The organism is Paraburkholderia eburnea, from assembly GCF_002917095.1.
GTDB lineage: Bacteria > Pseudomonadota > Gammaproteobacteria > Burkholderiales > Burkholderiaceae > Paraburkholderia > Paraburkholderia eburnea.
Window position 1 is genome coordinate 57,133 of the sequence record NZ_PQGA01000015.1, and the last position, 91,014, is coordinate 148,146.

Genomic DNA, 91,014 nt, shown 5'->3' on the forward strand with positions numbered 1-91,014 from the left:
TCGCGAACCGCATTGCCCGATTCACGAAGTGGCCGAACAGCCTATGCAGGCGCGCGACGATTGTCGCCTGGACCTCCTCGTCGTCAGGCTCGATATCGGCGCCACGCTCGCTCTTGATTTCTTCAGCGATGATCCAGGCGTGGCTTTTCAGGTCATCGACCGACTGTTCGCCGCGTGTCATCCCGGCGATCTGCCGCAGATGTTTGAGCATCGGCGCGATGAGCCGATCGAAGAAGTTTGTGTCGTTCCGCTGGGCCATGGCACCGTCTTTGAGAGAGGGAAGCTGGATCCACGCTGCGACCGGCAGTTTATTCCGATGTCGCGGCAATTGATGTGCGGCGAACGAGCGCGCCTGCGCGGCTGGTTTCGTATCGTGAGTCATCTAACCAGGGGCATGTTGCATTGCAGAGCCAGTACCGCGCTGATCGCTTGAAACGGGTGAATCCCAGGTGGAAATCCTGTATGCGGTGGCAAACAGCGTGATTCCAGTTATGGATCCAGTAGTGGGAGGGGTGAGACCAACGCTGGATTGATGGAATTACGCGTCATGTCTCATCACAAACCTCTGGCGGCCGACCTGTGCCGCGCGGCGCGCTTTGTGATCGGTTGCTCATGCGCTTTGCGGTTTGCGTATGGGAGGCGGCATTCCAGGTTCACACAGCTGGTGGGGGTGCGGAGAAGCACATCGAGGCGTGAGTTGCCGGGCCACGCCGCTTATAGAGCTGGAAGGAACAGGGCGCCAGCGTCGAATAGTTTCTGCTGGCTTGGCGTTACGGACCAGCGAGACCGGTGAGAGCCACGTTGGGTGCTCCATGCCCGGGAGGCAAGGGCGTTTTCAGGGGGCTTTTTCACCACCGATTTTTCCCGAGCACAGGACAATCCCCAGAAGCCCCCTGCTTGGGGGCTGGTGTTGGTGAAAGCTTGGGGTAGTGTGCAATAAAAAACCCGCGAAGCCTTGCGCTGTCGCGGGTTTCTGTACTTCTCTGGAACTTGCCAGAATATTCTTTGGTGCCTCGGGCCGGAATCGAACCGGCACTCCTTTCGGAACCGGATTTTGAGTCCGGCGCGTCTACCAATTTCACCACCGAGGCAGTTCTTGCAGCCCGCCTTGCTAGTGGGCGCTCGAAGTAGCCTTAAATTATGACGTAAAACCGCAGCCTCGGCAAGCCGTGCTCAGATCGTGCGCGAAAAGCGCTCCGCGTGCTGCGCACCAAGGTAGCGGTCGAAGACCATGGCGATATTGCGCACGAACATGCGCCCGGCGGGCAGCACTTCGAGCCGGTTGGTGCTGCGCGCGACCAGCCCGTCGGCCTCGAAGGCGCGCAGGGTTTCCAGTTCCGGCGCGAATGCCGCCGCAAAGCGCACGCCATAAGCCGCCTCGAACTCGTCGAAACGCAATTCGAGATTGCACATCAGTTCGGTGATGATGTCGCGGCGCAGACGGTCGTCGGCGGTAAGGCGCACGCCGCGCGAGATCGCGAGCCGCCCGGCGTCGATGGCCGCGCCATAGCCCGGCAGATCCTTCGCGTTCTGGGCGTACACATCGCCGACCTTGCCGATCGACGAAGCGCCAAAGCCGATCAGATCGCAATCGGCGCGTGTGCTGTAGCCCTGGAAATTGCGATGCAGCGTGCGCTGCTGCTGGGCGCGCGCGAGTTCGTCGGTGGGCAGCGCGAAATGATCCATACCGATGTACACATAGCCCGCATCGGTCAGTTGCTCGATCACGAGTTGCAGCAGCGCAAGCCGGGTAGCGGGCGGGGGCAGCGCGGTGGCGTCGATCTGCCGCTGCATCTTGAAGAGCTGCGGCATATGCGCGTAGCCGAACACCGAAATGCGCTCCGGCGCAAGCAGCAACATCGTCTCGAGCGTGCGGCGAAAGCTTTTCACGTTCTGATGCGGCAGCCCATAAATCAGATCGACGCTGATCGACTCGAAGCCGTTCGCGCGGGCCGCGTTCATCACGTCAATGGTCAATTCGAGCGGCTGCACGCGGTTGACCGCGTGTTGCACGACCGGATCGAAATCCTGCACCCCCAGGCTCAGGCGGTTGAAGCCGAGGCGGCGCAGATGAGCGATCGTGTCCGCCGAGGCCTCGCGAGGGTCGATCTCGATCGAGTATTCGGCTTCGCTTTCGGGCCGCAGCGCGAAGTGTTCGCGCGTGGCCGCCATCAGCGTGCTCATTTCGTCGAGCGAGAGAAAAGTGGGCGTGCCGCCGCCCCAGTGCAATTGCGAGACGGGGCGCTTCGTGTCGAACAGCGCCGCCTGCAGTGCCATTTCGCGCACGAGCTGCTGGACGTAAGGCTTCGCGCGTCCGCGGTTTTTTGTCGCGATCTTGTTGCAGCCGCAATAGAAGCAAACCGTGTCGCAGAACGGGATGTGGAAGTAGAGCGAGAGGTCGGTATCGGCGGCGCCGGGATCGGCCGCGGCGCGCCGGTAGTGGTCGAGATCGAAATCGTCGCGGAACTGCAGGGCGGTCGGATAGGACGTATACCGTGGACCGTTCGCGCCGTACTTGGCGAGCAGGTCGGGGCGGAAAAGGAGGTCGGCGTCGCTCATGCGGGGCTCTCTGGGATGGGGCGCGGGTGGCGTCGCGCGCGCATCGCATCGTTCGCGCGGGCAGGCGGTTCCGACAGCGCCGGATAAACCCAGTGTAAGAGGGCCGTGCGCCGCACCGTTTGTGTAAAAAGGTCGCAGTCCGGGGCGACGGGCGCGAGGTGGCACAATGCGGGACGTGCCGCGTTCGCCCGTGCCGCCCGTTTTAAATCCGTAACCGTTTTGTTTCAGGAAGCCGATGTGAGTGCCGCTTCAATTTCCAGCGCGTCCGCGCACGCCTGCCGGCCCGGTTGCGGCGCGTGTTGCATCGCGCCCTCCATCAGCTCGCCGATTCCCGGCATGCCCGATGGCAAGCCCGCCGGCGTGCGCTGCGCGCAGCTAGGCGACGACTTGCAGTGCAAGATATTTGGTTCGCCGTTGCGGCCCGCCTGCTGTTCGGGTCTGCAGCCGCAGGCCGAGATGTGCGGCGCGTCGCGCGAAGAGGCGCTGTTCTGGCTCGACGACCTCGAAGCCGCGACCCAGCCGCCGGCCGGTCCTCGGGGCGCTCATTGTGCTACCCACTGAGCCACCCGCCGAACCTCGTTGTTCTTCAAGGAGATTTCGCATGATCCGACGCGCGCCGCGCGCCCTTCAAATCTCGCCCCGCCCGGATGCGCCTCGCGCTACGCGGCGGGCTTTCCTGCTGTCGGCCTGCGCTGCCGCCGGCGCGGCCATGTCGCTCGGTGCGTGTGCGACGGGCACCTTTCCGTTCATCCCCGATCACTACACGTTCTCGCAGCAGCAGTTGCAGGACGCGGTGCAGCGCAAGTTCCCGTATCACCGCTCGGTGCAGCAGTTGTTCGAGGTCGCGCTGACCCATCCCGTCGTCACCTTGCTGCCCGATCGCAACCGCGTGGCCGTGCACGTCGATGCCCATCTCGAAAGCCCGCTCATGCAGCAGCCCGTGAGCGGCGCGTTCACCCTGTCGAGCGAGCTGGCCTACGATGCGGCGAGTCGCTCGGTCGTTCTGCGCTCGCCATCGGTCGATAGCGTCGATATGACGGGCAATGCCGCCGCCTACGCGCAGCAGGTCAACGCGGTCGCGGCGCTGGCGGCGACGCAGTTGCTCACCAACTATCCCGTCTACACGTTCAAGCCCGATCAGCTTCAGTTTGCCGGGGTGAATTACGAACCCGGTACAATCACAATCCTTACAAACGGCATACGCGTGCAGATCGTCGAGAAATAACGACATGGTCAGGCACGGCACGCGCAGCGCCACTATCGCGAGGTGCAGGGATGGACTGGATCGTGACGTGCAAAGCTCTGATTCTGGGCATCGTCGAAGGGCTAACGGAATTTCTGCCGGTCTCCAGCACGGGACATCTGATCGTGGCCGGCAGTGTGCTCGGCTTCGACGGCGACTATGAAAAGACCTTCGACGTGGTGATCCAGTTCGGCGCGATCCTCGCGGTGTGCTGGGAGTTTCGCCGCAAGATCGGCGGAGTAGTGGCGGGGCTGCCCACGCGGCCGGATGCGCGGCGCTTCGCGCTCAACGTGATCGTGGCGACGATTCCCGCCGTCGTGCTCGGGCTGATGTTCGAGAAAGCGATCAAGTCGGCGCTGTTCTCGCCTGTGCCGGTGGCGTGCGCGCTCGTCTTTGGCGGGCTGATCATTCTCTGGGTGGAAGGGCGCATGCGCGCCGCGCGCGGCGTGGCCGCAGGCGCCGCGGGCAATCTGGCCGTCGCGACGGCACGGTCCGCGCGCGTGAATTCACTCGACGACATCACGCTGCTCGACGCCTTCAAGGTTGGCTGTGCGCAGTGTTGCGCGCTGATTCCCGGCATGTCGCGCTCGGGCTCGACGATCATCGGGGCGATGCTGTTCGGCATCGAGCGGCGCGTCGCCACGGAATTCTCGTTCTTTCTCGCGATTCCGGTGATTTTCGGCGCGACGCTCTACGAGTTGCACAAGACCTGGCAGACGCTGTCCACGGATTGGCTCGGCCTGTTCGGCGTCGGTTTCATCGCGGCGTTCGTGAGCGCCTTTGCCTGCGTGCGCTGGCTCTTGCGCTATGTCGCCTCGCACGATTTCACGGCGTTCGCGTGGTATCGCATCGTGTTCGGGCTGGTGATCCTGCTGGTCGGCTATAGCGGCGGGCTGGACTGGGGCGATTGAAGCCGGCTGCGGCTCCACCCGGAAATGCAAAACGGGCGCTGCAAGGGCGCCCGTTTTGTTTTGCTCGCGTCGATTGCGCGGGCTTCAGACCGCGCGGCGCTTGAACACCAGATCCCACACGCCATGACCGAGGCGCAGGCCACGGCGCTCGAACTTCGTCACCGGACGATAGTCGGGGCGCGGCGCGTAATCGGCGGCGGTGTTTTCGAGCGCGGCTTCGGCGCCCAGCACTTCGAGCATCTGCTCCGCGTAGTTCTGCCAGTCGGTCGCGCAGTGCAGATACGCGCCGGGTTTCATGCGCGAGATCAGCAACTGGACGAACTTCGGCTGGATCAGGCGGCGCTTGTGATGGCGCGCCTTGTGCCACGGATCGGGGAAGAAAATGTGCACGCCGTCGAGACTGTCGGGCGCGATCATCTGTTCGAGCACTTCCACCGCGTCGTGCTGGATGATGCGGATGTTCGTGAGTTCCTGCTCGCCGATCAGCTTGAGCAGCGCGCCCACGCCCGGTTCGTGCACTTCCACGCCGAGAAAATCGTCGTTCGGACGCAGCGCGGCGATCTCCGCCGTGCTCGCGCCCATGCCGAAGCCGATTTCCAGGATGCGCGGCGCTGTGCGGCCGAACACGGTATTCCAGTCAGCGGCCTCGGGCGCGTAGGGCACGACAAAGCGCGGGCCCAGGTCGTCGAGCGCGCGGCGCTGGCCCGTCGACACGCGCCCGGCGCGCGTCACGAAGCTACGGATGCGGCGATGGCGCGGGTTTTCGTCGGTACCTTCGTCGGTGTCGTTTTCAGCGGCGGCCGATGCAAGGGCGTCGGGAGCGTCGTCCGTATGGTCGGGCGGCGTGCAGCCAGGGCGGGCTGCGTCGTTCGGATCGTGATTCATCTTCGAGGATGGCAGGCGAGGGTAGCAAATGCAGGCAGCGGGTTTCGCGGTGCGAGCCGTGCGGCGCGAGGTCGCAGGCGGCGCCTGGCACAAAGGCAAAACACAATGGCAAAACCGTGAGCAGCCATGATTGGCTGCGGGCGGACAAGGAGCCGCGGATGTTCGGGCAGATCGGTGCCCGCTCGCAAACAGATTCAAACAGCTTAACAAGCGCAGCAGGCGGAACACGACCGCGAACCGTGCATTATAGCAGCGCGGCCCGTGGCGCCTGGCGCGCGCCAGTCAGTCCGACGAGATGGTCACGTGCATCGGCGCGGGATACTTGAGTTCGAACGCGCTGACGCGGCCGGCGCGCACGTCGAACAGCAGGCGTGTGAGATCGGCGACGCGTGACTGCTGACGCTGGATTCCGGCGGCTGGCTGGTCGTCGGTATCGGCAAGCAGTGTCGAGCGCGCTCTTACGATTAGCGCAATCGCACTGCGGCGGCACATGAAGAATCGTTCCATCGATGACGCCTGCGTTAAGCGGGCAGGGGAAAAACGCGGGTGGTTTGCGGAGGATCGGGTAGTGCGGATCACGCGGAGCAAACCGCGCGCAGGCAAGATGCTAGCGCAACGACCGATTAGCGCGCAGCGAACCGCGCTGAAAACCGGGCGCGCGAAGGCATCGATCGAATAACCGCAAATGTGTCGAAGCAAGAGCCGATGTGCCGACAGAGCAGCTGGCCCGGCGCCTGATGCCGTTCCGTCATCCTGTGACCGGAACCGGCGAGAAACTCTGGAGCGGGCGATGGGAATCGAACCCACGTCATCAGCTTGGGAAGCTGAGGTAATGGCCATTATACGACGCCCGCAGAGCGCGCCATTTTACGCGGATTTCGCCGGGTTGCGCAAATAAGAGCTGCCCGGCGCCGCGTTTCAAACGGGCGTTACATCAAACTTCGCCTCAGATACCGAACAGCGTGAGCGAAACCGCCGCACGCGTGACGACCATCAGCAGCACCTGCACGATCACGAACAGCAGAATCGGCGAAAGATCGAGACCGCCGAAGTTCGGCAGGATCCGGCGTAGCGGATTGAGGAACGGCGCGGTGAGCTGGAACAGCACCGGCATGGCGGGCGAACGCGGGTTCAGCCACGACAGCAGCGCCATCAGGATCGTGAGCCAGATCAGCAGGTTGAGCGCCCACTTCACGAGCGTGAGCAAGGCCACGATCAGCAGCGTTGGCAGCAGGCCGAGCGGATCGACGCCCGCGAGCCACACCATCAGCAGCACAAAGACGATGGACGCGAGCAGCGCGGCGACCACGCTCGCCCAGTCGATGCCGCGCACGCCCGGAATCACGCGGCGCAGCGGCAGCACGAGCCAGTTCGTGGCCTGCTGGATGCCGTGCGTCACCGGGTTGTAGGGCGGCACGCGGACGAATTGCAGCCAGGCGCGCAGCAGCAGGGCGGCGCCGAACAACGTGAAGATCGTATTGAGCAGAAAACGGGCGATATCGCCGAACATCGGTGTCTTTTCCTTCGTGTGGTGAATGACGGTACGCGGCGGCGCGGCGCCTGCACGCGTGCGGTGGCTCGCGGCGCGCGGATCACGCGCATCCAGCGGATCAAGCAATTCAGACGGAGACTTTGATCTCGCTGATCAGGATCGTGCCGTTGCCGCCGTCGGTGTAATTGGGGATATCGTCGATGAGCGCCTTGTCGTGCGCGCCAAACACCTCGTAGAAGGCGTCGAGCGTATCGAACAGAAAGTGCCCGGTCGCCACGTAGGGCGGCGGCGTGCCCGGCGGCCCCGCGTTGATGCCGATATCGACCGACCAGCCCTTGCAGGCGTCCCCGAACAGTTGCGCGGCGAGCGGCATGTGCCGCGTAGCGTAGTACTCGCTGTCGAACCGGCCGTTTTCCCGATACGGATAAAGGATGCTGACCTTGATCATTGTGCGTTCTCGTCGATGAATCCCTGAGCGTGCGCCCGTGCCGCCTTGCGCCGGCACCTGCGCGCCGTTGCCACATTACCACGGCTTACGCCTCGCAGGATGGGCGCGGGATGACGGCTGCCCACGGCGCGGCGCACATGATTCTGACAGCCTTCGCGGTAAACCGTTACAGTGGGTTGGGTGATTCGGGAGGGTTCGGTGTCGCGCAATGTTCGCTGACGTACCGAAGCGATGCGCATGATCCGGTTAAAAAGGATGCGAGGGCGCACGGGCGCCCACCCGGCAAAGAATTCATGAAGGAACCGTGGCACGGTTTCTGCTGCGCGAACGTGGGCGCGCACATTAGGGGTTTCGATCGCAGGACGCAGCCGGTATCCCGACCATCGGGAATCTGTCTGGCGCGCGCGAGGAGAACCCGGGACAGGCACTCTGACCTGCAGCGGCACAGGCAAACTCGGGTAAGGCCCGCCGCGATCGCTCAGCACGATGAACGTGCGACGAACAGGTCCCAGACGTTATGTCTCGCGCATGCGGCTATCTCGCAACACCGCGTTCGGCGCTCGCGCGATCTGCGCACAATGGTTTCCATGACTGCGGTTTTCCTGTTGCTGTCTTGCAATTGGGCTGTTTCCTGTCGGTACACCGATTCGGGAGGTCACCATGAGCATCTTTGCTTACCGTAAGCATCTGCGATTTCTCACCCCCCATCAGCGTCGCCGTTGGTGGGATCAGAAGAAGCGTCTGACGCCACGTGTGCAGATCAGCGGCGCTTACGTGCCGCCGAGCGTCTCGCGCGAGTTTGCCTACGTGAAAGTCGGCTAGCGCCCGACATCCCGGCTCGATTTGACAAGGCCCGGTCGCCCGACCGGGCCTTGTCGTTTCTGGGCATCGCTCGCTGCGGTTCGTGGCATCGGGGGACGCACGGCGCGACCAATTTGTAATCAAACATTACCTTCGTATCAGACGCCTTTAGCGACGAAACCGGTAATTCTGACCGGGCGCACGGCGTGCGGCCTTGGCAGGCCGTCTGACAGCGCGAGGCAGCGTCTTTTGCGCGGTTTAGAAGCCGAGACGTTTCGTGCGACCTTGATGCGGCGCATTGAATGCGTGTAAAGCAATTGCAATTTGCAACAAATGGCAACCTTTGGCGGCGTCCGTTTTGGATAGAGTAAGGACGTGGGCAGTGCCCGTCATGTGGAGCGACGCCTTCGTCGGCCGCCAGGAGAAGAGAAGTGAAAAAGACCGTTTCGTTTATCGTTGCCGCAGCGCTGGGTGTGGGGTTCGTTAGCGCAGCGCAGGCGCACGTTTCGGTGGGTATCGGCATTGGCATTCCGGTCGCACCGGCTTACCCCGTCTACGCCGCGCCGGTCTATGCGCCGCCGCCGCCCGTCGTGTACGCGCCGCCGCCGGTGGTCTACGCGCCGCCGCCTGCAGTCGTCGTCGGGGGGTACGGTGGTTATGGCTACTACGGCCACCCGTACTACCGTCATGGTTATGGCTACTACCACGGCTATCACGGCGGCTGGTATCGCCGCTAAGTTTTGAGGGTGAAGGCGAGACGGGCGGATGGCGGGGGCCATCCGCCCGTCGCGTCAGTTTCAGCTTGATGCGCAAAGGCGCAACGCCGGCTCACGCCGCGTTGCGCCTTTGGTGTTTTGGGGACGGACTTGACGCCTGAGTCAGGACGCGCCCATGCCCTGAACGATCAGATCGCGATAACCATGCACGATCACGCTGTACGAAAACCACGCGAAGAGCAGCGCCGAAAGCACATGGCACGCGCGCAGCAAACCCGTGCCGGCGCGCTTGCGTCCGTGGCTCGCCAGTCCGCAAAGAAAGAGCGTCCAGCCGAATCCGCCGAGAAAAAATCCCGACAGAAATAGCGCCGCCGAACCCGCGCTCGTCGCGCCGGCCTTGGCGATGAGCGCTCCGCCCACTGCGGCGAACCAGAGGATCGCGCTGGGCGACGACAGCGCGAGCAGCACGCCGCGCACGAAACTGCGCCAAGGGGTCGGCAAGGGCGAGGCGCGGTCTTCTTCGCCCTCGACCGGCGGCGCCTTGGCGGGATTGAGCGCTTCGCGCGCCATTTTCCAGGTGAGCATCAGCAGCACGGCCGCGCCGCCGATCCACACGATCCAGCGCACCGCCTCGAATTGCAGCAGCGCCGCCATGCCGGCAAGCGCGAGCGCCGCGTAGATCAGATCGCCGAAACACGAGCCGAGGCCAAGCCAGAAGCCCGGCCGGAAACCGTGCGAGAGCGTGAGCGAAAGGATCGCGACGTTGACGAGGCCGATGTCGAGGCACAACGAAAGCGACAGAAAAAAGCCGTCGGAAAGCAGGGAAACGTGAGGCATAAAGCGATATTTGTTGTTGTCATGCGTCGCGCACAGGGATCTGTCACGCGACTACGCAGGCCGGACTGTCACGCCCGGCCTGCCGCTGCAGCATGGAGAGTCAGACGCCCATGCAGAGATACTTCAGCTCGACGTATTCGTCGATGCCGTACTTCGAGCCTTCGCGGCCCAGGCCCGACTGTTTCACGCCGCCGAACGGCGCGACCTCGTTCGAGATAAGCCCGGTGTTGATGCCGACCATGCCATATTCGAGCGCTTCGGCCACGCGCCAGATGCGGCCGATATCGCGGCTATAGAAATAGGAGGCGAGGCCGAATTCGGTGTCGTTGGCGAGCTCGATCACTTCGGCTTCGTCGCTGAAGCGGAACACGGCGGCGACCGGCCCGAAGGTTTCCTCGCGCGCGATCAGCATGTCGCGCGTGACGTCGGCGAGCACGGTTGGCTCGACGAAGCGGCCTTCGGCGACCTGACCGCCCGCCACCAGCTTGGCGCCCTTCGAGGTCGCGTCCTCGACATGTTTTGCGACTTTCGCCACGGCATCGTCGTCGATCAGCGGGCCCTGATTCACGCCCGTCTCGAAGCCGTTGCCGACCTTGATCTTGCGCGAAGCAGCGGCCAGTTTTTCGACGAATGCGTCATAGATATTGTCATGTACGTAGAAGCGGTTCGTGCACACGCAGGTCTGCCCGGCATTGCGATATTTCGAGATCACCGCGCCTTCCACGGCGGCATCGATATCGGCGTCGTCGAACACGATGAAGGGCGCGTGACCGCCCAGTTCCAGCGCGATTTTCTTGACTGTCGGCGCGCACTGTTGCATGAGGATGCGCCCCACGGGCGTCGATCCGGTAAACGAAAGATGGCGCACGACGTCGCTTTCGCACAGCGTCTTGCCGATCTCGATCGAATTCGCGGAATCGGCGGTGATCACGTTGAACACGCCCTTGGGCACCCCCGCGCGCTGCGCGAGTTCGGCGAGTGCGAGTGCGCACAGCGGCGTCTGTTCGGCGGGCTTGACGACGATCGTGCAGCCCGCGGCGAGCGCGGGCGCGACCTTGCGGGTGATCATCGCGATCGGGAAATTCCATGGCGTGATGGACGCGCACACGCCGATCGGCTGCTTGAGGACGATCAGCTTGCGCCCGGCGGCGGGGCTGGCGAGCACGTCGCCGTTCACGCGCTTGGCTTCTTCGGCGAACCATTCGAGGAAGGACGCGCCGTACAGCACTTCGCCGCGTGCTTCGGCGAGCGGTTTGCCTTGCTCTGCGGTCATGATCGCGGCGAGGTCGTCGGCGTGCTCGATCACGAGGTCGAACCAGCGGCGCAGCACGGCCGCGCGCTCTTTGCCGGTCCTGGCGCGCCAGGCGGGCAGGGCCGCGTGCGCGGCGTTGATCGCGCGGCTCGCCTCGGCCGGGCCGAAGTCCGGCACGCGGGCGATTTCCGAGTTGTCGGCCGGATCGAGCACGGCGAAGGTCGCCGCGCCGCCGGCCCATTCGCCGTCGATCCAGGCGCGCGTCTTGAAGAGGGCGGGATCGTTTAATTGCGTCAGGCGTTCGGATGCCAACTGGCTCATCGTCGTGTCTCCTCTATGCATGAGCGGTGCGGCTCAGGGCGAGCCGCACCGGGCGCGGCGTCGCAAAGGCGTCGCGGATGAACGACAGGGCGCGCGCGGCGGCCCGGCATGAGCCACCGCGCGGCGCACTCAGGCGCGGCCGAGTCCGAGTTCGTCGTAGAGACGGTCTATGCGCATTTTTACGTCCTGACTCATCTCGATGGCCTGGCCCCACTCGCGGTCGGTCTCGCCGGGCCATTTGTTGGTCGCGTCGAGGCCCATTTTCGAGCCGAGCCCGGCCACCGGCGACGCAAAATCGAGATAGTCGATCGGGGTGTTTTCGACGAGCACCGTATCGCGCGCGGGATCGATGCGCGTCGTGATCGCCCAGATCACTTCCTTCCAGTCGCGGATATCGACATCATCGTCGACCACGACGATGAACTTTGTATACATGAACTGTCGCAGGAAGCTCCACACGCCGAACATCACGCGTTTGGCGTGCCCCGGATAGCTCTTCTTGATCTGCACGATCGCCATGCGATAGCTGCAGCCTTCGGGCGGCAGATAGAAGTCGGTGATCTCGGGGAACTGCTTCTGTAACAGCGGCACGAACACTTCGTTGAGCGCGACGCCGAGTACGGCCGGCTCATCGGGCGGCTTGCCTGTATACGTGGAGTGATAGATCGCGTCGCGGCGCATGGTGATGCGTTCGACCGTGAAGACAGGGAACCACTCCTGCTCGTTGTAGTAGCCAGTGTGGTCGCCGTAGGGGCCTTCGAGCGCGTGCTCGTAGGAAGCACTCGCGCCCTTCGTCGGACGCGGCGGCGCACCGGCGGGCGACGGTGCGCCTTCCTGTGCGCTGTCTGCCGGATAGATGAAACCTTCGAGCACGATCTCGGCGCGCGCGGGCACCTGCAACGTATCGACGCCCGGCGTCAGACACTTCGCGAGTTCGGTGCGCCCGCCGCGCAGGAGGCCCGCGAACTGGTACTCGGACAGCGTATCGGGCACCGGTGTGACCGCGCCGAGGATCGTCGCCGGATCGGCGCCGAGCACCACGGCCACGGGATAAGGTTTGCCAGGATTGCGCAGCGCGAATTCGCGAAAATCGAGCGCGCCGCCGCGATGCGCGAGCCAGCGCATGATGAGCTTGTTGCGCCCGATCAGTTGCTGACGGTAGATGCCCAGGTTCTGGCGCGTCTTGTTCGGCCCGCGCGTGACGGTGAGACCCCAGGTAATGAGCGGGCCGGCGTCGCCGGGCCAGCAGGTCTGGATCGGCAGCTTCGCGAGATCGACGTCATGGCCTTCCCAGACGATCTCCTGGCAGGGGGGCGCGCTCACGGTCTTCGGCGCCATGTCCCACACGGCCTTGGCGAGCGTCAAGAGCTTGCCCGCATCCTTCAGGCCGCGCGGCGGCTCCGGTTCCTTGAGCGCGGAGAGCAGGCGGCCCACGTCGCGCAGCGACTCGAGCGCGGCGCCGTCGCCCGCGCTTTCAGGCGCATCGATGCCCATGCCGAGCGCCACGCGCCGCGGCGTGCCGAACAGGTTGCCGAGTACGGGGAACGCATGGGTCGCACGGCTCTCGAACAACAGCGCCGGGCCGCCGGCGCGCAGGACGCGGTCGCACAGCTCGGTCATTTCCAGCACGGGAGAGACGGCCTGCGGCACGCGGCGCAGCTCGCCAAGCGTCTCCAGGCGACCGACGAAGTCGCGCAAGTCTTTGTATTTCATCAGGATAGGGGCGGAGCCGCGACGAGCGGCGAGAGCAGGAGCGAAACGATTGTCGATTTTACCTGCGTTACCTGGCGCACGCTGGCAGGCAGATCCGCCAATTGGCCGCAGACGCGCGTGGCGCGCGGTTCTGCCCGGATTGAACGCCGTTCATTATTACAATTAGTTATAGATTTGACATTCTATAGTGTTGACGCTCTATAAATCCCTGCTAGAATTCGCCCACATTGGTTGCAGGGCTTGCAATTTTTAGCCACCGTCCCGGTCCTTCAGACGCAACGCGTCGCCGTTAGCCGATTCCCTGCACGGCTTTTCACGGTCTAGATTGGCTGTCCTCGCCGGCGCCTTTGCGCCGGCTGTTCGCGTGAGAACCCCCACGCGCCGCTCACGGCGTGTCAGTTGTTCCTGAGGGGTTCCACCCACGGCGTACTTTGCCGTTTTCCCGACGCCGCTGCCGCACCAGCCAGGGCGCGCGGCGTCTTGATCCAGCGATTGGCCTTCGGCCTTGCGCCGACTTCGGTCGTCGGATCATGCACCATGGGGAGATCTGTTAGATGAATACCTGGTTATCGTGGTGGCGCGCCGATGAGCGTCTCGCTCTTGGCTTGCGTGCGCTGCTGCGCCGCGGCACGCGTCTGAGCCATCACCTGTTTAGCATCGTCGGCGGTTGCGCCGTCGTGCTCGCGCTCGCTGTGTGGCTTCTGCCCACCTGGCGCGGCACCCTCGCCGCGGGCATGATGCCCTTCGTTTCCGCCGCCGTGCAGGCCGGTCCCGCTCGCCTGCTGCAAGGCAATCCGCTGCCGTCGCTCATGCCCTCGGGCGCGGCTGGCAGCGACGACAACTCCGCCGATGGCGCGATCCTGCCCACGGCGCTCGTACCCGACACCGGCTTGCCCGGCGCGGGCGTCACGCCGGCCGGCTCCAACGGCACGGTGACCCACGTGGCCAGCAGCGTCTCGAACGGCGGCATGGCCACGCTCGACGCGGTCGCGCTCAACGGTCTCGATCCGCGTTCGCTGCCCAGCGTCAGCACGCTGGCGCGCATGATCCCGGCGCAGCGCATCACCCCGGACGCCCGCGATGACCGCGTGCTGGTCTCGGCGCGCGAACAGGCGCTCGTCGCCACCTATATCTCGCGCCGCTACCGCGTGGCGCAGGAGCCGGTGGGCGAACTCGTGAAGGCCGCCTTCGACACGGGCCGCGAAGTGGGTCTCGATCCGCTGCTGCTGCTCGCCGTGATGGCCATCGAGTCGGGCTTCAACCCTTACGCCGAAAGCGGTGTGGGCGCGCAAGGCCTCATGCAGGTCATGTCGAAGGTTCACTCGGACAAGTTCCAGTACTTCGGCGGCCAGAGCGCGGCGCTCGATCCGCTTGCCAACATCAAGGTCGGCGCGCTGGTCCTGAAGGACTGCATCGCACGCGGCGGCTCGCTGCCGGGCGGTCTGCGCCTGTACAACGGCTCGACTTCGCAGGACGACGGCGGCTACGGGGCGAAGGTGATGGCCGAGCGCGGGCGTCTGCGCGACGCTGCACGCGGCCGCAATGTGCCGATCAACGCGCCTCAGGCGCCCACCACCACGACGGCCAGCGCCGCTGGCACGCAAAAGGTGGCGAGCGTGAGCACGGGTGCGAACGGCGACAAGCGCGTGCACATGACGCTCGACGGCGCCCATCCGCTGATGGAGAAGACCTCGGCTTCGTCGTCGCCTTCGTCCTCGCAGGACGACGACGCCAGCACCGGTGGCGCGGCGGCCCAGAAGCATGGCCAGCCCGAGCTTGGCGCTTAAAACCCAGCTACTGGAAAGACCGGACGTAACGAAAAAGGCACCCTCGGGTGCCTTTTTCCATTTCTGCTGCTTTTACGCCGATTAGCGCTCGAACAAGGTGCGCAACCGCGCAACCGCTTCTTCCAGCCGCTCGTACGCGGTGGCATAGGACAGCCGCACATACTGGCGCGGCGCGGCCACGCCAAAGTCCATCCCCGGCACCATCACCGTGCCTGCGTCATGGAGCATCGCGCGGGTGAGCGCGTCGCTGTCGCCGGCGGCGGGGTGGTTGACCTGCGTGCAGTCCGCATAGGCGTAGAACGCACCGTCCGGCATCACGGGCACCGTGAAGCCGAGCGATTCGAGCGCGGGCGCGATGAAGTCGCGGCGGCGCTGGAACTCAAGGCGCCGCGCCTCGTAAATCTTTAGCGTGTCGGGTTCGAAACAGGCGAGCGCCGCGTGCTGCGCGAGCGCCGACGCGCAGATGAAGAGATTCTGCGTGAGCTTTTCGAATGCGCCGACCAGCGAAGGCGGCACCACGAGCCAGCCCAGACGCCAGCCCGTCATGTTGAAGTACTTCGAGAAACTGTTGACCGTCACCACGTCGTCGCCGAAGGCGAGAGCGGAGACGGGCGGCTCGCCGTAGGACAGGCCCTGGTAGATCTCGTCGACGATCGTGAAGCCGCCGCGCGCTCGCACTTTCTGCACGATGCGCTTGAGTTCCTCGGCTTCGATCGACGTGCCGGTGGGGTTCGACGGCGAGGCCAGCAGCACGCCGCGCGTGCGCGGCGTCCACAGACGCTCGACGTCATCGGCGGTGAGCTGGAAACGGGCTTCGGGGCCGCTGGGCACGAGCACCGGCTTGCCTTCCGCGGCGGCCACGAAGTGCCGGTTGCACGGATAGGACGGATCGGGCATGAGCACTTCGTCGTCGCGATCGACGAGCGCCGTGCAGGCGAGCAAGAGCGCCGCCGACGCCCCAGCCGTCACCACGACGCGCGCCGGATCGATCGTCAGCCCGTAAGCGTGCTGATAGTGCGCGGCGATCGCCTCGCGCAGCGCGTGGATGCCAAGCGAATTGGTGTACTGCGTGACGCCCTTGCGCAACGCGGCGGCTGCGGCTTCGACGACAGGCTCGGGCGCCGTGAAATCCGGCTCGCCGATACCCATGTGGATGATGTCGCGTCCGGCGCGTTCGAGCTTCGCGGCTTCCTTCGCCAGTTCCATGACGTAGAACGGCTGGATCGCGTCGACGCGCGCGGCAAGCCGCAGGAGCGGTTCGGCAACGGTGTTCATGCGGGAAAATCCAGTGCTGGCGGCCATGATGCGGCGCCGGGCGGGCACGGACCTGACGGCCCGGCGCCGCACCAGCTTCGCCATGACGCGCAATTGCGACTATGACAGCGATTACGACTCTGACAACGATTGCGACTTTGACAACGATTACGACCGGCGGGCGTTCTGGGCCTCGGTGGCGCGCAGTTGCGCCGCGAGCTTGTCGAGCACGCCGTTCACGTACTTGTAGCCATCCGAGCCGCCGAAGGTCTTGGTCAGTTCGACCGCTTCGTTGATGACAACACGATACGGAATGTCCACGTGGTGCTTGAACTCGTAGGTCGCCACGAGCAGCACCGCGCGTTCGACGGGCGAAAGCTGCTCGATCGGACGATCCAGACACGGCGCGATCGCGCCGGACAGTTCGTCCGCCTCGCGGATCACGCCATGCAGCAGCGTGTCCAGATGCTCATGGTCGGCTTTGTCGTAGCCCTGCGAACCGCGCAGTTGCGCATCAATCTCGCCGGCGGGCACACCCGACAGCAGCCACTGATACAGACCCTGCGTGGCCAGTTCGCGGGAGCGGCGGCGCGCGCTCTTCATTGCTGTTCCTCGTCGTCTTCCTCGTCCTCGTCGTCGTCGCCGCCGTCGAGTTGTTCCAGCGCAACCGTGAGGTTCGCCATTTCGACTGCGACGCGTGCGGCGTCACGACCCTTTTCGGTCATGCGCGCGACGGCCTGCTCGTCGTTTTCGGTCGTGAGAACCGCGTTCGCAACCGGCACGCCGAAGTCGAGCGCGATGCGCGTGATGCCCGCGCCGCTTTCGTTCGAGACCAGTTCGAAGTGGTAGGTTTCGCCGCGCACGACCGCGCCGAGTGCGATCAGGGCGTCGAACTGACCGCTTTCGGCGAGCTTTTGCAGCGCCAGCGGGATTTCGAGTGCGCCCGGCACGGTGACGAGCAGCACGTCTTCACCCGTCACGCCGAGGCGTTCGAGTTCTTCGATGCAGGCGTCAGCGAGGCCATTGCAAACGGGTTCGTTAAAGCGCGACTGGACGATGCCGATGCGCAGTCCGTCGCCGTCGAGGTTCGGTTGGTATTGTCCGATTTCCATGTGGTATCCGTAGGTTCGGTTGAGCGTGGTGACGCGTGAAAGTGGGCGTTCGACGCGGCGTAGTGTATCGGGCTTTACTTCGGCCAGCTTTACTGCGCCGCGCGCTCGGCCGCCTCCGGCGGGCAGGGCGCTTCGGCTTCGCTGCCCGGCATCGGTACGAAGCCGGTGACTTCGAGGCCGTAGCCCGACATGCTGCCGAGCCGTCGCGGCTTGGAAAGCACCTGCATGCGGCCCACGCCGAGTTCGCGCAGGATCTGCGCGCCGACACCGTAGGTCTTGAAATCCACGGGCCGGCGTGCGAGCGCCTCTGCGCGCTCTTTCTGGTCGAACGCCTTGAAGACGTCGACCAGATGTTCCTTGCTCTCGCCGCAGTTGAGCATGACGATCACGCCGAGATCGCGCGCGGCGATCTCGCGCATGGCGGCGTCGAGCGTCCACGAGTGCGTGGACGAGCCCGTTTCCAGCAGATCCAGCAGCGAGATCGGCTCGTGCACGCGCACGGGCGTTTCCGTGTCCGGCGCGGGCGTGCCGCGCACCAGCGCGATGTGCGGCGTGCCGGTCGGGCGATCGACATACATGATCGCGCGGAATGCGCCGTGGGCCGTGTGCATGGTGCGCTCGCCCACGCGCTCGACGATCGACTCCGTGCGGCTGCGATAGTGGATCAGGTCGGCGATGGTGCCGATCTTGATGCCGTGTTCCTTCGCGAACTCCATGAGATCGGGCAGACGCGCCATCGTGCCGTCGTCCTTGATGATCTCGCAGATCACCGACGCGGGCGTCAGGCCCGCGAGCGCCGTGAAGTCGCAGCCCGCTTCCGTGTGGCCCGCGCGCACGAGCACGCCGCCTGGCTGCGCCATGATCGGGAACACGTGGCCCGGCTGCACGATGTGCTCGGCGCGGGCGTCGTGCGCCACCGCCGTCTGGATCGTGCGCGCGCGGTCGGCGGCGGAAATGCCCGTCGTGACGCCTTCGGCCGCCTCGATGCTCACCGTGAACGCGGTGCCGTACTGCGTGCCGTTGCGCGACGTCATCAGCGGCAGGTTGAGCAGCTTGCAGCGCTCCTGGGTGAGCGTGAGGCAGATCAGCCCGCGCCCGTGCTTCGCCATGAAGTTGATGGCTTCGGGCGTGACGAATTCAGCCGCGATGACGAGGTCGCCCTCGTTTTCCCGGTCTTCTTCGTCGACAAGGATCACCATCTTGCCGGCTTTCAGTTCGGCGATGATCTCAAGGGTGGAGGCGAGCGTCATGATGGGATTCTGGCTGGAAAGCGCACATTTTACGCCACGCGGGCGGGCGCGTCGCCCAGAACGGGAACCACGCGACCGGTTTTGAGCGCCGCGCGCGCGTTGGCGGGGTTGCGTCCGCGCGGCATGACGGGCCGCGGACCGCGCGCACATTGGCCGAACGGCCATCCGGCCCCATGCGCGCGCCGAAACCGAAACCGCCTGAACCCGCGCCAGCCCGATCAGCGCAGGACCACGTCATCGGCGAGTCCCTTCGTGAGTTCCAGCGCCTGGCGCTCGAACAGACGCCGGTACAGCCCGTTCTCGCGGCGCACGAGCGCGTCGTGCGTGCCTTCCTCGGCCACGCGCCCGCGCTCCAGCACCAGCAGCCGGTCGAGCGCGCGCACCGTCGACAGCCGGTGCGCCACCACGACCGTCGTGCGGCCTTCCATCAGCCGCTCCATGGCCTGCTGGATCAGCACTTCGCTTTCGCTGTCCAGGCTCGAAGTCGCTTCGTCGAAGATCAGGATCGGCGCATTGGCGAGGAACGCCCGCGCGATCGCCACGCGCTGACGCTCGCCGCCCGAGAGCTTCACGCCGCGCTCGCCCACCAGCGTGTCGTAGCCGCGCGGCAGCGCCATGATGAAGTCGTGCGCGCTCGCCAGCTTCGCGGCGTGCACGATCTCGGCGTGCGTGGCGCCCGGACGCGCATAGGCGATGTTCTCGGCGAGCGAGCGGTGGAACAGCACCGGCTCCTGCTGGACGATGGCGATCTGCGAGCGCAACGAGGCCTGCTGGACCCGCGCGATATCCTGCCCGTCGATCGTGATGCGGCCCTCCGAAGCGTCGTAGAGACGCTGGATCAGCTTGATGAGCGTCGTCTTGCCCGAACCCGAATGGCCGACCAGCCCCACGCGCTCGCCCGGCGCGATGCGCAGATTCAGGTTCGCGTAGAGCGGCCGTTCCAGCGGGCCATAGCGGAACGTCATGTTCTCGAAGCGGATATCGCCGCGATCGATCACGATGGGCGGCGCGCCCGGCATGTCCTCGATGCCGAGCGGCTGGGCGTCGAGCATCACCAGCTCTTCCATGTCGTTGACCGAGCGCTGCAAATTGCGCACGTGCATGCCCACGTCGCGCAGATAGCCCTTGAGCAGGAAGAACAGCGTGAGCGCGAACGTGATGTCGCCCACGCTCGCGAGCCCGCGCGCCCACAGCAGCAGCGCCGAGCCAAGAATGGCCGCCTGCATCGCCACCAGCAGCGCGCCTTGCACGCCGCCGTTGAAGGTGCCGCGCCGCCACGTGCGCCGCGTGCGGCTGTTCCACTTGTCGATCACGCGGGCGAGCCGCGCCTCTTCGCGCGCTTCGGCGCCGAAGGCTTTCACGACGGGATTGCAGGAGACCGCGTCCGCGAGCGCGCCGCCCATCTTCGTGTCCCACTGGTTCGCGAGGCGCGCGGAGGGCGCCACGTAGAACAGCGAGAGCGACACGGTGATGGCCAGATACAGCGCCGAGCCGATCCCCACCACGAGGCCCATCAGATGCCACTGCACGGCAAGCAGCGCGGTCGATCCCACCAGCATCACGAGCGAGGGGAACAGCGCGACGAGCAGCGTATCGTTGAGCAGATCGAGCGCCCACATGCCGCGCGTGATCTTGCGCACGGTGGAGCCCGCGAAGCTGTTCGCGTGCCAGTCGGTCGAGAAGCGCTGCACGCGATGGAACGCGTGCGTGGCGACCTCGCTCATCATGCGCAGCGTGAGCACGATGATGTTCTGGAACGCGGCCTGGCGCATCAGCGTGCCGGCGAGCCCGAGCGCGGTGAGCGCCAGAAACGCCATGACGGCCGCATGCCAGGCGGCGGCATTGCCGCCGGCGTCATGGGCGAGCGCATCGACGAGCTGGCCGGCGTAATGCGGCGTGAACACGTCGGCGAGCGCGCCGAGCAGGGCGCTGAGCGCGACGGCGCTCACGCGCCACGGCTGGCTCGACCAGTGCCGGAACGTAAAGCCGAGCACCTTGCGGAAGGTGTGGCCGCCGGAAACGCGGCCAGAAGCGGATTGTTGGTCTTGATCTGTCATGGACAGCATGCTCCGGTCACGAGACCCGGAGACTTCCCTGAAGGATAGGAACGAAAAAAACGAAAGCGACGGCGGAGCATTCCGGCATGACAAGCCGGACGCATGACCACAAAAACATCGCTGGAAAGTGGCGCAGCGGGAATCAACGAGCTGCGCGGCGACACCCTACGGCCGCGGTCGGCACGCTCGACGGAGAGTGCCTGCGCCGATAGCGTCATGAGAAACGCTACGAGACATCACCCAAACCGGCGGCATGACAGCGGCCATCTCGATCGTTGCCATCTTTGCCTCCTTGTGACGTTCGGGTGAGTAAGAGAGTGCGGTATGCCGGAGCACACCGCGAGAGGAATAGTCCAGATCTTAGCAGCGCCCGCTACCTCGTGCTTGCCTGCTGCGCGCGCCGCAGGGAACGGCGTGCGCGCTTGGATCAATCTTGTCCAGGGCGTCCCGTCACGCCAGCCGAGAGCATCCGCTCCACATAGCGCGCGATCAGATCGATCTCCAGATTGACCTTGCTGCCCGCCGCGAGATGCTTGAGCGTCGTCACCTCGACGGTATGGGGAATCAGGTTGATCGAGAACTCGCAGCCATCGGCGCGATCGTCCACGGCATTGACCGTCAGGCTCACGCCGTTGACCGTGACCGAGCCCTTATAGGCCAGATAGCGGCCGATTTCCACGGGCGCGAGAATGCGCAGTTCGTGCGACTCGCCGACCGGCGCGAAACGCGTGACCGTGCCGAGACCGTCGACGTGGCCCGAGACGATATGGCCGCCCAGGCGGTCGTGTGCGCGCAGCGCTTTTTCGAGGTTCACTTCGCCCGTATCGGCCAGGCCCACGGTGCGGTTCAGGCTTTCGCGCGATACATCGACGTCGAACGTCGTCGCGGTCCTGGCGATGGCGGTCATGCACGCGCCCTGGATGGCGATGCTGTCGCCCAGTTGCACGTCGTCGAGGTCGAGACCGCCCGCGTCGACGGTGAGGCGCACGCCCGCGTCGGCGTCGGCGCCCAGGGGCTTGATCGAGGCGATGCGGCCCACGGCCGCGACGATTCCGGTAAACATCTGGCTGTCCTTGAGTGGTTCGTTCAGTACTTTGTTCAGTACGCTCGTGAGATTCATTGTGCGTCCTCCAGCGTGCCCCGCGCGCCATCGGCGGCGGTATCCGGCACGAGGCGGGCAAGAACGCGCAGGTCGTCGCCGACGCGCTCGACCGTGTGGAACGCGAGGCGCGTGCGCGCGTCGAGCGTCGCCGGCGCGGCCAGATCGGCCATGCCGAGCGACTGCGTGCCGAGCAGCGAAGGCGCGAGATACACCAGCAGCTCGTCCACGCAGCCCTCGCGCAGCAGCGAGCCGTTGAGCTTGTAGCCCGCTTCGACATGGAGTTCGTTCACGCCGCGCGCGGCGAGTTCGCCGAGCATCGCGGGCAAATCGACCTTGCCGTGCTCGTTGCCGAGCGCGACGATTTCCGCGCCGCGCGCGCGCAGCGCATCGGCGCGTTCCTCGTTACTGGCGTCGAGCGTCGAGCAGAACACGAGCGTGGGCGCGCCCACGAAGATCTGCGCGAGCGGCGAGGCGTCGAGGCGGCTGTCGATCAGAATGCGTTTGGGCTGGCGCGGCGTGTCGATCGCGCGCACGGTCATGCGCGGGTCGTCTTCCTTCACCGTGCCGATGCCCGTGAGAATCGCCGAGGCGCGCGCGCGCCAGGCATGGCCGTCGGCGCGGGCGGCTTCGCCCGTGATCCACTGGCTTTCGCCGGAGGGCAGGCCGGTGCGGCCGTCGAGCGTGGCGGCCACCTTCATGCGCACCCACGGGCGCTTGCGCGTCATGCGCGAAACGAAGCCGATGTTCAGCTCGCGCGCCTCGTTGGCGAGCAGGCCGCAGCGCACGTCGATGCCCGCGTCGCGCAGGATCGACAGGCCGCGCCCCGACACCAGCGGGTTCGGATCTTCCATCGCGGCGATCACGCGCGCGACCTTCGCCTCGATGAGCGCATTCGCGCACGGCGGCGTGCGGCCGAAGTGGCTGCACGGCTCCAGCGTCACGTAGGCGGTCGCGCCGCGCAGATCGTGGCCGCGCGCGCGGGCGTCTTTCATCGCCTGGATTTCGGCGTGGTCGGAGCCGGCGGGCTGCGTGAAGCCTTCGCCGATCACCACGCCGTCCTTGACCAGCACGCAGCCGACGCGCGGGTTGGGATCGGTGGTGTAAAGGCCGCGCAACGCGAGGGCGAGCGCGCGCTCCATGTGGACGAAATCGGATTGCGAGAACATCGTCGATCTTTCTCCGCGGCGGCGGTCGGTGGAACCGGCGAGGCGTGCGCCTCGCCTTCGGCTGGGTGCCTTGCTGCTGCTGTTGTGCTACGTCGGCGCCTTAATGCTGTGGCTTACTGCTCGGCGAACGCGCGGCGGGCGGCGGCGATCGTTTCGTCGAGGATCGCGTCGTCGTGCGTGCTCGACACGAAGCCCGCTTCGTACGCCGACGGCGCGAAGTACACGCCCGCGTCCAGCATCTGATGGAAGAAGCGGTTAAAGCGCGCGACGTCGCTCTTCGTGACTTCGGCGAAGCTGCCCGGCACTTTTTCCGCGAAGTAGAGGCCGAACATGGCGCCCACGGAATCGGCGACGAACGGCACGCCCGCTTCGCGCGCGGCCTGCGAGAGGCCTTGCGCGAGACGCGCGGTCTTCGCGCTCAGGTCTTCGTAGAAGCCCGGCGCCTGGATCAGTTGCAGCGTCTTGAGGCCGGCGGCGACGGCGATCGGGTTGCCCGAGAGCGTGCCTGCCTGATAGACGGTGCCGTTGGGCGCGAGGTGATCCATGATTTCGCGGCGCCCGCCGAATGCCGCTGCCGGCATCCCGCCGCCGATCACCTTGCCCAGACACACGAGGTCGGCTTCGACGTTGTAGAGCGCCTGCGCGCCGCGCAGACCCACGCGAAAGCCGCACATCACTTCGTCGAAAATCAGCACGCTGCCGTGCTTCGAGGTCAGGGCGCGCAGCGTGTGGATGAACTCGGGCGTGGCCTTCACGAGGTTCATGTTGCCCGCGACCGGCTCGATGATGACGGCGGCGATCTCGTCGCCGAAGGCCTTGAACGCCTCTTCGAGCGCCGCGACGTTGTTGTATTCGAGCACCGTGGTGTGCTTCGCGGTATCGACCGGCACGCCCGCCGAAGTCGGGTTGCCGAACGTGAGCAGGCCGGAGCCGGCCTTCACGAGCAGGCTGTCGGCGTGACCGTGGTAGCAGCCTTCGAACTTCACGATGCGGTCGCGCTTCGTGTAGCCGCGCGCGAGACGCAGCGCGCTCATGGTCGCTTCGGTGCCGCTCGACACCATGCGCACCTGTTCCATCGACGGGACGATCTTGCAGATTTCCTCGGCGATCTCGATTTCGGCCTCGGTCGGCGCGCCGAACGAGAAGCCGTTAGCCAGCACCTTCTGCACGGCTTCGAGCACTTCCGGATGCACGTGGCCGACGATCATCGGGCCCCACGAACCGATGTAGTCGATGTAGCGCTTGCCTTCCGCGTCCCACATATACGGGCCTTGCGCGCGCTCGATGAAGCGCGGCGTGCCGCCCACCGAGCGGAACGCACGCACGGGCGAATTCACGCCGCCCGGGATGGTGCGCTGTGCGCGATCGAAGAGGGCCTGATTCGTGGTCTGGGTGCTGGACGTGGAAGACATGAGTGCTGGACCTGCGAGAGTGGTGTCGGATGTCGGGTGCTGCCAGGCGTGCCGCCTTGATATGCCGCATGGTGCGCCCCGGACCCGCGAAATGGCGGCCCGGCGCGGGCCATCGTGTCTGAAATTGTACCGGACTCGCGCCGAACGGGCCGGGGGCCAGACTGGACGGCGCGGCGCGCGCCCAGCGGGTCAGCTGGCGGTGCGCGAGGGCGTGCCTTTGCCTTTGCGCGGCTTGATCGGTGACTTGATCGGCGGCTTGACTGGCGGTTTGTCCGCTTCGGCAAGCGCCAGGCGGGCATTTTCCGCCGCGTGCATGGCCGCGACGGCCAACGCGGGCATGGGCCGCTTGCCGGTCAGCTCGGCCCAGCGCTTTTCCAGCGCGCCGAGCGCGATCGGCTTGATGACGGTGCCGGAGCTTTGCGCGTCCCAGGTCTGCACCGACCACGGATGCACGCGCAGCGCGTCGCGCCCGATCACGACTTCGCCGCTCGCATCGACGAGCCAGTCATAGACGAAGTCGATACACAGCCGATAGCCGCGCTTGTAGGCGGCATCGGGCACTTCATACGGCCCGCGCGTGACGTAGCCGGAGCCGAACAGGCCGCGCGGCTCGGCGGCGACGCGATGCAGGAACACCCGGTCGCCGGGCAGGATGCCGCGCGCGAAGCCGCAGCCCCACGTATCGGTGACGGTGTCGCCCGCCTGCACGCGGCGCGCGAAGTCGGGCAGTTCAGGCCAGGGCCACTTTTTGGGGCTCCAGATCAGCAGATAGGCGCTCATAGGGGTTCGCGGCGGTTCAGCCAGGCAAAGCGCGCAGCTTAGCGCATGGCGCGCCTGGGCGGTCCCGCCCGCGTAAGCCAACTAAAGGTGTCGGGGTACAATCCGCCTACGTTGCCGCCTCGCTGCGCCAGGCTTTACGACCCGCGCAGACCGATCCGGCCCATGACATCGAGATCGCGCCCCACGTGCGCGGTCCGCTCCCAGCCGACTCCATGTCCCATTCCCCACGCCGCCGGCCCGATGGCCGGCTAATCCTGTTGCTGGGCGCGCTTGCCGCCTGCGGCCCGCTCGCCACCGACATGTATCTACCGAGCCTGCCCGCCATCGCCCAGTCGTTCGGCGTGAGCGCGGCTGCCGCCGCGACGACGCTCACGAGCTTCATGGCCGGCTTTTCGATCGGCATGCTGCTCTACGGCCCGGTCTCCGATGCCTACGGCCGCCGCCCCGTGCTGCTTGGCGGCATCGCGCTCTTCACGCTCGCGAGCATCGCGTGCTGGCTCTCGTATTCGGTCGGCGAACTGACGTTCGTGCGCTTTCTGCAGGCGCTCGGCGCGGGCGCGGCTTCGGTGCTTGCGCGGGCCATCGCGCGCGACGCGCACGAGCCGTCCGACGCGGCCAAGGTGCTGTCGATGGTCGCCATCGTCACGTCGATCGGGCCGCTGCTCGCGCCGTTGATCGGCGGGCAGTTGCTGTTGCTGGGCGGCTGGCGCGTCGTGTTCGTCGCGCTCACGCTGTTCGGCCTCGCCTGCGGTGCGGCGGCGTGGCTGCGCGTGCCCGAAACCTGGCCGCGCGAAAAGCGCGAAAGCGCCGCCGTGCTGCGCTCGTTCGCGGCTTACGGACGATTGCTGCGCGATCCGCTGGTCTGGGGCCATATGCTGTGCGGCGGCATGGCGTTCGCGTCGATGTTCACCTATATCTCGGCCACGCCCTTCGTCTATATCGAGTACTTCCACGTTTCGCCGCAGCATTACGGCCTGTTTTTCGGCATGAACGTGTTCGGCATCATGCTCGGCAATTTCCTCAACACGCGTCTCATCGGGCAACTGGGCACGCTCAGGATGGTGTCGATGGCCTCGACGGTGAGCATCGTCGCGTCGTTTTTCGTCGCGCTGATGTGCCTGACGGGGTGGGGCGGCTTATGGTCGATCGTGTTTGGCCTGTTCTTCGTCGTGAGCGTCGTGGGCCTGCTCGGCGCGAATTGCGCCACCGATCTGATGTATCGCTATCCGAAGAATGCGGGCGCGGCGGCTGCCGTGTTCGGCGCGGCGCAACTGGGGCTGGGCGCGTTCGCCAGCGCCGTGGTCGGCTGGTTTCCGGGCGTGTCGCCGTTCGGCATGGGCTGCACGATCGGCACCTGCGGCGTGCTCACGTGGGTGGGCCGGCGCATCGTCGTGAAGTGGCATGGCCATCCCGCGCCGGGTGCGGCGGTGGCTTCATCGACGCAGGCTTGATGAGCCGCGCGGTTTAAAAGCAAAACGGGACGTCGATCGACGTCCCGTTTTGCATGGGCGCATGGGCGAGAGCGCCTGGCGACGCGTTATTCGCGCTCGCGCGGCGAGGACGACGCTCCGTGGCTGAGCCAGTCGAGCACGGCGGACGCATCGTCGTCCGCGTGTTCGCGCGCCTGCGCCACCGCCTGGCCTACATCGCTCACGTCGTTATTCGGGGAAGCGCGACGGATCGCGACGCCCACCGCGAGGATGTCGATCATCAAGAGATGCAGGATGCGCGAGATCATCGACAGCTGCGATTCGCGCATTTCGATGTGATCGGTTTCCAGCGCCACGGTCGCGCGCTTGGCGAGCGGCGTGTTGCTGGAGGTGATCGCCACCACCTTGGCGCCTGCCTGCATCGCCACGTCGAGCACGCGCAGCAGTTCCGGCGCGCGGCCCGACTTCGACACGGCCACGATCACGTCGCCCTTGCCTAGCAGCGCGGCGGAAGCGGCCTGCATGTACAGATCGCCGTACGCAATGGTCGGAATGCCGAAGCGGAAGAACTTGTAGTGCGCGTCCTGCGCGACGATGTGCGAGTTGCCGAGTCCGTAGAACTCGATGCGCCGCGCGCCGCTAAGCAGCGAAATCGCCTGCTCGACCTGCTCGAAGTTCAGATGCTCGCGCAACTGCAGGATCGCGGACACCGTGTTGTCGAGCACCTTCGCGCCGAAGTCGGTCGCCGTGTCGCCCAGATGCACCTGGCTGTGGCTGACCGGAATCGTGCCGGTCAGGCCGGTCGCGAGCTTGAGCTTGAAGTCCGACAGACCCTGGCAGCCGAGCGAGCGGCAGAAGCGGATCACGGTGGGCTGGCTCACGTCGGCCTTGCGCGCGATATCGACGATCGGATCGTTGATGATCGAGCGCGGATGGTTCAGCGCGAGATCGGCCACGCGTCGCTCGGCGGGCGTGAGCGCGTCGCGCATCTGGCGGATGCGCTCGAACACCGCCGACGAGCCGCCGCCCGCGCGGTTCGAAAGCTGTTCCGCGAGAATCGCCGAAACCCCCAGAAACGCGGGGTATTCCGCCGTGATGACGTAGGTGGGCACGTTGGCGAGATAGGCTTCGAAACGGCCCTTCGCCTCGAAACGCTGGCGGAACGACGAGCGCGTGAAGAGTTCACCCAGGCGCGGCACCACGCCGCCGCCCACGTAGATGCCGCCGAGCGAGCCGAGCGTCACCGCGATGTTGCCCGCGAAGCTGCCGAGAATGCCGCAGAAGCATTCGACCGCTTCGAGCGCGAGGGCTTCGCCCTCGTGCGCGCGTTTGGTGATTTCCGCCGGATCGACGCTATCCGCCACCTTCTTCTTGTCGCGCGCGGCGAGCGCCCGATAGATCAGCTCGATGCCAGGACCCGCGCAGACGCGCTCGAACGACACGTGCGGCCATTTCGTGCGCGCGTATTGCAGCACGATGTCCTCGCGCTCGTCCTGCGGCGAAAAGCTCGCGTGACCGCCTTCGCTGCCGAGCGCGATCCAGCGGTCGTCGGCGGGAATCAGGCCCGAGACGCCCAGACCCGTGCCCGGCCCGAGCAGGCCGATCACGCTGTTCTGGCGCCGCTGGCCGCCGCCCACCTGGACGCGCTGCGTGTCGGTCAGACCCGGCAGCGCCATGGCCAGCGCGGTGAAGTCGTTCACGACCAGCAGCGTGTCGAAGCCGAGCGCGCGGCGCGTGGCCTCGATCGAAAAGCTCCAGTCGTGGTTGGTCATGCGCACCTGGTCGCCGTCGACCGGGTTGGCGATGGCGATGGCCGCATGGTTCACGCGGCCGATCTTCGTGTCCTTCAGATACTGCTGGATCACTTCGGCGACGCCCGGATACTGCGCGCACGGGTAGACGCGCACCTGGCCGATGTCGCCCGGCGCGGTTTCCAGCGCGAAGCGCGCGTTGGTGCCGCCGATATCGGCGAGCAGTCTCGGTCCGTCGGCGTGCTGGCCCGCGCCAGAAGCGGATTTGTTAGGCGCACCAGTAGACATCGAGTCTCACTCCCTTGTCGTTCGCCAGTTTCGAGATGGCGTTGTTTTGTTCTGTTGCCGCCGCCTGTTGCAGCACGTCGAGCTTGCGTTGTCCCGCGATCAGCAGGAACAGGCGGTCGACCTGGCGCAATGCCTGCATCGACCACGACACGCGCGCGTGGGGCGCGGCCTGCGGATGCACGGCCACGAACGGGCGCGCGGTGGTGATGGCGTCAGCCCACTCGGGTGCGTCGGCGAAAATCGAGGCGGTGTGGCCGTCCTCGCCCATGCCCAGCACGGCCACGTTCGGCACACGGCGCTGGGCATCGGCGTTGAGCGCAGCGACGTGCGCGTCGAGATCCTGCGCGACATCGACGAGCGGCAGGAAGCGCGCGTTGGCGGCTTCGTGCTTGAGCAGCGTCTCGCGCACGAGGCGCGCGTTGCTGGCCGCATCGCTTTCGCTCACCCAGCGGTCGTCCACCAGCGTGACGTCGGTGTGCGCCCAGTCGAAGCGGTGCGTCGACAGGTTCTCTAGAAAGGGACGCGGACTCGTGCCGCCGGAGACGGCGAGCGTCGCACGGCGCGCACCGGTGCCGGGCGCGGCTGCAAGAGCGGTGAGCGACGCATGTAGCGCGTCGCCCACGGCTCGCGCCAGCGCGTCGGATTGGACGCGCGGGTCGTCGAATACGTGAAGCTCGATCACTTCTCCTCCAGGCTGCTTTTTTGTAGGTCTTCGGGGTCTTTCAACTGTCCACTACGTCCATTACGTCTATTACGTCTATTACGACGGGTGCGATGGCCTTTCTTCGCGCGGCAAACGCCTACGAAAACCTGCCGCGCGTTGCACACTCGGGCACTCACCCGTTCACATCAATTCTCTTCTTCGAGCCAGCAGGTGCCGTGCTGCGCCAGCATCGCGCTTGACGCCGCCGGTCCCCACGTGCCCGCCGCGTACGGCTTGGGCGGACGCGCGGACGCGCTCCATTCGTTGAGGATCGGCTCGACCCATTTCCAGGCCGCTTCCTGCTCGTCGCGGCGCACGAACAGCGCCAGACGTCCGTTGATGACGTCGAGCAGCAGGCGCTGATACGCCTCCATCTGGCCTTCGCGGAAGAACTGGTCGAACGCCAGATCCAGATGCACGCTCGCGAGATTCATGCCTTCGCCGGGCTGCTTGGCGAGGCAATAGAGACGAATCGTTTCGTTCGGCTGCAGGCGGATTACGAGGCGGTTCGAGCCTGGGCGCAATGCCGTGGGACCGAGCGCCGAGTGCGGCACGGGCCGGAAATTCACCACGATTTCCGCGACGCGGTCGGCCAGACGCTTGCCGGTGCGCAGGAAGAAGGGCACGCCGGCCCAGCGCCAGTTCTCGATCTCTACCTTCAGCGCGACGAAGGTGTCCGTGCGGCTGTCCGGCTTCACGCCTTTTTCGGTGGCGTAGGCGGGCACCGGCGTGCCGCGGATCACGCCCGCGTGATACTGGCCGCGCACGGCGACCTTGCTGATTTCGTTGGGATCGATGGGCTTGAGCGCGCGCAGCACGCGCAGCTTTTCGTCGCGCACCGAATCCGAATCCATCGAATGCGGCGGCTCCATCGCGACGATCGAGAGCAGCTGCAGCAAATGGTTCTGCACCATGTCGCGCAGCGCGCCGGTGTTGTCGTAGAAGTCGCCGCGCGCTTCCACGCCCAGTTCTTCGGCGATGGTGATCTGGATGCTTTCGACCCATTCGCGGCGCCACAGCGGCTCGAACAGCGCATTGCCGAAGCGCAGCGCGAGCAGGTTCTGCACCGGCTCCTTGCCGAGGTAATGGTCGATGCGATAGATCTGCTCTTCGGCGAAGATTTCGCCCACGGCGTCGTTGATCGCGTTCGACGATTTCAGATCGTAGCCCAGCGGCTTTTCCAGCACGATGCGCGCGTTCTCGTTCAGGCCGACCGCGGCAAGCGCACGGCAGATCGGCACGAACAGGGACGGGCCCGTGGCCAGATAGAACACGCGGATGCCGGGGAGTCCGGCGATGCCGTCGCGCAGCGTGCCGAAGTCTTCGGCGCGCGACAGGTCGAGCTTCACATAGACGATGCGTTCGAGAAAGCTGGCCCAGGCGGCTTCGTCCAGACCGTTCTTCGAAACGTGCGGCTTGACGTGCTCCTCGACCCACTGGAGATAGTGATCGCGGTCGTTCTCATGGCGCGCGACGCCCACGATCCTGCCGGATTCGGCCAGCATACCGGAGCGATGCGCCTCGAACAGTGCCGGAAGAATCTTGCGCATCGCCAGGTCGCCGGTGGCGCCGAACAGCACGAACGTGAATCCTGAATCGGTAGGGAATTGCATAGTCTCCGTCACAGTCCAGATAGGCCGGAAGCCGGCCGCGGAAGCTGCGCCAACAGGGCGCGGGCTGGGTTCCGTCGGGCGGCCGTAGTCCGATAAAATTTTTTTTGACACTGAATTGTAGTTTAACTACAATCCAAATCAAGAGGTAACGTTGATTCGATGAAAAAAGCGTGGGGAAGCGCGGCCCGGCGAGGGTTTGCGGCGGTCTTCAGGCGAATTTCGCGAGTCGTACGGAACGTCTCCCATGTTAAAGGACAATGAATCCGTCCATCGGCGAGCCCGGCGAATGCCAGGCGAGCGGCACATGGGAAACCCCGCCTCGACTGGCCGCGCATCTACAGGCAGCAATACAGGCAGCAAATAAGCCTGGCGGGCGTGGCCGGACAAAATCAAAAGAGGAGACAGTCAGTTGCATCCCGAACCACTCATCTCTTGAGCGTCCAGCGGCCGGACTCCGGCCCGCGGCCCGCGCGCATCCCAAGACAACACACGCGCGTGGTACTCCGGCGCCCGTCCGTCCAGTGTTTTGCCTGTTTGAACTAAATCGCACCCTGGCGAAATCAGGGGCCAACCGTCTTTTTTGTTCAGGTGTCTGGAGGAGATAAGCAATGAAATTCCGAGCGATCATGGGCGCCCTGTGCGCAGCAGGTCTGATGGGCGGCGTTGCCACGGCGCAAGCTGCCGAGTCGATCGAAGTGCTGCACTGGTGGACGTCGGGCGGCGAATCGAAAGCCGTCGGCGTGCTCAAGGACGACATGCAGAAGCAGGGCTACACCTGGAAGGACTTCGCCGTTGCCGGCGGCGCGGGCGCGGCAGCCATGACCGCGCTCAAGACCCAGGTGATCTCGGGCAACGCGCCTAGCGCCGCCCAGATCAAGGGTCCGCTGATCCAGGAATGGGCCGAGCAGGGCGTGCTTGTGCCGATCGACTCCGTCGCGGGCGACTGGAAGGCCAACCTGCCGCCGCAGATCGACAAGATCATTCACGCGGACGGTCACTACGTCGGCGCGCCGTTCTCGGTGCACCGCGTGAACTGGCTGTGGCTCAACAAGGCCGCGCTCGACAAGGTGGGCGCCAAGCCGCCGACCACGTGGCCGGAATTCTTCGCGCTGGCTGACAAGCTCAAGGCCGCGGGCATCCAGCCGGTCGCCGCAGGCGGCCAGCCGTGGCAGGACCTGACGCTGTGGGAAGACGTGGTCCTGTCGCAGGGCGCGGACTTCTACAAGAAGGCGATCGTCGATCTGGACCAGAAGACGCTGACGTCGGCGCAGATGGTCGGCGTGTTCGACACGGTCCGCAAGATCGAGTCGTACATGGATAACGGCCGCACGGGCCGCGACTGGAACCTCGCCACGGCCATGGTCATCAACGGCAAGGCCGGCATGCAGTTCATGGGCGACTGGGCCAAGGGCGAGTTCGCCAACGCGAACAAGAAGCCGGGTGCGGACTACATCTGCGCGCCGGTTCCGGGCACCTCGAAGGGCTACACCTTCAACGTCGACTCGTTCGTGTTCTTCCAGCAGAAGGGCCAGAAGACGGCCACGCCGGGTCAGCTGGCGCTCGCGAAGACCATCATGAGCCCGGCCTTCCAGGAACAGTTCAGCCTCTACAAGGGTTCGATCCCGGTGCGTCTGGGCGTCGATATGAGCAAGTTCGACGATTGCGGCAAGCAGTCGTACGCGGATGAGCAGACGGCCATCAAGGCCGGCGGCTACGTTCCGTCGCTCGCTCACGGCATGGCTCAGGCCGACGCGACGGCAGGCGCGATCACCGACGTCGTCACGAAGTTCATGAACTCGACGCAAGATTCGAAGAGCGCGGTTGAAGCGCTCGCGAAGGCTGCAAAGACGAAGTAAGCAGTCGGCTTGTGTCTTGTGAAGTGAAGTAAGACGGGGTGTGCCGTTTGCGTTGCGCATACGGCGCACCCCGGGCATGACGGTTCAACCCGAACCCCATCATCGTGCGCGAAGTCCCGAAGTCCATTCGACCTTTCGCACCGTAACAGGAGTTGCGCAGTGACTGCTTCTCTTAGCGGCAACGGCAAGGCGGCCACGCCTGCTGAATCGCGCCGCGCGTCGCCCATGGCGGCGCTTGCAGACCGCTGGATCCCGAAGCTGGTGCTTTCGCCCAGCATCCTGATCAGCCTTGTGTTCGTCTACGGCTTCATCGCCATTACCGGCTATATCTCGCTGTCCAATTCGCGATTGATGCCGCGCTACGATTTTGCAGGCTTCGACCGTTACAGCGAGCTGTTCTCGAACGACGTCTGGTGGACGTCGGCGCAGAACCTCGGCTGGTTCGGCATTCCGTTTATCGTTATCTGCGTGTTTCTCGGCCTCTTTCTCGCGATCCTGCTCGACCAGCAGATTCGCCAGGAAGGCGCGCTGCGCGCGGTGTTCCTCTACCCGATGGCGCTCTCGTACATCGTGACGGGGACGGCCTGGCAGTGGATCTTCAACCCGGATCTCGGTCTCCAGCAGGTGCTGCACGACTGGGGCTGGACGAGCTTCCAGCTCGGCTGGCTCAACGACCCGGACAAGGCGATCTTCTGTATCGTCGTCGCGGCGGCGTGGCAGTCCACCGGCTTTTGCATGGCGCTGTTCCTCGCCGGTTTGCGCGGTGTCGACAGCGAGATCTTCAAGGCCGCCCAGGTGGATGGCGCGACGCTGCCCACGATCTACCGCAAGATCGTGATTCCGAGCATGCGTCCGGTGTTCTTCTCGGTGCTGCTGATCCTGTGTCACATCACGATCAAGACGTTCGACCTGGTTGTCGCGCTGACCGCAGGGGGACCTGGCACGTCGTCGTCGCTGCCGGCCATCTTCATGTACACGTTTTCGTTCAACCGCGGGCAACTCGGCGTCGGCGCAGCTTCGTCGATGATGATGCTCGCGACGGTGGTGGCCGTGCTCGTGCCGCTCATGTACCTGGAATCGAGGAGCACGCGCAATGCAGCCTAAGATGAAGCTGAGCCGCGTTTTCATCTACGCGGTATTGATTCTGTTCGCGTTGTACTTCCTGTTCCCGCTCTACGTGATGCTCTCGACGTCGTTCAAGACGCTCGACGAACTGCACACGGGCAACATGCTCACGCTGCCCGGACACCCGAGCTTCGCGCCGTGGGTGAAGGCATGGAGCGAGGCCTGTACCGGCGTGCGTTGCGACGGCATGCAGCCGTTCTTCATGAACTCGGTGAAGATGGTGATTCCGGCCGTGCTGATCTCGTCGATCATCGGCGCGTTCAACGGCTACGTGCTCACGCACTGGCGCTTCCGTGGCGCGGATGCGCTCTTCACGATGCTGCTGGTGGGCTGCTTCATCCCGTTCCAGGCCATCCTGTTGCCGATGGCGCGCCTCGAAGGCTTCTTCGGCCTCTCGAACACGATTGGCGGTCTGGTGCTGGTGCACGTCGTCTACGGTATCGCGTTCACGACGATGTTCTTCCGCAACTTCTACGTGAGCGTGCCGGCTGAACTCGTGAAGGCCGCGCGCATCGACGGCGCCGGTTTCTTCATGATCTTCACGCGCATCATGATGCCGATCTCGCTGCCGATTTTCATGGTGTGCCTGATCTGGCAATTCACGCAGATCTGGAATGACTTCCTGTTCGGTATCGTGTTCTCGGGCGTCGATTCGATGCCGATCACGGTGGCGCTGAACAATCTCGTGAACACGTCCACGGGCGTGAAGGAATACAACGTCGACATGGCCGGCGCGATCATCGCCGCGCTGCCCACGCTGCTCGTCTACGTGATCGCCGGCCGCTACTTCGTGCGCGGTCTCACGGCGGGCGCGGTGAAGGGCTAACACCTGTCGGCCAGTGTTCGTGCAGGGCACGGACGCTGGCCCCACGCAGAGCGCTGCGTATCGATTAAAAGGATTCATAGCATGGCAAGCCTTTCCATTCGCGACGTCTACAAGACCTACCCGAACGGGGTGCCCGTCCTCAAGGGCGTGAACATCGACATCGAAGACGGCCAGTTCCTGATTCTGGTCGGCGGCTCGGGCTGCGGGAAGTCGACGCTGCTCAACATGATCGCGGGTCTCGAAACCGTGACCAAGGGCGAGATCATGATGGACGGCAAGGTGGTGAACAACCTCTCGCCGAAAGACCGCGACATCGCGATGGTGTTTCAGTCCTACGCGCTGTATCCGTCGATGACGGTGCGCGAGAACATCTCGTTCGGCCTGAACATCCGCAAGGTGCCGAAGCCCGAGCAGACGCAGATCGTCGACCGCGTATCGAGCATGCTGCAGATCCAGCATCTGCTCGATCGCAAGCCGGGTCAGCTCTCGGGCGGCCAGCGCCAGCGCGTCGCCATGGGCCGCGCGCTCGCACGCGACCCGATCATGTTCCTGTTCGACGAGCCGCTTTCGAACCTCGACGCGAAGCTGCGTATCGAAATGCGCTCGGAAATCAAGCTGCTGCATCAGCGCGTGGGCAAGACGATCGTCTACGTGACGCACGACCAGATCGAAGCGATGACGCTCGGCGACCGCATCGCGGTGATGAAGGATGGCATCGTGCAGCAGTTCGGCGCGCCGCAGGACATTTACGATTCGCCGTCGAACCTGTTCGTGGCGGGCTTCATCGGCGCGCCGCCGATGAACTTCATCAACGGCAAGCTGGTGGAGCAGGGCTCGGGTGTGGGCATCGAACTCGACACGGGCGTTGCGCGCAACGTGCTGAACCTGCCGTTCGACGCGAACAAGCTGCGCAGCCACATTGGCCAGGAAGTGGTGCTGGGCCTGCGCCCGGAACGCATCACCGACGCGCGCAGCTCGCACGACGGCCATGGCCACGAACTGCAACGTCACACGGTAAAGGTCGATGTGATCGAGCCGACCGGTCCGGACACGCTGGTGTTCGCGCAGGTCAACGGCAAGCGCGTGGTCAGCCGCGTGCACCCGGGCGCGAATCCGCAGCCGCTCAACAGCATGGAACTGCTGTTCGACGTGTCGAAGGCCGTGCTGTTCGACCCGAAGACGGAAGAGCGCATCGCGTAATTTCCGCGCGTCGCTGTAAAAAAGAAAAACCCGTTCGCTGCGCAAGCAGGAACGGGTTTTTTGTTGTCGGTGTGTGCTCGGGCTAGGTCGGATCAGAGATGACCGTGCTGGCCGTGTCCATGCCCATGCAGCGGCTGCAACAGCACGAGCACTGCGCCCGCGCCGCCGTCATGCGGCCGGGCCTGGCAGAACGCGATCACCTCTTCCTTCTGCACGAGCCACGCGCGCACTTTGCCCTTGAGCACGGGTTCCTTGCCGACGGAGCCGAGTCCCTTGCCGTGAATCACGCGCACGCAGCGCAGCCCGCGCTTGCCGGCTTCGCGGATGAACGTCTGCAGGGACTCGCGCGCTTCCTCGCGGCGCATGCCGTGCAGATCGAGCTGCGCCTGCACGATCCAGGTGCCGCGCCGCAGCTTCTTGACGACTTCCTCGCTGATGCCGGGGCGGTGATAGTAGAGCGAGTCGTCGGTATCGAGCAGGGCCTCGGGATCGAATTCGTCGGAGATAGCTTCGTGCAGGACGGCCTGTTCGTCGAGGCGGGTCTGCAACGGCAACGGTACGGGGGCCGAGCGGCGCGGCTGGGCACGCGGCGGCGCCACGAGCGGCGCGACCGAGCCGACCTCGCGGCGGAACAGATCGCTGTCGGCGGCGGCTTCCACGCGCGCGGCCTGGGCCGCGACACGTTCGCGCTCGCGCTGGCGCGTCTGGGTCTTGAGCGCGTCGCGCAGGCTGCCGAGGCCGGAAAAACCGCTGGCCGCCTTGCCGGGTTCCAGTGCGGGCGCGGGGGCCGTGACGGGCGCCGCCGCGGGGCGCGGGCTGGCGGGGCGCTTGGGTTCGCCCGGATGGGGGACGTTCTTGGGCATGACGAAAGAAACGAGAGAACGAAAGGCGCTGGTTGAGTCGATTCCGACGCGGCGAAATGCCGCGCGACGTCCGACGACGAAGCCAATGAAAAAGGGCCGCCGGCTGGCTGGCCGCGACCCTCTTGCAATGCGCCGCCAGACTTCAGGGCGCTATTTTACCGGCTTGACGGCTGTGGCCTGGCTTCGGCTTAACGTTCCGCTTCGGCGCTCATCACGTGCGCCTGGCCGAGTTCGTGCACGCTTTCCAGGTAGCGCTGCGCGTCGAGCGCGGCCATGCAGCCCGTGCCGGCGCTGGTGATCGCCTGGCGATAGACGTGATCCTGCACGTCGCCTGCCGCGAACACGCCCGCCACGCTGGTGCCGGTGGCGTTGCCGCTCAGGCCGCCGTTCGTGATGATGTAGCCGTTCTTCATCTCCAGCTGGCCTTCGAAGATGTCGGTGTTCGGCTTGTGGCCGATCGCCACGAACACGCCTTGCAGGTCGAGATCGGTGGTTTCGCCGGTCTTCACGTTCTTGATGCGCAGGCCGTTTACGCCGCCTTCGTTGCCCTTGACCTCGTCGATCACGTTATCCCACTTGATTTCGACGACGCCTTCCTTTTCTTTCTCCAGCAGGCGGTCGATCAGGATCGGCTCGGCGCGGAACTTGTCGCGGCGGTGGACCACCGTGACCTTGCTGGCGATGCCCGACAGATAAAGCGCTTCCTCGACCGCCGTGTTGCCGCCGCCGATCACGGCGACGTGCTGGTTGCGGTAGAAGAAACCGTCGCAGGTCGCGCAGGCCGACACGCCGCGGCCCATGAACAGCTCTTCGCTGGGCAGGCCGAGGTATTGCGCCGATGCGCCCGTCGCGATGATCAGCGAGTCGCAGGTGTATTCGGCCGAATCGCCGATCAGGCGGATCGGCTTTTCATCGAGTTTGGCGGTGTGGATGTGATCGAACACGATTTCCGTGTTGAAGCGCTCCGCATGTTCCAGGAAACGCTGCATCAGTTCCGGGCCTTGCACGCCGTTCGGGTCGGCGGGCCAGTTTTCCACGTCGGTCGTGGTCATCAACTGACCGCCCTGGGCCAGACCGGTGACGAGCAGCGGCGAGAGATTCGCGCGCGCCGCATAAACGGCTGCCGTGTAGCCGGCGGGGCCGGAACCGAGAATCAGGACTTTGGCGTGTTTGGTTGCGGACATGGTCGAATTCCGTTGAAGGCGCTGCGTGGCGGATAGCCGGCGCGGCTGCCGGGGGTTCGCATGGGCCGCACAGCGGTGGGGCGGCGCTCATGCAGGTAGTTGGGTATCAGCGCGTAATTATAAAGGCCGGGTGAGACGGATGTGTCATGAGGGTTTCTCATCGCGGCGATAGCGCTTCCGGAGCCTGCGCAGCGTTGTAATAGCAGCGCCCACGCCGTTGTCAGTTACCGTCATTTACAGCCCCGGGCCGCCGGGGCCGAAACAACGCGTTTACAATAGGCCGGATCGGACGGCCGCCGCGCCCGTCTGCCGGGGCGTCCGGCAGCGCGCCCGCGCCGCGCAAGCATCAAGAGTCACCGGGATTCAATGGCCAAAGCTCCCTTTTCCGCGCAGGCGCAGGCATTGCCTCACCGCATGTCGCGTCTTTTCACCGAAATCCGCTGGATCCTGCAGGTCGCGCTAGGCGTGTTCCTGCTGATGGCGCTCATCAGCTACAGCCGCCGCGATCCGAGCTGGACCCATGCCGCCCAGGTCGACCACATCTCGAACTGGGCCGGGCGCGTGGGCGCCTGGACTTCGGACATCCTGCTGCTGCTGTTCGGCCTGTCGGCCTACTGGTGGGTCGTGATCCTAGCGCGGCATATTTCGAAGAACTACCGCCGCATCACGCGTCACGAGGCGCTCGACGACGAAGAAGACCAGCCGCGCGACCATAGCTGGATCGCCGAGGGCTTCGCCTTCGTGCTGGTGCTGCTCGCCTGCGACGGCATCGAGGCGCTGCGCATGTGGTCGCTCAAGGTGCAGCTGCCGCGCGCGCCCGGCGGCGTGGTGGGGGAGGCCGTGGCGCGCGGCGTCTCGCATGCGCTCGGCTTCACGGGCGGCACGCTCGCGCTGCTGCTGGCGCTCGGCATCGGCCTGTCGCTGTATTTCCGTTTTTCGTGGCTTTCCGTGTCGGAAAAGGTCGGCGAATCGATCATCAACGCCGTGACCATGGCGCGCCTGCGCCGCGAAGCGCGCAGCGACCGCAAGCTCGGCGAGGCCGCCGCGGTCAAGCGCGAAGGCAAGGTCGAGCGCGGCCGCGTGAAGATCGAGGAGCACGAGCCGGTCACGATCGTGCCGCCGGTGGTCACGCCGCAGCGCTCCGAGCGCGTGGAGAAGGAGCGCCAGGTGCCGCTCTTCACCGACCTGCCGGGCGACTCCACCTTGCCGGCGATCTCGCTGCTCGACCCCGCGCCCGCCGCGCAGGAAACCATCTCGGACGACACGCTCGAATTCACCTCGCGTCTCATCGAGAAAAAGCTCAAGGACTTCGGCGTCGATGTGGCCGTGGTCGCCGCCTATCCCGGCCCGGTCGTGACGCGCTACGAAATCGAGCCCGCGACCGGCGTGAAGGGCAGCCAGATCGTCAATCTCGCGAAGGATCTCGCGCGCTCGCTTTCGCTCGTGTCGATCCGCGTGGTGGAGACGATTCCGGGCAAGAACTGCATGGCGCTCGAACTGCCGAACCAGCGCCGCCAGACCGTGCGCCTGTCGGAAATTCTCGGCTCGGCGGTCTATGCCGACGCGCCTTCGGCGCTCACCATGGGTCTGGGCAAGGACATCGGCGGCAAGCCGGTGTGCGCCGATCTCGCCAAGATGCCTCACCTGCTGGTGGCCGGCACGACCGGTTCGGGCAAGTCGGTGGGCATCAACGCGATGATCCTGTCGCTGCTCTACAAGGCGAGCGCGGAACAGGTCCGCATGATCCTGATCGACCCGAAGATGCTCGAAATGAGCGTCTACGAAGGCATTCCGCATCTGCTCTGCCCGGTCGTGACCGACATGCGCCAGGCCGGCAACGCGCTGAACTGGACCGTCGCCGAGATGGAGCGCCGCTACAAGCTCATGAGCAAGCTGGGCGTGCGTAACCTCGCGGGCTACAACAACAAGATCGAGGAAGCGAACAAGCGCGAGGAAAAGATTCCGAACCCGTTCAGCCTCACGCCGGACGATCCGGAACCGTGCCAGAAGCTGCCGCATATCGTCGTGGTGATCGACGAACTGGCCGATCTGATGATGGTGGTCGGCAAGAAGGTCGAGGAGCTGATCGCGCGGATCGCGCAGAAGGCGCGCGCGGCTGGCATCCACCTGATTCTGGCGACGCAGCGCCCGTCGGTGGACGTCATCACGGGTCTGATCAAGGCCAACGTGCCCACGCGCATGGCGTTCCAGGTGTCGTCGAAGATCGACTCGCGCACGATTCTCGACCAGATGGGCGCGGAATCGCTGCTCGGCATGGGCGACATGCTGTATCTGCCGCCGGGCAGCGGGCTGCCGGTGCGCGTGCACGGCGCGTTCGTCGGCGACGACGAAGTGCATCGCGTGGTGGACAAGCTCAAGGAGCAGGGCGAGCCGAACTATATCGAGGGCATTCTCGAAGGCGGCGTGACGGGCGAGGGCGACGAGGGCACGGCAAGTGCTTCGGGCACGGGCGACGAGTCCGATCCGCTTTACGATCAGGCTGTCGAGGTGGTCATCAAGAACAAGCGCGCGTCGATCTCGCTCGTGCAGCGGCATCTGCGCATCGGGTATAACCGTGCTGCGCGGCTGCTCGAACAGATGGAGCAGTCGGGGCTGGTTTCGGCGATGTCGTCGAGCGGCAACCGCGAAATCCTCGCGCCCACGCGCGACGCCGACTAATTACGCCGCTGCGCCGCTACGGTGCGCGAACCCCATTCGCTATTGGAGAACGATAGATGCAGTTTTTCGCAGGACATTCCGCAGGCTCAACGCTGGCGCGCGCGGGCCGCTCGCTCGCGGTAGCGCTGGGCGCGACGCTCGTGATGGCGGGCCATGCTTACGCCAGCGGCACCGACCAGCTCAAGCAGTTCGTCAGCCAGGTCCACGCCGCGCGCGGCAGCTTCGTGCAGCGCGAACTCAAACCGCCTTCAAACGCCCAGAACACCAGCGACGCCATCGCCACGGCCACGCTCAACGCCAAGGTGTCGAGCGGCACCTTCGTGTTCTCGCGTCCGGGCAAGTTCGTCTGGTCGTATGAGAAGCCGTACCAGCAACTGCTGCAATCGGACGGCGACAACCTCTACGTCTACGACAAGGACCTGAACCAGGTCACCGAGCGCAAGCTCGGCGGCGCGCTCGGCGCGAGCCCGGCGGCGATCCTGTTCGGCAGCAACGATCTGGACAAGAACTTCACGCTCTCGGATGCGGGCGTGAAGAACGGCATCGACTGGCTCGAACTGATTCCGAAGTCGAAGGACACGCAGTTCAAGAGCGTGGGCATCGGCTTTCGCGACGGCAACCTCGAAGCGATGGAGCTGCATGACGTGTTCGGCAACGTGACGCTGCTGACCTTCTCCAACATCGAGAAGAACCCGTCGCTACCGGCCTCGACGTTCAAGTTCGTGCGGCCCAAGGGCGCCGATCTCATCACCGGCGGCGCGAACTGATCCGCGCGTAGCCTGAAGTAAAGAGGGGCGGCTCATCGGGCCGCCCCTCTTTACTTTTCAGCGATGACTTTTTAAGCGGAGAAGCGGATCACGCCATCCTCGCCGATCTGGCGCGTGAGCTTGCCTTCGAGCCAGAGCAGATGCAGGTGCGCCAGCGCCTCGCCCAGTGCGAAGGTCAGTTGATGCATGTCGAGCTTGCGCTTGAACATGAGCGGCACGATGTCAGCGGCGCATTGCGGCGCGCTCGCGCAGGCTTCCAGCACTTCGGCCAGACGCGCATCGTGGTGCGCGCGCAGTTGCGCGATGCGCGTATGCAGGCCGCGGAACGGCTTGCCGTGCGAGGGCAGCACGAGCGTGTTTTCCGCCATCGTCTCGTAACGGCCCAGCGATTCCAGATAGAGGCCGAGCGGATTGCCTTCCGGCTCCATATCGAACACCGACACGTTCGTCGAGATGCGCGGCAGCACCATGTCGCCCGAAATCAGCACGCCCGATTCCTCGCACAGCAGCGCGCAATGCTCGGGCGAATGGCCGAAGCCCGTGACGACGCGCCAGTCGCGCCCGCCGATCTTCACCGTATCGGCTTCGCGCAGGCGCCGGTACTGCGAGGGCAGCGCGGGCACGAGGTTCGAGTAGTAGTTCCGCCGCGTGCGCAGTTGATCGAGCGAGCCTTCATCGGTCACGCCATGGCGCGCGAAATGGCGCGCCGCGCCTTCTCCGCCGGCGTTCGAGCCGTTGCCCGAAGCCAGCACGCAGGCGCTCATATATTCGCCGAGCGTCGTCCACAGGCGCACGTCCCAGCGCTGCTTGTCGCCGCCTGCGCAAATCCAGTGTGCAAGCCCGATATGGTCCGGATGACAGTGCGTGACCAGCACGCGCAGCACCGGCAGGCCGTCGAGCTGGCTTTCGAACACCTGCTCCCAGTGCGCCTTGATCGTGTCGTCGGTGATGCCGCAGTCCACCACGGTCCAGCCCTGCTGGCCGTCGATCTCGTCGCGCAGCAGCCAGAGGTTGATGTGATCGAGCACGAAGGGCAGCGGCATGCGCAGCCATTTCACGCCGGGCGCGACATCGAAAGCGATGCCGGCGTCGGGCAGGGTATCGGCGAAAGGGTAGTCGAGCTGGTGTTCGAGGGCGTTCATCGTGGGTGTCGTCTCGTGTCGTTATCGTGGGATTTCGGTGCGCATCAGACCTAGCCTGTCAGTATTGTCGCCGCATTGCGTCATTTCTGCTGGCGGCCCCTCGGACTGTTCCGTTAGGCGGAACAACCGACGCCAGCGGTCGCGGGCCGCATAAGCGGTTGTACAAGCGGTTGCGCAAGCGTGGACTTGACGATAACGTAAACGTCGATCTCAACGATAGCCATGCCGCCCGGCCGAATCCGGCCGCGGCGAAGCGCGCCCCCGACATGAACCAGTACACGATTACCGAACTCGCCCGCGAATTCGACGTGACGCCCCGTGCGATCCGTTTCTACGAAGACCAGGGCCTGCTCGCGCCGAGCCGCGAAGGCGCCGGTGGCCTCAAGCGCGTGTTCTCGGGCCGCGACCGCACGCGCCTGAGGCTCACGCTGCGCGGCAAGCGGCTGGGCTTCACGCTCAACGAGATTCGCGCGCTGCTCGATCTCTACGAGTCGCCCACCGACACGCTGCCGCAGTTGCAGGCCTTCCTCGAAACGGTCGTGCGTCACCGCGAAATCCTGGAGCGCCAGCGCGACGACCTCGACGCCACGCTCGAAGACCTCGCGCAGTACGAAGCGCAGGCGCGCGTGCTGCTGGAAAAGAACGCGGCGGGCGATGTGCGACAGGCGCCGTCCGAAGTGAAATAAGCCGATCGCACCAAGCCGCACCAGACCGCACCAGACCACACCAGACCGCGCCGGGAATCGCGTCATGAGACATTTTCCGAAACTGCTTTCCTCGCAGATCGGCTTCGATGTGGCGCAAACCGTGCTCGACGGTTTCAACCGCCACTACCAGAGCTTCTGCGCGGCGGCGGTGCACGCGCGAGCGTGCTTCGAGTCGGCCGACTGGCGCGGCCTGCAGCAACTCGCGCGCGAGCGCATCGTGTCCTATGACGAGCGCGTGCGCGAATGTCTGCGCGCGCTCGAAGACGAATACGACGCCGAAAGCATCGACGACGAGGTGTGGGAGCAGATCAAGCTGCACTACATCGGCCTGCTGACCACGCACCGGCAGCCCGAATGCGCCGAGACCTTTTTTAATTCGGTGTGCTGCAAGATCCTGCATCGCTCGTACTTCAACAACGACTTTATTTTCGTGCGGCCCGCGATCTCGACCGAATACATCGAGAACGACGAGCCGGCCGCCAAGCCGACTTATCGCGCCTACTATCCGGCCAAAGACGGGCTGGCCGCCACGCTCGCGCGCATCGTCACGAATTTCCAGCTCGACACGCCTTTTGAGGACCTGGAGCGCGATGTCAGCTGCGTGATGCGGACCATGCTGGACACCTTCGGCGCGGTCGAGCCAAAGCCGAATTTCCAGATTCACACGCTCGCTTCGCTGTTCTTTCGCAACCAGTCGGCGTATATCGTCGGGCGCATCATCAACGGCGATTTGATCGCGCCGTTCGTCGTGCCGATCCGTCATGTCGAAGCGGGCGAAGGCGCCGGCAAGCTCGCGCTCGACACGGTGCTGCTGCGCACGGACCCCGTGCTCATCATGTTCAGCTTCGCGCACTCGTATTTTTTCGTGGATATGGAAGTGCCGTCCGCGTATGTCGAGTTCCTGCGCAGCATCATGCCGCGCAAGGCGAAGGGCGAAATCTACACCTCGCTCGGGCTGCAGAAGCAGGGCAAAAATCTCTTCTATCGCGATCTGCTGCACCATCTCTCGCATTCGAGCGATCAGTTCGTCGCCGCGCCCGGCATTCGCGGCATGGTGATGATCGTGTTTACGCTGCCATCGTTTCCCTACGTGTTCAAGGTCATCAAGGACCGTTTTCCCGCGCCGAAGGAAACCACGCGCGCGCAGGTGGAGGCGAAGTATCAACTGGTGAAGCGTCACGACCGGCTCGGGCGTCTTGCCGATACGCTCGAATATTCGAGCGTCGCGCTGCCCATCGCGCGACTCGACGAGGCGCTTTTGAAGGAGCTGGAAACGCTTGCGCCTTCGGTGATCGAATACGAAGGCGACCAGCTCGTGATCCGCCATCTCTACATCGAGCGCCGCATGGTGCCGCTCAATCTCTGGCTGCAGAACGGCAGCGACGAAGAGGTGGAGCACGGCATCCGCGAATACGGCAACGCGGTGAAGGACCTGATGCGCGCGAACATCTTTCCGGGCGACATGCTCTACAAGAATTTCGGCGTGACGCGTCATGGCCGCGTGGTGTTCTACGACTACGACGAGATCGAATACCTCACCGACTGCAACGTGCGCGCCGTGCCCGCGCCACGTTATGAGGATGACGAACTATCGGATGAGCCGTGGTATGCGGTCGGACCGCGCGATATTTTCCCGGAAACGTATGGCACGTTTTTGCTCGGCGACCCGCGCGTGAAGCGCTATTTCCTCGCGCATCACGCCGACTTCTTCGAACCCGCGCTGTGGCAGGAAAGCAGGACGCGCCTGCTGGCGGGCGAGGTGCCCGATTGCCTGCCTTATGACGAGGCGGAGCGCTTTCGGCAGCGGTATCCGGAACGCTTCCACGAATCATCGAACCTATGAACAAGGAGGATGGACATGAGTGAGACACAGAAACATACCCAGCAAGACCCGGTCGTGATCGTCGCGGTGGCGCGCACGCCGATGGCCGGTTTTCAGGGCGAATTCGCCACACTGACGGCGCCGCAACTGGGCGCAGCGGCGATCGCCGCTGCGGTGGAGCGCGCGGGCCTCAAACCTGGGCAGATCGACGAAGTGGTGATGGGCTGCGTGCTGCCCGCGGGCCTGGGCCAGGCGCCCGCGCGTCAGGCGGCGCTGGGCGCGGGCCTGCCGCTCGCGGCGGGCGCGACCACGGTGAACAAGATGTGCGGCTCGGGCATGCGCGCGGCGATGTTCGCGCACGACATGCTGCTGGCGGGTTCCGCCGAGGTGATCGTCGCGGGCGGCATGGAAAGCATGTCGAATGCGCCGTATCTGCTGCCGAAGGCGCGCGCGGGCATGCGCATGGGACACGGCCAGGTGCTCGATCATATGTTTCTCGACGGTCTCGAAGACGCTTACGACAAGGGGCGTTTGATGGGCACCTTCGCCGAGGAATGCGCGGGCGAATTCGACTTTTCGCGCGAGAGTCAGGATGCGTTCGCCATCGAATCGCTCAAGCGCGCGAAGCGCGCCAACGAAGACGGCTCGTTCGCGTGGGAAATCGCGCCTGTGAAGGTCGCGTCGCGCGCGGGCGAAACGACCATCGAGCGCGACGAGCAGCCCTTCAAGGCCAATCTCGACAAGATCGCCACGCTCAAGCCCGCGTTCAGCAAGACGGGCACGGTGACGGCCGCGAACGCGTCGTCGATTTCGGACGGCGCGGCGGCGCTCGTGATGATGCGCGAATCGACGGCGAAGCGCCTGGGCGTGCAGCCGCTCGCGCGCGTGGCGGGCCATACGACCTTCGCCCAGGCGCCCGCGAAGTTCACGACGGCGCCGGTGGGCGCGATCGCGAAGCTGTTCGACAAGACCGGCTGGACAGCCGGGGACGTCGATCTCTACGAGATCAACGAAGCCTTCGCCGTGGTCACGATGGCGGCGATGAAGGAGCACGACTTGCCGCACGACAAGGTCAACGTGAATGGCGGGGCGTGCGCGCTGGGCCATCCGATCGGCGCTTCGGGGGCGCGCATTCTCGTCACGCTGATCGGCGCGCTGCGCGCGCGCGGCGGCAAGCGGGGCGTGGCTAGCCTGTGCATCGGCGGCGGCGAGGCCACGGCAATGGCCGTCGAACTCATGTAGGCTTTTGAATGACGCGCGCCGCGGGGAGGCGGCGCGCGGCATGACCCGCACGCGGTGTGTGGTAAAGATCGCGGCATACAAGAGAGGTGCAACATGAAAACAGCATTGATCGTGGGTGCCTCGCGCGGCCTCGGCCTCGAGTTCGCGCGCCAGTATGTGAAGGCCGGCTGGCGCGTGCTGGCCACGGCCCGCTCCGAAGCGTCGCTTGCGGAATTGCGCGCGTTGGGCGCGCAGACGTACCCGCTCGATATCGCGCGGCCCGAAGACATCGCCGCACTGGGCTGGAAGCTCGACGGCGAGCGTCTGGATGTCGCGCTCATTGTGTCGGGCGTCTATGGCCCGCGCACCGAAGGCGTCGAGACCATCACCGCCGAAGACTTCGAGTACGTGATGAACACCAACGTGCGCGGCCCGATGCAGATCATCCCGATCCTGCTGCCGCTCGTCGACGCGGCGCATGGCGTGCTCGGCGTGCTGTCGAGCCGCATGGGCAGCATCACGCAGACCACGGGCACGACCGGCTGGCTCTATCGCGCGAGCAAGGCGGCGGTGAACGACGTGCTCAAGATCACCTCGTTGCAGACGCGGCGCGCCACCTGCATCGCGTTGCATCCGGGCTGGGTGCGCACGGACATGGGCGGCGCGCACGCGGCCATCGACGCGACGGCGAGCGTCGCGGGCATGCGCGAAGTCGTCGCCGAAGCCGCCGCCGCGCGCGAAGTCTTCAACGGGCGCTTCTTCCAGTACGACGGCACCGAACTCGACTGGTAAGCTCTGCTGCACGGATGAATCAGGGCCGCCACGCTCGCGCGGGCGGCTTTTTTATTTTGTCGAAGGAATCGTTTTTTATGAGCGCACACACGCAGCGTCCCGTCGAATGTCCTTGCGGCGGCGCCGCGCCTGGCCAGAAATCGGAGAAATCGGGGGCGAAGCCGCCTCGCTACGCCGACTGCTGCGGCCGCTTCATCGATGGCGATGCATTGCCCGCCACCGCGCTCGAACTGATGCGCTCGCGCTACACGGCTTACGTGCTGGGCGACGTGCCGTATCTGCGCGCGACGTGGGCCGCTGAAACCTGTCCCGCCGATCTCGACGTCGATCCCAATGAGCCGGGCGCGCCGCGCTGGCTGGGACTGGCCGTGAAGCGGCATGAAAGCATCGACGAAACCCATGCGATCGTCGAATTCGTCGCGCGCCATAAAAGCGGGGGACGCGCGTATCGCCTGCACGAATCGAGCCGCTTCACGCGCGGCGACGACGGCCGCTGGCGCTACGTGGACGGCGATATCCTGGAAGGCTGACGCTCCGGCGCCTTCGAAAAGAAGCGCGCTCGGGCACGCAAAATCGTGCTTTTGCAAACCCACGCTTACCTGCAAAAAACGGGGATGTAGACGATGCGCGACAGGTCGCCTCCGCCATTGTTTTCCGTTTTCGTTACTCCGCATGACCTCGAAATCCGCCGATGCGCCGTGCTTCAAGGCCTGCGCGCCGTTGGCACGCCTTATGCCGGGTTACCCCTGAATTGCACAACAATTATTTGTCGTGCGAGGATGCAATCACGGTGTCCGTTTCGCCATTAAGAATTTGTTGAAAAACAATTTCCTGGCGACTTCAAACGGAGGCTGGCGGCGAGTCTGATCGATGACAGAAAGGCGCCGCATAGGTGTTCCGATCGGTTTTACTTCCCAGCAACGGGTCAAAAACCACGCCAGGCCTTCGGGCCAGGCGCGCCAGTGTCCTGTTGTGTCCGCTTGAGGGCGGGGATAGTTGCTCGGTAGTCAGATTCACAGCAGGATTTTCGCGGGCGGGTGTAGCGCATGGCGTTCAGGAAGCTTCTTACCGGATGGGCGGTGGCCGGCACAGCATGTGTGCTGTCGGTCGCGCACGCAGCCTCTCTTACCGATCCGGCAGCCGTGTCGGGCGCTCAAGTCTCGACGCAGGTTTCAAGCGCGGCCGCCGCGCATATGAGTGCCAACGTCGGCGCTCAATCCTCGCTCGCATCCAGTTCATCCGGCCCGCTCGGCAGCGCGCACGTGCCGCGCATCGCGCTCGACGACGCGTATCTGCCCGTCGTGCACGCCGGCATGAACGCCCAGATCATCCATATTCCCGTGCCGGGCGAGTCCGACGTCACGCTCGAAACCACGGTTTACCGCCCGGACGGCCCCGGCCCGTTCCCGATGGTGGTGTTCAACCACGGCAAGATCCCCGGCGACCCGCGCATGCAGCCGCGCAGCGACCCGATGTCGTTCGCGCGCGAATTCGTGCGCCGCGGCTACGTGGTGGTCGCGCCGAACCGCCGCGGCTTCGCCGGTTCGGGCGGCAGCTACGAGCAGGACGGCTGCGACGTGGCGAGCAACGGCATGGGCCAGGCCGCCGACGTCGCCACGACGGTCGACTACATGTCGAAGCAGCCCTATGTGGACGTGAACCATATCGCCGTGGCGGGCACCTCGCACGGCGGTCTCGCGACCATGGCCTACGGCACCGAAGCCGCGCACGGCGTGCGCGCGCTCATCAACTTCTCGGGCGGTCTGCGTCAGGACGCCTGCACGGGCTGGCAGGACAACCTGACCCAGGCATTTGGCTCGTACGGCGGACGGGCTCGCGTGGCCTCGCTCTGGCTTTACGGCGACAACGATTCGGTGTGGACGCCCGATCTCGTCACGAAGATGTTCACGGCTTTCCGCACCGCGCAGGCGGGCGACGGGCAGCCAGGCTCGAACTTCGCCTCGGGTGCGAAGCTGGTCGATTTCGGCGCGTACAAGAACGACGCGCACCGGCTCGTCGGCGATCGCGACGGCGTGCAGGTCTGGTGGCCGACGGTCGAAGCCTTCCTCGCCAATCAAGGCATGCCCACGTCGGTGCAGTACCGCGTGGAGACGCCGAGCGCGCCGCGCGCGAGCGGTTACGCGTCGATCGATTCGGTGAGCGCGGTGCCGTTCCTCGATCAGGCGGGCCGCGACGGCTATCGCAACTTCCTCAAGCAGTACCCGAGCCGTGCGTTCGCCGTGTCCGATTCGGGCGCGTGGTCGTGGGCCGAGGGCGGTGACAATCCGATGGACGTCGCCGTCGCGAACTGCCAGAAGCACAGCTCGGATCCATGCCGGCTCTATGCGGTCAACGGCAGCGTGGTGTGGGCGAACGAAAACGTCGCGACCGCGCGGAACGAACCCGCCGACGACGGCCATGCCGTTGCGGATAGCGGCAACGCCGCGCCTGGCGCAGCCGACTCGTCGCACTCGCTCGCGAGCCGCTAGAACATCTGACGCGCCAGCGCGTCGCGTGATCCTGTTGCCCCGAAAGGCGCCTTGCGGCGCCTTTTTTCATTGCGGGTTCGCTGCCGCCTTGCGATACATCCCCAAATAAATGCCGCCTCGGGCGCTTCTTGCGCGGCGTTTGCCGCGCCGCGCGCATATTTTTTTGCATAAGCGCGCGTCACTTTGCCGTCGTCATCTACGGCCATTTCGAGTCTTTGCAAACGAAGTGCGCCGAGCTGCCCCGAACCCCGCCAAACCCCACGCCGACGGGCCTGGAAAGCCCCTTTCGGGGGTAGTGCATTGCGCGATCGAACGCGCTAAATTCGGCTGCGCTGTCGTATCGGGAGCCGTAAGTGGACTCGCAAAACAAGAACTCGCAAACCAACCTTGGCAACGATGCCTGGATCGCGCGCAGCCTGCGCGCGGTCTGGCACCCTTGCACCCAGATGAAACACCACGAGCGCCTGCCGCTCGTCGCCGTCGCGCGCGGCGCGGGCCCGTGGCTCTATGACCACGAGGACCGGCGCTATCTGGACGCCATCAGTTCGTGGTGGGTGAATCTGTTCGGCCACGCCAATCCGGCCATCAACGCCGCGCTCAAGGCGCAGCTCGACACGCTTGAGCACGTGATGCTCGCGGGCTGCACGCACGAGCCCGCCGTCGAACTGGCCGAACACCTCGCGGCCCTCACGGACAACGTGCTGGGCCATGCGTTCTTCGCCTCGGATGGCGCATCGGCGGTCGAGATCGCGCTGAAGATGAGCTTCCACGCGTGGCGTAATCAGGGTGCGAGCGACAAACGCGAATTCGTGTGCCTGGCCAACAGCTATCACGGCGAGACCATCGGCGCGCTCGGCGTGACCGACGTGAAGCTCTTCCGGGATGCCTACGATCCGCTGCTCACGCATGCGCACGTGGTCGCTTCGCCCGATGCGCGCTTCGCGCGCGAAGGCGAAAGCGCCGCCGATGTCGCGCGCCGCGCGCTCGCCGACGTGGAAAAGCTTTTCGCCGAACGCGAAGGCCGTATCGCCGCGCTGATCGTCGAGCCGCTCGTGCAGTGCGCCGCCGGCATGGCGATGCACGATCCGTCGTATCTGCGCGGCCTGCGCGCGCTGTGCGATCAATACAAGGTGCACCTGATCGCCGATGAAATCGCCGTCGGCTGCGGGCGTACCGGGACGTTCTTCGCCTGCGAGCAGGCCGGCATCTGGCCCGATCTGCTCACGCTCTCGAAGGGCATCAGCGGCGGTTATCTGCCGCTGTCGATCGTGCTGTCGCGCGACGAAATCTACGCGGCCTTCTACGACGACGACACCACGCGCGGCTTCCTGCATTCGCATTCGTACACGGGCAATCCGCTCGCGTGCCGCGCGGCGCTCGCGACGCTCGACCTGTTCGCGCGCGACGGCGTGCTGGAGTCGAACGCGCGCAAGTCCGCGCAACTGCGCGAGGCCTTCGCACCGCTCGACGCCCATCCGCTCGTGCGCAACCTGCGCCAGTGCGGCACGATCCTCGCGTTCGACGTGGCGCTCGCCGATGCCGAACGCGCACGCACGTTCTCGCGCCGCTTCTTCGAAAACGCATTGCAGCGCGAGTTGCTGCTGCGCCCGATCGGCACGACGGTCTACGTGATGCCGCCCTATATTCTGGACGCCGAAACACAGGCGCTGCTCGCGACGCGCACGCGCGAGACGTTCGACGCCACCGTCGCGGAGGACCTCTGATGCATTTGCTGGACACGCTCGAACAGAGCCTGCGCGAACTCGACGCGCACGGTTTGCGCCGCCGCCGCCGCACCATCGATACGCCGTGCGACGCGCACATGACGGTCGATGGCCGCGAGACGATTGGTTTCGCGAGCAACGATTATCTGGGCCTCGCGGCTCATCCGCAGCTTGTCGCGGCGCTGGCCGAAGGCGCGCAGCGCTATGGCGCGGGCAGCGGCGGCTCGCACCTGCTGGGCGGCCATTCGCGCGCGCACGCGCAGCTCGAAGACGACCTTGCGATCTTCGCGGGCGGCTTCGTCGATGCGCCGCGCGCGCTGTATTTCAGCACCGGCTATATGGCGAACCTCGCCGTGCTCACGGCGCTCGCGGGCCGCGGCACGACGATCTTCTCCGATTCGCTCAACCACGCCTCGCTGATCGACGGCGCGCGCCTGTCGCGTGCCGACATCCAGATCTATCCACATGCGGACATGGATGCGTTGAGCGCGATGCTCGACGCTTCGGACGCCGGCACGAAGCTGATCGTGAGCGACACCGTGTTCAGCATGGACGGCGATGTCGCGCCGCTCGCGCGCCTTGTCGAACTGGCCGAGGCGCATGGCGCGTGGCTCGTCGTCGACGATGCGCATGGTCTTGGCGTGCTCGGCCCGCAAGGGCGCGGGGCGATCGCCGAAGCCGCGCTGCGCTCGCCGTATCTCGTGATGGTGGGCACGCTCGGCAAGGCCGCGGGCGTGTCGGGCGCGTTCGTCTGCGCGCACGCCACCGTGATCGAATGGCTCGTGCAGCGCGCGCGTCCGTATATCTTCACGACGGCGTCGTCGCCGGCCGTGGCGCATGCCGTTAGCGCGAGCCTGCGCATCATCGCGGGCGAAGAGGGCGACGCGCGGCGCGCGCATCTGCGGCATCTGATCGGGCGCACGCGCGCGATCCTCAAGGAGACCTGCTGGATGCCGGTCGATTCGGCCACCGCTGTCCAGCCGCTCGTGATCGGCTCGAACGATGCCACGCTCGCCTTGCAGGCCGCGCTCGAAAACGACGGCCTGTGGGTGCCCGCGATCCGGCCGCCGACCGTGCCTGTCGGCACGTCGCGCCTGCGCATTTCGCTGTCGGCGGCCCACTCGGATGCCGATCTCGACCGTTTGAACGATTCCCTGCAACGCGCGAGCCGCGCGGCCCTGGAGGGCGCATGAGTCTCGCGAATGTGTCTTTCTTCGTCACCGGCACCGATACCGAAATCGGCAAGACCTTCGTGAGCGCGGCGCTGCTGCGCGGCCTCACGCACGCGAGTTTGCGCGCGGCGGCGCTTAAACCCATCGCCGCGGGCGCGTACGAGCTTGATGGCGTCTGGCACAACGAAGACGCCGATCAGCTCGACGCCGCCGCGAGCGTGCTGCTGCCGCCCGAGATGCGCACGCCTTTCCTGCTCAAGGAGCCGGCCGCGCCGCACATTGCCGCCGCGCTCGAAGGCGTGACGCTCGACATGGCGCGCATCGTCGATTGCCATCGCGCCGCGTGCGAGCGCGCCGACGCGGTCGTGGTGGAAGGCGTCGGCGGCTTTCGCGTGCCGCTCACGCCGACTGAAGACACCGCCGATCTGGCCGTTGCGCTCGGTCTGCCGGTCGTGCTGGTGGTCGGCATGCGCCTGGGCTGCATCAGCCATGCGCTGCTCACCGCCGAAGCGGTCGCCGCGCGCGGGCTGAAGATCGCGGGCTGGGTCGCCAACCGCATCGACCCGAACATGACTTTCCCGCAGGAAAACATCGACACGTTGCGCACGCTTCTCGCCGCGCAATTCGACGCGCCGCTTCTGGGCGTCGTGCCGCATATGCGCGGCGCGAGCGCCGACGATGCGGCCCACCACCTGAACATCGACACCTTGCTCGCGCGCCTGAGCGCACTGGCCGGGCGCTAAAGCAAAACCACAAGTCACACGTCACGAAGGACTTCGACACCATGACGCAAACCCACATCGACATTACCTCGCTGAAGGCCACCGCGCCGAGCGCCCACGCCGCCGCCGAAGCCGCAGCGCGCTGGAAAGTCGCCGACGTCGCCGCGCTCTACGAGCTGCCGTTCAACGACCTGATGTTCCGCGCCCAGCAGGTGCACCGCGAGCACTTCGACGCCAACGCCGTACAGCTCTCGACGCTGCTGTCGATCAAGACCGGCGGCTGCGAAGAGGATTGCGCGTACTGCCCGCAGTCGTCGCACTACGAAACCGAACTCGAAGCCGGCAAGCTGATGGCCGTGGACGCCGTGCTGGAAGCGGCGCGCGCCGCCAAGTCCAACGGCGCGACGCGCTTTTGCATGGGCGCGGCGTGGCGCAGTCCCAAGGATCGCCATCTTGAGCCGATCAAGGACATGATTCGCGGCGTGAAGGCGATGGGTCTGGAAACCTGCGTGACGCTCGGGATGCTCGAAGATCACCAGGCGAAGGAGCTTGCCGACGCGGGCCTCGACTACTACAACCACAACCTCGATACCTCGCCGGAGTACTACGGCAAGATCATCTCGACGCGCACCTACGAGGACCGTCTGGAGACGCTCGAGCGCGTGCGCGACGCGGGCATCAACGTGTGCTGCGGCGGCATCGTCGGCATGGGCGAGTCGCGCCGCGAGCGCGCGGGCCTGATCGCCCAGCTCGCCAACATGGAGCCGTATCCGGAATCGGTGCCTATCAACAATCTCGTGCAGGTCACGGGCACGCCGCTCGAAGGCACCGAGCCGATCGATCCGTTCGAGTTCGTGCGCACGATCGCGATCGCGCGCATCACGATGCCGAAGGCGATGGTGCGCCTGTCGGCGGGCCGCGAGCAGATGGACGACGCGCTGCAGGCGCTGTGCTTCATGGCCGGCGCGAACTCGATTTTCTACGGCGATCAACTGCTGACGACCAGCAACCCGCAAGCCGAAGCCGACCGCAAGCTGCTCGCGCGTCTGGGCATTTCGGCACAGGCCGCGCAGCATTTGCCGGCCGATGACCACGCTCATCACGGCCATGCGCACGGCCACGATCATTCGCACGGCGGCTGCGGCCACTGCGAATAACGCCTGTTTCAGGCGGTAAAAACAAAAACGCCACGCTGATGCAAACAGCGTGGCGTTTTCTATTGCGCGTCTAAAGCGCGTCTAAAAGCGTTACGCGTAAGCCGCGCGACGGCGCCCCGCGAGCACGAGATAGCACAGCGCGCCGATCACGAGCGAAGGCAGCGTCGCGCCAAGATTCGGCAGCCATTGATTGAGCGCCTGATAGGCGCCGAAGCCGATGCCCCACGCGATAAACGCGGTCACATGCCAGCCTCCGGTATAGCCGTAGGCGCCGTTCAGATCGGCCAGCGCCTGCGCATCGATACGGCGGCGACGCACGATGAAGTGATCGGCGAGCACCACGCCGAACAGCGGCGCGAACACCGAGCCGATAAAGAGCAGGAAGTTTTCGTACTTCGCCATCGGCACGACGAGGCCGATCAGCGTGCAGACCGCACCGAACGCCGCCGACAGGAACGGCACGCCGGCACGCGTCCAGACCGTGCCGGTCGACACGGCCGCCGAGTGGATATCGGCGAAGGCGTTGTCGATTTCATCGATCAGCACCAGCAGCAGCGCGAAGCCGCCGCCCGCCTGGGCCAGCGCCGTGGTGAGCAGCGCGTCGCCGCCGCCCGCCGCGAGGCCGTAGATCGCGCCGAGCGCGTAGAACCAGAGGTTCGCGATGCCATAGCCGAACAGCGTGCCGCGGAAGGTCTCGCCCGCCTTGCGGCCGAAACGCGTGTAGTCGGCGATCAGCGGCAGCCACGAAAGCGGCATCGCCACCACCAGATCGATCGCGCTGCCGAACGGCATGTCGCCGGTGCCGGGGCGCTTCATCAGCGCGCCGATGTCGTGCTGGGCGAGCAGGCTCCACGTGAGCCACGCCGCGCCCGCGAGCAGCAGCCAGATGCCCCACGTGCGCAGGAAACGGCGCACGAACGAGAGCGGACCGCTTATCGCCAGCAGCGTCGCCAGAATGCCGAAGATCACGGTCCAGACGAGCGGCATCGAGAGGCCGAAAGCCTGTTTGGCGAGCGCATCGGCGGAATCGCGCATCACGATGATCTCGAACGAGCCCCAGCCCACGAGCTGCACCATGTTGATGACGGCCGGCACCGACGCGCCGCGGATGCCGAGCGTCGGGCGCAGCGAGGACATGGCCGCGAGGCCCGTGTCCGTGCCGATCACGCCCGCGAGCGCGAGCAGCACGACGCCGATCACGCTGCCGATGCCGATGGCGAGCAGCGCGTGCGGCAGCGACAGGCCCGGCACGAGCAGGGCGCCCGCCTGCGCGACCAGCAGGCCGATGCCGAGGGAGAACCAGAGCGCGAAGGCGTCGCCGGTGCGGAACTGGCGGCGCGCGTCGGGCACCGGCACATTGGGCGCGTAGGCCGAGCCGTCTTGCGTGTTTTGAGTCATGGAAAAGCTGTCCTCTGTGTCGTCTGTATTGAATTCGTATGGTGTGCGTAGGGATTACGCAAAACTTCGTGCGGGCGGCCGGTCCTGGCCTCGGACATCGCGCGGCGGCGCGGACTGTCATAATGCACGACTGACTCCGGCGCGGTGATTCCGTTTTCAGGGGCGCGAACAGCGCCCAAGGCCGTATCGGAAGCCGCGCCCGCCGCAAAAGCCGACATTATCGCGAAAACGCCATGTTTGAAGAAACCCGTGCCAACGTTCCGCTCGCCGAGCGGCTGCGCCCGCGCACCATCGACGAAGTCATCGGCCAGAAGCATCTGCTTGGGCCCAACAAGCCGCTGCGCGTCGCCTTCGAGTCGGGCGAAGCGCATTCGATGATTCTCTGGGGGCCGCCGGGCGTCGGCAAGACCACGCTCGCGCGCCTCATGGCCGACGCTTTCCACGCCGAATTCATCGCGCTCTCAGCCGTGCTCTCGGGCGTGAAGGACATCCGCGAGGCCGTCGAGCAGGCGCAGCTTCACCGCGCGCACGGCCATCAGACGCTGGTGTTCGTCGACGAGGTGCATCGCTTCAACAAGAGCCAGCAGGACGCTTTCCTGCCGCACGTCGAGTCGGGTCTGTTCGTGTTCATCGGCGCGACCACGGAGAATCCGTCGTTCGAGGTGAACAGCGCGTTGCTCTCGCGCGCGGCGGTCTACGTGCTGCGCAGCCTCGACGAGGACGAGCAGGGCGAACTGCTCGCGCGCGCGGCGCAGGAACTGGGCGGCCTGACCTTTACCGACGAAGCGAAGCAGGCGCTGATCGGTTCCGCCGACGGCGATGGCCGCAAGCTCCTCAACAATCTGGAGATCGTCGCGCGCGCGGCGGCCCAGCAGAAGAAGAGCGAGATTGACGGCGAACTGCTCGGCAGCGCGCTCGCGGAAAATCTGCGCCGCTTCGACAAGGGCGGCGACGCGTTCTACGACCAGATCAGCGCGCTGCATAAGTCGGTGCGCGGCAGCAATCCGGACGGCGCGCTTTACTGGTTCTGCCGCATGCTCGACGGCGGCGCGGACCCGCGCTATCTCGCGCGCCGCATCGTGCGCATGGCGTGGGAGGATATTGGCCTCGCCGATCCGCGTGCTGCGCGCATCACGCTCGACGCGTCGGAAACCTATGAGCGCCTGGGCTCGCCCGAGGGCGAACTCGCGCTTGCGCAGGCGGTGATCTATCTGGCCGTGGCGCCCAAGTCGAACGCGGGCTACAACGCCTACAACGAGGCGCGGCGCTTCGTGAGCAAGGACCAGTCGCGCGCGGTGCCGATCCACCTGCGCAACGCGCCGACCAAACTCATGAAGGAACTGGGCTACGGCCACGAATATCGCTACGCGCACGACGAACCCGACGCCTACGCGGCCGGCGAAACCTATATCCCCGACGGCATGCGCGAGCCGAACTGGTACCGGCCCACGCCGCGCGGGCTCGAAGGCAAGATCGGCGAGAAGCTGGCGCGCCTGGCCGACCTCGACGCGCAATGGCGCGAAGAACATCGCGACGAAATCCGCGAACGCAAGCGTCGGGGCCAAAGCTAGGCCCGGCGCGCGCGGTTCGCCCGCGCCGGTGCGCTAAAATCGCTCCTTCACACAACGAAACTGCGTCTCACAATCCCATGCTCGACATCCAGCTGCTGCGCAAAGACCTCGACGGCGTCGCCAAGCGCCTCGCCGACCGCGGCTACACCCTCGACGTCGCGGCTTTCTCCGCGCTCGAAGCGGAACGCCGTGACATCCAGACCCGCACCGAAGAACTCCAGGCGCGCCGCAACAGCCTGTCGAAGCAGATCGGCGCGATGAAGGGCCGCGGCGAGGACACCTCGGCGGTCATGGCCGAAGTGGGCGGCATCGGCGACGAAATGAAGGCGTCGGCCGCCAAGCTCGACGAGATCCAGGCGAAGCTCTCCGACCTGCTGCTCGGTGTGCCGAACCTGCCGCACGAGAGCGTGCCGGTGGGCCGCGACGAAAGCGGCAACGTGGAAGTGCGCCGCTGGGGCACGCCGCGCGCGTTCGACTTCGAGGTGAAGGATCACGTCGATGTCGGCACGCCGCTGGGTCTGGACTTCGAGACGGGCGCCAAGCTCTCGGGCGCGCGCTTCACGATGCTGCGCGGCCAGATCGCGCGCCTGCACCGGGCGCTCGCGCAGTTCATGATCGACACCCACACGCTGCATCACGGCTATACGGAAACCTATACGCCGTACATCGTGAACCCGGAAATCCTCTACGGCACGGGCCAACTGCCCAAGTTCGCCGAGGACATGTTCCGCGTGGAGAAGGGCGGCGCCGAGAACACGGTCACGCAGTATCTGATTTCGACTTCGGAAATCTCGCTGACGAACACGGTGCGCGAGAGCATCGTCGAAGGCAACGCGCTGCCGATCAAGCTCACGGCGCATTCGCCGTGCTTTCGCTCGGAAGCGGGCTCGTATGGGCGCGACACGCGCGGCATGATCCGTCAGCACCAGTTCGACAAGGTCGAAATGGTTCAGGTGACCACGCCGGAAACGTCGTACAACGCGCTCGAAGAGATGGTCGTGCACGCCGAGACCATTTTGCAGAAACTTGGCCTGCCGTATCGCGTGGTGTCGCTGTGTACGGGCGACATGGGTTTCTCGGCCGCCAAGACGTATGACCTCGAAGTCTGGCTGCCGGCGCAGAACACCTATCGCGAAATCTCCAGCTGCTCGAACACCGAAGCGTTCCAGGCGCGGCGTATGCAGGCGCGCTATCGCAACGCGCAGGGCAAGCCGGAACTCGTGCATACGCTCAACGGTTCGGGCCTGGCTGTTGGCCGCACGCTGGTTGCCGTGCTGGAGAACTACCAGGAAGCCGATGGCTCGATCACCGTGCCGGAAGCGCTGCGTCCGTACATGAACGGCGTGGCACGTCTGGCGGTGGGCGGCTGAGGGTTTCGGATTGGCGGAACACGGGTCTTGCACGGCTCTCGAAATTTTTTCGAAAAAGGGCTTGCAAGATCCAAATTATGTTCTATAATCTTCGCTTCTCTGGTCGCCGACCAAGACCTGAGAAGCAGTAAAAAGCAGTACCCCGGAGAGGTGGCAGAGTGGTCGAATGTACCTGACTCGAAATCAGGCGTACGGTAACCCCGTACCGTGGGTTCGAATCCCACCCTCTCCGCCAGATTTGTTAGCGAGAGCCCCATAAGTTCAAGGACTTACGGGGCTTTTGTTTTTTTCGGCACGTCACGCAGCCACATTGGTTGTCGAGCCCTGAAATTTCATCGGGCCGCTCCAGGCGATAAGGCTGTGCGCCTGTACAGGCTGTCCGTATATCCATGTTCCGCCCGGAACCGGCTGTTTTTCGAGGTACGAGAAATGGCCACAAAAATCCTTCATCTTGCTGGCGTCGTTGCGGTCGTCGGCGTCAAGAAAAACACCATCTACAAGTGGCTTCGCGAAAAGCGCTTCCCGGCCCCGGTTCGCCTAGGTGAAAACTCGGTCGGCTGGCGTGAAGCCGATATCGAGGCATGGCTCGCGGCGTGCGAATCGACCCGCACCGAAGCGGAGGGCGTACGAGCGCATCCCGCGCCCCTGCCTGCCTGGGGAACGGGCGGCTTCTTCTTGTCCTGTTGATGGCCTGGAATCCGTCCGACAGGCGGCCCACCCGCAACCGGCGCGCTCAGGTGTGGCGCTCCATGCCTATTCGGCGTATCTGCTGGCAGGCGAGCTGGCGCGCTGCGAGCGCAGCATGACGCCGGAACAATGGGCCGAGCATCGCGCTTGGATCACATGTGCCCGCCAGTGAAAGCGAGCGCGCAATCGCGTCCGGTAAAGCACGGCGCAGCCCGGGCTGACATTGCGCCGTTAGCGAGGGGCCGTGGTTGCGCTCGCTCAATGTCCTGACTTTGTTCTGCAAATTTGCGGGCGACGGTGGCGTACGCTGAAAACCCGAAAAGAGGACGGGTAGCTTATGCCGTGGAACACGCTAGATGTACCGCTCGATGCCGGATGGAAATGCACGCTGATTCCGGGAGCGGAGTATTACGACATGACGGGTTGGGGGCGCGGCTATCGCGATATGTCGGCCCGCGCGCTCTATCCGAATGCAGGTCGGGACAACTCCTTTTCGTGGAACGCGCGCCCCCTTAGCGAAGTGGACAAGGGCGAGTTGTGGGAGAAAGACCGGCTCAGGCAACTCGCAGACGATACGATGGCCTTTGCTCGACATTTTCGCCCGAACTGGGACTTGCGCACGATTACCGGCGAAAAGGCGCTCCGCGATGTTCAGGCGTTTGTCCGCGACAGTCTGAGCCTGGCGCACTGGAACCTGCCGACCGATAACGCGGGAGTGCGCAGGCTGCTGTGCGATGCGGTCGCAGCCGGAAAGCTTGTCCCGGTAGTGAATCGCGAATACTACGGCCTGCCGCGCGTAGCGCAATCGGACCCCGTGCCGCAGCGCTGGCCCGCGACGGGCGGCGGAGGTAATGGATACCCGCCCAGGGTCTTAAGCTACAGTGAATTTGACGCGCTACGGCGAGCCAATGGTGAGCTGCCCGCGCTGGATTCGGGGGGCGTAAGCGCTGCGCTTGATCCACTACCAGCCCTCGGCGCAGCGGCCAGGGCCGACGATGGTTTCGGCTTGCTCGGGGCAGTTGAATCGGCGGCGGCCGCTTTGCTCGGTGGCGGTGATGATTCTGACGAAAGCGATGATGCTGGCGGAGATGACGGCGGCGTTTCCGACGCTGATGTGTTCAGCGGCGATTCGACGCCGCTCGGCGATGCGCAGCCATTCGACTACTCTCCAAACGACGCGCCGGACGGTGACTCGTTTGACATTGCCAAGACGCCGAATGAAGGTGACCCTGGGACGTGGTACACCAACCCCGGAAGTGGTCAGATGCGCATGTACGGAGATGATGGCCAGCCTGTTGTTGACTTCGATTTTGACCACGACCACGGGCAGGGCGTTCCACATGCACACAATTGGGACAATGGGGTGCGTGGCCCCGGAGTTGCCTTCTCTCCGTTGTAGTGCGTTCTACTGGAGATTGTATGAATACAGCTACGTACATTGATATCCGAGATATTGCGGACTTCCCTGGCTTTCACGATGCAGAGCTATATTCCATCGAGCACGACCCTGATGGGCACTCTCTTGAACTATGCTTTCGACGGGTTGGCGGCAAACTTGAGGCGCTGAGATTTTCGGGTGTGACCGCTCAGCGCATGATTGATTTTGCAGGCCAGAACGTAGCGTCAAGACTCCTGTTTTCGCATAGGTATGCGTTTACGCTGGTTGAGGTTCGCAGGTGGGTTCAGTGGATAAAGAGCCGCGATGACTCGAAGGTGGCACTTATCAGCGAAGAGACGGGCCAGGAGTACATACGGGATTTTGCTGCCCGACGGCGGATGCTGTTTGTTCTCGAGCCCTCGTGCGGAGCCGAAATGGCGGTGCTGTGCGAATCCGTGTCGCTCAGACAGTGATTCGCCGTCAACAACAAAAAGCCAACTCTTGATGGTCGGCTCTTTCTGGCGACTCCTCAATTAATTCGCTATATCGCAGACATATGCCGACCACGCTTGCATCATCGGGCGGCGCTGTTCCAACAGATCGGTTCGGTGATAGGCCGCTTCAACCTTGTTTGCGACCGTATGCGCGAGCGCCCGCTCGGCAAGGTCGCGCGCGTAGCCGCTTTCGCTGCACCAATCGCGGAGTGAGCCTCGAAAGCCATGCGGTGTCGCGACACGCCTCGGTGTATCGCTATTCGCCTTCACGCGGCGTAGGAGCGCCGTCAACGTCATATCTGATAGCACCTTGCCACGCGGCGACGGAAACACCTGGGGTTTGTGCTGCTTTTCCTCTTTAAGCCGCTTGACGAGCGCGAGCGCCGCCGTCGAAAGCGGGATGCAGTGGAGGCGGCGACGCAGACGAAACGGACTTGCTTGGTGATGCTGGCGGCGACGGTTCAACCCCTTTGGACTTTGACCATGATCACGGTTTCGGTATTCCCCATGCCCATAATTGGGATGGAAGAGCCCGCGATCTTGGCAATCCCGTTTCACTGCTTCCGTATTAGGAAAAAACATGAATGACCTGAAAGCATTCAACCAATTCCACGACTGGTATCTAGACACTATCCACGTCACCAAAGAAAGCGAAACATTAATGCTTTGCTTATATCTGCAAGAGCGGCGTGCGTCTGTGTTATTCGTGGGAATAAATCGTTGTGCTGTGCAAGACTTTAGCTTGCAAAATATCGTGTACAGGATTGAGGTGCTAACTCACGGCACCTCTCACTATGAGAAGGCACAGCAGATCCTGGCTAAAACCCAACGATGGGCCGATAACCAACCCGGCAATATTGCGCGACTCTTTTCGACGTGCGGAGCGGAGATAGTTGTCGAGTTTGATTCAATAGAAATTGCGCTGGAATAGTCTAACGTAAACGGATTTATCAAGCCGAATCGCGAGGGTCGGCTTTTCTATGCCCGCCTATTCTGGCGTTCCACCATTACGCCGCTATACCGCCACATGCGCCGCCCACGCTTCCATCATCGGGGGCGCTGCTTTATCAAATCGGTGCGGTGATAAGCGCTTTCAACTTTGTTCGCGATGGTATGCGCGAGCGCCCGCTCGGCAAGGTCGCGGGTGTAGCCGTTCTCGCTGGCCCAATCGCGGAAGCTGGAGCGGAAGCCGTGCAGCGTCGCAACGCGCCCCGGCGTATCGCTCTTCGCCTTCACGTCATATCGGATACCGGCTTGTCTCCAGCCTTAAATGCCTTTGCCTGTTTATCTGTGAGTGCCATATGTAGCCCATCACGAAACGCCGGATGGGGGCAAGCGAGTATAAACCGCGGAATGCACAGAATGACAGTCTAAGCTGCTGATAATAAAGGATTTATCGAGCTTGAGCGAACCGGGGCGCGCTTGGAATTGGGCGGTCAAACTCTCCGCCAGATTTAGAAACCCCTTGGATGCCTAACCGCTGCAGGGTTTTTGCTTTTCTACGCCTTTTCAGGTCCTGTCGCCCGACACCGCCGGCACATGCCCACGCTGCTCCAGCGAGCGCATGAACGTACCCGAAATCGCCGAAGCGCCGTGATGGACAATCTTCTCGTCGATCAGCGCCCACACCGGCATCCCCGCCGCCCGCGCACGCTGGCAGAACGACAGATCCTCCGACAGATACACGCCTTTGTCGCCGACCGTGTCGAAGAACGCGTGAAAGTGTCCGTCAGGCAGATACGGCGCGTATTGCGCAGGCGGACGATAAAGCTGCGTGAGGGGCGCCATCGCCTGCATGGCGTCGCGGCGCACGAGGAAAATGCCCGTGCCGATGTGATTCACCTCGACCCAGCCGCCGCTGACGCTGCTGTTGCCGTCGGCATCGGTGCGGATCGCCGTGTTGTAGTCCACGGTCTTTTCCTGCCACTCGCGCAGCGTGAGGCCCGCATCGGCGCTCGTGATCTTCTTTTCCGCGTCGAAGAAGCGGTAGGGGCAGGCGATGCCCGCCACGGGCTTGTTGCCGGCCAGCAGGCGCGGAATGGCCTCGCGCGAGAAGTCCATGTCCGTATCGAGAAACAACACGTGCGTGAACTGCGGGTGGCTCAGGAAATAATTCGCAAAGAAGTTGCGCGCCCGGATGATGTGCGACGACGCCGTGTGGATGTACTCGAAGCCAATGCCGCGCTCCTTGAACGTTTCCATCAGGCGCGCCAGCGCCATGGCGAAGTCGAAGTGCACGGAGTTGTCGTAAGTGGGCAGCGCGATGAGGATATTCAGGGGCGCTTGGGCGGGCGCGCCGATGCTCGCATCGGTGCTGGAAGAACGGGGCGATTGGCTCATGATCTGGTGTTCTGCTCACGTCGTTGTAAGATATTTCCCATTCTTGTTGGCGGCTTGCGCCAGGACAATCGGACGTATCTGAATATTGCCGGTCCGGCCCGCGCGGCCTGCCCGGTACAATGGCGCCTTTCGAGCGGCGCTCCCATGAATTCGCGGCGAGGCGCTTGACGCGCCGTCGCGCCCACTTTGGTTCTCAGATGGCTATCACTTACAAATCCGCCGGCGACATCGAGCGTCTGCGCATTTCCGGCCGGCTTGCCGCCGATGTGCTCGCCATGATCGGCGAACACGTCAAGCCCGGCGTCTCCACCGACGATCTCGACGCGATCTGCAACGACTTCATCGTCAACACGCTGAAGGCCGTGCCGGCCAACGTCGGCTATCTCGGCTTCCCCAAGACGATCTGCACGTCCGTCAATTCCGTGGTCTGCCACGGGATTCCGAGCCGCAACGAGGTGCTCAAGGACGGCGACATCATCAACATCGACGTGGCCGTGATCAAGGACGGCTATTTTGGGGACACGAGCCGCATGTACACGGTCGGCACGCCCAGTTCAGTCGGGCGCCAGCTGATCGACACGACTTATGAGGCGATGCTCGCGGGCATCCGCGAGGTGAAGCCGGGCGCCACGCTCGGCGACGTGGGCCACGCGATCCAGAAGCGCGCTCAGGCCGACGGTTTCTCGATCGTGCGCGAATACTGCGGCCACGGCATCGGCAAGGTGTATCACGAGGAGCCGCAGGTGCTGCACTACGGCCAGCCGGGGCAGGGCGTGCGCCTGAAGCCCGGCATGGTCTTCACGATCGAGCCGATGGTCAACGCGGGACGCGCGGGCACGGCGGTGCAACGCGACGGCTGGACCGTCGTGACGAAGGACCGCTCGCTCTCCGCGCAGTGGGAACACATGGTCGCCGTCACCGACGACGGCTATGAACTGCTCACGCCCTGGCCGGACGGCACGGGTGCGTATGAAGCCCCGTGAGGGCGTTCAAGGCAGTGAGCGCCGCTTTACAGCGGCCTGTGAGGGGTGTCGGCCAGTCTGTCAAGCCTTGTGCGCGCGGCGTTCAAGGAACTTTTTTGTCAAATAAGGATTTGACTCTCTGGCCAGTTCGGTTAAAGCTACGCGTTAGTGCTTTATTGGGGTTTACGACTGCATGAGTCCGTCACTGACCGTTCGCCGTATCGTTGCCGATCAGGGTGCCGTGCTCCGCGAGCTTCGAACTGCGTCGCTGCGCGACGCGCCTTATGCCTTCGGCGACTCGCTCGAAGACGCCTTGTCCGCCGATGCAGCCGTCTTTGACGCCGCGGCCGCCCGTCATGCCGATTCGCATACCGCTACTTCGTTCATCCTCTACACGGAAGGCCATCCGGCCGGCCTGATCGGCGCGAACTTCGAGAGCGCGCCGGCGCGCCGGGCGTTCGTGTTCGCGTTGTGGGTGGCGCCGGCGGTGCGGCATCTGCGTGGCGGCGAACTGCTCGTCAACGCGGCCATCGACTGGCTCGCGAGCGAAGGCGCCCAGCAAATCTATGCGTGGGTAACCGACAGCAATACCACCGCGATGCGTTTCTACGAGCGCCTGGGTTTCGTCGCCACGGGCGACCACGCGCGCAGCACGCAGACGCCCGAGCAATGGGAAACGCTGCTGATGCGCGAACTGGCAGGCGCTGCGCCGCTTGCTTCCGCGCAGTAAGCGCGCCCTGGCTTTGCTGTTGCTGCGCCGGTTTTTTCCGCCCTGACGCGCAAGCCGCGTGTCATGTGGCGGCTTCTCCTGGCGTTTTTCGCGCCATTCTTTCGTCATTCCCTTCGCTGCCGCATTTTGAGCCGTTAAAAATAATGGCCGTGCGCGTCGACGCCTGTAAAATACGCAAAATTTTTCGCCGATCGCCATGTCGCCCAAGAAATCGCCCTATTTTGAACTGAAGAGCGGTGCAGTCGATACGCTTCTGTTCGTGGTCAAAACGACTGAACTCGATGCGATGCGCGCCGAACTCACGCGGCGCTTCGAGGCGACGCCGGAATTCTTCGCCAACGACACGGTGGCCATCGACCTGCGCCGTCTCGCCGACGGCGAACAGGTCGCGCTGGGCGACATCGCGCGCCTGCTCGAAAGCGTGCGCATGCGCCCCGTGGGCGTGGTGGCGCTTGCCGCGCAGCATGGCTGGGCCGCCGCTGCGGGCCTGCCGTTCCTCGAAGCGCGCGACAAGCGCGTGGCGGGGGCCGCCGCGGGCAGCACGAACGTCAAGACCGAAGCCGAAGACCACGCCGCCGACGCTGCAAAGGCGAATGCGGCGGCTGCCGGCACCGCACAGCCCGAACTCTTCCCCGCTGATTCCACGCAAGACGCGAGCGCCGGCGGCGAGATCGACGCCGATGCCGATGCCGACCCACGCGGCAGCGGCACGGCGCCGCGCGAGGCGACGCTCGTGATCGACCGTCCGCTGCGCTCGGGCCAGCGGGTCTACGCGAAGGGCGATCTGGTGGTGCTCGGCATGGTGTCCAATGGCGCGGAAGTGATCGCCGAAGGCAACATCCATATTTACGCGCCGTTGCGTGGCCGCGCGCTCGCGGGCGTGCACGGCAACCACGACGCACGTATTTTCTGCACGAGTCTCGAAGCGGAACTGATTTCGATTGCGGGTATCTACCGTACCACTGAAGTTCCTCTCTCAGCCGATGTGCATGGCAAGCCGGCGCAGATCCGGCTCGACGCAGAAAAGCTGTTGATCGAACCGCTGAGGCTCACCTGAGCCGCTGCTTGCACGCTGCGAAACGCGGGCGTGCGCGCGGCGCGCGATGAGACCAAAACCGGGAAACTGACGAACGCAAGGTAAGGGAATGGCAAAAATCATTGTGGTGACTTCGGGCAAGGGTGGCGTTGGCAAAACGACCACGAGCGCGAGTTTCGCATCGGGCCTCGCGTTGCGTGGCCACAAAACCGCTGTCATCGACTTCGACGTCGGTCTGCGCAATCTCGACCTCATCATGGGTTGCGAGCGCCGCGTCGTGTACGATCTGATCAACGTCATCCAGGGCGAGGCAAACCTCAACCAGGCGCTGATCAAGGACAAGAAGTGCGAGAACCTTCACATCCTGCCGGCCTCGCAGACGCGCGATAAAGACGCGCTCACGAAGGAGGGCGTGGAGAAGGTGATCGAAGATCTGCGCAAGATGGACTTCGAGTACATCGTCTGCGATTCGCCCGCGGGTATCGAATCGGGCGCGATGCTGGCGATGCACTTCGCCGACGAAGCGCTCATCGTGACGAATCCGGAAGTATCGTCGGTGCGTGACTCGGATCGTATCCTCGGCATGCTGTCGTCGAAGACCAAACGCGCGATCGAAGGGAAGGAGCCGATCAAGGAACACCTGCTCATCACGCGCTATAGCCCGAAACGCGTCAACGAAGGCGAAATGCTTTCGCTCGCGGATATCTCGGAAATCCTGCGCATCGAGCTGATCGGCGTGATTCCCGAATCCGAGGCGGTGCTGCACGCCTCGAACCAGGGCCTGCCCGCCGTCCATCTGGACGGCACCGACGTCGCCGAAGCCTACAAGGACGTCGTCGCGCGCTTTCTTGGCGAAGACAAGGCGCTTCGCTTCACCGACTACCAGAAGCCGGGGCTCCTGCAGCGCCTGTTCGGTAGCAAGTAAGGGAGGCGCACGTCATGTCGTTTCTTTCGTTTTTTCTCGGCGAGAAGAAGAAGTCCGCCTCGGTAGCGAAGGAACGCCTGCAGCTCATCATCGCTCACGAGCGCGCAGGCGGTCACCCGCCCGCCGATTATCTGCCGGCCCTGCAACGCGAACTCGTCGCCGTGATCTCCAAGTACGTGAAGATCTCCGATGACGACATCCGCGTGAGCCTGGAACGTCAGGACGACCTCGAAGTGCTCGAGGTCAAGATCGAGATTCCGCAGGCCTGACCTGCGGCGAGTGCGGCGCAGGCCTGTGCCGCACTCATCCCGATAGGGCTGCGCGACGGGTTTTCGCGCGCTTTCAGCACGCCCTGCGCAGCCTGCCTTACCTTACCGAAATATTCAGTTTCACTTCACCCGCTGCGGTTACACGGCCGCTGTCAGCGCAGCCGCACGCTCGCGCATTGATCGGGTAACGCCACTCATGGCGTCCAACTCGAAGGGTGATCAACATGAATAATTCCATCCGCCTGCTTATCGCCAAGGCCGCCATCGTCGCTGCGGGCACGTGCGCCGTCGCTGCGCCGGCTTTCGCTGAAATCGTCGTCGTCGAGCCGAGCGCGCCGCCGCCCGCCGAGCGTGTCGAAGTCGTGCCCGCGCCGCGCGCCGGCTACGTCTGGGACAAGGGCCACTGGCGCTGGGATCACGGCCGCTATGTCTGGATCGCAGGCCACTGGCAGGCCGAACGCGTGGGCTACCACTGGGTGCCGGGCCACTGGGTCGCGCACGGCCCGAACTGGCGCTGGGTCGAAGGCCACTGGGCTGCTTGAGAGCGCTTGATCGGCCACCGGTTCCATCGGCAAGGAGAAACACCATGAGCAGAAGACTGCTCGCCGCGGCGGCGCTCGCGATCGTGCTCGCCGGCTGCGTCGTCGTCCCCGCGCGGCCCATGTATGTGCGAGCCGCGCCCATCGTGATTTATTGAGGTTGTTGAAGTTGGTTAGAGGCTCGCTGGCGGTAGGTCAGCAAGCCGCGCCAGGCCCGGCGCGCGTCAGCGGTTCGAGCGATCGAGCGTTGATGTGCCGCCGGGCTTTTTCGTTTTTTGCACGCGTGGCGAGGCGTGTCGATCGCATGGGTCGACGCGCCAGGCAAAGCGGGGTCCGATGAAATACGCAAACGTTCGCAGATTTCGCCTGTTGCGAACGGCTCCGTCCGATAGAATCTCGGAAAAAATGCCGGCAAATCATCGAAAACGGACCTCAACGTCCGCAGCACAATGAAACGAGTTTTGATAGTCAAGGTGACGTCGCTTGGCGATGTCGTCGAGGCCCTTCCCGTGGTCGCCGATGTCCAGCGCAAATTCCCCGGCGCCAAGGTCGATTGGGCGGTGGACGACGCCTTCGCGGAGATCGTGCACTGGAACGCAGGGATCGACCGCGTGCTCTGCGCGCCGCTGCGCCGCTTCAAGAAGGCGCGCCGCTGGAGCGATTTCAAGGCGATCTGGGACTCGATCGCCGAACTGCGCGCCGAACGTTACGACGCCATCATCGACATTCACGGTGTCTACAAGAGCGCGATCATCGCGTTCATCGCGCGCGGCAAGCGGCGCTTCGGCTACCTCGCACAGGATCTTGGCGAGCAGGGCGCGGCGTTCGCCTACAACGGCCGCTTCGGGCCGCGTCCGAAGTGTGATGCGTGGCTTGGCATGCGCATCAGCACGGGTGAAGCGCTCGGCTATACCGTCGATACGCCGCCCGATTTCCAGATGCGCATTCCGCGCGACGGCAATGCGCTGCCCGCGCCCGATGCGCCTACCGCGCTGATCTTTCACGCCACGTCGAAGGAAGAGAAGAAGTGGCCTGTCGCGCATTGGGGCGAGCTGTGCAATGAGCTCGTCAAACGCGGCCTGCGGATCGAGCTGCCGTGGGGCTCGGATGCCGAGCACGCGACGGCGAAGGAAATCGCCGCGCTAGTGCCAGGCGCCGTGATCCTGCCGCGTCTCACGGTCACGCAGGTGGCGCAGCGTATCGAGGACAGTGCGCTCGTGGTCGGCACGGACACGGGCTTCGTGCATCTGGGCCACGCGCTGCTCAAGCCCACGGTGATGATCTTCGTCGCGACCAACGCCGAGCACCTTGGCGTGCGCGCACCGGATCGCTCGATCTCGATCGGCGACGGTCATCATGTGCCGCCGGTTTCGGTGGCGCTCGACGCGATCGACCGTGTTTATCCCGCGCGTACGGGAGACGCATCGAAAGGGCCGGCGGTGACGGCCGTCTGAACTTCGCGCGTTCTGCGTTGCCCGGCCCGCTCGTCTCACGCAGACCCGCGGGCCGTTTTCATTGGCGCGAACGTCATGCAAGTGTCATCGTCGATGATGAATGCGCGCTTGAACCCGGCTTGAACCCGGCTGGAACTCGATTACCAACTTGTTAAAAGTGTCGCCGTTGCGTGCATCGTGCGGCGCGTATCGCACGTGGCTGTGCGCAGGCACGCACGCGCTGTAACACGAGCCATACCGCTGCTTACAAATTGCAACGCCTGGGGGATTCGCCGTCGTGTTCAATCTCAACTGTCCACTGCGAGCCATGCGAGGCACGGCATCCAGGACACCAGACATTGACTCGATGGGAGAACGAAGTGAAACGATTGACGCTTACCCTGATTGTGGGTGCAGTACTCGCAGCGTCGCTGGCCGGCTGCATCGTCGTGCCGCCGGGCGGGGGTTACCACGGCGGCGGTTACTACCACGGCTACTGATATCGACGAACGCCTGGCTGAGCGCGACGACGCGTGGAAAGCCCGATAGAGCGTATCAGGCGAGCAGCATCTCGACGGCGACGACCGTCGCGACGGCGGCGGCGTTGGCGACCAGCGCTTCGATCACGACGGCACGCCACGTGGTCGTCCGCAGCCGGAAGGCGAGGAACAGGGAGATGCCCAGCGCGAGGGCAATCATCAGGACGATATCGGCATTGCTCAGATGCAGGTTCATCGTGGGCCTCCCGTGCGCGCTTGCGCGGACCTTGTTGATTCGAGTATAGCCACGCCGCGTGCGTGTCCATAGTGAACAAAAAAAAGCGGAGTCCGGTTGGCGGACTCCGCTTTTTGGCTTTCTACCGCGATTACCGCGACGAAGAAATCAGGTCAGCGACGTATGACGCGTCTCGCGCATGCACAGCACGCCGAACAGGCTCACGGCCGCCGCGATCGACACATACGCGCCCACCCACGAGAGGCCGCCGCGCGCGGCCAGTTGCTGCGCGATATACGGCGCCACCGACGCGCCCAGAATCCCGCCCAGGTTGTAGGCGACGCCCGCGCCCGTGTAGCGCACGCTGGTCGGGAACAGCTCGGGCAGCAGCGCGCCCATCGGAGCGAAGGTCGCGCCCATCAGGAACAGCTCGATCACGAGGAACAGCAGCACCAGCGGCAGCGAGCCGCTGCCGAGCAGCGGCTGCATCGTGAAGCCCGAGAGAATCGCCAGAATGCAGCCGACGATCAGCACTGGCTTGCGGCCGAAGCGGTCGCTCAAAGCCGCCGAAATCGGCGTGGCGATACCCATGAACACCACGGCGATGCACAGCATGCCGAGGAAGGTCGGACGCGCGATATGCAGCGCCGTCACGCCATGCGAGAGCGAGAACACCGTGGCGTTATAGAACAGCGTGTAGCAGACCACCATCGCGAGCGCGCCGAGGATCGTCGGCCACCAGTAGCTGCCGAGCAGCGTCGCGACCGGCACCTTGACGCGTTCCTCGCGCTCGATGGCGGCCTTGAATGCGGGCGTTTCGGCGATCTTCAGACGCACGTAGAGGCCCAGCGCGACGAGCACCGCCGACACGATGAACGGCACGCGCCAGCCCCAGTCGCGGAACTGCTGGTCGGAGAGTGTCGAGGCAAGACCGAAGAACAGCGCATTCGAGGCGAGAAAGCCCACCGACGGCCCGAGCTGCGGAAACATGCCGAACCAGCCGCGCTTGCCCTGCGGCGCGTATTCGGTGGCGAGCAGCGCCGCGCCGCCCCATTCGCCGCCCAGTCCAATGCCCTGACCGAAGCGCAGCACGCAGAGCAGAATCGGCGCGAGGCTGCCGATCGAGTCATAGCCGGGCACGAAGCCGATCAGCGTGGTCGAGAGGCCCATCACGAGCAGCGAGGCCACCAGCGTCGACTTACGGCCGATACGGTCGCCGAAATGGCCGAACAGGAACGAGCCGATCGGCCGCGCGACGAAAGCGATGCCGAAGGTCACGAACGCCGATAGCGCCTGCGCCGTGGCCGAGCCGTGGGGGAAGAACACCGGGCCGATCACGAGCGCGGCGGCGGTTGCGTACACATAGAAGTCGTAGAACTCGATCGCGGTGCCGATGAAGCTCGCGAAGATCACGCGCGCGGTGCTCCGCTGGCGGGTGGCATCGGGCTGATCGGCGCTCGCCGACGAAAGCGGTGAGGTGGACATCGAAGGGTCTCCAGTCATTGTGACGCGCGCTGGCGGGCCTGTGCGGGACCCGGTCAATCGGGAAAGCACGAGGCGCGGCGCGGACGTCTTTGTTCAGGTCTCGAAGCGGCAGGGCGGTGCGCGGCGCAGGCAGCGCCACGGCGACAGCGGTTTCCTTGATCCGGCAACGATTCGTCAGTATGCATCGCACAGCGGCAACTGTGCGCGCGAAAGCGGGGACCGGCGCTCGCGCGCGCCGATAGGCGCAAAGCGGGTGCGAAGCACGATCAATGAGCGCTGCGGCGCGGCGTGGGTGACGCGGCGCGCAGGCGGGACCGGCGCGAAGCCGGCGGGGGATAGCGAAAAATTATAACGATCGGGTGCGGCGCGCAGCAAGGCGCACGCAAGCTCTTCTGCCGGCGTTCGAAAGACGCGCCGTCCTGCGAAGTGGATCAATCGGCGATCAGTAGTCGCGCGCTTGCGGCGACGCCAGCGTGCGCAACTGGAACTTGCCGTCGTCGTTGAAAAGCCAGTCCTCGAACAACTCGATCTGGCCGACCGAGTTGAGCAGGCGCGGCGGCGGCGCCGGCAACGGTTGCGCGTGGCGCAGCGTGGCGAGCGCGGTGGTTTCGGCGTCGTCGTCGCCGTTGGTGCGATAGACCGACGACTTCACAACCTGACCGTCGCGGTTGACCGTGAACGAGACCACCACGAGCGAGCGCAACATCGCCTGGGGCGTGCCGCGCAGCACGTAGGACGGATTGCGCTCGACGATGCGCCTGGCGATCTGAGCGCGATAGTCGTCGAGGGTCGCGCTGTTGATGGCCTGCGGCGGAATGATGAGGAGCGGTCGAGGCGGCGGTGTGATCGTGCAGGCGCTTGCGAGCGCAAGCATCAGCGCCGGGCCGAGGCGGCGGAGAGCGGCAGCGCTCACGGCCGCAAGGCCGCTGCGCGTACGAGCGCGGATGAGCATGGCGAGCAGGCTCGAAGGCGAGACAGATTCGAGCTTAGTCGAAACGCGAGGGGAATCAATCCGCAGTCACCCGCGCCGGGGTAAGGGCCGGGAAGGGACAGCCGGAGGACGTGATAGCGGGGAGACGGAGGTGTCGCCAGGCGTCGCGAGGAAGGCGCGACGCTGCGTTGTTCTATCGGCTGGTCGAGCGGGTTATTCGACCGGAAACTGCGCGCAGGGATCGGCCACGACGGCGGAGCACGCGTACGAGTACTCGCCGCTCTTCAGGAACAGTTCCTTGCCGACCTGGACGTTCGCACGCAGATCGGGCGAGGTTTCCCAGGCGATGTAGCTCGAACACGTCGCGGCGAACAGAACGACGATCGAAAAAGCAAATTTTTCAAATACCTGGTAACGGTGCGGCATGGCGGTTGATCCCATCGAAGATTGGGATTTTAGCGCAATCCTAGGGTTTTTACCTAGTCAAATGCCGGAAAGCAGGGAGGGCGTATGAACGTGAAAATTTAATGCGACCCTTAGTTTCGCAGAATGGCGGCGGCGATTGCCTTGAATGGCTGCGGATCGAACAGAGCTGGGGGTGGGTTTGGGGTCAGGGAGGGCCAGCGTTTCGGCGGGTATCACAGTGGGCAAATCACGGTTGGCTTCCCGGTCATACTCACCATCCGGCGCAAATTTGAATTCAATCACCCCCTTCAAAAGGGGCTGTCACTTTGGCCCCCCTTTGGCTGTCCCGCATCAAGAGACACGCAACGCGCGGCAACGGCCGGTCGGACGGACACCGTGGGCGTTTTCGCCCTTTTGGGCGGAAACCTCGAAGATCGCAACAATGCAACGACGACTGATCACGCAAGCAAGTGCTCACGGATGGTTACACCAAAGGCACCGTTTGGTGTTCCCTCAAATCCCCATAAGAAACGGGTATTAAAGCACTTCGCCTTTTGGTGGGATCTTTGGCGGGTAAAAACGAAAAACGGGCCGAAAGGCCCGTATTCATTGGTGTTCTGGCGGAGGCGGTGAGATTCGAACTCACGGAAGGATTACTCCTTCGCCGGTTTTCAAGACCGGTGCATTCAACCACTCTGCCACACCTCCGGAGGCGCGCATTGTAACCTGGATTGTGCGCACACCGGCAGCCTTGCCGATGGCGCAGATCAAATCCTCAGGCAAAGCTCACCGAACCATCACTACGCGTCCTTCAAAAACAGCTCCTGCAGATCGTTCAGAAAGCGCTGGCCCAGCTCCGTCGGCACGATCTTCTCGTAGTCGCGCGTGATCAGCCCGCGCTTCTCCGCTTCCTGCAACTGCGGCTCGATGGTCGTGATCGGCAGGCCCGTGCGCTCCATAAAGCGATAAACCGGAAAGCCTTCCACCAAGCGCAGCGCATTGAGCATGAACTCGAACGGCAGATCCTTCGCACCCACCTCGTGCTCTTCCTGGATCGGCTTGCCCGCGCGCGCTTCTTCGATGAAAGTCGCCGGATGCTTGTAGCGCATCTGGCGCACGATGCGGTTCGGGAACGACAGCTTCGTGTGCGCGCCCGCGCCGATGCCCAGGTAATCGCCAAAGCGCCAGTAGTTGAGGTTATGGCGGCTCTGGCGCCCTGGCTGCGCGTACGCCGATACCTCGTAACGCCCATAACCGGCCTCGGCCGTGCGCGCGTGAATCCACTCCTGCATGTCCGCCGACTGGTCGTCGTCGGGCAGCACGGGCGGAAACTTCGCGAACATCGTGTTCGGTTCGAGCGTGAGGTGATAGAGCGACAGATGCGGCGGCGCAAACGCCAGCGCCGTTTCGATATCGGTCTGGCATTCGGCGAGCGTCTGCTTCGGCAGCGCGAACATCAGGTCGAGATTGAAATTGTCGAAGGTGTTCGCCGCGACTTCCACCGCATGGCGCGCCTGCGCCGCGTCGTGAATGCGGCCGAGCGCCTTCAAATGCGCCTCGTTGAAGCTCTGGATGCCGATCGACAGTCGGTTCACGCCGCTCGCGCGAAACTGCGCGAACTTGTCCGCCTCGAAGGTGCCGGGATTGGCTTCGAGCGTGATTTCCGCGTCGGCGTCGAGCGGCAGCAGCGCGCGCACGTCCGAGAGCAGGCGATCAAGCCCCTTCGCGGACAGCAGGCTCGGCGTGCCCCCGCCGATGAAAATCGTATGCACCTGGCGGCCCCACACGAGCGGCAGCGCCTGTTCGAGGTCGGCGCGCAGGGCGTCCAGGTAATCGTCCTCGGGAAAGCGCTCGCCTTTCCATTCGTGCGAGTTGAAGTCGCAGTACGGGCACTTGCGCACGCACCACGGGAAATGCACGTAAAGCGAGAGCGGCGGCAGCGAGGTCAGGCGAATGCTGCCCGGCATCGTGAACGACTGCACGACGTCCAGACCGATCTTGTGCTGCTGGCTCACGCTTCCTCCTCAAGCCGTGCGAGCAGTTGCCGCAGGGCGATTGCGCGATGGCTCGACGCGTTCTTGAGTGCCGGATCGAGTTCGGCAGCCGTCGCTTCGAGGCCCGGCACGTAGAAGTACGGGTCGTAGCCGAAGCCGTTGTCGCCGCGCGGCGCGTCGATCACGACGCCATGCCAGCGTCCTTCGGCGATCAGCGGTTCGGGGTCGTCGGCGTGGCGCACGAGGGCGAGCACGCAGTAGTAGTACGCGCGTCGATCGGCCTGTTGCGCCAGGTTCTGCACGAGCAGCGCGTTGTTGGCGGCGTCGCTTTTTTCGCCGCCCGCGAGTTGCGCGTAGCGCGCCGAATACACGCCCGGCGCGCCGCGCAGCGCACGCACGCACAGGCCGGAGTCGTCGGCGAGCGCCGGCAGGCCGGTGAGCTTCGAGGCGTGACGCGCCTTGGCCAGCGCGTTCTCGACGAAAGTGGCGTGCGGCTCTTCGGCTTCGGGCACGTTGAGCGTACCTTGCGGCACCAGTTCGATGCCCGCGGCGTCGAGCAGCGCCGCGAATTCGCGCAGCTTGCCCGCGTTGTTGGAAGCCAGCACGACGCGCCCGAGCGGGCCCGCGTCGTTGCCTGGCGTTTGCGATGCCGTTTGTGCTGCGTTAGCCATGCGCGATCCCCAGCGCCGCTTTTTGCATGCCGATCAGCGTGGCGATGCCGCCTTGGGCGAGGTCCAGCAGCGCGTTGAGTTCGCTGCGCGAGAACGGCGCGCCTTCGGCCGTGCCCTGGACTTCGACCATGCCGCCCGAGCCCGTCATCACGACGTTCATGTCGGTGTCGCATTGCGAATCTTCGGCGTAATCGAGGTCGAGCACCGGCAGGCCTTCGTACACGCCCACCGAAATCGCCGCCACGTAGTCGGTGATCGGCGAGCGCTCGATCTTGCCCGCTGCCAGCAGCTTCGATACGGCGTCATGGGCCGCGACGAACGCGCCCGTGATGCTCGCCGTGCGGGTGCCGCCGTCGGCCTGCAGCACGTCGCAGTCGAGGTTGATGGTGCGCGCGCCGAGCGCTTCGAGATCGAACACGGCGCGCATCGCACGGCCGATCAGGCGCTGGATTTCCTGGGTGCGGCCCGTCTGCTTGCCGCGCGCGGCTTCGCGGTCGCTGCGCGTGTGGGTGGCGCGCGGCAGCATGCCGTATTCGGCGGTGAGCCAGCCCTGACCCTTATCGCGCAGGAACGGCGGCACGCTTTCGGACACGCTCGCGGTGCACAGCACCTTGGTATCGCCGAATTCGACGAGGACCGAACCTTCGGCGTGCTTCGTGAAGTGGCGGGTGATGCGGACGTCGCGAAGCTGGTCGGCGGCACGGCCGGAGGGGCGCAGAACGGATTGGGTCATCGTGGGGTGTGCGCGGGGGCACGGCAAGGAAGGGGAAAACACAATTTTACCGCCTTCGCGTGGCGGACGACGGGCGCGGCCGTGGGAGCGGCTGAGGGCGAGGATTCGACGCAACCGCCGCTGCGGCGGGCGCGTGGCCAAAAATGGGATAATACGGTTTCTCCGCCCCGCGTCATCGAGCGTCACAGACAGCACGCGTACACGCCGGGCGCCTCGAATCCCTTCGCCGTGACCGGCGCCCTTCAGGTGCGCCGCCGCGGCTTCATCGCGAGACGAACCATGATTTACAGCATGACCGGCTACGCCAGCGCCACGCGCGAACTGGTTGCGGCATCGGGCACGGGCGGCGCCAGTGTCTCCGTCGAATTGCGTACCGTGAACTCGCGCTTTCTCGACCTGAATTTCCGCATGCCCGAAGACGTGCGCGTCATCGAGCCCACCCTGCGCGAAATGCTGATGACGAAGCTCTCGCGCGGCAAGGTCGACATCCGCATCAACATCCAGCGCAGCGAGCAGGCCGCCAACGCGGGCGCGCTCAATCGCGATGCGCTCGAACAACTCGCGGTGCTCGAACGCGCCGTGCTCGAAGCGTTCCCGGAATCGGGCCGTCTGCGCACGGGCGAAATCCTGCGCTGGCCCGGCGTGCTGGCGGAAAGCGGCGTCGCGCCCGAGGTGCTGCGCGATGCGGTGCTCGGCTGCGGCAAGCAGGCGATTGCCGATCTGATCGAGGTGCGTGGCCGCGAAGGCGCGCAACTCGCCAACATGCTGCTCGCCAACGTCGCGGAGATGGAAGCGATCGTCACGAAGATCACGCCGCTCGTGCCGGATCTGATCGTCAAGCATCAGCAGAAGATCGTCGAGCGTCTGCAGGAAGCGCTCGGCATCGCCGCGCCGGATGCCGCGAATGGTGGCAATGGCAGTGGCAACATCGGCAATGTTTCGCGTGAGGAAGTCGCCGAGCGCATTCGCCAGGAAGTGACGATGTACGGCATCCGCATCGACATCGCCGAGGAGCTTTCGCGTCTCACCGCGCATCTGAACGAAACGCGTCACGTGATCGAGAAGGGCGGGCGCGTCGGCAAGCGCCTCGACTTCATGATGCAGGAACTCAACCGCGAAGCGAACACGCTCGGCTCGAAGGCCGCGGCGAAGGAACTCGCCGATGCGTCGATGACGCTCAAGCTGCTCATCGAGCAGATGCGCGAGCAGGTGCAGAACCTCGAATAAGGGCGTGCGTGTGTGCGCATGCACAGACGCACACACGTATCGTCGGGTAACGAAAAGCGGTGAATCAAGCTGCAAAACAGGAAGCAACGAACATGACCGACCAGACCAGCGCACCCGGCGCGCACAAGGCTGAAACGAAACCGCGCAATCCGTACGCGGGCGTTTATCCGGGCAATCTTTTCATGGTGGTCGCGCCGTCGGGCGCGGGCAAGTCCACGCTCGTGAACGCGCTGCTCGCCGAAGACAGCGCGATCCGTCTGTCGATTTCGTACACGACGCGCGCGCCGCGCTCGAAAGAGCGTGACGGCGAGCACTATCACTTCACGACCGTCGACGATTTCCTCGCGCGCCACGCGCAAGGCGAGTTCCTCGAAAGCGCGGAAGTGCATGGCAACTACTACGCCACCTCGCGCGTGTGGATCGAAGACCAGATGAAGCGGGGCCACGACGTGCTGCTCGAAATCGACTGGCAAGGCGCGCAGCAGGTGAAGAAGCAGTTTCGCAACGCGGTGGAAATTTTCATCCTGCCGCCGTCGCTCGATGCGCTCGCGGAACGCCTGAAAAAACGCGGCGAAGACGAACCCAACGTCATCACGCGACGACTGCTGGCAGCCGGTAGCGAGATGGCTCATGCAAGCGAATCGGAATACGTCGTCATCAACGAAAACTTCGATACCGCGCTGCAGGAGCTGCGCAATATCGTGAGCGCCACGCGCATGCGCTTTGCTTCGCAGTATGCGCGACACACCGAGCTCTTCGTCCAGCTCGGCATCCACCTGCCGCAGCCCGGCGCATCGGGCACATAAGGTAGAATAAGAACCTGCTGAGAATGAGAAGGAACCGACATGGCCCGCATCACCGTCGAAGATTGTCTGAAACAGATTCCGAACCGCTTTGAACTGGCGCTCGCCGCAACGTATCGCGCACGTCAGCTCGCCCAAGGTCATACGCCGAAGATCGAAAGCCGCGACAAGCCGACCGTCGTCGCGCTGCGTGAGATCGCGTCTGGCCAGGTGGGTCTGGAAATGCTGAAAAAGGTGCCCGTTTAACGGCGCCTTGCAGTCCTTGTAGCAAGTCTTCGTAGTATCCGTAGTTGCCGTACCTGTTTTACCTGTCATGTAATTGGCGCTGTGCGCCGACCGTCAACGCCTGACCTGATACGGAGGGGAACATGAGCACGACGCCCTCGCCGGCCACCGAGGTGGACCAGGAAGCCGAGACCTCAAGCCCTGCGCGCAATTACATCGACGCGGTTCTCGAACAGTCGTTTCGCCATCTGTTCGGGCCCACCGCAACACCCGAGCAGCCCCGCAAACACGGGGTCGTCTCCATCGCCAATCTGACCGCTGCGCTTTCCGGTTACCTCACACCCGAGGAAATCAAGGAGATCAAGGCGGCGTTTCACTTCAGCGACGAAGCCCACCTCGGGCAATATCGTCAGAGTGGCGAACCCTACATTACGCATCCCGTCGCCGTCGCGGAAATCTGCGCCGGCTGGAAGCTCGACGCGCAGGCCATCCAGGCGGCGCTGCTTCATGACGTGATCGAAGACCAGGGCGTGACCAAGGCGGAAATCGCCGAGCGCTTCGGCGCGAAAGTCGCGGAACTGGTCGATGGCCTGTCGAAACTCGACAAGATGGAGTTTCGCAATCGCGAGGAAGCGCAGGCGGAAAATTTCCGCAAGATGCTGCTCGCGATGGCGCGCGACGTGCGCGTGATTCTCGTGAAGCTCGCCGACCGTCTGCACAACATGCGCACGCTCGGCGCGGTGCCGCCGGAAAAGCGCCGCCGCGTGGCGCGCGAGACGATCGACATCTACGCGCCGATCGCCCACCGCCTGGGTCTGAACAATACCTATCGCGAGCTGCAGGATCTCAGCTTCCAGAACTTCAATCCGAATCGCTACGCCACGCTCGAAAAAGCGGTGAAGGCGGCGCGCGGCAATCGCCGCGAAGTGGTCGGCAAGATCCTGGAGGCGGTGCAGCGCGCGATCGCCGACGCGAAGCTCGATGCCGAAGTCACCGGCCGCGAAAAGACCATCTACAGCATCTACAAGAAGATGCGCGACAAGCAGCTGTCGTTCTCGCAGGTGCTCGACGTTTATGGTTTTCGCGTGGTGGTGGAGTCGGCGCTCGAATGCTACACCTGCATCGGCGCGCTCCATGCGCTCTACAAACCCGTGCCGGGCAAGTTCAAGGACTACATCGCCATTCCCAAGGTGAACGGCTATCAGTCCCTGCACACGACGCTCGTGGGGCCGTTCGGCGCGCCCATCGAGTTTCAGGTGCGCACGCGCAAGATGCACGAAATCGCCGAAGCGGGCGTGGCCGCGCACTGGCTCTACAAGAACGGCGGCGCCGATCTGAACGACGTGCAAAAGCGCGCGCATCAGTGGCTCAAGTCGCTGCTCGACATTCAGAGCGAGGCGGGCGATTCCAGCGAATTCCTCGAACACGTCAAGATCGACCTGTTCCCGGACGCGGTCTACGTCTTCACGCCGAAGGCGAAGATCATGGCGCTGCCGCGCGGCGCGACGGCGCTCGACTTCGCCTATTCGATCCACAGCGATCTGGGCAACCAGTGCGTCGCGGTGAAGATCAACAACGAACTCCTGCCGCTGCGCACGGAGCTTAAGAGCGGCGACATCGTCGAAGTCATCACCGCGCCGTATTCCAAGCCGAATCCTGCGTGGCTCGGCTTTGTACGCACCGGCAAGGCGCGCTCGGCAATCCGTCACTACCTGAAGACGATGCGTCTCACGGAATCCGTGCAACTCGGCGAGCGGCTCGTCGACCAGGCGCTCAAGGGCTATGGCTACCAGCTTTCGGAAGTCACGCCGGAAACGTGGGAAAAGCTGGTCCAGTGGACCGGCAACAAGAATCGCCAGGAAATCTTCGCCGATATCGGCCTTGGCCGGCGCGTGGCGGCGGTCATGGCCAAGCGCATCGAAGTGCTGATGAAGGGCCTCGACGCCGACGACGAGGAACACCACCATCCGCCGCGCGACCCGAACGCGCCGCAGGCGCCGCCCGTGGTCATCACGGGCACCGAGGGCATGTCGGTGCAGCTCTCGGCGTGCTGCCGGCCGATTCCGGGCGACGACATCATGGGCTATATCGGCATCGGCCTCGGTATGGCGATCCATACGACCGACTGCCGCGTGGCGCAGCGCATCCATCGCCGCGATCCGGGCCGCTGGATCGACGTCGCGTGGGCGCCGCAGCCGGGCCGCCTGTTTGACGTGGCCGTGAAGGTGCTGGTGAAGAACACCAAGGGCGTGTTCGCGCGCGTGGCCGCTGATATCACCTCGGCCGACGCGAACATCGTGCACATCGCCATGGACGACGACCTCGCGCAGGAGTCGAATATGCTGCGCTTCGTGATCCAGGTGAGCGACCGCGTGCATCTCGCGAACGTCATGCGCCGCGTGCGCACGAATCCGGACGTCATGCGCATCACGCGCGAACGCCCGAGCGACGAGGGGCATCATCGCCACGACGGCGGCATGCGTATCGATCGCGAACGCGCCGATTACTGATTGCGGTTTCAGGCGGGCGGCCCTTGTGGGCCGCCCGTGTCGTATCTGGCGTCACACACACTCTGGCCCGACCTTCTGCGGCCAAACCGGCGCGGCCTCCTGGCTTCAATAAGCGATTTGAGCCTTGAGGCGCCCCTCGAACACTTTCCCGTGGGAAGCGAGGACAAGCCATGAACGTAGCTGATCTGACCGGCCTCGAACTCGATTACTGGGTGGCGCGTAGCCTGCCTGACTTCGTGCGCGAGATCTATTTCACCGATAGCGGCGAGACCGTGGCCGTACGCGGCAATGATCGCGGCAAGCCCTGGGACGGGCGCTTCGAGCCGAGCACGTCGTGGGACGCGGCGGGCGTCGTGCTGGACCGCGCGGTACGTGTCGAGTTGCACGAGCGGCGCGAGGGCGAACCGGCCTTCTGTGTGGCCGAATTCGTCGGCAGCCATCGTACGGCCGAAGCGCATGGCGCGACGACGCGCGAGGCGTTGCTGCGCGCCTTCGTGAAGAGCCGCTTCGGTGGCACGGTAGAGACGATGCTGCGCCAGCCTCAGGCGCTCACGGGCATGGACACGGAACTCGCGGCGGAGCCGGGCGACGTTGGCGATGCCGAGGATGTGCCGCGGCCCGACGCGCAGATCGGCGATATCGGTTCGCCGCCGCGTTGACGCGACGAAGCAAGGGAGGGGCGCGTAAAAAGCACGCTACAAAGACAAAGGGCCTTCCTGAATCAGGAAGGCCCTTCGAGAGGTGGTGCGGCTGGCAGGATTCGAACCCACGACCCCTTGGTTCGTAGCCAAGTACTCTATCCAACTGAGCTACAGCCGCACGCAAAAGCGATACTACATACTGCAGTGTTACTGGAGACTTGCGCTGATAAAGCTAACGCAAAACTCATAAAAGTTGGTGCGGCTGGCAGGATTCGAACCCACGACCCCTTGGTTCGTAGCCAAGTACTCTATCCAACTGAGCTACAGCCGCACACAGAAAGGAGATTATAGCAAGGTTTTCAGGAAATGGAAGCCCCCTATCGCGATTTGTTTGAAAGCGTGCTTCGTGTAACCTCAGGGGAGGGCCGCAGGGTCTTGCTGGACCTGCATGCAGCACTGGGCGCCTGGCCGGAAGTCAGAACCGAAGCCGCGAGCAACGCATCAGCATCACACGAGCAACGCAGTCAATCGAACCATCATGAACAAGGCCTTTGTCAAAGAATCGACCGACAACGACGACGACGATCTCGAATCCGGTCATCCTGAAATTCCCGCGGGCGCCAAGAACTACATCACGCCCGCCGGCTACGAACGCATGCGCGGCGAACTGCTGCATCTGATCGACGAGGAGCGGCCTGAAGTCGTCAAGCTCGTCTCTTGGGCCGCCTCCAACGGCGATCGCTCCGAGAACGGCGACTATATCTACGGCAAGCGCAGGCTGCGCGAGATCGACCGGCGTATCCGTTTTCTCACCAAACGGCTGGATCTGGCCGAGGTGGTCGACAGCAGCCGCCAGGAGAGCGTGGATCAGGTGTTCTTCGGCGCGACCGTCGAATACGGCACCGAGGATGGCGAAGCGCACACGGTCACGATCGTGGGCGTGGACGAGGTCGATCTGGACCTCGGGCATGTGAGCTGGGTCTCGCCGATCGCGCGGGCGCTCATCAAGGCGAAGATCGGCGATCAGGTGACGCTGTTCACGCCTGCGGGTCCGGAGCCGATCGACGTGCTCGATGTGCGCTACCCGGCGCGGGGAGCCTGAGCGAGCGTTGGCCGCCGTGCCGCGTTGAGGCAGAAATAAAAAAAGCCGCCCGAAGGCGGCTTTCTAGCTGCACGGCTGGCCGCAGGGGCCAGCGATGTGCATCTTAGAAGCGGTGACGCATACCAACCGTCACAGCGACCTGGTCCTGACGACCCGAAGCCGAGCTCAGGCCGTTCAGGAACGCCGTCACGCCGCCGTCGTTCGACGACACGTGTTGCCAGTCGCCTTGCAGGTAGACGTCCGTGCGCTTCGACAGAGCGTAGTCCGATTGCAGAGCCACGGTGTGGAAGTTCGGGTTCACGCCGCCGCCGAAGTTCGAGCGCGTGTACGTGTACGCGCCTGCCAGGCTGATTGCCGGGGTCAGAGCGTAGCGAACATTGCCTTCGAAGTTCTGGAAGCGTGCGCTGTTTGCGTTGAAGCCCACGCCGTTCGTCGTGCCCGATTGCGTCGGCGAGATGCCGATTGCCTGGCTCAGTTGCGTCTGCGTGTACACGAGGCCAGCCGTTGCCGGGCCGAACGTGTAGTTCACGCCGCCGCCGAACGTGCGTTGACGGCCTGCTCCGAACGTGTAGTCGCCAGCTTGCGCGCCCGAGAACGTCGCCGCGTTGAATTGCTGGTTGTTGACGTTGTTGTTCGTTTGCAGGTAACCAGCGGCAACGTTCAGGCCAGCGTAGTTGTACGATGCGCCGAAGCTGTACGCACGGTTGTTCGCGAATTCGGTGCTGTTCGAGAACGAGTACGTGCCGCCGAACTTGAAGCCAGCGTAGTTGACGCTGCTGTACTTGACCGTGTTGTTGAAACGGATCGAGTTGTTCAGGTTGTCGTTATCGAACGGGTGAGCGGCGATCGTGCCGCCGAATTGCGTGCCCGTGTTCGACAGCGGTGCCAGGTAGTCGACGACGGAGTCGTACTGGCGGCCAAGGGTCACAGCACCGTACTGGTCGCTTGCGAGACCGACGAATGCTTGACGACCGAACAGGCGGCTCTTCTGACCGAGGTTGCCGTTGTCGATGTTGAAGCCGTTTTCCAACGTGAAGATTGCCTTCAGGCCGCCACCGAGGTCTTCAGCGCCGCGCAGACCGAAACGGCTGCCGTTGACGGTGCCGCTCGTTGCCTGGTAGGTAGCGTGGCCCTTTTGCGCGCTCGAGTAGGTGATGCCGGCGTCGATCAGGCCGTACAGCGTAACGCTGCTTTGTGCATGCGCAGCCGTTGCAAAAACGCCCGTGAGGGCAGCGACCATGAGAGTCTTTTTCATCTTTGTAACTCCGAGAACAGAGGTGGGTTTCGTCGAACCCTGTTTGGGAAACCGTCCACACGGATCGCAGCGAGAGGCAAAGCCCGCGTGGCGCGTCAAATCCGTCGCTGTCGGTTTCCGGACAGGCAGAGTGTAGAAGAGGGTCGCTGCAATCGAGGCATTCCGATTTGCGCAATAAAGTATTGCGATTTTCGGAATGATATTTGAGCCGGCTTCAAGCCTTACTGGATGGGGCTTTGAGCGGATTTATGCAAGACGCTGGAAGAAGTGTCAACTGAAGGGCGTTGTGCAACCGCTACAATAATCGATTGCAGAAAACGGTAATAATCGGTCTCAACCACGATTATTGCGTTGCCCGTAACAGATGATTGTGTGCCGCAGAGTTAATGGGTCGGAACCCTGCGGCTATACTGCAATGGCTGCTTTCCGAAGCAGACTTTTTCGTTGACGAAAAAGATCTCCAAACCTTTGTCGGCGCGGCCTTGGCTGCGCTTTTTTTTGCCTGTCGTGCGCGTACGCACGTTTCCCGCCACTCATCATGCCCTAGCGGGCAGGACTCTCAGGCGGCTCAGACTGCAGGCTCCAGTCTTCCATCACGTAATGCCGGGCGTCCATCGGTGAGCACAGCAGGTTATGCCAGTGATCGCCGTGCCACGATCCATAAGCCTCGATTTCGTTCGCGTCGCTTCCCGGCTCCGGGCTGTCTATTTCGACCAGCCAATGAAAACAGCGTCGTAGTAACGTCAGCATGGTCGCCTCCCATCGCTGCTAGCTGTATTCATCATGAGTTTTTTGCCTGGCACGAACAAGAGGTAAAAACACTTACGTTTGACACTAATTGTTACATTTCACGTAATCTTTCCCGACTGACGCTTTACCTTTCGCGCGATGAGTAAAAAATTACGCGCATTCGTTATCATTTCATTTGCATATGTTTTTGCGGGTTTTTTGATGCACGCCGGTTTATCCCGGATACGGGATTGCTGTTATAAAAAATTCGCTTGACTGGCGATTGGCGTTCCCCGTATAACGGCAATTCTGAATTGGCCTTTCAGCTTCAATTGCATTGGCATTGCGGTGAGGGCGGCTCAGTTTGAATTCGGCGTGAGGGTATGCCCGCGTCATTTTATTTCGAGGGAAACGGAAACATGGAAACCGGTATTGTCAAATGGTTCAATGATGCTAAGGGCTTTGGCTTCATCACGTCGGATGCCGGCGGTGACGATCTGTTCGCGCACTTCTCGGAGATCCGCTCGGAAGGCTTCAAGTCGCTGAAGGAAAACCAGCGCGTCTCGTTCGACGTCAAGGTTGGCCCGAAGGGCAAGCAGGCTGCGAACATCCAGCCGCTGTAAGTGCCCGTGTTTGCCTGGCGTGGCTTCGCCACTTCGGGCACACTTCAGGCACACTTCGGGCAGGCGGGTCGAGCGTTCTGAACATTTGCTCTCCGCATAATGGCAAGCCTTGGGTATCCAGGGCTTTTTTGTTTTTGGCATAAAGAAAGATCGGATAAGAATATCGATCGCCATTATAAAAACCTGCGTTTGAACGGGAAAACCCCAATTCAAAAAACCGTCAATCGCGTCATTAAAATGCAATGCCGAAAGCGGCCATGTTCGCGAAATCGCTGCGAGCTTTGCCCAAACGGTGCATACTTGGGCCGATTTCTTCTCTTCGTTCTACCGTTGCACCATGTCCGACACCAATTTGAGCGCCGAACCGTCGTCCGGCGACGTCCCCCTCGTCTTTGTTGATCTTGAAACGACGGGAGGCTCGGTGGGCGAACACCGCATCACCGAAGTCGGCATCGTCGAAGTAACGAATGGACAGGCCACGCGCTGGAGTTCGCTGGTCGATCCGCAGCAACCCATTCCGCCCTTTATTCAGCAGCTCACCGGCATCAGCAATGCCATGGTCCGAGGCGCGCCGACGTTCGCCGAAATCGCCCCGGCGCTGTTCGAGCGTCTGACGGGCAAGCTCTTCGTCGCGCACAACGCGAGTTTCGACCGGGGTTTTCTGCGCGCCGAATTCGAGCGGGCGGGCCTTACGTTCAATCCCGACGTCCTTTGCACGGTACGGCTGTCACGCGCGCTGTTCCCTGCCGAGAAACGTCATGGACTTGATGCGCTGGTAGAGCGCCACGCGCTCGTGGCCGCCGATCGCCACCGCGCACTCGCCGATGCCGACCTGCTCTGGCAATTCTGGCAACGTCTGCCTGGTCTCGTGCCCGACGAGATGCTGGCGACGCAGATCGAGCGTCTTACACGTCGCCATCGCCTCGCGGGCGACATCACCGACGATCTGATCGAAACCGCACCGGCGGGGCATGGCGTCTATGCCTTCTTCGGCGAAAACGATGCGCCTCTATATGTAGGACGTAGTGTGCGCGTGCGTCAGCGTGTGCGTTCGCATCTGTCGGGCGAGCGTCGTTCGTCGCGCGAGCAGCGCATGGCGCAGCAGATTCGCCGCGTCGAATGGCAGGCAACGGGCGGCGAGATCGGCGCGTTGCTGGTCGAGGCGCGCTGGCTCACGCAACTGCGGCCATCGTTCAATCGTGCGACGCGCGTCTCGAAGCTCGATCCGGTTTCCGCGCCCTGGCCGTTTGGCGGGGCGGTGCTCATCGAGGAGCAGGATGCCGTGCGCGGTACGGCGGTCTTTCACGTGATCGATCGCTGGTGCTACCTCGGCGCGGCGTCGAGCGCGTCGGAGGCGGGTACGCTGGCTGCTGCGGCGATCGCTGCCGAGGCGCCCTTCGAACTCTCTACTTGGCGAATTCTGCAGGCGCGCCTGGAGCGGGGGCTGCGCGTGCTGCCGCTCGAGCCGTCCGTCTCTGAAGGTGTCGCGAGCGTTCTCTAGCCCGACGTCTGCGCGAATTTCAAGCCGTGCCGCCCACGCCGCCCGCCTCGCAGACATGGCCGAGCGCATGGGTCATGGCGTCGGCGCGCGTGGAGTCGTAGCGCGTCAATTCCTTCCAGTTCGCCACGGCCCGCGCCACTCGCGCCGGGCAATCGTCCGCCGTGCGCGTGCCTTGTACGCGCGCGAGCGCGCCAATCAGTTGCCCCGTCAGACGATCGAATTGCGGACGCGTGACGCTCGCCAGATCCGGCGCTGGACCGGCAGGCGCCTGCGAGTTGCGCCAGTTCGCGAACAGTGCTTGCTGGACCTGCGTGCTTGCATCGATCTGATCGCGGAAGAACGCGCGCGCGAATACCGGATCGACACCGGCTGCCGTAGCGCGCTTCTGTACGTCGGCGAGCAGGGCGTTTTCGCGGGGCGTATCGGTGATTGGCTTGTGATTGGCCCACTTCCATTGCGCGACCGGCTCCGCGAGCGCGAGTCGCTGCGAGACGAGCGCGACGAGATTGGTCAGGGAAGTATCGTCTCCATCGGCGTGTGCCGAAACGGCGGGCAAGACGAAGAGCAGGGCGGCAACCCAGGACGCGACTGCGCGGAAGCGGAAAGTCATTGCGGAGTGAAGGCCGGCAGGCCGCGAGGGAAAGAGCGAAGGATAGCCGGTTATCAGGCGGAAGATCGGGATGCGCGCTCACGAGCGCGAGCGGCGCGCGCTGGAACGCAGCGTGCCTTAGCGTTGGCGAACGTGGCTTGACGCGCCCGGCCAGAATCGCGCGCCATCGTTTGAGGGCGCGACAACTGTGCGCAGACAACCGCGGCAGTCGGCGTGGACTGCCGTTTCTCCTGCCCCGTAAGCGCTAAAGCGCTTTCTCATTACTGCTGTTCGTGTGCCTTGCGTTGCTCGTCGAGAAATGCCCGCACGTGTGCGGGCAATTCATCGCCGAGAAACTCGACGGCCACCGGTTCCGGATCCGGGCTAAAAACTTGGTCCGGGGTCGGAATCCTTGGCGGTTTGGCGTCCATGATCTTTCTCCTGAGTAAGACGATTATCCGACTCGGTACTTCGGGCGCGCTAGTGTCGCCCAACGTAAAAGAGCTTTTCAGGTGCGTGTGTTGCTTTATTCGTACAGCGTCAGGATTTATTAAGCGAGCAGGAATATACTTATTCGGTTGGCGGGTTAATGCCCACGAAGCCCTCGACTGAGTCGAGGGCTTTTTGCATTGGGCCGGGCTTTCCCTGTCGCAATACGCTGCGCTGCCGCACACCCGCCCGCACGCCGATACGGGCGGCGGACCGGGCCGCCCCGACCTCTAACGATGCGTACCGCCGGTCGTCGTCGGCGCTGCCGCAAATCCCATTTCCGTTCGCTCAATCTTGCAACCGCCGCTATATCTCCAGAACGAACGATTATGCGTAATCGTTGACTCGCGGAGGGTTAACACAATTAAAAGGATGTAAGCGGGCGTTTCTTCTCATGTTGCTGATTAAAAGCAAAGGTAAGCGTTCGTGCACGGATTTAAGTAGAAGCGCGAGTCAGCAGAAAAATGAGAATGCTTCGCACGTCGGTCTGCGAGGGCGTTCCCCGTGAGCGTGGGTTTTCGGAACCGTCCGATTCGATCTGCGGGTGCAGTTCGCTATCTTTAAAACATCGAAAGCGGCAATCCGCTGCTCCGCACCCGCCTCTCCTGCAATGAACCACGCCGAAATCGCGCCGCCCCTGACTGCCGCCGACGATCTGTCACCGCCCGAACAACTCGCGCTTGCCGACCGGTACCTTGCCGCCGGCCAATGCATCGACGCTATTGCGCAATACGAGCGCGTGCTGGCGCGCGAGCCGAACCATCCCGGCGCATTGCACCGTCTCGCACTCGCTTGCATGCGGGCAGGGCGTAAGGACGACGCGCGCGGCTACCTCGACCGCGCGATACAGGCCGCTCCAGCGAACGCCGAACTTTGGGAGCACCGTGGCCTGATGGCGGCGATGACGGGCGAGCATGTCGTGGCGGAGGCGGCCTATCATCGCGCACTGATGCTCGCGGGGGACACGCCTACGCTGCACCGCAATCTCGCCGATGTGCTGACGCTCGCGCAACGCCGGGGCGAGGCGCGCCAGCATTACGAGAAAGCGCTTGCGCTCGACCCGGCGCTTCATCACGCGGCGCGGCGCCTCGCTGACTTCTGCCGGGAGGCGGGTCACGATAGCGATGCCGTGCGCTATCTCGAGCATGCCTGGCGCCTTGGCGTCGCGCGGCTTACCGACGGACTGGACTTGCTCAAGCTCGAATCGCGGCTCGGCCGTCTGGAGCGGGCCGATTTGCTGATCGCGCAACTGCGGGCTGAATTTGCCGCCGACGCCGTCGCGCTCAAGGAACTCGCATTTACGTTGAACCGGCTCCACCGCTTCGATATCGCGCTCGACGTGGCGAAGCAGGGTCTTGCCGTCGATCCTTCGCTGGCGCTGCTGTACCACAACGCGAGCTATGCGTCGCATATGCGTGGCGATTTCGCCGCCATGCATCAGTACAACGTCGCGGCCGCCCGCCTCGGTCCCGACGACGCGCACATCCAGTTCAACCTGGCCGTTTCGCTGTTGCGCCAGGGCGCGTTCGAAGCAGGCTGGAAGCAGTACGCGTGGAACGAACGCTTGCCGGAAAACAGTACACTCACGCGCCCACCGTTCACCGAATGGCAGGGAGAGCCGGTTGCCGGCAAGCGATTTTTGCTGCTGGGCGAGCAGGGACTCGGCGATCAGATTCAGTTGCTGCGCTGCGCGGCATGGCTGCATCGAGCCGGTGCGCTGGTCGATGCCTGGGTCGATGAGGCGCTCGTTGGCGTGGCGCGTCGTGCGCGCGGCGTGCGCCAGGCCTTCAGCAACTTGCCGCGCGGCGACTACGACTTCTGGTGCCGCATGTTCCGCATGCCCGAGCGCATGAATCTCACATTAGACGATCTTCCTATCGCGATGCCTTATCTAGGTGCGCCCGAGCCGGAGATTACACGCTGGAGTGCGCAACTCAATGCGGTGACGCCAAAGGGCACTTTGCGCGCGGGGCTCGTGTGGGCCGGCAATCCGCAATACGATCTGGACCGCTACCGCTCGACGACACTGGATGCCTTGCAGGCCGTGCTCACGCAAGCCGGCGTTTCCTGGTTCGCCTTGCAGAAGGGCGATGCGCAGCGTGCGCTCGACGCGTTGCCTGAGCAGATCGACATGACGCCACTCGGCGAGCGGATCGCGACGTTCGAAGACACGCTCGCGATCGTGCAGTCACTCGATCTGGTCGTGACCGTCGATACATCGGTTGCGCATCTGGCTGCGGCGGCGGGCGTGCCGGTCTGGGTGCTGCTGCCGGCCTGCACCGACTGGCGCTGGATGGCCGCGCGCGCCGATAGTCCGTGGTATCCGTCGGTGCGGCTTTTCAGACAGCACGAACTGGGGCAGTGGGGACCGGTGCTGGATGAGGTGCGCGAAGCGCTGGCGGAAGCGGTCGAGAAAAAGACCGTGAGCTATGCGTAAGGATCTTCCTGCCATGTTCCACTCCGTCTATCTCCCAGCGTAGGCGTTCGAAAGCCGCCTCCCGTGGGCCCCTGGTATTCATGCCGCCCTCCTGCGCGTGTTGCCAGTATCAAATGTTCTACACCATCTGTTGCGAAAACTGGTGGATTCATGCGAATGCCCCAGGACATTCGCATCAGGGTTCGGACCCGCCCGCGATCCACGCGGGAAAGCGTCGGAACCGGGTGTCTGGAAATCCTGATCATGCCCGGGAGCCAGGGCGGCAGCGTCTGGAAATCTGAGGTGCGGCCCCTCGCGCACGTCGTACATGCCCGGATTGTTGTAGCGTGCGGCCAATGTCCGACGAAGAACTGATGGAAATTATCGAGCGCGGCCGGCGCGACCATGGGACCGGCGAGGCATAACAGTCGCACGCCGCGCGGCAGCCGTGCCGTGAAGTTGCGCGCGCTCATAATTCCGACCTTGTTTTGCAGATTCGTCCGCGAAG

At 64.4% G+C, this 91,014-nt stretch carries 86 protein-coding genes and 6 tRNA genes (1 of these 92 only partly in view); 47 read left to right on the forward strand and 45 right to left on the reverse strand.

Features of this window, described 5'->3' with window-relative positions:
- The 3 genes from B0G62_RS22690 to hemN form a co-directional block, all read right to left on the reverse strand.
- Positions 1-382 carry the beginning of a hypothetical protein gene (locus tag B0G62_RS22690; protein ID WP_244193338.1) on the reverse strand. The gene continues 452 nt to the left of window position 1, outside the view, so only the first 382 of its 834 coding nucleotides appear in the window; its start codon is at positions 380-382; its stop codon lies beyond the left edge, outside the window.
- Between the two features lie 624 nt (positions 383-1,006).
- Positions 1,007-1,091 (reverse strand) — tRNA-Leu (locus tag B0G62_RS22695).
- Positions 1,092-1,173: 82 nt separating this feature from the next.
- Positions 1,174-2,559, reverse strand: a complete 1,386-nt coding sequence (gene hemN / locus B0G62_RS22700; RefSeq protein ID WP_103706458.1) for an oxygen-independent coproporphyrinogen III oxidase — start codon at positions 2,557-2,559, stop codon at positions 1,174-1,176.
- Positions 2,560-2,796: 237 nt separating this feature from the next.
- Here hemN and B0G62_RS22705 point away from each other — a divergent pair, with 237 nt between their 5' ends.
- The 3 genes from B0G62_RS22705 (at position 2,797) to B0G62_RS22715 (ending at position 4,713) form a co-directional block, all read left to right on the forward strand.
- Entirely contained in the window at positions 2,797-3,120 is a 324-nt protein-coding gene (locus B0G62_RS22705) for a YkgJ family cysteine cluster protein (RefSeq protein WP_244193339.1), read from the forward strand.
- A 148-nt stretch (positions 3,121-3,268) separates the two neighbouring features.
- Positions 3,269-3,784: a DUF1439 domain-containing protein gene (locus tag B0G62_RS22710; protein ID WP_244193340.1), complete on the forward strand. Its 516-nt coding sequence runs from the start codon at positions 3,269-3,271 to the stop codon at positions 3,782-3,784.
- A gap of 50 nt (positions 3,785-3,834) precedes the next feature.
- The gene (locus B0G62_RS22715; protein ID WP_103706461.1) at positions 3,835-4,713 is read left to right on the forward strand and encodes an undecaprenyl-diphosphate phosphatase; all 879 of its coding nucleotides are present in this window, start codon (positions 3,835-3,837) and stop codon (positions 4,711-4,713) included.
- Positions 4,714-4,797: 84 nt separating this feature from the next.
- Here the strand turns inward: B0G62_RS22715 and trmB are convergent, their stop codons facing one another.
- The 5 genes from trmB to B0G62_RS22740 form a co-directional block, all read right to left on the reverse strand.
- A complete protein-coding gene (trmB, locus tag B0G62_RS22720; protein WP_103706462.1) occupies positions 4,798-5,598 on the reverse strand; it encodes a tRNA (guanosine(46)-N7)-methyltransferase TrmB in 801 nt (266 codons plus the stop codon).
- A gap of 282 nt (positions 5,599-5,880) precedes the next feature.
- A complete protein-coding gene (locus B0G62_RS22725) occupies positions 5,881-6,105 on the reverse strand; it encodes a hypothetical protein (protein WP_103706463.1) in 225 nt (74 codons plus the stop codon).
- A 272-nt stretch (positions 6,106-6,377) separates the two neighbouring features.
- Positions 6,378-6,452: transfer RNA gene (locus B0G62_RS22730), tRNA-Gly, on the reverse strand.
- Between the two features lie 92 nt (positions 6,453-6,544).
- The gene (locus B0G62_RS22735) at positions 6,545-7,108 is read right to left on the reverse strand and encodes a YggT family protein (RefSeq protein ID WP_103706536.1); all 564 of its coding nucleotides are present in this window, start codon (positions 7,106-7,108) and stop codon (positions 6,545-6,547) included.
- Between the two features lie 109 nt (positions 7,109-7,217).
- Positions 7,218-7,538, reverse strand: coding sequence for an EthD family reductase (locus B0G62_RS22740; RefSeq protein WP_103706464.1), 321 nt, complete (start codon positions 7,536-7,538; stop codon positions 7,218-7,220).
- Between the two features lie 660 nt (positions 7,539-8,198).
- Between B0G62_RS22740 and B0G62_RS31765 the strand changes: the two genes are divergently transcribed.
- Positions 8,199-8,360 (forward strand): hypothetical protein, encoded by a 162-nt coding sequence (locus tag B0G62_RS31765; protein ID WP_167336019.1) that lies wholly within the window; start codon positions 8,199-8,201, stop codon positions 8,358-8,360.
- 410 nt (positions 8,361-8,770) lie between these two features.
- Positions 8,771-9,076 (forward strand): hypothetical protein, encoded by a 306-nt coding sequence (locus B0G62_RS22745; protein ID WP_103706465.1) that lies wholly within the window; start codon positions 8,771-8,773, stop codon positions 9,074-9,076.
- Positions 9,077-9,217: 141 nt separating this feature from the next.
- On the opposite strand, the gene B0G62_RS22750 is transcribed toward B0G62_RS22745, so the two are convergent.
- The 3 genes from B0G62_RS22750 to B0G62_RS22760 form a co-directional block, all read right to left on the reverse strand.
- Positions 9,218-9,892 carry a LysE family translocator gene (locus B0G62_RS22750; RefSeq protein ID WP_103706466.1) on the reverse strand — a complete coding sequence of 225 codons (675 nt, stop codon included), beginning with the start codon at positions 9,890-9,892 and terminating at the stop codon, positions 9,218-9,220.
- 100 nt (positions 9,893-9,992) lie between these two features.
- A complete protein-coding gene (locus tag B0G62_RS22755; protein ID WP_103706467.1) occupies positions 9,993-11,465 on the reverse strand; it encodes an NAD-dependent succinate-semialdehyde dehydrogenase in 1,473 nt (490 codons plus the stop codon).
- 129 nt (positions 11,466-11,594) lie between these two features.
- Positions 11,595-13,178, reverse strand: coding sequence for a UbiD family decarboxylase (locus B0G62_RS22760; protein ID WP_103706468.1), 1,584 nt, complete (start codon positions 13,176-13,178; stop codon positions 11,595-11,597).
- 554 nt (positions 13,179-13,732) lie between these two features.
- On the opposite strand from B0G62_RS22760, the gene B0G62_RS22765 reads away from it, so the two are divergent.
- Complete coding sequence (locus tag B0G62_RS22765; protein WP_103706469.1) at positions 13,733-14,965, forward strand: transglycosylase SLT domain-containing protein; 1,233 nt, start codon at positions 13,733-13,735, stop codon at positions 14,963-14,965.
- Positions 14,966-15,046: 81 nt separating this feature from the next.
- Here the strand turns inward: B0G62_RS22765 and B0G62_RS22770 are convergent, their stop codons facing one another.
- The 9 genes from B0G62_RS22770 to B0G62_RS22810 all read right to left on the reverse strand — a co-directional run bounded on the left by B0G62_RS22770 (position 15,047) and on the right by B0G62_RS22810 (position 25,098).
- Positions 15,047-16,240, reverse strand: coding sequence for a pyridoxal phosphate-dependent aminotransferase (locus tag B0G62_RS22770; RefSeq protein ID WP_103706470.1), 1,194 nt, complete (start codon positions 16,238-16,240; stop codon positions 15,047-15,049).
- 147 nt (positions 16,241-16,387) lie between these two features.
- Entirely contained in the window at positions 16,388-16,822 is a 435-nt protein-coding gene (gene nusB, locus B0G62_RS22775; RefSeq protein ID WP_103706471.1) for a transcription antitermination factor NusB, read from the reverse strand.
- Entirely contained in the window at positions 16,819-17,331 is a 513-nt protein-coding gene (gene ribH / locus B0G62_RS22780) for a 6,7-dimethyl-8-ribityllumazine synthase (protein WP_103706472.1), read from the reverse strand. Before ribH ends, nusB begins: the two co-directional genes overlap by 4 nt.
- Before the next feature lie 89 nt (positions 17,332-17,420).
- A complete protein-coding gene (gene ribBA, locus B0G62_RS22785) occupies positions 17,421-18,581 on the reverse strand; it encodes a bifunctional 3,4-dihydroxy-2-butanone-4-phosphate synthase/GTP cyclohydrolase II (RefSeq protein ID WP_103706473.1) in 1,161 nt (386 codons plus the stop codon).
- A 218-nt stretch (positions 18,582-18,799) separates the two neighbouring features.
- Entirely contained in the window at positions 18,800-20,638 is a 1,839-nt protein-coding gene (locus B0G62_RS22790; protein ID WP_103706474.1) for an ABC transporter ATP-binding protein, read from the reverse strand.
- Between the two features lie 427 nt (positions 20,639-21,065).
- Positions 21,066-21,701: a riboflavin synthase gene (locus B0G62_RS22795; RefSeq protein ID WP_103706537.1), complete on the reverse strand. Its 636-nt coding sequence runs from the start codon at positions 21,699-21,701 to the stop codon at positions 21,066-21,068.
- A gap of 53 nt (positions 21,702-21,754) precedes the next feature.
- Positions 21,755-22,906 carry a bifunctional diaminohydroxyphosphoribosylaminopyrimidine deaminase/5-amino-6-(5-phosphoribosylamino)uracil reductase RibD gene (gene ribD / locus B0G62_RS22800; RefSeq protein WP_103706475.1) on the reverse strand — a complete coding sequence of 384 codons (1,152 nt, stop codon included), beginning with the start codon at positions 22,904-22,906 and terminating at the stop codon, positions 21,755-21,757.
- Positions 22,907-23,019: 113 nt separating this feature from the next.
- On the reverse strand, positions 23,020-24,318 hold the full coding sequence (hemL, locus tag B0G62_RS22805) for a glutamate-1-semialdehyde 2,1-aminomutase (RefSeq protein ID WP_103706476.1): 1,299 nt from the start codon (positions 24,316-24,318) through the stop codon (positions 23,020-23,022).
- Positions 24,319-24,507: 189 nt separating this feature from the next.
- Positions 24,508-25,098 (reverse strand): hypothetical protein, encoded by a 591-nt coding sequence (locus tag B0G62_RS22810; RefSeq protein ID WP_103706477.1) that lies wholly within the window; start codon positions 25,096-25,098, stop codon positions 24,508-24,510.
- Positions 25,099-25,310: 212 nt separating this feature from the next.
- Between B0G62_RS22810 and B0G62_RS22815 the strand changes: the two genes are divergently transcribed.
- Positions 25,311-26,549, forward strand: a complete 1,239-nt coding sequence (locus B0G62_RS22815; RefSeq protein ID WP_103706478.1) for a Bcr/CflA family multidrug efflux MFS transporter — start codon at positions 25,311-25,313, stop codon at positions 26,547-26,549.
- Positions 26,550-26,635: 86 nt separating this feature from the next.
- Here B0G62_RS22815 and B0G62_RS22820 read toward each other — a convergent pair whose 3' ends face one another.
- From B0G62_RS22820 to zwf, 3 genes are all read right to left on the reverse strand, one after another.
- Positions 26,636-28,567: a bifunctional transcriptional regulator/glucokinase gene (locus B0G62_RS22820; protein WP_103706479.1), complete on the reverse strand. Its 1,932-nt coding sequence runs from the start codon at positions 28,565-28,567 to the stop codon at positions 26,636-26,638.
- Positions 28,548-29,249 carry a 6-phosphogluconolactonase gene (pgl, locus tag B0G62_RS22825; protein ID WP_103706480.1) on the reverse strand — a complete coding sequence of 234 codons (702 nt, stop codon included), beginning with the start codon at positions 29,247-29,249 and terminating at the stop codon, positions 28,548-28,550. The genes B0G62_RS22820 and pgl overlap by 20 nt, the downstream gene beginning before the upstream one ends.
- A gap of 167 nt (positions 29,250-29,416) precedes the next feature.
- The gene (gene zwf, locus B0G62_RS22830) at positions 29,417-30,883 is read right to left on the reverse strand and encodes a glucose-6-phosphate dehydrogenase (RefSeq protein ID WP_103706481.1); all 1,467 of its coding nucleotides are present in this window, start codon (positions 30,881-30,883) and stop codon (positions 29,417-29,419) included.
- Positions 30,884-31,491: 608 nt separating this feature from the next.
- On the opposite strand from zwf, the gene B0G62_RS22835 reads away from it, so the two are divergent.
- The 4 genes from B0G62_RS22835 (at position 31,492) to B0G62_RS22850 (ending at position 35,890) form a co-directional block, all read left to right on the forward strand.
- A complete protein-coding gene (locus tag B0G62_RS22835) occupies positions 31,492-32,739 on the forward strand; it encodes an ABC transporter substrate-binding protein (protein WP_103706482.1) in 1,248 nt (415 codons plus the stop codon).
- Between the two features lie 159 nt (positions 32,740-32,898).
- Complete coding sequence (locus tag B0G62_RS22840) at positions 32,899-33,843, forward strand: carbohydrate ABC transporter permease (RefSeq protein ID WP_103706483.1); 945 nt, start codon at positions 32,899-32,901, stop codon at positions 33,841-33,843.
- Complete coding sequence (locus B0G62_RS22845) at positions 33,833-34,690, forward strand: carbohydrate ABC transporter permease (protein ID WP_181315588.1); 858 nt, start codon at positions 33,833-33,835, stop codon at positions 34,688-34,690. Before B0G62_RS22840 ends, B0G62_RS22845 begins: the two co-directional genes overlap by 11 nt.
- A gap of 81 nt (positions 34,691-34,771) precedes the next feature.
- On the forward strand, positions 34,772-35,890 hold the full coding sequence (locus B0G62_RS22850) for an ABC transporter ATP-binding protein (protein ID WP_103706485.1): 1,119 nt from the start codon (positions 34,772-34,774) through the stop codon (positions 35,888-35,890).
- 92 nt (positions 35,891-35,982) lie between these two features.
- On the opposite strand, the gene B0G62_RS22855 is transcribed toward B0G62_RS22850, so the two are convergent.
- Both B0G62_RS22855 and trxB read right to left on the reverse strand, forming a co-directional pair.
- Positions 35,983-36,753 (reverse strand): Smr/MutS family protein, encoded by a 771-nt coding sequence (locus B0G62_RS22855; RefSeq protein ID WP_103706486.1) that lies wholly within the window; start codon positions 36,751-36,753, stop codon positions 35,983-35,985.
- A 188-nt stretch (positions 36,754-36,941) separates the two neighbouring features.
- A complete protein-coding gene (gene trxB, locus B0G62_RS22860; protein WP_103706487.1) occupies positions 36,942-37,937 on the reverse strand; it encodes a thioredoxin-disulfide reductase in 996 nt (331 codons plus the stop codon).
- A 366-nt stretch (positions 37,938-38,303) separates the two neighbouring features.
- On the opposite strand from trxB, the gene B0G62_RS22865 reads away from it, so the two are divergent.
- Positions 38,304-40,616 (forward strand): DNA translocase FtsK, encoded by a 2,313-nt coding sequence (locus B0G62_RS22865; RefSeq protein ID WP_103706488.1) that lies wholly within the window; start codon positions 38,304-38,306, stop codon positions 40,614-40,616.
- A gap of 56 nt (positions 40,617-40,672) precedes the next feature.
- Entirely contained in the window at positions 40,673-41,383 is a 711-nt protein-coding gene (lolA, locus tag B0G62_RS22870) for an outer membrane lipoprotein chaperone LolA (RefSeq protein WP_103706489.1), read from the forward strand.
- 71 nt (positions 41,384-41,454) lie between these two features.
- Here lolA and B0G62_RS22875 read toward each other — a convergent pair whose 3' ends face one another.
- Positions 41,455-42,525: an MBL fold metallo-hydrolase gene (locus B0G62_RS22875; protein WP_103706490.1), complete on the reverse strand. Its 1,071-nt coding sequence runs from the start codon at positions 42,523-42,525 to the stop codon at positions 41,455-41,457.
- Positions 42,526-42,791: 266 nt separating this feature from the next.
- Between B0G62_RS22875 and B0G62_RS22880 the strand changes: the two genes are divergently transcribed.
- The 6 genes from B0G62_RS22880 to B0G62_RS22905 all read left to right on the forward strand — a co-directional run bounded on the left by B0G62_RS22880 (position 42,792) and on the right by B0G62_RS22905 (position 49,556).
- Positions 42,792-43,211 (forward strand): MerR family transcriptional regulator, encoded by a 420-nt coding sequence (locus B0G62_RS22880; RefSeq protein WP_103706538.1) that lies wholly within the window; start codon positions 42,792-42,794, stop codon positions 43,209-43,211.
- A 64-nt stretch (positions 43,212-43,275) separates the two neighbouring features.
- Positions 43,276-45,075, forward strand: a complete 1,800-nt coding sequence (gene aceK / locus B0G62_RS22885; RefSeq protein ID WP_103706491.1) for a bifunctional isocitrate dehydrogenase kinase/phosphatase — start codon at positions 43,276-43,278, stop codon at positions 45,073-45,075.
- Positions 45,076-45,090: 15 nt separating this feature from the next.
- A complete protein-coding gene (locus tag B0G62_RS22890; protein ID WP_103706492.1) occupies positions 45,091-46,296 on the forward strand; it encodes an acetyl-CoA C-acetyltransferase in 1,206 nt (401 codons plus the stop codon).
- A 93-nt stretch (positions 46,297-46,389) separates the two neighbouring features.
- A complete protein-coding gene (locus tag B0G62_RS22895) occupies positions 46,390-47,067 on the forward strand; it encodes an SDR family oxidoreductase (RefSeq protein ID WP_103706493.1) in 678 nt (225 codons plus the stop codon).
- Positions 47,068-47,144: 77 nt separating this feature from the next.
- Positions 47,145-47,597 (forward strand): YchJ family protein, encoded by a 453-nt coding sequence (locus B0G62_RS22900; RefSeq protein ID WP_103706539.1) that lies wholly within the window; start codon positions 47,145-47,147, stop codon positions 47,595-47,597.
- Between the two features lie 516 nt (positions 47,598-48,113).
- On the forward strand, positions 48,114-49,556 hold the full coding sequence (locus B0G62_RS22905) for a dienelactone hydrolase family protein (protein ID WP_103706494.1): 1,443 nt from the start codon (positions 48,114-48,116) through the stop codon (positions 49,554-49,556).
- On the opposite strand, the gene B0G62_RS31420 is transcribed toward B0G62_RS22905, so the two are convergent.
- Complete coding sequence (locus B0G62_RS31420) at positions 49,553-49,762, reverse strand: hypothetical protein (RefSeq protein ID WP_146055344.1); 210 nt, start codon at positions 49,760-49,762, stop codon at positions 49,553-49,555. The genes B0G62_RS22905 and B0G62_RS31420 overlap by 4 nt on opposite strands.
- Positions 49,763-49,909: 147 nt before the next feature.
- On the opposite strand from B0G62_RS31420, the gene bioA reads away from it, so the two are divergent.
- The 4 genes from bioA to bioB are packed head-to-tail and all read left to right on the forward strand — an operon-like array spanning position 49,910 to position 54,331.
- Positions 49,910-51,280, forward strand: coding sequence for an adenosylmethionine--8-amino-7-oxononanoate transaminase (bioA, locus tag B0G62_RS22910; protein ID WP_103706495.1), 1,371 nt, complete (start codon positions 49,910-49,912; stop codon positions 51,278-51,280).
- Positions 51,280-52,473 (forward strand): 8-amino-7-oxononanoate synthase, encoded by a 1,194-nt coding sequence (gene bioF, locus B0G62_RS22915; RefSeq protein WP_103706496.1) that lies wholly within the window; start codon positions 51,280-51,282, stop codon positions 52,471-52,473. The genes bioA and bioF overlap by 1 nt, the downstream gene beginning before the upstream one ends.
- Positions 52,470-53,195: a dethiobiotin synthase gene (bioD, locus tag B0G62_RS22920; protein ID WP_103706497.1), complete on the forward strand. Its 726-nt coding sequence runs from the start codon at positions 52,470-52,472 to the stop codon at positions 53,193-53,195. Before bioF ends, bioD begins: the two co-directional genes overlap by 4 nt.
- Before the next feature lie 41 nt (positions 53,196-53,236).
- Positions 53,237-54,331, forward strand: coding sequence for a biotin synthase BioB (gene bioB / locus B0G62_RS22925; protein WP_103706498.1), 1,095 nt, complete (start codon positions 53,237-53,239; stop codon positions 54,329-54,331).
- 90 nt (positions 54,332-54,421) lie between these two features.
- Here the strand turns inward: bioB and cytX are convergent, their stop codons facing one another.
- Complete coding sequence (cytX, locus tag B0G62_RS22930; protein ID WP_103706499.1) at positions 54,422-55,729, reverse strand: putative hydroxymethylpyrimidine transporter CytX; 1,308 nt, start codon at positions 55,727-55,729, stop codon at positions 54,422-54,424.
- A 233-nt stretch (positions 55,730-55,962) separates the two neighbouring features.
- On the opposite strand from cytX, the gene B0G62_RS22935 reads away from it, so the two are divergent.
- The 6 genes from B0G62_RS22935 (at position 55,963) to B0G62_RS22960 (ending at position 61,208) form a co-directional block, all read left to right on the forward strand.
- The gene (locus tag B0G62_RS22935; RefSeq protein ID WP_103706500.1) at positions 55,963-57,300 is read left to right on the forward strand and encodes a replication-associated recombination protein A; all 1,338 of its coding nucleotides are present in this window, start codon (positions 55,963-55,965) and stop codon (positions 57,298-57,300) included.
- Positions 57,301-57,377: 77 nt separating this feature from the next.
- Complete coding sequence (gene serS / locus B0G62_RS22940; RefSeq protein WP_103706501.1) at positions 57,378-58,670, forward strand: serine--tRNA ligase; 1,293 nt, start codon at positions 57,378-57,380, stop codon at positions 58,668-58,670.
- A 144-nt stretch (positions 58,671-58,814) separates the two neighbouring features.
- Positions 58,815-58,905: transfer RNA gene (locus B0G62_RS22945), tRNA-Ser, on the forward strand.
- A 194-nt stretch (positions 58,906-59,099) separates the two neighbouring features.
- A complete protein-coding gene (locus B0G62_RS22950) occupies positions 59,100-59,357 on the forward strand; it encodes a helix-turn-helix transcriptional regulator (protein WP_103706502.1) in 258 nt (85 codons plus the stop codon).
- Between the two features lie 337 nt (positions 59,358-59,694).
- Complete coding sequence (locus tag B0G62_RS22955; RefSeq protein WP_103706503.1) at positions 59,695-60,756, forward strand: hypothetical protein; 1,062 nt, start codon at positions 59,695-59,697, stop codon at positions 60,754-60,756.
- A 20-nt stretch (positions 60,757-60,776) separates the two neighbouring features.
- Entirely contained in the window at positions 60,777-61,208 is a 432-nt protein-coding gene (locus B0G62_RS22960) for a hypothetical protein (protein ID WP_103706504.1), read from the forward strand.
- Between the two features lie 60 nt (positions 61,209-61,268).
- On the opposite strand, the gene B0G62_RS22965 is transcribed toward B0G62_RS22960, so the two are convergent.
- Complete coding sequence (locus B0G62_RS22965) at positions 61,269-61,811, reverse strand: tyrosine-type recombinase/integrase (protein ID WP_103706505.1); 543 nt, start codon at positions 61,809-61,811, stop codon at positions 61,269-61,271.
- On the opposite strand from B0G62_RS22965, the gene B0G62_RS22970 reads away from it, so the two are divergent.
- Positions 61,810-62,160: a hypothetical protein gene (locus B0G62_RS22970; RefSeq protein WP_103706506.1), complete on the forward strand. Its 351-nt coding sequence runs from the start codon at positions 61,810-61,812 to the stop codon at positions 62,158-62,160. The genes B0G62_RS22965 and B0G62_RS22970 overlap by 2 nt on opposite strands.
- Before the next feature lie 116 nt (positions 62,161-62,276).
- On the opposite strand, the gene B0G62_RS22975 is transcribed toward B0G62_RS22970, so the two are convergent.
- A complete protein-coding gene (locus B0G62_RS22975; RefSeq protein ID WP_208624242.1) occupies positions 62,277-62,465 on the reverse strand; it encodes a hypothetical protein in 189 nt (62 codons plus the stop codon).
- Between the two features lie 273 nt (positions 62,466-62,738).
- The gene (locus tag B0G62_RS22980) at positions 62,739-63,569 is read right to left on the reverse strand and encodes a hypothetical protein (protein WP_244193341.1); all 831 of its coding nucleotides are present in this window, start codon (positions 63,567-63,569) and stop codon (positions 62,739-62,741) included.
- Positions 63,570-63,766: 197 nt separating this feature from the next.
- On the opposite strand from B0G62_RS22980, the gene map reads away from it, so the two are divergent.
- The 8 genes from map to B0G62_RS31770 all read left to right on the forward strand — a co-directional run bounded on the left by map (position 63,767) and on the right by B0G62_RS31770 (position 69,963).
- Entirely contained in the window at positions 63,767-64,552 is a 786-nt protein-coding gene (map, locus tag B0G62_RS22985) for a type I methionyl aminopeptidase (RefSeq protein WP_103706507.1), read from the forward strand.
- Positions 64,553-64,724: 172 nt separating this feature from the next.
- Positions 64,725-65,261, forward strand: coding sequence for a GNAT family N-acetyltransferase (locus B0G62_RS22990; RefSeq protein WP_103706508.1), 537 nt, complete (start codon positions 64,725-64,727; stop codon positions 65,259-65,261).
- A 196-nt stretch (positions 65,262-65,457) separates the two neighbouring features.
- On the forward strand, positions 65,458-66,318 hold the full coding sequence (gene minC, locus B0G62_RS22995; protein ID WP_103706509.1) for a septum site-determining protein MinC: 861 nt from the start codon (positions 65,458-65,460) through the stop codon (positions 66,316-66,318).
- A gap of 88 nt (positions 66,319-66,406) precedes the next feature.
- Entirely contained in the window at positions 66,407-67,222 is an 816-nt protein-coding gene (gene minD, locus B0G62_RS23000) for a septum site-determining protein MinD (protein ID WP_103706510.1), read from the forward strand.
- A gap of 14 nt (positions 67,223-67,236) precedes the next feature.
- The gene (minE, locus tag B0G62_RS23005) at positions 67,237-67,491 is read left to right on the forward strand and encodes a cell division topological specificity factor MinE (protein WP_028215841.1); all 255 of its coding nucleotides are present in this window, start codon (positions 67,237-67,239) and stop codon (positions 67,489-67,491) included.
- A gap of 224 nt (positions 67,492-67,715) precedes the next feature.
- Positions 67,716-68,033, forward strand: a complete 318-nt coding sequence (locus B0G62_RS23010; protein ID WP_103706511.1) for a YXWGXW repeat-containing protein — start codon at positions 67,716-67,718, stop codon at positions 68,031-68,033.
- Positions 68,034-68,479: 446 nt separating this feature from the next.
- Positions 68,480-69,484 (forward strand): lipopolysaccharide heptosyltransferase I, encoded by a 1,005-nt coding sequence (waaC, locus tag B0G62_RS23015; protein ID WP_103706512.1) that lies wholly within the window; start codon positions 68,480-68,482, stop codon positions 69,482-69,484.
- Positions 69,485-69,822: 338 nt separating this feature from the next.
- Entirely contained in the window at positions 69,823-69,963 is a 141-nt protein-coding gene (locus B0G62_RS31770) for a hypothetical protein (protein WP_167401324.1), read from the forward strand.
- A 55-nt stretch (positions 69,964-70,018) separates the two neighbouring features.
- Here B0G62_RS31770 and B0G62_RS23020 read toward each other — a convergent pair whose 3' ends face one another.
- The 8 genes from B0G62_RS23020 to rph form a co-directional block, all read right to left on the reverse strand.
- Positions 70,019-70,198, reverse strand: coding sequence for a hypothetical protein (locus tag B0G62_RS23020; RefSeq protein ID WP_103706513.1), 180 nt, complete (start codon positions 70,196-70,198; stop codon positions 70,019-70,021).
- A gap of 147 nt (positions 70,199-70,345) precedes the next feature.
- Entirely contained in the window at positions 70,346-71,662 is a 1,317-nt protein-coding gene (locus B0G62_RS23025) for an MFS transporter (protein WP_103706514.1), read from the reverse strand.
- Between the two features lie 442 nt (positions 71,663-72,104).
- Positions 72,105-72,536: an energy transducer TonB family protein gene (locus B0G62_RS23035; RefSeq protein ID WP_227473036.1), complete on the reverse strand. Its 432-nt coding sequence runs from the start codon at positions 72,534-72,536 to the stop codon at positions 72,105-72,107.
- 270 nt (positions 72,537-72,806) lie between these two features.
- Complete coding sequence (locus B0G62_RS23040; RefSeq protein ID WP_103706517.1) at positions 72,807-73,019, reverse strand: hypothetical protein; 213 nt, start codon at positions 73,017-73,019, stop codon at positions 72,807-72,809.
- A 597-nt stretch (positions 73,020-73,616) separates the two neighbouring features.
- Positions 73,617-73,706 (reverse strand) — tRNA-Ser (locus B0G62_RS23045).
- 92 nt (positions 73,707-73,798) lie between these two features.
- Positions 73,799-74,965: a radical SAM family heme chaperone HemW gene (gene hemW, locus B0G62_RS23050; protein WP_407671169.1), complete on the reverse strand. Its 1,167-nt coding sequence runs from the start codon at positions 74,963-74,965 to the stop codon at positions 73,799-73,801.
- A 44-nt stretch (positions 74,966-75,009) separates the two neighbouring features.
- Positions 75,010-75,663 carry an RdgB/HAM1 family non-canonical purine NTP pyrophosphatase gene (gene rdgB / locus B0G62_RS23055; protein WP_103706519.1) on the reverse strand — a complete coding sequence of 218 codons (654 nt, stop codon included), beginning with the start codon at positions 75,661-75,663 and terminating at the stop codon, positions 75,010-75,012.
- Positions 75,656-76,396, reverse strand: a complete 741-nt coding sequence (rph, locus tag B0G62_RS23060) for a ribonuclease PH (protein ID WP_103706520.1) — start codon at positions 76,394-76,396, stop codon at positions 75,656-75,658. Before rph ends, rdgB begins: the two co-directional genes overlap by 8 nt.
- Before the next feature lie 279 nt (positions 76,397-76,675).
- On the opposite strand from rph, the gene B0G62_RS23065 reads away from it, so the two are divergent.
- The 5 genes from B0G62_RS23065 (at position 76,676) to B0G62_RS23085 (ending at position 81,820) form a co-directional block, all read left to right on the forward strand.
- Positions 76,676-77,623, forward strand: a complete 948-nt coding sequence (locus B0G62_RS23065; RefSeq protein WP_103706541.1) for a YicC family protein — start codon at positions 76,676-76,678, stop codon at positions 77,621-77,623.
- Between the two features lie 92 nt (positions 77,624-77,715).
- Entirely contained in the window at positions 77,716-78,429 is a 714-nt protein-coding gene (gmk, locus tag B0G62_RS23070; protein ID WP_103706521.1) for a guanylate kinase, read from the forward strand.
- Between the two features lie 39 nt (positions 78,430-78,468).
- A complete protein-coding gene (rpoZ, locus tag B0G62_RS23075; RefSeq protein WP_027817423.1) occupies positions 78,469-78,672 on the forward strand; it encodes a DNA-directed RNA polymerase subunit omega in 204 nt (67 codons plus the stop codon).
- Positions 78,673-78,794: 122 nt separating this feature from the next.
- Positions 78,795-81,161 carry a RelA/SpoT family protein gene (locus B0G62_RS23080; RefSeq protein WP_103706522.1) on the forward strand — a complete coding sequence of 789 codons (2,367 nt, stop codon included), beginning with the start codon at positions 78,795-78,797 and terminating at the stop codon, positions 81,159-81,161.
- Between the two features lie 170 nt (positions 81,162-81,331).
- Positions 81,332-81,820 (forward strand): phage protein NinX family protein, encoded by a 489-nt coding sequence (locus B0G62_RS23085; RefSeq protein WP_103706523.1) that lies wholly within the window; start codon positions 81,332-81,334, stop codon positions 81,818-81,820.
- An 83-nt stretch (positions 81,821-81,903) separates the two neighbouring features.
- Here B0G62_RS23085 and B0G62_RS23090 read toward each other — a convergent pair.
- Together B0G62_RS23090 and B0G62_RS23095 are read right to left on the reverse strand one after the other, a co-directional pair.
- Positions 81,904-81,980 (reverse strand) — tRNA-Arg (locus B0G62_RS23090).
- A 76-nt stretch (positions 81,981-82,056) separates the two neighbouring features.
- Positions 82,057-82,133: transfer RNA gene (locus B0G62_RS23095), tRNA-Arg, on the reverse strand.
- Between the two features lie 207 nt (positions 82,134-82,340).
- Here B0G62_RS23095 and greB point away from each other — a divergent pair.
- On the forward strand, positions 82,341-82,904 hold the full coding sequence (gene greB / locus B0G62_RS23100; protein ID WP_103706524.1) for a transcription elongation factor GreB: 564 nt from the start codon (positions 82,341-82,343) through the stop codon (positions 82,902-82,904).
- 103 nt (positions 82,905-83,007) lie between these two features.
- On the opposite strand, the gene B0G62_RS23105 is transcribed toward greB, so the two are convergent.
- Both B0G62_RS23105 and B0G62_RS23110 read right to left on the reverse strand, forming a co-directional pair.
- Positions 83,008-84,159 carry a porin gene (locus tag B0G62_RS23105; protein ID WP_103706525.1) on the reverse strand — a complete coding sequence of 384 codons (1,152 nt, stop codon included), beginning with the start codon at positions 84,157-84,159 and terminating at the stop codon, positions 83,008-83,010.
- A 543-nt stretch (positions 84,160-84,702) separates the two neighbouring features.
- Positions 84,703-84,909 (reverse strand): hypothetical protein, encoded by a 207-nt coding sequence (locus B0G62_RS23110; RefSeq protein WP_103706526.1) that lies wholly within the window; start codon positions 84,907-84,909, stop codon positions 84,703-84,705.
- A 398-nt stretch (positions 84,910-85,307) separates the two neighbouring features.
- Here B0G62_RS23110 and B0G62_RS23115 point away from each other — a divergent pair, with 398 nt between their 5' ends.
- Complete coding sequence (locus B0G62_RS23115) at positions 85,308-85,511, forward strand: cold-shock protein (protein WP_027817418.1); 204 nt, start codon at positions 85,308-85,310, stop codon at positions 85,509-85,511.
- Positions 85,512-85,848: 337 nt separating this feature from the next.
- Positions 85,849-87,012, forward strand: coding sequence for an exonuclease domain-containing protein (locus tag B0G62_RS23120; RefSeq protein ID WP_103706527.1), 1,164 nt, complete (start codon positions 85,849-85,851; stop codon positions 87,010-87,012).
- Positions 87,013-87,031: 19 nt separating this feature from the next.
- Here B0G62_RS23120 and B0G62_RS23125 read toward each other — a convergent pair whose 3' ends face one another.
- Together B0G62_RS23125 and B0G62_RS31775 are read right to left on the reverse strand one after the other, a co-directional pair.
- Positions 87,032-87,622 carry a chorismate mutase gene (locus tag B0G62_RS23125; protein ID WP_103706528.1) on the reverse strand — a complete coding sequence of 197 codons (591 nt, stop codon included), beginning with the start codon at positions 87,620-87,622 and terminating at the stop codon, positions 87,032-87,034.
- Between the two features lie 260 nt (positions 87,623-87,882).
- The gene (locus tag B0G62_RS31775) at positions 87,883-88,032 is read right to left on the reverse strand and encodes a hypothetical protein (protein ID WP_167066521.1); all 150 of its coding nucleotides are present in this window, start codon (positions 88,030-88,032) and stop codon (positions 87,883-87,885) included.
- A 668-nt stretch (positions 88,033-88,700) separates the two neighbouring features.
- On the opposite strand from B0G62_RS31775, the gene B0G62_RS23130 reads away from it, so the two are divergent.
- A complete protein-coding gene (locus B0G62_RS23130) occupies positions 88,701-90,527 on the forward strand; it encodes a tetratricopeptide repeat protein (RefSeq protein ID WP_103706529.1) in 1,827 nt (608 codons plus the stop codon).
- The last annotated feature ends 487 nt before the right edge of the window (positions 90,528-91,014 follow it).

Bases quoted from the DNA above. Each gene is read 5' to 3' on its own strand.
- minD (WP_103706510.1), top strand. From the start codon at position 66,407: ATGGCAAAAATCATTGTGGTGACTTCGGGCAAGGGTGGCGTTGGCAAA.
- gmk (WP_103706521.1), top strand. From the start codon at position 77,716: ATGACCGACCAGACCAGCGCACCCGGCGCGCACAAGGCTGAAACGAAA.
- B0G62_RS22855 (WP_103706486.1), bottom strand. From the start codon at position 36,753: ATGCCCAAGAACGTCCCCCATCCGGGCGAACCCAAGCGCCCCGCCAGC.
- bioF (WP_103706496.1), top strand. From the start codon at position 51,280: ATGCATTTGCTGGACACGCTCGAACAGAGCCTGCGCGAACTCGACGCG.
- hemW (WP_407671169.1), bottom strand. From the start codon at position 74,965: ATGCCGGGCAGCATTCGCCTGACCTCGCTGCCGCCGCTCTCGCTTTAC.
- B0G62_RS22795 (WP_103706537.1), bottom strand. From the start codon at position 21,701: ATGTTTACCGGAATCGTCGCGGCCGTGGGCCGCATCGCCTCGATCAAG.
- B0G62_RS23025 (WP_103706514.1), bottom strand. From the start codon at position 71,662: ATGTCCACCTCACCGCTTTCGTCGGCGAGCGCCGATCAGCCCGATGCC.
- B0G62_RS22905 (WP_103706494.1), top strand. From the start codon at position 48,114: ATGGCGTTCAGGAAGCTTCTTACCGGATGGGCGGTGGCCGGCACAGCA.
- B0G62_RS22755 (WP_103706467.1), bottom strand. From the start codon at position 11,465: ATGAGCCAGTTGGCATCCGAACGCCTGACGCAATTAAACGATCCCGCC.
- B0G62_RS22935 (WP_103706500.1), top strand. From the start codon at position 55,963: ATGTTTGAAGAAACCCGTGCCAACGTTCCGCTCGCCGAGCGGCTGCGC.
- B0G62_RS22865 (WP_103706488.1), top strand. From the start codon at position 38,304: ATGGCCAAAGCTCCCTTTTCCGCGCAGGCGCAGGCATTGCCTCACCGC.
- greB (WP_103706524.1), top strand. From the start codon at position 82,341: ATGAACAAGGCCTTTGTCAAAGAATCGACCGACAACGACGACGACGAT.
- B0G62_RS22835 (WP_103706482.1), top strand. From the start codon at position 31,492: ATGAAATTCCGAGCGATCATGGGCGCCCTGTGCGCAGCAGGTCTGATG.
- B0G62_RS23125 (WP_103706528.1), bottom strand. From the start codon at position 87,622: ATGACTTTCCGCTTCCGCGCAGTCGCGTCCTGGGTTGCCGCCCTGCTC.
- rph (WP_103706520.1), bottom strand. From the start codon at position 76,396: ATGACCCAATCCGTTCTGCGCCCCTCCGGCCGTGCCGCCGACCAGCTT.
- minC (WP_103706509.1), top strand. From the start codon at position 65,458: ATGTCGCCCAAGAAATCGCCCTATTTTGAACTGAAGAGCGGTGCAGTC.
- B0G62_RS23065 (WP_103706541.1), top strand. From the start codon at position 76,676: ATGATTTACAGCATGACCGGCTACGCCAGCGCCACGCGCGAACTGGTT.
- B0G62_RS22715 (WP_103706461.1), top strand. From the start codon at position 3,835: ATGGACTGGATCGTGACGTGCAAAGCTCTGATTCTGGGCATCGTCGAA.
- B0G62_RS22970 (WP_103706506.1), top strand. From the start codon at position 61,810: ATGAATGACCTGAAAGCATTCAACCAATTCCACGACTGGTATCTAGAC.
- B0G62_RS23130 (WP_103706529.1), top strand. From the start codon at position 88,701: ATGAACCACGCCGAAATCGCGCCGCCCCTGACTGCCGCCGACGATCTG.
- B0G62_RS22725 (WP_103706463.1), bottom strand. From the start codon at position 6,105: ATGGAACGATTCTTCATGTGCCGCCGCAGTGCGATTGCGCTAATCGTA.
- ribBA (WP_103706473.1), bottom strand. From the start codon at position 18,581: ATGACGCTCGCCTCCACCCTTGAGATCATCGCCGAACTGAAAGCCGGC.
- waaC (WP_103706512.1), top strand. From the start codon at position 68,480: ATGAAACGAGTTTTGATAGTCAAGGTGACGTCGCTTGGCGATGTCGTC.
- nusB (WP_103706471.1), bottom strand. From the start codon at position 16,822: ATGAAGAGCGCGCGCCGCCGCTCCCGCGAACTGGCCACGCAGGGTCTG.
- B0G62_RS23120 (WP_103706527.1), top strand. From the start codon at position 85,849: ATGTCCGACACCAATTTGAGCGCCGAACCGTCGTCCGGCGACGTCCCC.
- serS (WP_103706501.1), top strand. From the start codon at position 57,378: ATGCTCGACATCCAGCTGCTGCGCAAAGACCTCGACGGCGTCGCCAAG.
- B0G62_RS23080 (WP_103706522.1), top strand. From the start codon at position 78,795: ATGAGCACGACGCCCTCGCCGGCCACCGAGGTGGACCAGGAAGCCGAG.
- B0G62_RS31420 (WP_146055344.1), bottom strand. From the start codon at position 49,762: ATGGCCGTAGATGACGACGGCAAAGTGACGCGCGCTTATGCAAAAAAA.
- lolA (WP_103706489.1), top strand. From the start codon at position 40,673: ATGCAGTTTTTCGCAGGACATTCCGCAGGCTCAACGCTGGCGCGCGCG.
- B0G62_RS22960 (WP_103706504.1), top strand. From the start codon at position 60,777: ATGAATACAGCTACGTACATTGATATCCGAGATATTGCGGACTTCCCT.
- map (WP_103706507.1), top strand. From the start codon at position 63,767: ATGGCTATCACTTACAAATCCGCCGGCGACATCGAGCGTCTGCGCATT.
- bioB (WP_103706498.1), top strand. From the start codon at position 53,237: ATGACGCAAACCCACATCGACATTACCTCGCTGAAGGCCACCGCGCCG.
- B0G62_RS22820 (WP_103706479.1), bottom strand. From the start codon at position 28,567: ATGTCTACTGGTGCGCCTAACAAATCCGCTTCTGGCGCGGGCCAGCAC.
- cytX (WP_103706499.1), bottom strand. From the start codon at position 55,729: ATGACTCAAAACACGCAAGACGGCTCGGCCTACGCGCCCAATGTGCCG.
- B0G62_RS22955 (WP_103706503.1), top strand. From the start codon at position 59,695: ATGCCGTGGAACACGCTAGATGTACCGCTCGATGCCGGATGGAAATGC.
- B0G62_RS22810 (WP_103706477.1), bottom strand. From the start codon at position 25,098: ATGAGCGCCTATCTGCTGATCTGGAGCCCCAAAAAGTGGCCCTGGCCT.
- B0G62_RS22850 (WP_103706485.1), top strand. From the start codon at position 34,772: ATGGCAAGCCTTTCCATTCGCGACGTCTACAAGACCTACCCGAACGGG.
- B0G62_RS23020 (WP_103706513.1), bottom strand. From the start codon at position 70,198: ATGAACCTGCATCTGAGCAATGCCGATATCGTCCTGATGATTGCCCTC.
- B0G62_RS22765 (WP_103706469.1), top strand. From the start codon at position 13,733: ATGAATACCTGGTTATCGTGGTGGCGCGCCGATGAGCGTCTCGCTCTT.
- B0G62_RS31775 (WP_167066521.1), bottom strand. From the start codon at position 88,032: ATGGACGCCAAACCGCCAAGGATTCCGACCCCGGACCAAGTTTTTAGC.
- B0G62_RS22880 (WP_103706538.1), top strand. From the start codon at position 42,792: ATGAACCAGTACACGATTACCGAACTCGCCCGCGAATTCGACGTGACG.
- B0G62_RS23040 (WP_103706517.1), bottom strand. From the start codon at position 73,019: ATGCCGCACCGTTACCAGGTATTTGAAAAATTTGCTTTTTCGATCGTC.
- minE (WP_028215841.1), top strand. From the start codon at position 67,237: ATGTCGTTTCTTTCGTTTTTTCTCGGCGAGAAGAAGAAGTCCGCCTCG.
- zwf (WP_103706481.1), bottom strand. From the start codon at position 30,883: ATGCAATTCCCTACCGATTCAGGATTCACGTTCGTGCTGTTCGGCGCC.
- B0G62_RS23035 (WP_227473036.1), bottom strand. From the start codon at position 72,536: ATGCTTGCGCTCGCAAGCGCCTGCACGATCACACCGCCGCCTCGACCG.
- hemL (WP_103706476.1), bottom strand. From the start codon at position 24,318: ATGTCTTCCACGTCCAGCACCCAGACCACGAATCAGGCCCTCTTCGAT.
- B0G62_RS22790 (WP_103706474.1), bottom strand. From the start codon at position 20,638: ATGACAGATCAAGACCAACAATCCGCTTCTGGCCGCGTTTCCGGCGGC.
- B0G62_RS22770 (WP_103706470.1), bottom strand. From the start codon at position 16,240: ATGAACACCGTTGCCGAACCGCTCCTGCGGCTTGCCGCGCGCGTCGAC.
- B0G62_RS22990 (WP_103706508.1), top strand. From the start codon at position 64,725: ATGAGTCCGTCACTGACCGTTCGCCGTATCGTTGCCGATCAGGGTGCC.
- ribH (WP_103706472.1), bottom strand. From the start codon at position 17,331: ATGGAAATCGGACAATACCAACCGAACCTCGACGGCGACGGACTGCGC.
- aceK (WP_103706491.1), top strand. From the start codon at position 43,276: ATGAGACATTTTCCGAAACTGCTTTCCTCGCAGATCGGCTTCGATGTG.
- ribD (WP_103706475.1), bottom strand. From the start codon at position 22,906: ATGTTCTCGCAATCCGATTTCGTCCACATGGAGCGCGCGCTCGCCCTC.
- B0G62_RS31765 (WP_167336019.1), top strand. From the start codon at position 8,199: ATGAGCATCTTTGCTTACCGTAAGCATCTGCGATTTCTCACCCCCCAT.
- trxB (WP_103706487.1), bottom strand. From the start codon at position 37,937: ATGTCCGCAACCAAACACGCCAAAGTCCTGATTCTCGGTTCCGGCCCC.
- B0G62_RS22875 (WP_103706490.1), bottom strand. From the start codon at position 42,525: ATGAACGCCCTCGAACACCAGCTCGACTACCCTTTCGCCGATACCCTG.
- B0G62_RS22980 (WP_244193341.1), bottom strand. From the start codon at position 63,569: ATGAGCCAATCGCCCCGTTCTTCCAGCACCGATGCGAGCATCGGCGCG.
- trmB (WP_103706462.1), bottom strand. From the start codon at position 5,598: ATGAATCACGATCCGAACGACGCAGCCCGCCCTGGCTGCACGCCGCCC.
- B0G62_RS23085 (WP_103706523.1), top strand. From the start codon at position 81,332: ATGAACGTAGCTGATCTGACCGGCCTCGAACTCGATTACTGGGTGGCG.
- B0G62_RS23110 (WP_103706526.1), bottom strand. From the start codon at position 84,909: ATGCTGACGTTACTACGACGCTGTTTTCATTGGCTGGTCGAAATAGAC.
- B0G62_RS22815 (WP_103706478.1), top strand. From the start codon at position 25,311: ATGTCCCATTCCCCACGCCGCCGGCCCGATGGCCGGCTAATCCTGTTG.
- B0G62_RS22750 (WP_103706466.1), bottom strand. From the start codon at position 9,892: ATGCCTCACGTTTCCCTGCTTTCCGACGGCTTTTTTCTGTCGCTTTCG.
- B0G62_RS22735 (WP_103706536.1), bottom strand. From the start codon at position 7,108: ATGTTCGGCGATATCGCCCGTTTTCTGCTCAATACGATCTTCACGTTG.
- B0G62_RS22890 (WP_103706492.1), top strand. From the start codon at position 45,091: ATGAGTGAGACACAGAAACATACCCAGCAAGACCCGGTCGTGATCGTC.
- B0G62_RS22845 (WP_181315588.1), top strand. From the start codon at position 33,833: ATGCAGCCTAAGATGAAGCTGAGCCGCGTTTTCATCTACGCGGTATTG.
- B0G62_RS22895 (WP_103706493.1), top strand. From the start codon at position 46,390: ATGAAAACAGCATTGATCGTGGGTGCCTCGCGCGGCCTCGGCCTCGAG.
- B0G62_RS23010 (WP_103706511.1), top strand. From the start codon at position 67,716: ATGAATAATTCCATCCGCCTGCTTATCGCCAAGGCCGCCATCGTCGCT.
- rdgB (WP_103706519.1), bottom strand. From the start codon at position 75,663: ATGGCTAACGCAGCACAAACGGCATCGCAAACGCCAGGCAACGACGCG.
- B0G62_RS23105 (WP_103706525.1), bottom strand. From the start codon at position 84,159: ATGAAAAAGACTCTCATGGTCGCTGCCCTCACGGGCGTTTTTGCAACG.
- B0G62_RS22900 (WP_103706539.1), top strand. From the start codon at position 47,145: ATGAGCGCACACACGCAGCGTCCCGTCGAATGTCCTTGCGGCGGCGCC.
- B0G62_RS22710 (WP_244193340.1), top strand. From the start codon at position 3,269: ATGTCGCTCGGTGCGTGTGCGACGGGCACCTTTCCGTTCATCCCCGAT.
- B0G62_RS22740 (WP_103706464.1), bottom strand. From the start codon at position 7,538: ATGATCAAGGTCAGCATCCTTTATCCGTATCGGGAAAACGGCCGGTTC.
- rpoZ (WP_027817423.1), top strand. From the start codon at position 78,469: ATGGCCCGCATCACCGTCGAAGATTGTCTGAAACAGATTCCGAACCGC.
- hemN (WP_103706458.1), bottom strand. From the start codon at position 2,559: ATGAGCGACGCCGACCTCCTTTTCCGCCCCGACCTGCTCGCCAAGTAC.
- B0G62_RS22965 (WP_103706505.1), bottom strand. From the start codon at position 61,811: ATGTTTTTTCCTAATACGGAAGCAGTGAAACGGGATTGCCAAGATCGC.
- B0G62_RS22950 (WP_103706502.1), top strand. From the start codon at position 59,100: ATGGCCACAAAAATCCTTCATCTTGCTGGCGTCGTTGCGGTCGTCGGC.
- B0G62_RS22760 (WP_103706468.1), bottom strand. From the start codon at position 13,178: ATGAAATACAAAGACTTGCGCGACTTCGTCGGTCGCCTGGAGACGCTT.
- bioD (WP_103706497.1), top strand. From the start codon at position 52,470: ATGAGTCTCGCGAATGTGTCTTTCTTCGTCACCGGCACCGATACCGAA.
- B0G62_RS23115 (WP_027817418.1), top strand. From the start codon at position 85,308: ATGGAAACCGGTATTGTCAAATGGTTCAATGATGCTAAGGGCTTTGGC.